Consider the following 115,343-nt stretch of genomic DNA (forward strand, 5'->3'; position numbering starts at 1 on the left):
CCCCGGTCCCGGGGAGGGACGGACTATACGGAACGGCGCGAAATCAAAGTTGCACAACAAACCCAAGCAAAAGAACCAAACGCCGTAGGCAAAACAAAAGCCCTAGCCGCCAATCAAATTAGCAACCTTAATCGTCCGCGTATCCGGCACTTCGGCATAAGAAAGCACCTTCAACTGCGGCAAGCTACGCCGCAAAAAGCGAGCAAGCATAGCCCGCAGCGCATGCTGCACAAGCAACACCGGCGGTAAGCCAGAATTCTGCTGCCGCATCATGGCCTTCTGCGTTTCGGTAAGCAGCGTATGCGCAAGACCAGGCTCGAGCCCAGGATTCGCGCTAGTAGAAAGCGCCTGCGAAAGCACACGCTCAAGCCCGGAATCAAGGCCCATAACCTGCATATCCCCATTCCCCGGATACCACTGCTGCGTAATCGCGCGCCCCAGCGCCAACCGCACCGCCGCGGTGAGATCATGCGCATCGGTAACCTTCACCGCATGCTCCGACAGCGACTCGAGAATCGTCCGCATATCGCGAATCGGCACGCCTTCATCGAGCAGGTTCTGCAGCACCTTCTGCAAGGTCGTGAGCGACAGCGTCTTCGGCACAAGGTCTTCGACAAGCGACGGCGCATCCTTACCCGTGCGCGTAATCAACGCCTGCACCTCCTGTCTGCCGAGCAACTCCGCCGCATGCTGCACGACGAGATGATTCAAGTGCGTCGCAACCACCGTGCTCGAATCGACAACCGTATACCCGTACACCTGCGCCTGCTCGCGCAGATTCGTATCGATCCACACGGCCGGCAGCCCGAATGCCGGATCCTGCGTCGGCGCACCCGGAATCGCCGCCGTGACCTGCCCCGGATTGATCGCGAGCCACTGCCCCGGAAACGCCTCGCCGATGCCCACTTCGACGCCCTTCAACGCAATCCGGTAAGCGTTCGGCCGCAGTTCGAGGTTGTCGCGGATATGAATGACCGGCGGCAAAAAGCCGATCTCCTGCGCGAACTTCTTGCGGATGCTCTTGATCCGCTTGAGCAGTTCGCCGTCGGCGTTCTTGTCGACGAGCGGGATCAGCCGGTAGCCGACTTCAAGGCCAAGGGCATCGATCAGCGTCACGTCGTCCCAGCTCGCCTCGTTGCTTTCCACGGGCGTGGCCGCCGCCGGCGCAACGTCGACGAGCGCCGAGCTCGTCTTCTTCGCCTCTTCGCGCTTCTTCATCACGCGCCCGAGCTGGATCGCGCCGCCGCCGAGCAGCAAGAACGCGAAGTGCGGCATGCTCGGAATCAGCCCCATCAGCACGATGATCGTGCCGGTGATCATCAAGACTTTCGGGTTCGTGAAAAGCTGGCCGGTGAGCTGGGTGCCGATGTCTTCGTCGGTGGCGACGCGCGACACGATTACGCCCGCCGCCGTCGAGATCACGAGCGACGGGATCTGCGCGACGAGGCCGTCGCCGATCGTCAGCAGCGTGTAGTTCTTGCCGGCCGCGGCGAAGCTCATGTCGTGCTGCACGACGCCGACGATCAGCCCGCCGATGATGTTGATCACCATGATGATCAAGCCCGCGATCGCGTCGCCGCGCACGAACTTCGACGCACCGTCCATCGAGCCGTAGAACTCGGCTTCCTGCGAGACCTGCAGGCGGCGCTTGCGCGCCTGGTCTTCGTTGATGAGGCCGGCGTTCAAGTCGGCGTCGATCGCCATCTGCTTGCCGGGCATCGCATCGAGCGTGAAGCGCGCGGACACTTCCGCGATCCGCCCCGCGCCCTTCGTGATCACCATGAAGTTGATGATCATCAGAATCACGAACACGACGATACCGACCGCGAAGTTGCCGCCCACGAGGAAGTGGCCGAACGATTCGATCACCTGGCCCGCCGCGTCGGGGCCGGTGTGGCCTTCGAGCAGCACGATCCGCGTCGAGGCGACGTTCAGCGACAGCCGCAACAGCGTCGAGAACAGCAGCACGCTCGGGAACGCAGCGAAATCGAGCGGCTTCATCGTGTACATGCTGACGAGCAGCACCATCACGGAAAGCGCGATGTTGAACGTGAACAGCAGATCCAGCAGAAACGGCGGCAGCGGCAGGATCATCATGCCGAGGATCATGCAGATCAGGATCGGCCCCGCGAGCGCGCGCAGGTTGTTGCCTGCGAGCATCTCCGGCCGCTTGCCGAACAGGGCGCCTACGCGTGCGTTCATGATGCCTCCCGCCGGGCCGCCCCAAGGGAGGCATCAGCCCCCTCGGGGGGCAGCGAACGGCAGTGAGCGTGGGGGCCGTTCATATTGAGGCTCCTTTATCTGCGCCCTTGGTTTTCTTTGTCGTGCCTGTGTTCAATGCTTCCTCGGCTTCTTCGTCAGCGTCGTCATCGGACACCGGGCCCTGGTCCAGATCGGACGGCACTTCGAGTTCGGTCGGCGTCGCCGGAATGTCGCCGCCTTCCGCCCTGAAGCGGCGCAGCTGATAGACCCATGCGAGCACCTGCGCGACCGCGTTGTAGAGCGTGGCAGGAATCTCGCGATTCAAATCGACGTTGTGATAGAGAGCGCGCGCGAGCGGCGGCGCTTCGAGCAGCGGCACGTTGTGCTCGGCCGCGATCTCGCGGATGCGCGCCGCGACGAGGTTCACGCCCTTCGCGACGACCTTCGGCGCGCGCATCTCGCCGTCGCTGTACTGCAGCGCGACCGCGAAGTGCGTCGGGTTGGTGACGACCACGTCCGCCTTCGGCACCGCCGACATCATCCGGCGCCGCGCCATCGCGCGCTGCTGCTGACGAATGCGATTTTTTACGTGCGGATCGCCTTCGTTTTCGCGGTTCTCGCGCTTCACTTCTTCCTTCGTCATGCGCAGCTTCTTGTGGAACTGCCAGAGCTGATACGGCACGTCGAGCGCGGCGACCAGGAACATCCCCGCCACCGTCATCCCGCAGCACACCGCGATCAGATGGAAGGTGCTGCCGATCGCCTCGTGAAGCGGCAGCGTCGCGAGCGCGACGATGTCGTCCTTGTGATTCATGATGGCCAGCGCGCCAATGACGCCGACGACAATCGTCTTCACCAGCGACAACCCGAGCTGGATCGGCCCGTTGATCGAAAACATCCGGCCGAGGCCCGTGATCGGATTCAGGCGGTCGAACTTCGGCTGGAGCGATTTCGACGAGATCAGCCAGCCGCCGAGCGCAATCGGCGCGAGAAGGGCGGCGAGGCCCGTCAGCGCGAGGATCGGCAGGAGCGCATGGAAGCCTTCCATGCCGGCGCTGCCCGCTCCGATCAGCATCTTGTGGGTATCGATCACGCGCGCGTGATCGAACGTGAACGCGCCGCGCATCATCGCCACCAGGTGGCTGCCGATCGTGCCGGACAAAGCCCAGGTGCCGTAGAAGCCCGCCGACAGCAGCGCAAACGACGTGAGCTCCCGCGACCGCGCGACCTGGCCTTCCTCCCGCGCCTTTTCCAAGCGCCTGGGGGTGGCTGATTCGGTCTTATCGAGGTCGCTATCCTCTGCCATGAGGCTCTCGGGCTTTCCAAACGGGCACGGCGGAATGCCGCTTTCCCACTGGCAGCGATTATTCCGTCAGACGTCAAGCCACGATCGGCGGATAAGGACGGGGAAAGGGGTGTATTTCGAGTGATGGGGCGGGAGGGGGATCCCGCCTCAAATCGCCGCCGCTCGCGCCATCCGCCGCCGGAGCCCGCGCAGGACCCACGCGGCCGGCCAGCGCCTCACCACGCCGGGCACGCACCGATAGAGCTTCGGCGCATAGCGGACGAACCACGCCCAGCGCCGCGCGTCGCGCTCAGTCCAGGGCAGGCCGAAGGCGTGGCGCAACTCGGCGGGCAGGAGCGCACGCGTGGCAAAGCCCTGCAGCGGCATCAGCGCGCGAATCCACCACGGCGCCCCTTCGGCGCGCAAAAGCGCGTGCACGTAGCGGCGTACGTCCTCGTTGACGGTGAAACCGGCGAGCGACTGGGCCCAATAGATGTCGAAGGCGGCGATGTCGCGCGGCCACAGGTCGGCGGGCATTTGCAGCGTCGTGCCGTAGACGGCCGCCTCGCGGCACAGCGCATCAGCATCGGCCGGCGTGAGCGGACGGTCGAAGATTTCGCACAGCGTGAGCGCGCCTTTGAAAAGCGTCGCCGCGACCCAGCGCTGCAACTCCGGATCGAACGCGTTGTACGAAGGCGAGCGCACCGGCCCGTGGGCTTTGTTGACGTAGCGGGCGACGTACTCCCGCTCTTCGGCCGTGCCGAGCGTCACGGCGTAGATGAAGGTCATCGTCGTGCGCAGCCGGTCGACGGGGCGCCGCAACGTATAGCTATGCTCGACGACGCCCTGGCCGACCCCGGGATGCGCAAGCTGCAGGACGACTGCCGCGCCTGCGCCGAGGTAGATGTAGGCTTCCTTCGTCACGTCGGCGAGGCGGATGGGCCCGGCGCGCGGCGTGCTAAGGCTTTCGATGGACATCGGGGGATTGAGTCGGGGCGAGCGCCGGACGAATGAACATCCGGCGCTCGCCTGCTTGAGGCTTAAGACTTAAAACGCGACGTACGGCGACTGACTACCTGAAGGGTAGCCATAAAAGACGCTGCGCCCGAAGAAGAACGGCAGGCCGATATCGAGCACATTTATGCCTATAGATCCGCCCAAATTGTTGTATGCGAAATTGTTGGTGGCAAAGAGGGAGCTGGCATTAGCGATACTCAATGTCAGCGTGGCACTTCCGCCGGTACCGTCGAAGTTTTGCGCAGTGGCGGAACGCGACAACGTGCTCGATGGGCAATAGAAACTTGAGTTCGAGCAAGTAGTCATCGCACTATCTGATCCGGCCTGGAAGTAGTAGGCGTTCGAGCCCGAGTCGAAGAATACCTCTCCCTGCGGTAGAGAAGTCCCGTTGTATGTGCCGCTCACGTCACCCAACGAGTTGGTCGTGAACTTGTTCGACGCGGTGTTCGTATTGTTGGACTGCGTACCGATGCCGAACACCAGCGTGCCGGTCGCCGACGAATTGCCCCCCGACGATACTGCCGGCAGCGTGAGTATCACGCCGTTGTTATCGGTCGCGAACTTCGTCACCGGATTGGTGACCTGCTGCGTGAGCGGAACCGTAGCGCCCGAACAACTCCCGCTGCTTGGGCATGCGTAGTACAGCGGGGTGGTATTGGTCGATGTCGTGCACGAAGGACAATCATAGGGAGCGACGCCGATGCCTAGAATCCCGTTCGAGCCAAGGTCTTGCGCGGTGTTTTGCGCGATCCCGTTGCAACCGGACGGCGCCGAACTCTGGTCGCCGATGATCTGGATCGGCACGCTGCTCGCCGTCTCGCCCGCAATCTGGACGTTGGCCGTACGAACCGAACCCAGCGTGTAGGTGCCGTCGAGGAAGACCGTGCACTCGACGAGGCCCGAGCCGTTGACCTGCTCCTGCGGCAGGCTGCCCCGCACCTGAGAGACCGCGCCGCTGACGACCCGCAGCCCGAACGATTCTGTATCGACCTGGATATTGTTGACGGTCTGGCAGTTCGTCGTGCTGCCCGGAGCACAGATAGTCACGCTGACCGTTGGGATGTTCGGCACGCCGCTGACGCCGGAATTCACCGTCACGGTCGTCGAGTTCGAGACCGACGGCGTCGAGCCGCCGCTGCTGCTACTGCCGCCGCCCCCACCTCCGCCTCCGCATCCCGCGAAGAGTGAAATCGCTGCGGCGAAACCGAGCACGCCGAGCCCCTGGATGAGTCTTGTCGTGAATCGCAAGGTTCTTCTCCCGTTCGTCGGTGGGTTACTGAATGTCGGAGCCGGTGACGCCGCTTGGCATCGCCTGCGGCAGATACGCCTGGCCGATGAACGCTCCCATGTGGCCGCCCGCATGGACGACCAGACCGCTCTGCTCGACCACCCCCGGCCCTCTCACGCCGGCGGCGCGCGCCGCCTGGACGCCCGAGGCGTACTGCGGAAAGTAGTCGCCGAGCAGCTGGGGCAGGTTCGGCATCTGCGGACCGCGCCACGCGATGCCGAACACCGTGCCGGACGTGGTCACGTATTCGCGGACCACCGTCCCCGAGGACAACGTGGTCTGTATCACCGAATAGGACGCGGACGTGGAAGAAGTGGTCTGCGTGGTGGACGAGGTGGACGAGCCTTGCGCGGCAGCGCGCGCAACGGCGGGCGAAACAGTCGAGGAACTGGCGCCCGTGGGCGTCTGCATGGGGTTGCCGCCGAGCACAGCATAGGCGGGAATCACGAAGAACAACGAACTAGGCACAGCGATCGACGCCTGCAAGACAGCGCGTCTAAAGCGACTCGACATCACGAAGCCTCCCTTGCAATCGGTTTCCCACGCTTGGTCGGCGCATGCGCCGCCAGCGCTTGGGGTTCAAGCACTACCGGCGGAATGCGGGATACGGGCGCCGGCGCGCATGCACCGTAGTATGCCTGTTGTTCGCGGCGCCGAGCGCTTTGGGGCGCAATCGTGATGCGCTCACGCGAACATGGAACGCGGCAGCGGCACGCCTGAAAGGGCGGCGTAAAAAAGGGAAAAAGAGGAAGGAGCAAGCGGCGGCTGAATCGCGCGCGACCTGCATAGCGAAAAGCCTCGCCGCCCGCGCCGCTCGATGCGGCGCGGACTGGCGATCCGTCCATCAGAACCCGAGGCTCGCCAACAGATCGTCGACCTGCTCTTGGCCCTGCACGACTTCCGCGTTGCCTTCCGGATTGATCTGCGGACCGTTCAAGAGACTGTCCGGATCGTGAGCGGAGAGCGTCGACGCTGACGCCGCGAACTGCTCGCGCCGCTCCGGCGCGATGTTCTCGACGAGCACCGAGAGCAGCTGCCGCTCGATGACGTGGATGACCTCGATGATCTTCTTGATCACCTGGCCGGTCAGATCCTGAAAGTCCTGCGCCATCATGATCTCGAGCAGCTGCGCGTTGGTCGCCGTCGTCACTTCCGACACGCTCGCGAAAAACGCGCGCGTGTCGGTGAGGAGCGACCCGACCTCCTGACGCTCGAGCGGCGCTTCGTACCACTGCGCCCAGCGCGCGTCGAGCTGGCTGGCCTCGCCGTTAATGCGGTCCTGCATCGGCTTCGACAGGTCGATGGCCGTCAGCACGCGCTCGGCCGCCTGCTCGGACAGCGTCGAGACGTAGCGCAACCGGTCGCGGGCGTCCGGCGCGGCCTTCACCGCCTCTTCGATCTGCTTGTCGAGACCGAGCTCGTGCATCGTGTCGTGCAGCGCGCGCGTGAGCGCTGCGATGCGGGCAAGAATGCGGTCGGCCGTCAGATCGGCGTCTTCAGTGCCCTCTTCGGGCAAATTGATCGACTGGTCCACGTTATCACCCGGCTTTCGCCATCTTCTCGAGGATCTTGTTGAGCTTTTCGTCCAGCGTCGCGGCGGTAAACGGTTTCACCACGTAGCCGCTCGCGCCGGCCTGCGCCGCCGCAATGATGTTTTCCTTCTTCGATTCGGCCGTCACCATCAGCACCGGCAGATGCTGGAGCGACGCGTCGGCGCGAATTTCCTTGAGCATCGCGAGGCCGTCGAGGTTCGGCATGTTCCAGTCGGAGATCACGAATTCGAAGCCGCCGCCGCGCAAGCGAGCCAAGCCCATCGCGCCGTCTTCCGCCTCTTCGACGTTCGAATAGCCGAGTTCCTTCAGCAAGTTGCGGACGATCCGGCGCATCGTCGGAAAGTCGTCCACGACCAGAATCTTCATTCCCTTGTCCATCATCTTGATTCCTTTATCTCAATTTTGCGGCGAGGACCGCTTATCTGTTCACCAGGGTCACACGCGCTGCACGCGGTCACCCATCGCCGCGAGGCGTGTCATCACCCGCCGGCTCATTTCCGATAAAGGCGCAACTTCGTCCGCGCCGCCCATCGCGATTGCCTCGCGCGGCATGCCGAACACGACACAGCTCGCTTCATCTTGCGCGAGAGTGTATGCGCCAGAATTTCTCATGTCTAACAATCCCGCAGCGCCGTCCTTACCCATGCCGGTCAGAATCACGCCGACGGCGTTCTTACCCGCATGTTGGGCAGCCGAGCGGAACAGCACGTCGACCGAAGGACGGTGCCGGTTCACCGGCGGATCGTCCGACAGGTGCGCGATGTAGTTCGCGCCGCTACGCGCCAGCAGCAGGTGAGCGTGGCCCGGTGCGATGTACGCATGGCCCGGCAGCACCCGCTCGCCGTGCTCCGCTTCCTTCACGCCGATCCGGCACAGGCCGTTCAAGCGCTGCGCAAAAGATTTCGTAAACCCGGGCGGCATGTGTTGGGCGATCAATACAGCGGGCGAGTCAGGCGGGAGCGGCACGAGCACTTCGCGGATCGCTTCGGTGCCCCCCGTCGACGCGCCGATGATGATCAGCTTCTCGGTACTGACGAGCGGATTGTTGAGCATCGGCGCATGCGCGGCCGCGGCGGCTGCGGCGCCCGCCGCCGCATGCTGCGCAGGCGCGGCCTGCCGCACGCGGGCGCGCGCCGCGGCGCGCACCTTGTCGGCGAGTTTTTCCGCGTAATCGAGCATGCCGTCGCGAATGCCGACCTTCGGCTTGGTCACGAAATCGACCGCGCCCAGCTCCAGCGCACGCAGCGTGATTTCCGAGCCGCGCTCGGTCAGCGACGACACCATCACGACCGGCATCGGCCGCAAGCGCATCAATTTCTCGAGGAAGTCGAGGCCGTCCATGCGCGGCATTTCGACGTCGAGCGTCAAGACATCCGGGTTGTGTTGCTTGATTAGGTCGCGCGCGACGAGCGGATCGGGCGCGGTCGCGACGACCGTCATGTCCGGCTGGCTGTTGATGATTTCGGTCATCAGGCTGCGGATCAGCGCTGAATCGTCGACACACAAAACTTTGATCTTCTGCACGGCTACTACGCCTCCTCTACAGTCCTGGGGCTGTTTTGACTAATCGGGCGCGTGCTCGAAGCCGCACTGGCGCCGAACAGCTCGATACGCGGTTTGCCCGTCGCGGGCGGCTTATTGGCCGGCTGAGTGGCCGAGTTATTGGCCGAACTCGCCGCCGCGCCTCCTCCCGGGCCACCGCCGAATAACTCGACGCGCGGCTTGCTCGCCGTCGACGCAAAGAGTTCGACGTGCTCGCGAGCGCGCGCGTGGCGCGCCGCGCGCAATTCCGCAGTCTGCTTGGCGAGGGCCTGCTCGCGCTCCGCGACGCTCGGCTCCTGCTGCAAACGCAATTTCTTCACCGCCGCCTGTCCCGTGTAGGGCATGAACGCGACTTTGCGCGGATGCTGGCCCTGCAGGTCCTCGGCGACGATGCGAATCTTTTCGAGGCCGAGATAGCGGCGCACGAACTCGGAGTTTCGATCGCCGATGTTGATGGTCGTCATGCCCGCGAGCACCGCCGCGCCGCCGAACACCTTCGCCTCGAAGCGCTCGCGCCGGCCGCCCATCTTGATCAGCTCGTTGATCAGCACTTCCATCGCGTACGCGCCGTAGCGCATCGAATCGGAGGCGGCCTGCGCGGGCTCGGTGCCGTCGTCGGGCAGCATGAAGTGGTTCATGCCGCCGATGCCCGCCGTGCGGTCGTGAATGCATGCCGCCACGCACGAGCCGAGCACCGTCACGAGCACCATGTCGTCGCCGGTCGTGTAGAACTCGTTCGGCAGCAGCTTCACGCCCTGACGGCGGAAGTGGTTGTCGTAGTAAAGGTTGGTGGCGATCGGAAGGCCGTTCATGCTGCCTCCCTTCGCGGCATCGAAGCGGCGGTTTTAGCTTGATCGTGGCTACGGCCGCGCGAATTGGCGCCCGCGCCCGCGTCGCGCGTCAGCTCGTAAACAGTCTGTCCGCGCAGCTTGAACGCCTGCGTCACATACGTGAAGTTCTCCGAGTGTCCGGCAAACAGCAGCCCGCCCGGCTTCACGAGCGGCTCGAAGCGCGAGAGCACCTGCGACTGCGTCGGCTTGTCGAAGTAGATCATCACGTTGCGGCAGAAGATCGCGTCGAACGTCGCGCCGAGGCGATAGTCCGCATCGGTCAGGTTCAACTGCTCGAAGCGGATCATCGCGCGCACTTCCGGACGCACCTTCACGTAGCCCGCGTGCGAGCCCGTGCCCTTCAGGAAGAAGCGCTTGAGACGCTCGGGGCTCAACTGCTTGACCTGGTCGAGCGAGTACACGCCCGCTTCGCCCTTGGCGAGCACTTGCGTGTCGAGATCGGTGGCGAGCACGGTGGCCTGGCGCGCGGCCGAATCGCCAAGCGCTTCGATCAGCGTCATCGCGATCGAATACGGTTCCTCGCCCGTCGACGCCGCCGAGCACCACACCGACACCGGCGCCTGCCGGCGCTTCACGAAATCCGCGAGGATCGGGAAATGGTGCGACTCGCGGAAGAACGCGGTCAGGTTCGTGGTCAGCGCGTTCGTGAACGCTTCCCACTCGGCCGGATCGTTCTCCGATTCGAGCAGGTCGAGGTAATGGCGAAAGCTGTCGAGCCCACGCGCGCGCAGGCGCCGGGCCAACCGGCTGTACGCCATGTCGCGCTTGTGGTCGGAAAGCGAAATGCCCGCGCGACGATGAATCAAATCGCGAATGCGCGCGAAATCCGCCGACGTGAAGTCGAAATCGCGCTCCATCTCGCTCGTTCTCACGGGCGGCTCGGAGCGGTCGATTCGTTGTGCGCGCGCTGTCGTCATGATGCTTGCTTAGAAGGTTTCCCAATCGTCGTCGGAAGCCTTGCTCGCGACCGTCGGCGCGGGCGCGGCAGGGCGCGGCGCGGGCGCCGGTGCCGAAGCGCGCGGTGCGGCAGGGGCCGCCGAACGTGGCGTGCCGGATGCCTCGGTGCGCGCGGACCTCGCGGGCTTGGCGCTCGTCGGCGCGGCCGGAGCGGAAGCTGCCGGAGACGCCGGTTGCGCCGGCGCCGTCAATTGCGGCTCGCGCGGCGCCGACAGCGCTTGCTGAGCGGACTGCGCCTTTTTAGGTGCAGGCAGCGCGCCTTTCGCCTTCGCCGCCGTGCCGCCAATCGCACGCGGCGCCGGACGAGCGGCTCGCGCCACCGGCTGCACCGCATGAACCGCCTCACCCGTGACGCGCCACGCGCCCACCACCATCTTGAGCTTGCGCGTCTGCTCTTCGAGCGACGCGGCGGCAGCCGCCGCCTCTTCGACGAGCGCCGCGTTCTGTTGCGTCACATCGTCCATCTGCGTCACGGCGCGATTGACCTGCTCGATCCCCGTCGACTGCTCTTCGGACGCCGCGCTGATCTCGCCCATGATGTCGGTCACGCGGCGCACGGCCTGCACGATCTCTTCCATCGTCGTGCCCGCGCGGCCCACGAGTTGCGTGCCGTTTTGCACCTTGTCGGCCGAGTCGCCGATCAACGACTTGATTTCCTTCGCCGCCGACGCGCTCCGCTGCGCAAGGCTGCGCACTTCGCCCGCGACCACCGCGAAGCCGCGCCCCTGCTCGCCCGCACGCGCCGCTTCGACGGCCGCGTTCAGCGCGAGGATGTTGGTCTGGAACGCGATCCCTTCGATCACGCCGATGATGTCGACGACCTTGTTCGAGCTCGTCGCGATGTCCTGCATCGTCTCGACGACCTGGCTCACCACTTCGCCGCCGCGCGTCGCGATATCGGATGCGTTGACGGCCAACTGGCTCGCCTGCCGCGCGTTCTCGGCGTTCTGGCGCACGGTGCCCGTCAGCTGCTCCATGCTCGCCGCGGTTTCCTGCAGCGAAGCCGCCTGCTGCTCGGTGCGCTGCGACAGATCCGTGTTGCCGACCGCGATCTCGCGCGCGCCGACGTCGATCGATTCGGTGCCGCCGTGCACGGCCCTCACCATCTCGGTGACAGCGTCCTGCATGCGCTTGATGCCGCCGAACAGGTGGCCAATCTCGTTCTTGCTGAACACGTGCACCGGATGCGTGAGATCGCCCCCGGCGACGCGGTCGAAGTGCGAGATCGCATCCTGCAGCGGCTGCACGATGAGGCCGCGCATCGCGAAGCGGATCAGCACGACGAGCACGAGCGCGACCGCCGTCACCGCGACGATCAGCATGCTCATCAGCGAGATGTGCGATTGCGAGCGCGCGTGCAGCGCTTCGGCATGCTGCTGGCGCGCCTTGATGACGAGCGCCGCGGCCTGGTCGAAGGCGACGAACATCGGGCTGATCTTGGTGTCGGCGATCGCGTGGTAGCCGGCCATGTCGCCCGCGCGCGCCGCCGCGAATTCCGGCTCGACGCCGTCGTGCAGGACGCTCGCGTGCTTCGCGCTCAGGTCGTCGAGCAGCGCGCCGTCCATGTCGACCTTCGGTGCGTCCTGGTAAGCCTGCCACGCCGTGTTCGACAGTGTCAGCAACTCCTGCGCGCGGTCGAGCACCTTCTTCGCTTCGTCGGCGTTGTTCGCCTCGGACAGCGCGCGGAAGCGGTCGAGCGCCACGCGCGAGCGCAGCAGGTAGGCGCCGGCATCGTCGAGCGAATGGATCGCGGGCAGATCGCCGCGCGCGAGCGTGTCGAGCGAGTGGCTCGCGCCGTTGAGCGCCGACAGACCGAGCGCGCCGACAGCGACGGTCAGCGCAAGAAGCACCACGCCTATCGCGGTCAGCGTCGTGCGGATCGACCAGTTGTGCAGCATCGTGAGTGTCTCCGTGGGCCGGGGATGCGTGGAAAAGGCTGGGTGCCGGAACGTTGCGCTATCAGTGCGCGAGGTTCTCGATCAGCGCCATCTCCTTGCTGCTCATCAGTTTTTCGATGTCCATCAGGATCAGCATGCGGCCGTCGACGGTGCCGAGGCCCGTCAGGTATTCGGCCGTGAGCGTCGCGCCGAATTCGGGCGCCGGCATGATCTGGTCGACGGTGAGCGTCAGCACGTCGGACACGCCGTCCACCACCATCCCGACCACGCGATGCGCGATGTTCAGGATGATCACGACGGTCTGATGGTCGTACTCGACGCGGCCCAAGTGGAACTTGATGCGCATGTCGACGATCGGCACGATGATCCCGCGCAGATTGATCACGCCCTTGATGAAGTCGGGCGCGTTGGCGATGCGCGTCACGCTGTCGTAGCCGCGGATCTCCTGCACTTTGAGGATGTCGATGCCGTACTCTTCCGCGCCGAGCGTGAAGACGAGGAACTCCTGCCCGGCTGCGTCGCCTTGCAGCGCATCGCGGCGGCCGGCGACGCCGGTCGATTGGTTGGATTGGACTTCTGCCACGTTAGCCCCCAAGCGGTTGGGAATTGCGAAAAATTGACGGTTAGAAACTCATGGCGCCGTGCGAAGCACGGGACTCGCGAAACAGTGCCGCCACGTCCACGATCAGCGCGACGCTGCCGTCGCCGAGGATGGTCGCGGCCGAAATGCCGTGCACCTTGCGGTAGTTCGTTTCGAGGTTCTTCACGACGACCTGCTGCTGCCCGACGAGTTCGTCGATCAGCATCGCGAAGCGCCGGCCCTCGGTCTGCATGATCGTGACGATGCCTTGCGTCGGTTCGGTGCGAGCATCTTCGACGGCGAACACTTCGTGCAGCGCCACGAGCGGCAGATACTCGCCGCGCACGCGCACGACACGCTCGCCGTTGGCGACGGTGTAGATGTCTTCGGCGTTGGGCTGCAGCGACTCCATCACGAAGTTCAGCGGCAGGATGAAGATCTCGTTGCCCACCTTCACCGACATGCCGTCGAGAATCGCGAGCGTGAGCGGCAGAACGATGCGCGTGGTGCTGCCCTTGCCCGCTTGCGACTGGATCTCGACGTGGCCACCCATCGACTGGATGTTGCGCTTGACGACGTCCATGCCGACGCCGCGGCCCGACACGTCGGTCACTTGCTCGGCGGTCGAGAAGCCCGGCAGGAAGATCAGGTTCCAGACTTCCTCGTCGGTCATCGACTCGCTGACCTGCATGCCCTGCTTGGCCGCCTTCGCGAGAATCTTTTCGCGGTTCAAGCCCGCGCCGTCGTCGCTGACCTCGATCACGATGTTGCCGCCGTGATGCGCGGCGGAAAGCACGAGCTGGCCGGTCGAATCCTTGCCTGCGGCGCGGCGCTTCTCGACGGTTTCGATGCCGTGGTCGAGGCTGTTGCGCACGAGGTGGGTGAGCGGATCGATGATGCGTTCGATGAGGCTCTTGTCGAGTTCGGTCGCTTGACCGAACGTGACGAGTTCGACTTCCTTGCCGAGCTTCGCGGCGAGATCGCGCACGAGCCGCGGGAAGCGGCTGAACACGTAATCCATCGGCATCATGCGGATCGACATCACCGCTTCCTGCAGATCGCGCGCGTTGCGCTCGAACTGGGCCATGCCGTTGTAAAGGCGGTCGTGCACCGCCGGGTCGAACGCGCTCGTGGTCTCGGCGAGCATCGCCTGCGTGATGACGAGTTCGCCGACGAGGTTGATCAGCTGGTCGACCTTTTCGACGCCGACGCGAATCGAGCTGCCTTCGGCCGTCGCGGCTGCGGCGGCGGGGCGGGGCTTCTTGTCTTCGGCAGCGGCCGGGGCGGCAGCGGGCTTCGGCGCGGCGGGCGGCGGCTCGGGTGCTTTCGGCGCGGCTGCCTGCGCCGGAGCGGGCGCAGCCGGTGCCGGTGCGCTTACCGGTTGCGGCGCCGCAGGCGCGGGCGCGGCGGCTTGAGCCGGCGCAGCCGCCGCACTCGGAGGCGCTGGCGGTTCTGCCGGCGCCTCCTCCCCAGCGGGCGCGGTGCCGCGGCCGATCACGATCTGGCTTTCGTCGATCACGAAGCAGCACACGGCAGTGATGTCGTCGGACGACACATCGGTCTCGAGGTACAGCGTCAAGTCGCCGCCGCTCTTCACCGTCCCGACGATCTGCCCCAGGTTCCCCAACTCTTCGGTCAGAAGTTCCTGGTCCTTCTCCCCCACCCCCCGTAGCGTAATTTTCAGGTGAGGTCCTGCATCGTTTCCGCCGGTGGCCGGCGCCGACGCAGCCGGTGCCGGTGCGGCGCCCGGTGCGTGCCCGAGCTCCTGCTCGGCCTGTGCGACGACGTGCTCAGGCGGATTCGCGCCCGTGCTTGCCGCGACCGGCGGCAGGTCGAACGCGATGTCCATCGCCGCCGCAGGCGCCGGCTCCGGCGCTGCGGGCGCCGCCGCGTCGCCGCTCTCGGCATTGAGGCGTTCGAGCTTCGCGCACACCTCCGCGGCCGCGGCCGCGTCGGGCTCGGCGCTCGCGCGGTAGGCGGCGAGCTGATCGGCGAGCACGTCCTTGGTCTCGAGGAACGTGTCGACCATGTCCTTGCGCAGCGTGATTTCGTTGTTGCGCGCGCGGTCGAGCAGCGATTCGAGGATGTGCGTCGTCTCCGTCAGCGCGGTAAAGCCGAAAGTCGCCGCGCCGCCCTTGATCGAGTGCGCCGCGCGAAAAATCGCGGCGAGGTCCTCGGGGTCCGGCGCGCCGATATCGAGGTTCAGCAGCAACTGCTCCATTTGCGCGAGCAGTTCATCCGCTTCATCGAAAAACGTCTGGTAGAACTGAGTGATGTCGAGAGTCATGCTGGGTCACCGCGAGGGGTCTTGTCCTTGGCTACTGCTGCGCTTCGCAAATCTGCTTGGTCAAATATCGCGCGTCCATCCGCGCGTCTTACGTATCGTTCCTTCTGTCGCGCCGCCGCTACGCACCGAGCGTCGCGACCAACTCGGTCAGCGTCTCCGGGTCGAGCGGCTTTTCGATCCAGCCCGTCGCGCCCGCCGCGCGCGCCGCATCCTTGAATGCCTCGCCGTCCTCGGTCGTGAGCACCAGAATCGGCGTCTCGACATAGGCCGGATTCGCGCGCAGCGCAGCGATCACATCGAGCCCGCTGCGCTTGGGCATGTATTGGTCCGTCAGCACGAGATCGAACGCCTGCGCGAGCGCGTTTTCGAGCCCTTCCTCGCCGTCGGCGGCGACCGTCACGCTGTAGCCCGCCTCGGTCAGCGTCGCGGAAAGGATTTCGCGCATCGCGGCCGAATCGTCGATCGCCAGAATGTTCCTGATCATCTATTCCTCACGGCGCCTGGCGGGCGCGGTGGACCGGCGCAGCCTTGCGCTGCGCGAAGGGCGCGCCGCTCATGGCTTGGCCGGCACGGTCACGGGTTGAGGAGCCACGGCGGGCGCCGGCGCGAGCGTGTTGCTAAGGGCTTTTGCGCCCGCCGCGTCGTCCGACAGCGTCGTCGTGGAGGTGTCGTCGCGCGTCAGCGCGTCTTCCGATTTCTTGTTCAGCACGATGATGCTGATGCGCCGGTTCTCCGGATCGAGCGGATCGGCCTTGTTCAGGTTCTGCGCGGAGGCGAGGCCGATCACGCGCAGCACTTTGTCTTCGTCCATGCCGCCCGCGATCAGCTCGCGGCGCGAGGCGTTCGCGCGATCCGCCGACAGTTCCCAATTGCTGTAGCCCTTCTCGCCGCCGGCATACGGCACGGCATCGGTGTGGCCCTGGACGACGATGCGGTTCGGCACGTCGTTCAGCGTCTGGCCGATCGCGCGCAGGATGTCGCGCATGTACGGCTCGACGTCGTCGCTCGCGGTCGCGAACATCGGCCGCTTTTGCGTATCGACGATTTCGATGCGCAGGCCGGTCAGCGTCGAGTCGACGCGGATCTGCTGCTTGAACTGGCGCAGGATGGGGTTCGCTTCGATCGCGGCCATCAGCTTGATTTGCAGATCGTGCAGACGGACCTGTTCGCGGCGCTCGAGCGAGCCTTGCTGCTGGTTGATTGCTTCGTCGTCGCTCTTCGAGGCGGTCCTCGTGGCCTTCGAGGTGTCGCCGTCGCTGCGGCGCGTGACGCCGTCCTTGTCGGTCGAGATGTCGCGGCCGCCGCCTTTGACGATGCTCGAATCCTCGGCGCTGCGGTCGCCGCCGAAGAGCGCGGCCTTGAGCGGCTGCTGGAAGTATTCGGCGATGCCCTTCAGCTGCACGGGCGTGACCGCGCTCAAGAGCCACATCAACAGGAAGAACGCCATCATCGCGGTCATGAAGTCCGCGTACGCGAGCTTCCACGCGCCGCCGTGGTGCGACTTCTTCGCTGCCGTCACGCGCTTGACGACGATTGCGCGCTCTTTTCCTTTGCTCATGGCCGAGTCCCCGATTCCGTTGGCGCGCTTACTTGGCTTTCACGCGGCGCACGTGCTCTTCGAGCTCGGCGAACGACGGACGCTCGGTCGAAAAGAGCACCTTGCGGCCGAACTCGACCGCGATCGCCGGCGCGTAGCCGTTCAGGCTCGCGAGGATCGTGACCTTGATGCACTGGAACATCTTGGTCGACTCGGCGACGCGCTGCTCGGCGAGGCTCGAGAGCGGCCCGATCAGACCGTAGGAAAGCAGAATGCCGAGGAAGGTGCCGACGAGCGCTTCCGCGATCATCGCGCCCAGCACGGCGGGCGGCTTGTCGGCCGAGGCCATCGTGTGCACCACGCCCATCACGGCCGCGACGATACCGAAGGCCGGCATCGCATCGCCGACGCGGCTCAACGCGTGCGCCGGACCTTCGCCTTCGGCGTGATGCGTCTCGATCTCCTCGTCCATGAGGCTTTCGATTTCGAACGCGTTCATGTTGCCGCCGACCATCAAGCGCAAATAGTCGGTAAGGAATTCGACGATGTGCTTGTCGGCGAGGATCTTCGGATACTGCGTGAAGATCGGGCTCTTCTCCGGATCGTCGATGTCGGCTTCGAGCGTCAGCGTGCCTTCCTTGCGCGCCTTCGCAAGCAGAACGTAAAGGAGCGCCATCAGCTCCATGTAGACGTCCTTGTTGTACTTCGAACCCTTGAACAGCGTCGGCAGCACACGCACCGTCGCCTTGATGTTCTTGATTCCGTTGCCGAGGACGAACGCACCCACGCCGGCTCCGACGATCATCAGAATTTCCGTCGGCTGAATCAGCGCACCCAGATGCCCGCCTGCCAGCGCATAACCGCCGAAGACGGACAACAGCGTAACGAACACTCCAATGAAAATCAGCACTGCCGGGCCCTCACAAAGAGCGACGGGGAGACCGTCGTTAATTGGTTTACGGCACTCGAGGCAAAAACTTTGAGGGGAAAAGCAGGCAGGGCGGGCCGTGTAAACCACGAGCCACCGAATCGGGCGGGGGCGCCGCCTTACGGCGCCTTACTACGCTAGGCGCGAGCGCGCCGTGGATCAGCGATCGAGTCGGCCTTCCGGTGTCCTTCCGGCGGCCTGCTCGCGCTTCTCACAGTCATCAAGCCGCCAGCTCGACCAGATCGGCCTTGGACGCGCCGGCCTTCTTCGTCTTGCCCGCGCGCGACGGCGGCTGACACAAGCCGCAGACGAAACCATGCTGCGGGTCGTGCGCATGCGCGACAAAGTGTCCACCGCAACGCGTGCAGGCGGTCATCTGCAGCATTCCCGAATCGAAGAAGCGCACGAGCGTCCAGGCGCGCGTGAGACTCAGAAGCGGCTCCTCGCTGTGCAGATGCACGTGCTCCAGATAGAGCCGGTAGCTCTTCACGATCGACTGGATCGTCTCGCAGCCGCCGTGCTCCACCATGAACCGGTAGGTGTTGTAAAACAGGGACGAATGGATGTTCGGCTGCCAGGTCATGAACCAGTCCGTCGAGAACGGCAGCATGCCCTTCGGCGGCGAAACGCCTTTCAGTTCCTTGTACAGCTTGATGAGCCGGTCGCGCGACAGGCTCGTTTCTGCTTCGAGCAATTGCAAACGTGCGCCAAGCTCGATCAACTCGATGGCCAAGGTGATTTCCTTGACTTCGAGCACCACGCTTTTTGTGGCCATCCGCGATGTGTCCTGCGTTCTTGACTGCTTGTTTTGCCCCGATACGGCATTACCCGTCAGCGGCATGGCCGCCAGGCGGCATGCTCGCTGTTACGGCAATGACGTCTATGCGCTATCAGCCGATGGCTTCGGCCGGCTGGCTCGCCATCAGGATGGCGGAATGCGCCTGCGCGACGGCGTTGGTTTTGCCCTTGTCGGCAAGCGAGGACAGGACGGCGTGATCATCGAATCGGAAGCGGCACAGCACTTGATTCGATGCGGCGAGTTTGACGGTTTGCGCCAGCGAGAGGTTGGCGAGCACATCCGCCAATTGATCGCTGATTCCCATGCGGAACATGCCCATCGCCTTGTCTTCGCGCAAAAGACGCTGCGCGAGCAATAGATACGACAGGTTTACTTCTTTGATCTCGCTGAGCATTTCGCTTGTGGCGCTCATAATTCCCCCGAGTCTTTCTAGCTGGTCAGGCTTACGGAAACGTTTGCTCGCCCGCGCGTAAAAAAGACGCACGATGAGCCCGCTTATGGTCCTGTCTGCATTGTCTCGGAAGGTGCAAGGGGGGGAAATCGGACGGACACCCCGTCTACTCGACGGAAAAGTCTATAAAACGTGTAGGAATTTTTCTGACAAGAACGACGCACCGGGGATTGACGCTGTCGTATTGAGCGGCCTTGTAATGGCGCGAAAAAAGAGACGTAAAGCGTTTGCCGAAATTATAGAGAGATTTCACGACGCCGCAACAAATGCCCTGACGACAGACCTTCCCTTTCCTTTCTCTCCTCAATTCAGATCGATCGCCTCGCTCGCCAAATCATTCGCCAAACCCATGCGGCCCGATTTCTGCTTAGGGAAGCGGGCGCGGAGATCCGGCTTGCGTTTTTCCCGGTATTGACTGGCGAGTCAGGCCGACCGCAAGGAACGGGCCGGTGTTTCGGCCTGTAACAAGCGGCAAGTGTTTGAAAAATGGCTCGAATCCGTGCGCTCGATCCCGATAATGATCTCCGTGGGACGGCCAAGCCTACCTAAGCCATTGTCGGCCATCCTTTGCCGGAGCGCGTAACCCGCGCGTTTCCGGCCGCCGGGCCGGGCCCTCGCTACGTCAGCGTGGCGGCCACCCGGCCCGAGAAGTTCTTGAATAAGGAGAGTTACGCATGCGAATCGCCCAAATTGCGCCGCTTTACGAAGCTGTACCCCCGAAGCTCTACGGCGGCACTGAGCGCGTCGTGTCCTACCTCACAGAAGCACTCGTCGACCTCGGCCACGACGTCACGCTCTTCGCAAGCGGCGACTCGGTCACCTCGGCGAACCTCGAAGCGGCTTGGCCGCGCGCGCTGCGACTCGATCCGTCGATCCGCGACGCGCTCGCGCCCCATATGCTGCTGCTCGAAAAGGTACGCCGTGTCGCACACGAGTTCGACGTGCTGCACTTTCACCTCGATTACCTGCCGTTCCCGCTCTTTTCCGGGCTCGACACGCCGTTCGTCACGACGCTGCACGGCCGTCTCGACCTGCCCGAGCTGCAACCGATGTTCGACACCTTCACCGATGCACCGGTCGTGTCGATTTCCGATTCGCAGCGGCTGCCTCTGCAGCAGGCCAACTGGCTCAATACGATTTACCACGGCCTGCCGGAAGGGCTTTTGACCCCGCAACCGCAGAAGAAGCCCGAATACCTCGCGTTCCTGGGACGCATCTGTCCGGAAAAACGCGTCGATACAGCCATCAAGATCGCCGCGCTGAGCGGTCTGCCGCTGAAGATCGCCGCCAAGGTGGACAAGGTCGACCAGGATTACTTCAAGACCGAGATCGAGCCGCTGCTGTCGCAGGCGCACGTCGAATTCGTCGGTGAAATCAACGAAGCGCAAAAACCGGAATTCCTTTCCGGCGCGAAAGCGCTGCTGTTCCCGATCGATTGGTCCGAGCCGTTCGGCCTCGTGATGATCGAATCGATGGCGTGCGGCACGCCCGTCATCGCATTCAACCGCGGGTCGGTGCCCGAGGTGATCGACCACGGCGTGACGGGCTATATCGTCGAAGACGTGCAGGGCGCGGTCGCCGCGCTGCAGCGGCTCGACGAACTGTCGCGCATCGAGATCCGCACGCAGTTCGAGAAGCGCTTTAGCTCAAAGACGATGGCGCAGAATTATGTCGACGGGTATACGGCGCTCGTGCAGCGCGCACGCCGCCCCGTCTTGCGTCGCGTGGCTGCCGGCTGAACGATCTCTTCAACTGAAGAATAGAAATGACGGGCGGCGCTTCAGTAATGAAGCGCCGCCCGTCGCATTTCAGGAGTGCCGCGGTAGCCCGACTCGCCGCCCCGATAAAGCCGCAGGAAAGTCCTGCCCGAGCGAGTAGGGAAATCCTCAATAAAATTGCCGAGAAATGCCTTTTTTCTTGTCGGCGCGCATAACCCCGATGCGCCTGCCAATTTAGGTATTTACCGCGACGCCCCGTTTACCTTCAATTCGCTTTCGCTTCAGCCGTTATCGTCATGGTTGAATCAGGAAGCGATCCCGATTCTTTCCGACGATCCATTTAGGCGGCTTGCCCCGGCCACTCCAGGTATTCCCTGACTTAGGATCCTGGTATTTCGGCGGCAGCGGCGCCTTCTTCGGCGGACGACCGCGGCGCGCGGCTTCCGCAAAACCCAGATCGTGCGCCGAAAGACCATATTCGGCGATCTTCTGGCGGATTTCAGCGATCACGTTTCCGACTTCAGTGCGCCGGGCATCATCTGCCTGGGCCTGCAACTTGGCGATTTGCGCCTTCAGATCCGCGTATTGAGACATGTTTGGCCTCCCTCTTTTGTACACGTCGTTTGCCCCGAGATTAGTCGTAAAGAACGCAATAAGCAATGCGCAATTTACCCAGTCTTACCACAAATCATCTGATAATTTATTAAAGATCGTTACACTACCGCAGAAGGCTCCTAATTAGGAAATTATCAGGATCAGCTCATTGTTATTTAACAATTGTTGACTACCGCGCAGACAAATTGCCGATAACGACCTGTCAATGCGCATTAGTGAATGGCGTTAATCGGACTCACATACCCGGCGCACTCATTAGGATACCGTATCGCTGACATTGGCCGATGACGGTTCTGTGGCGGGTTTCACGCGCTGCTAGAATCGTCCGACTTTGAATGGCTTGCCAAGGTGGTTGGAAATGAATCTTTCGCGTGGATACGTCACGGGTTTTCTATGTGCCGGCGTCGCCTTGTGCGCCGGCCTGCTCGCACCGGCCGCGAGCGCCGCAGAGGCCGCCGCCGGCGACATCGAGACGCTCGTCTTCGTGCGGCATGGAGAAAAACCCGCGCAAGGCTATGGGCAGCTCGATTGCCAAGGATTGAACCGCGCACTCGCACTGCCCGCGGTGATCGCCGCGAAATACGGCAAGCCGGACGCGATTTACGCGCCAGACCCAGGCGAGCAGAAGAAAGACGGCGGCCACCTGTATTACTACGTTCGTCCGCTCGCGACCATCGAGCCGACGGCAATTCAATTCGGCATGCCCATTCAGACGCCGTATGGCCTGTCACAGATCGACAAGCTCGAACGCACGCTCGTCGCGCCCGACTATCGCGGCAAGCTCGTCGTGATCGCCTGGGAGCATAAGCTGATCGAAAAACTCGTGCGTGACATGCTGGCGGCGCACGGCGGCAACGCGAACGACGTCCCGCATTGGCAAAGCGCCGATTTCGACAGCATTTACATCGTGAAAGTCGACTGGCACAGCGGCACGCCGCGCGCAAGCTTCAGACATGAGCAGCAAGGGCTCGACGGACGCTCGAAGGACTGTCCCTGCGCGACGTTGCCTGCTGCTGCCGATACGGCATCGAGCCCGGCGGCAACGGCCGCAGCGTCGAATTGAATCGATGCGGGAGCTGGACGCCGCTACGACGCGATCTCGTCCTTCATCGAAAACAGCTTGCGCAACTGATGCGCGACGCCAGCTTCGAAGTTATTGCCGATGCGCGGCACTTGCGGCAAACGCGCGATCAGGTGCGGATTGGCGTTATTCATCATGAACGGGTGCCCGGCGGTTTCGAGCAGATCGATGTCGTTCATGTTGTCGCCGAACGCGACGCATTTCGACGCGTCGGCGCCGAGCCGCTCGAGCACGAATTGCAGCGCGCGCCCCTTTGAAACGTTCGACGTCATCACTTCGAGGCAATCGGGCAGCGAGTAGGTGACGTAGAGCGCGTCGCCGAATTCGCTTTCGAGCTTCGCCGCCACTTGCGCGAGATCGTCCGGTTCGCCGATGTAGAGCACCTTGGCGATATCGGCGCCGTCGTGCGCCAGCGTATCGATGACCTCGTAACGGAACCCCGAATCTTGATGGAACGCGAGCAGTTCGGGCGCGTCGCGGTCGATCAGCCAGGCTTTGTCGGCAAACAGGTTGACGATGATGCGGCCATGCGCGCCGGCGATATCCGGCTGAACGAGCCGGCGCACCGTAGCCGGAGGCAGATCCTGTGAGTGGATCATCGTGTCGTCGGGCGCATGCACGCGGGCGCCGTTCGAAGTAATCAAATGCGGCCGAATGCCCAGGATGTCGCGAATGCCGGCCACGTCGCAATAGTGGCGCCCCGTCGCTATGACGAAATGCACGCCGTCGTCCGCGAGCTTGCGAACCGTCGCCACCGTGAACGGGTCGAGCTGGTGATCGCTATTGAGCAGGGTTCCGTCGAGATCGGTGGCGATGACTTTGTACATGGGTAAGTGAGGGCGGCTTCGGCAAAAGTCCTATTTTATCGCCGCTTGGCGCGACGGCCCGATGACACCCGCCGATTGCGCCACTTTGGTCCCGCATTGGCTCATGGCTTGGCGGCCTGCGCGGCGCGCGCCGCTTCACGCTGCGCCAGACGCAGCGCCCCGTGCGCCGAATCCGAGAGCGGTACGCGCAGCCGCGCGCGATGCGATGGCGGCACGAACGGCGTCAAGGGTTCGGCAAGCCCGCCGCACAGCGCGACGGGCAACTGCGCAGCCGGATCGAGCGCGTCGATGAGGTTTGCGATGTCGGCGCCGGCCTGCGCGAGCAAAGCGGCGGCAAACGGATGCGTCCGATGCTCGAGCACGAGCGGCGCCAGGCTCGCGTAGGCCGTTTGATTCGCCGCGCAGAGCCAAACGACGAGGCTGTCGCGATCCTGCGCGCCGGTGCGCGCGAGCAACGCCTGCGAGAACGCATCCGGCTGCGTGCGGCCATCGAGCGAGCGCTGAGCGTGGACGATCGCGCGCACGCCGAGCCAGGCACCGCTCGCCTCGTCGCCCGACGGAAATCCATAGCCGCCCGCGATGCGGCAAGCGCCCTTTTCATCCAGCGCCGCCGCGATGCTGCCGGTGCCTAGCGCGACGATCACACCGGGCGCCCCGTCATGCGCGCCGACCAGCGTCGTGTACGCATCGCTCTCGATCACGAGCGCGGCGAGCTTGGGCGCTTGCGCGACGAAGGCGGCGAGCCAGTCGCGATTGTTCACGCCGGCAAGCCCACAGGCGAGCGCGCAACGCGACCAATCGAGCGCTGCGCCCGCTCGCTCGAACGCCTGCGTCACCGCAGCTTCGATCGATTGCCAGGCGCGCTCCACCCCGAGGCCCAGCCCTGACGAGCCGCCCGTGCCCTGCGCCATTTCGACGCCGTGCGCGTCCGCCAGCACGACACGCGTGCCTGTACCGCCGCCGTCGACGCCGATCAGAAAATCATGCCTGTCCATCATCTATTCGCTCGTGAAAAAACGTTGAGTGCGAGGTTATCCGCTTCGGCGCCGCGCGCCAATCGGCCGAATGGCCTAGTTGTCGGGCGGCACCGATACGCTATCCTTGGCGCGAGACTCTCGGCGCAAATCAAAGCAGAAATCAAATCGAGGCACGCAAATGACAGAAGAGACGCACCGTTGCCACTGGGTGAAAAGCGAAGCGGATCAGCACTATCACGATACCGAGTGGGGCGTGCCTTCGCGCGACGACCGGCACCTGTTCGAAATGCTCGTGCTCGAAGGCGCGCAAGCCGGGCTGTCATGGTCGACGATTCTCAACAAGCGGGAAGGGTACCGGCGCGCTTTCATGAACTTCGATGCCGATGCCGTCGCGCGCTTCACGCCGAAGAAGGTCGAAGCGCTCATGCAGGACACGAGCATCGTGCGCAACCGGGCGAAGATCGAATCCGCCATCCTCAATGCGCGTGCAGTCCAGCAGATTCGCGTCGAGCACGGCTCGCTCGCGAACTTCGTTTGGTCGTTCGTCGACGGCGTGCCGATTCAGAATCGTCACGCATCATATAAAGACGCGCCCGCTTCGACTGAAATCTCCGACGCGCTCAGCAAAGCGCTCAAGAAATACGGCTGCAAGTTCGTGGGATCGACGATTTGCTACGCGTTCATGCAGGCGGTGGGCATGGTGAACGACCACGAAATCGATTGCATCTGTCACGACCGGTGCGCGGCGCTTGGCAAAAAGGGACGCAAACGCGCGAGCGCCTAAGTCTGGCGGCGCTGGAGCGCCCGCGAAGCTGCTGCCGCGACAAAGTCCTCGCACCGCTTACGGTCCAACAGGCTTGTCCCCACCCGGTTTGCGTTTTCGCAACACCCGCCACGGCGCGCACCGCCGCTAGGGAAAGTCCTGAAACGCAGCCGCCGGACTTGGCGCAAGGCGGTGGCGAACCTTGTCGGGTAAGGTTCAACGCGCTTTCGATGCTCGTCTGCTACACCGCCGCACGCGGTCAAAACTGCGAACTCGTCTAGAAAATGTCTTCGTTTTTACCGATCGAAGCGTTATACCCGCACGTATAAGACAACAAACGGCCGCCGCACTTTCGCGCAAGCCGCCAAAACCATGAAGAACCTGAATTTCCTGACGCATCAGGCGTTGTTCGACCACGCCGTGGACCATCTTTTCGGCCAAGGGCGCGCCGCGCTGCTCCCGCGAGGCGGGGGCGCTTATCGGGGCTATTGCGGCGGCTGCCCGGTCGGCAGCCTCATCCAGCCGCGCGATTACATGACGGCGATGGAAGGCGTGCCGGTCCGCTACATCGGCAAGCGCCCCGACGAAGTGCCGGCCTACATGGATGCTGGCGTCGCCGCACTCAAGAAGGCGCTGCTCAGGTCACGCGTCAATATCTTCGACCCGACGACGGTGGAACTCCTCAGTTGCCTGCAAAACGTCCACGATGTGTTCGGCGTCTGGGAGTGGCACGAGCGGCTGACGTCGATCGCGCGCCAGTTCGGTCTTTCTGCAGAGCTCGTCAAGAAGCACGCCGCCTGAAACCCCGTCTCCAAAGCGCAACGGCGGTGTGTGCTTCTTTCGAAGCACACACCGCCGTCTTGACTGCTTTTCGTGCGGCTCTACGCCGCGCGCCGGGGAAGCTTAGTGGAGCTTCTTCGGCAGCATTTGGCTGCGCAGGCGCTTGTGCAGGCGCTTCACAGCGGCTGCCTTCTTGCGCTTACGAGCCGTCGTCGGCTTTTCGTAAGATTGGCGCTCACGCAGCTCGGCGATCAGGCCATTTTTTTCGATTGCGCGACGGAAGCGGCGGATCGCCACTTCGAACGGCTCGTTTTCCTTCAGAAGAATAGTGGTCATGTAATTCCTAAGTCGCTTGATACGGTCAAAATGCGTGGCACCTGCCCACTCACGGCAGTCCGCCTCGCGCCGGCCCTCCCGACGCTTGCCGCAAGCAGCAAAACGAGAGGCAATCGGCCCCGGGGGCCGGGGGAATTCGTGCGGAGTTCACCCGCGAACCAGCGATCATAACAGGTAAACGTCGCGTCGACCACAACTTTGACATTTGCCTTCAAGCACTTGCGTTGCCGAGCAGCCGGACGCCCTCGCCTCGGGGCTGCCAATGCGCTGTCACCAATTTCGTCTCCCTTCCCTAAAGTTTTCTCCACCCCCCGCCGACAACCAGGAAAGGCGGTCAGCGCCACTCGCGATAAGCGCGTCGCCGAACCTTGAAATAGCCGATCTCTAAGGCGTTTTCCAAACGAGGAAAAAAATGCTGAACATCAATACCAACATCATGTCGCTCGAAGCCCAGACGAATCTGTCGGGCTCGCAGAACGCGCTGTCGCAAGCAATCAACCGCCTGTCGTCGGGCAAGCGGATCAACTCGGCAGCCGACGACGCAGCAGGCCTCGCGATCTCCACGACGATGACGGCGTCGATCAACGCGCTGAACCAAGGCGTGTCGAACGCGAACGACGGCATCTCGATGCTGCAAACGGCTGGCGGCGCGATCACGTCGACGGTCGACAACCTGCAACGTATCCGCCAGCTGGCGGTCGAGTCGGGCGACGGCTCGCTGGGTACGGCAGCACAAGCCAACCTGCAGTCGGAAGTGACGACGCGTCTGGCTGAAATCGACCGCGTTGCCTCGCAAACGACGTTCAACGGCCAAACCGTTCTTGGCGGCGCGCTCGGCACGAGCGGCAGCGTGACCTTCCAGATCGGCGCTTCGGCCAACCAGAACCTGACGGCCAACTTCGGCACGACGAACTGGAACTCGGCCGGCATGAACCTGACGGGTCTCTCCGTTGCCTCGACCTCGGGTGCTCAAAACGCGATCACGGCGATCGATGCCGCGCTCACGCAAGTGAACAACTTCCAAGCCCAGCTCGGTGCTGCGCAGAACACGTTCGCGTCGGCCATCACCAACACGCAAACGGAATCGACCAACACGAGCTCGGCCATGTCGCAAATCACCGACGCGAACTTCGCGTCGGAAACGGCGAACCTGAGCAAGGCGCAAGTGCTGCAGCAAGCCGGTATCTCGGTGCTCGCGCAAGCGAACTCGCTGCCGCAGCAAGTGCTGAAGCTCCTGCAGTAAGCGTGACCGGCGCACAGCGAGTCGCGAGACACGCTGTGCCGCGCGGGGCCACCAACGACGCCGGATAGCGCGACACGCGGCGGCCCCGGTAAAGCAGCGCAACTCGAGCAACACCACAGGGAGGTCTTCCTCCCTGTAGTCATTGGCGGCACTTGCCCATCGGGCCAAACACCTCTACCAGCCTGCACTGGACCGAACCTCGCAACAACGAGCGAAACGAACGGAGCTACCCATGTCGACCACGGCAACGTCCACCTCCGCCAGCGCAGCAAGCAGCGCGCTGGCGCAAGCAGCCCAGTCCATCATCAGTGGATCGACCAAGTCGAGCCTCGACGTCAACTCGCTCGTCACGGCCCTTGTCAATGCGAAAACCGCCGGCCAGCAGGCCACGATCACCAACAAGCAGACGTCCGACAACACCATCCTGTCGGCGATCGGCTCGCTGCAATCGGCAATGTCGTCGCTGCAGACCTCACTGTCGGGACTCACGGACGGCAGCGCGCTCCAGCAGTTGAGCGCCACCGCGAGCGGCAGCGGCATCACGGCGACGGTCGCGACCGGCTCGGGCGCCGTTGCGGGTACCTATTCGGTCAACGTGACGCAGATCGCCCAGTCGAACGTGATTTCCTCTGGTGCGTATTCAAGCAGTGCCACGCTCGGCACCGGCAACCTGACGGTCGGCGTCGGCAGCAGCTCGATGACGATCGCCCTGAACTCATCGAACAACACGCTCGCCGGCGTCGCGGCGGCCATCAACGGCGCGTCGAACAACCCCGGCGTGTCGGCTACCGTCGTCACGGGGTCCGACGGTCAGCACCTCGTGCTCACCTCGACCTCGACCGGCGCGGCGAACACGGTGTCGATCTCCGCCGGCACCGGCGTGGACTCTGGCCTGAACACGGCCAGCTTCACGCAGGTCACGGCCGGCCAGGATGCAAAGCTCTCGATCGCAGGCAGCACGGTCACGAGCGCAAGCAACACCGTGACCGGCGCGCTCACCGGCGTGACGCTCAACCTCACGAGCGCCGCGGTCGGCACCACGCAAACGCTCACCGTCGCCGGGAACACGACCGCGGCGACCACCGCAATCAACAATTTCGTCACTGCGTACAATTCGTGGGTCACGACCGCGAGCGGGCTGTCGACGTACACCGCCGCGAGCGGCTCAACGAGTGCGACGGCCGGACCGCTCCTGGGCGACGCCATGCTCAACACGGCTACGAACGACATGGCCTCGATGGTCAGTAGCGGCATCACCGTGGGCGGCAAGACGTACAGCTTGTCGTCGATTGGCCTGAACCTGCAGCCGGACGGCACGATCAGCGTCGACAGCACGGCGCTGCAAACGGCGCTTACCACGAACTCAAGCGCCGTGTCGGCCATCTTCAACAGCACGAACGGTATCGGCGAGCAGCTCAATGCGTACACTCAGACATACACGGAGTCCGGCGGCCAATTCGCCCAGCGCACCCAGGCGCTCAACTCGGACCTCCAGAGCCTGACGCAGCAACAGAGCACCCTCACTGCCTATGCGGCGTCGCTGACGAGCCAGTACAACGCGCAGTTCACCGCGCTGAACAACCTGATGACGCAGATGCAGAACAACACAACGTACCTGGACCAGCTGTTCGGCGGCAACGGCAGCTCGGGCACGCTGAACAAGTCGGCCTGACGCTTGAGCTTCCCCTGACCAAGGATCGAGAACGATGACGCAAGAATCGCTGTCCCGCGCATACGAACTGACAAAGACGATCGCCACCGCCGTCGAGGCAGGCGACTGGCTGTTCGCGTCCGATCTGGCCGACGAGCGCTCCCCTCTTCTCATGACGCTCGGCCCAACGCAAACGCCCGAAGCGCTCGCCACGATTCGCGCGATCCAGGAGATGGACGCGACGATCACGCGCAAGACGCGAGACGAGCGCGAGGCGATGATGAGCCGGCAAAGCGAAGCGATGAAGCGGATCGCCGCCACGAGCCTCTACAACACGACGGGGAAGCTCTGACGACGGCCTCAAGCCCGGAATACGGATAACGAATAACAACCGCATGCCGTCAATGCGGGATTGGATTCACTCTCGAAGCCGCAGCAATGCGGCTTTTTTTATGCCGTGCTCGTCCAGCATCCTCGCGAACTCCCCTTCGAGCATGCGCGCAAAGCGCGGCGCGTCGCACAGCGAGGACGCCAGCACCCGTTCGCGCAGCCCGTCGCGCAGCGCCGAAAGCCGCTCGCGGTCGCGGGCGAATGCGACGGCTCGCGCGACGTAGTCGTCGTCATCCGATGCAATCCAGTCGGCGAGGCCCGCGCCGCGCAGCACGCTCTCGCACAAGTGCGCGAGGAAGCGGTCGCCGCGGCGACACAGCACCGGCACACCCATCCACAGGCTTTCGGCCGTCGTCGTGCCGCCAGGGTACGGAAACGGACTCAGCGTGATGTCCACGCGGTTGTGCGTGGCGAGATACTCCGCGTGCTGCGAAGGGCCTTCCATCACGAGCCGTTCGGCGCCGATACCGTGCGCCGCAAAGCGGGCGAGCGTCGCGTTGCGCACCTTTGCATCGGCCAGTTGCTTCGCCTTCAAGAAAAGACGCGAACCCGGCACGGCATGGAGGATGCGCGACCACACCGCCGCCACGCGGTCGTTCATCTTCACCAGATCGCTGAAGCAGCCGAACGTGAGCGGCCGGTCGGCCGGCAGCGGCTCGGCCTCGATCGGCACGGGCGGCTCGGGGGGCGTGAAGCACAGGTAGCTTTGCGGCATACGCCACGGCCGCTCGACGAAGTGATGCGCTTCGCCGGCCGGCAGCACGCAATCGTCGCCGAGCACGTAATCGATGGCCGCCAGCCCCGTCGACGCGAAATAGCCGATCCAGCTCACCTGGACCGGCGCCGGCTTCCAGGCGAATACGGGCAGACGGTTGCCGTCGGTGTGCCCAGCCATGTCGAAGAGGATATGGATGCCGTCGTCGCGAATCGCGCGCGCGGCGGCCTCGTCGTTCATGTCGACGATGCTGCGCCAGGCGGCAAAGCGCGGCTTGATGCGGGCGGTGAGCTCGTCTTCCTGAGGTCGGGTGGTGTACGCGAAGAGGCGGATGCGCGCGGGGTCGAACTGCGCGAGGACACTTTCCAGAAAGAACCCGACGGGATGAGCCCTGAGATCGCCCGACACGAAGCCGATCCGCAACGGCGCGCCTGCCGCCGTGTCGATGCGCCAGTCCGTGTAAGGGTGAACCTCGGCGCCGACGCGCCGCCCGAACTCGGCGGCCTCGGCGAGGTAGTCAGCCGGCGTGACGCCGGGCGCGAAGCTCAGGCTGAACAGCAGGTTGCTCCACGCGTGCGCCCACGACGGCCGCAGTGCGATGGCCTGTCTGAAACACGCGATCGCCGCATCGTGACGCCCTTCTTCGCGCCGCACGATGCCGAGATTGAGCGGGATCTGCGGCTCGTGCGGCGACAGGGCCAGCGCGCGCTCGTAGCACTGGGCCGCTTCGGTCAGCCTGCCTTGGTTCTTGAACGCGTTTCCGAGATTGTTGTGCGCCTCGCCCAGCGCGGGGTTGATCTCCAGAGCTCGGCGGCAATGCTCGACAGCGCCGTCGAGATCGCCGAGCTCGCGCAGCGCGTTGCCGAGATTGCAGTGGGCATCGGCGAAATCGGGCTTGAGGACCGTGGCCGTTCGAAAGCTCGTCGCGGCGGCCGCGTGAAGACGCATCTGCTGCAACACGTAGCCAAGGTTGTTGTGCGCGTTGACATTGCCCGCATCGAGCGCGATCGCTTGGCTGTAGCTCTCCGCAGCCGCGGCCAGCTTGCCCCAGCCGCGCATCGCCGAGCCGAGATTGTCGTAGTAGATCGATTGCGGGCTGATCTCGATGGCGCGCGCGATCAGGTCGAGCGCATCGGCATATCGGCCCTGCTGCATGGCGATCACACCGAGCAGATGCAGTGCGTCCGCATTGCGCGGTACGAGCTGCAACGCGTGCTCGTAGAGCACCTGCGCTTGCTCGAATCGGCCTGCCTGATGATGGCCGAGGCCGGCGTCCACGGCCTGCCGCGAGATCGTATCCGGTGCGATTGTGTTCATGGGTTGTCTACCTTGATAGCCGCGAGCCTGCGCTGCCACATTTGCGCGAAGGCGGCTTCGAGATTTCGGGCGAAGCGCGACGCATCGCAAAGCGGCGAGGCAATCACGCGCTCGCGCAAGCCGGCGCGCAGCGCCGCGAGGCCTCGCAGGTCGGCGGCGTACGCTGCAGCGCGCGCGACGTAGTCGTCATCGTCGCCGGCGATCCACTCGGGCAAGCCGGCCGTCTGCAGCACCATCTCGCCGAGGCGGGACAGGAACCGGTTGCCGCGGCGGCTCAAGACCGGCACGCCCATCCAGAGCCCTTCGACGCTCGTCGTGCCGCCCGGATAGGGGAACGGGTCCAGCGCGAGATCGACGCGCTGGTAGGCCGCGAAATACTCGTCGCGCGGCGATGGTCCCTCGAGCACGAGCCGCTCGCTGCCGATGCCGTGCGCGGCGAAGCGCGCCAGCGTATCGCGCCGCATGATCGGCTCGCCAAGCTGGAAGTTCTTCAACATCAGACGCGAATTCGGCACCGCATGCAGCACGCGCGACCAGACCGCGACGACCGCATCGTTGAGCTTCTTGTGATTGTTGAAGCACCCGAAGGTCACATGGCCGGCTTGCAGCGCGGGCAACGGGCCGACCGGCACCTGCCGCGTCGGCAGTGTGAAGCACAGGTAGCTGTCCGGCAGACGCCACGCGCGTTCGACATATTGCCCCTCGTCTTCCGCGGGCAGCACGTGCGGGTCGCCGAGCACGTAGTCGATCGCGTCGAGCCCCGTCGTCGCAAAGTAGCCGAGCCAGCTCACCTGCAGCGGAGCCGGCCGCCAGGCGAACAGCGGCAGCCGGTTGCGCGCGGTATGGCCCGACAGGTCGACGAGGATGTCGATGCGATCCTCGTGGATCATGCGCGCCGCCGCTTCGTCGCTCATGCCGGCGATGTGGCGCCATCCGGCGAAGCGCGGCTTCAGGCGCGCCGTGACATCGTCATGCTGCAAGCCGTTCGAATATGCGATCGCCTCGATCTTCGCGAGGTCGAGATGGGCGAGCGCGCTTTCCAGGAAATAGCCGGTGGGATGCGCGCGAAAGTCGGCCGTCACGAAGCCGACCCTGAGCGCACGCGTCGCGCGCGACGCCTCCGCCAGCGCCGGCCATTGCCTGTAGGGCGACGCCAGCGCGGCCATGCGCTGGCCGAAGTAGCGCGCATCGGCGAGGTGAGCGCCGGCCGACCATCCCGCGGCATAGGCCTGGCCGAACAGCACGGCGGTATGCGATTCCGCGAGATCGGGATCGAGCGCGAGCGCCTTGCGGTAGCGCTGGAGCGCGGCGTCGAACTGGTTCAGGTCGGCGAGGATCATGCCGAGGTTGTTGTGGAACGACGGCACATCATTGCGTAGTTCCACGGCGCGCTGCGCGAAGCCGAGCGCCTGCTCTGCGCGCCCCAGGCGTTTCAGCGCGTTGGCGAGATTGTGATGCGCATCGGCGAGATCGGGCTGCAAGGCAAGCGCGCGCTCGTAGGAGGCGATCGATTCGCCGGCTCGGCCGGCGCCGTTCAGCGCGTTGCCGAGGGCATTGTGCGCCGCGGCCTGTTCAGGCTGCAGCTCGGCCGCGCGCCGGTAGCTCTCGATGGCCGCATCGACGTCGCCGCGATCCATCAGCGCGGCGGCAAGCGCGTCGTGCGCCGCGGCGAGGTTCGGCGCGAGCGCGATGCCGGTCCGATAGGATTCGACCGCTGCATCGGCATGCCCTTGCTCCCTGAATAGATTGCCGAGATTGATGTGAGCAAGCGCGAAGTCGCGTCTTGCGGCAATCGCCTTGTTGTACGCGAGCAAGGCCGCGTCGATTTGGCCGAGATCCTTCAGCGCATTGCCGAGATTGTTGTAGCCCTCGGCGTAGCCGGGAAGCAATTCGACGGCCCGAGCGCAGCTTTGCAGCGACGCGGCCGCGTCGCCGGCCTCGCGCAGCGCATTGCCGAGATTGTTGTGGGCTTCGGCGTAGTCGCTCTTGAGCGCGATCGCGCGGCGATATTCAGCGATGGCTTCGGCCAGCAGGCCGTGGTCGCGCAACGCATTGCCGAGGTTGTTGTAGTAGATCGGGCTCGCATTGACGGCGATCGATTCGCGCATCAGCGCGATGCCCGCATCATGCTGCGCGATCTGGCAGGCGAGCAGCCCGAGAAAATGCAGCGCGTCCGAATGCCGCGGCTGTGCGTGCAGGATCTGTTGATAGAGGGTCCGCGCATCCGCGAGACGGCCCGCCTGATGATGCGCCAGCGCGGCGTTCAACGTCTCTCGAATGTCTTGCATGGATAGTCCGTGGATGAGGAAACGGCAGCGCAGCGAAGCATGCCGAGACGATCGCGCCGCGGCGCTCAGGCCGCGGGATCTCGCGGCGGCGCACCCAGTTGCGCAACGCGCTCGCGCCAGATCCCCTCGAACGCCGCTTCGAGATTGCGCGCATAGCGTGCGGCGTCGCACAGCGGCGAGGCGAGCAGCGTCGCGCGCAAGGAGCCGCGCAGCGCGGCGAGGCGCTCGGGGTCGCGTGCGAACGCGATGGCTTTCGCGACGTAGTCGTCGTTGTCGGCCGCGATCCACTCCTCGAGTCCGGCCGAGTGCAGCAGGCTCGTGCAGATGTTCGCGAGAAACCGGTCGCCGCGGCGGCACAGAACGGGCACGCCCATCCAGAGTCCTTCGACGCTCGTCGTCCCGCCCGGATAAGGGAACGGGCTCAGCGCGATGTCGACGCGGTTGTACGCTTCGAAGTATTCATGGCGCGGCGAGCGGCCCTCGAGAATCAGCCGTTCGGCGCCGATGCCCACGGCGGCGAAGCGCCTGAGCGTCTCGTTGCGCGTGGCGGCGTCGTCGAGCTGCTTGGCCTTCAGGAAAAGACGCGAGCCGGGCACCGCGTGGAGGATGCGCGCCCACACGGCGACCACCGTGTCGTTCATCTTCATCAGGTGGTTGAAGCAGCCGAACGTCACGTGCCCCCGCGCGGCAAGCGGCGGCGTCCCGACCGCCACGTTCTCTTCAGGCGGCGTGAAGCAGAGATAGCTGTCGGGCAGTCGCCAGAGCCGCTCGGAAAACTGGCTCTCGCTGGCGGCCGGCAGCACGTGCGCGTCGCCGATCACGTAGTCCATCGCGGGCAGCCCGGTGCTCGCGAAGTAGCCGAGCCAGCTCGCCTGCACCGGCGCCGGCCGCCATGCGAACAGCGGCAGGCGGTTGTGGTTCATGTGGCCGGACAGGTCGACGAGAATGTCGATCCGGTCGTCGCGAATCCGGCGGGCGGCCGCCTCGTCGGTGAGCGATGCGAGATTCGTCCACGCCGCGAAGCGCGGCTTGATGCGCGCGGTCAGCTCGTCTTCGATCCGCTGCGTCGGATACGCGACGAGCTCGATCCGTATCGTGTCGACATGCGCGAGGATGCTCTCGATAAAAATCCCGGTCGGATGGACCTTGAAATCGCCGGAAACGAGGCCTACGCGCAACGGCCCGTCACGCCGGCTTGCCAGCGGCACATGCCACCCCGACCACGGTCGCGCCTGGGCCGTCGCCACGCGGCCGAAGTCGAGCGCCTGCGCCAGGTAGTCGGACGGCGCGAGACTCTCGCGGTAGCTGAGGATGAACAGCAGATTGCTGCGCGTCGTGAGCAGGTCCGGCCGCAGCGCGATCGCCTTTCGGTAGGCGTCGATCGCGGCGTCGAGGTCGCCGAGATCGACCAGCACATTGGCCAGGTTGTTGTACGCCTCGGCATGATCGGGCTTCAGCGCGATGACGGTCTTGAGGCTCTGCACGGCCGCGTCGTACTGGCCGCACTCGCGCAGCATGTTGCCGAGGTTGTTGTGGGCGTGTATGTAGTCGGGCTTGAGCGCGATGGCGCAACGAAAGCACTCGGCAGCCGCCGCGTGCTTGCTGAGCGCGGCAAACGCATTGCCGAGGTTGCCGTAAAAGATCTCGCTCTCGCGATGGCCGAGCGCGCGCATGATGAGCTCGGTCGACGCCGCGTAGTTGCCTTCGAGATAGGCGACGAGCCCGAGCAGATGCAGCGCGTCGGGATGATTCGGCTGGACGGCGAGAATTTGCTTGTAGACGGCCGCCGCCTCGGCGAGGCGCCCGGCTTGCTGATGCGCGAGGCCGACTTCGATCGGCTGGGGAAGCCGGCCCGCCGCCGGCATCGGATTACTCGCCATATTTGCGCAGATAACGCTCGTAGGCCGCGCGCCACGACGGCGAGCCGAACGCACCGCCGCTTTCGTGGACGACGCTGATCGGCCAAGTGCCCATCGTCAGGCCCTTCAGCTCGGCCTGGCGACAGAAGTCCAGGTCGTAGAAATGGAAGTCGAACTGCTCGTCGAAGCGCAGGCCGCTTTCGATGAGCCGCTCGCTGTCGGCCACGAGCATGAGGCCGTCGAGCAGCTTGCACGCTTGGCCCGATGGGCCGAAGCGCGAAACGACGTCACACGGAAAGCCCTTGCCGTGCCCGACGACGCCGCTCAGGAACTCGCGGCGGTCCCATTGCATCTCGGGCGTGAACGCCCAGGACGGCTGGCGCGGCACGCGGCGCGTGTTGCCGGCGAGGCCCACGACGTCGAAGTGCTTGACGGCTTCGTCGATCCGATCGGCCCAGAAGAAGTCGCAGATCGAGATGTCGTCATGGATGAAGACGAGAATCGCAGGGTTCTCCCGGGCGTGCTCGATCGCGCGGTTGTAGATCGTCGACAGGCCTTTGCTGTTGTTGTCGAACAGCACCAACTGCTGCGGCGGCTGGTGATCGTACAGCTTCAGCGAGCGGCCGAGCGCGGATTGCGCGGCGAAGGTCGCGTCGGAATGCCGGGTGCCACATACGAGTCGGATCGGCTTCATCGGTGGGGATAGGAAATCAATTCGGGCTGATACAGCGCGTTCACGCCGCATCTGACAAGAGACCGCAGCATAGCCTTGCCGTACGTTCTTCAATCTCAGGAACAGCACGTCGTTTCCCGTTCAATTTCAGAACTGCGCCGCGCCACTGGCGCCCTGGCCGGCGAGAGGCCGGCTTTCGCCGACTCGAACATCGGGAATTGAGCCTGAAACCACACCTTGTTCGATCGATACAACCTGGCGCGCCACCGTCAAACTCTCGCTATCCTGCGGTTTCTCACGCGCGGCGCTTGCCGCGCATGAGAGGCACTCAATCACCGGAGCCAATCCCTTGCTTGAACTTTCGAAGCCATCGTCCGGCGGACGGTCGGTCGAAATTCGCCAGATCTACTACTCCGACGAAACGCGCCTTCAACTCGATCCGGGCTTCATCCCGCTCGACAATTGCGGAGAGCGGCCCGACTGGCGCGAATACTGGCCCATCCGCAAGTTCCTGCTCGGGCATGCGCTCGACGAAAACACGCTCTACGGCTTCTTCTCACCGAAGTTCGGCCAAAAGACCACGCTCCGCTCGAGCGCCGTCAACGCATTCATCGCAAGCGTGCAAAGCGATGCCGACGTCATCTCGTTCTCGCCGTTCTTCGACCAGAGCGCCGTATATCTGAACACGTTCGAGCAGGCAGCGACGAATCAGCCCGGCATTTGGCCAGTCTTCGAGCAAAGCGTCGCGCTCATCGCGCCGGGCATCGATCCGCACGCGGCGCCAATGGATTCGCGCCACAGCATCTTTTGCAATTACTTTGTGGCCACACCGGCGTTTTGGCGCCGTTGGCTCGAAATGTGCGAAACGCTCTTTGCGATCGCGGAAACCGGCAACAGCGCGCTCAGCGGCCAACTGAACGCGCCGGCCGTCTATGGAAGCGGCTTCGCTCCGTCGAAAGTGTTCATCATCGAGCGCGTCGTGTCGCTGCTCCTCGCCGCAGAGCGCCATTGGCGCGTGAAGCAATATGACCCGATTCAGCTGCCGATGTCGGGGTCGATGGTCAGTCCGTACCCTGTCGATCTGTCGGTGCTCGACGCATTGAAGACTGCAGCGATCGAAACGGGCCGCGCAAGTTACTTGCAGATATTCCTGCAAATTCGCGAGACGCTCATTCAGACCGCGCGCAGAGCGCGCAACGCGGCGGCGGCGCAAACGCCGCGAACGTGAGGAATAGCGGAGAAACTCCGGTCTTTTTGGCCGATTGAAGCTTCACGGGCGACGCTAAGCTCTCGAACATTGCAAAGTGCCGTGCGGCAAAGGTGCGCCGCAAGCATCCGGACACCGGCACCGAAAATAAGGATTTGCCGCCATGGCTTTGGTCAGCATTCTGATTCCCGCGTATAAGGCGAAGTATCTCCGGCAGGCGATCATCAGCGCCTTGGGCCAGACGTTGCAGGACATCGAAATCCTCATCGGAGACGACACGCCCAATGCCGCTCTCGCGCCGCTCGTCGAGCGGTTCGACGATCCGCGCATCCGCTATTTCCATCACGGCTTCCAGAAGGGCACGCTGAATTTCCAGGCGCTGTGGCGCCGGGCGAGCGGCAAGTACGTCAAGTGGCTGTGCGACGACGACGTCCTGATGCCTGCCTCGGCCGAGGTGCTATCGGCAGCGCTGGCCGCCAACCCCGCTTCGTTGCTTGCGTTTCACGACCGCGTGATCATCGACAGCAACGACAAGGTCGTCGAGACGCCGATGCCGCTTTTGCAGCCGGGTCAAACGGCACTCGTCGATCGCACGTATCTCGTGCAGGCCCTGGTCGCAGACCTGAACAACTTCGTCGGCGAGCCGAGCAACGTGATGCTCGATCGGGAACGCGTCGATGTCGAGCGAATCGTCGATTACCGCGGCCTGCAGCTCGACTTTCTCGGCAGCGACGTAGCCATGTTCCTGAACATTGCCGAGCGCGCCCCGCTCGTGGCGGTGGGCGGCTATCTGAGCGCGTTTCGCAAGCACGACACGCAGGCCTCGGGGCTGATGAGCTCGAACTTCAGTGCGGGCCTCTACGAATGGGAGCTGATCGTGCGCTCCGAGGCCGCCGCTGGCAACCTGCACGGCGCTCGCCTCGAAAACGCGAAGCTGCGCCTGCAAAGGTTTTACGGCGTTTTCGCCAACGCGCTGCCCGAGATAGCGCGCCTCGGCACAAACCTGGAGGAACTGACGACGCGAGCGCCCGCCGAACTGCTGACTTCGGAACGGTTCCAGGCCGACTTTGCCTTCGCACGCGCGAGCGTCGCATCGCGCATCGCGCAGCGCAAGCAGCAAGCCGCACAAGCACAAGCACACGCCGCAACCTCCGCCTGAAACGGATACCTCCCGCATGGAATACCCGAAATCCGACTACAAGGAATATCCGAAGACTCTGCCGCCCGACGACCTCTGGGGGCAAGTGCGCCGGACGGTCTACGGCAAGCCCATCTCCGACGACCAGATCCGTTTGATCGTCGATTCGATGCGCGCGGGCCTCGCCCTCGACGGCAGCGAGCACTTGCTGGAGCTCGGCTGCGGTAACGGCGCGCTCTCGCATTTCCTGTTCGACGGCTGCGCCGAATACCTCGGCGTGGACTTTTCCGAGTACCTGATCTCCGTGGCGCAGCGCGAATTTCAGCGCCCGGGGTTTTCGTTCATCGTCGACAATGTCTGTTCATACTTGCGCAGCGAGCCCGAGCCGGCACGCTTCACCAAGGCTGTTTGCTTTGCAGTGCTGTCGTATCTGAACGACGACGAGGCGGGTGAGGTGCTAAGCGAGCTCGCGACCCGCTTCACGAGTATCACGACGGTCTTTCTCGGCAACCTCCCCGACCGCGACCGCGCGCATCTTTTCTTCCCCGCGGATAAGGACTTTCGCGCCGAACTCGACGATCCGGCCTCCCAGATCGGCAAGTGGCGCTCGCCGGCGCAGCTCGAAGCGCTGGCTGCGAAAAGCGGATGGCTCACGCACGTCTCGTTCATGCCCGAGTCGTTCTATCAAGCCCATTACCGCTACAACGCAGTGCTCAAACGGGCACCCTGACGTATTCAACGAATCGGGAGCGACGTTTCCCATGTTTAGCAAGACACAGCCAACCGACCTCGCCGTGTTCGGCGGGCAGCCGGTATTCGATACGATCCGGTCGATCTCGAACCTCGTGCAGCCCGATGTCGAACGCTTTCTCGACTACTCGAAAGTCTTTCACGAGGCGCGCCAGTACACCGATCACGGCGCCGTGGAACGCGAGCTCGAAGCGCGGCTCGCGAAGTTTCACGACGTCGCGCACTGTGTCTCGTTCGCGGGCGGCTTCTGGGGCCTTGTGCTGTCGATGAAGTGTCTCGCGCTGCCGGGCAAGACCGAAGTCGTGATGCCGTCGCTGACGTACCGGCGCCTTGCCGACATCGTCGCGTGGGCCGGGCTCGTGCCGCACTATTGCGAAGTCGATCCGCTCACGCTTTCGATCACGGCCGAAACGGCCGCGCCATGCATCAACGAGAACACGGCGCTGATCCTCGGCGTGCATCCGATCGTGAACTGCTGCGATGTCGAAGGGCTCGAGGCGCTGTCGGCGCAAACGGGCATTCCGCTCGTGTTCGATGCGGTGGAATCGGTCTATGAGTCATACCGCGGACGCAAGGTCGGCTCGTGCGGCCGCGCCGAATGCTTCTCGATGCAATCGAGCAAGCTCTTCAATGCATTCGAAGGCGGCTATGTCACGACGAACGACGCCGAGCTCGCCGCGCGCCTGCGCGACATGCGCCACTTCGGTCTCAAGGATGACGACACACTCGACGCGATCGGCATCGACGCCAAGCAAAACGAGATTCACGCCGCGATGGCGCTTGCGGCAATCGACGATGTCGACGATCAGGTGCTGCGCAATCGCAACCGCTACTACGCCTACAAGCGGCTGATCCCGACGGTGCCCGACATGCGGCTTGTCACGTTCGACGAAACCGAGCGCTGCGGCTTCAAAAACATCGTCGTCGAACTGCTGGACGGCTGGCCGGTAAAGCGCGAACGCGTGCTCGCGATTCTGCATTCCGAGCACATGCTGTCGCGCCCGTATTACTTCCCTGCGCTGCACCAGAAGCGCACCGAGTACCCGACCGTTGCCGGCGACCTGAGCGCGACCGAGCGTCTCGCAGAACGCTTCCTGATGCTTCCGTGCGGCCATTTCGTCGACGAGGCCGACATCGAATCGATCGTCGCGCTGCTGCGCTTCATTCACTCGCACGCCGATGCGATCAACGAGCGTTTCCCGACATGAACACACACACTCTCGCGTCGCCCGGCCTTGCCCTGTTCGGCGCCGAACCGGCGCTGCCGCGGCCCGTCAGCGTCGGCCAGCACAACTTTCCGAGCTGGGAGCGCTATGAAGCGGCGTTTCGCGACATCTTCGCGCGCCAGTACTACACGAATCACGGCCCGCTCGCGCAGCGGCTCGAAGCGCGGCTCGCCGAGCGGCTCAACGTGCGGCACGCGATGTGCGTGACGAATGCGACGATCGCCCTTGCGCTGGCCGCGCAAGCCCTTGGCGTCAAAGGCAAGGTCGTCGTGCCCGCGTTCAGCTTTGTCAACACGGCGCAATCGCTAGCCTGGGCCGGCGCCGAACCTGCTTTCTGCGATGTATCGATCGAGACCGGACACCTGACACCCGAGACGGTCGAGCCGCATCTGCGCGACGGCGTGAGCGGCATCCTCGGCGTGAATCTCTGGGGCGGCGCGGCCGACGTGCAAGGCTTGCAGCAGCTCGCCGAACGCCGCGGCGTCTCGCTCTACTTCGATTCCGCACACGCGTTTGCATGCGAGATCGGCGGCAAGCCGATCGGCGGGTTCGGCCGTCTCGAAGTCATTTCGTTCCATTCGAGCCAGATCCTGAGCGCAACCGAAGGCGCCGTCATCTGCACCGATGACGACGATCTCGCCGCGCACGTGCGCAACATCCGCAGCAACTACGGCATGGGGCGGCCGGTGCCCGTCGGCAAGACAGGCAACGGCCGGCTCTCCGAGGCGCAGGCGGCGATCGCGCTGATGAACCTCGACGACCTGCCCGCGTTCATCGCACGCAACCGCCGGCTATTCGACGCGTACCGCACGCAGCTTGCCGGCATTCCGGGGCTGCGCGTCATGACGCCTGCGGGCGTGAGCGCGAGCAATCACCAGAATCTGGTCTGCCTGATAGAGGCGCAGACGTTCGGACTCTCCCGCGACGCGCTGATCGGGATTCTCGCTGCCGAGAACATCGAAGCGCTCGGAGCGCGCGGCCTCGGCGCGCAGCGCCGCGCAGCGGCGGCTGGCGGCACTGCGCTACCGAACACTGACCTCTTGTGCGAATCGGTCCTGCAACTCCCGCTTGGCGCGCAAGTCGATACCGTTGTCGTCGAGCAGATCTCGGAGCGCATCCGCTTCGTCCAGCGCCATGCGGCCGAGATTGCCGGGAAGCTCGGAGCGTAATGTGAAGCTGGGCATCATGCAGCCGTATTTTTTCCCGTATCTCGGGCATTTCGCATTGATCGCCCATACCGACGCCTGGGTGGTGTTCGACATCACCCAATACACGCCGAAGACGTGGATGAACCGCAACCGCGTCCTGCACCCGAAGGAGGGGTGGAATTACATCGGCGTGCCTCTCGTGAATTCGACGATCTCGATCAAGACGAGCGAAGCGCGGCTCTCGAACCTGGCCGACGCGCGCCGCAGCGTGCTCGGCAAGCTCACGCACTACCGCAAAGCCCCTTACTACCGAGCCGTCGAAGCGTTGGTGCAGGAGGCGATGAGCGGAGACGACACTTCGCTCGTCAATCTGAACGTGCGCGGCTTGCGCGCGGTTTGCGAGTACCTGGGACTTGCCTTCGACTATCGGATCTGCTCCGAACTCGACCTGCCGCTGCCCGAGAAGCTGCCGCCCGGCGGCTGGGCGCCGGCCATCAGCTCGATGCTTGGCGCAACGGGCTACGTGAACCCGGCAGGCGGACGCGAATTGTTCGATCCCGCCGACTTCGCCTCGCGCGGCGTCGAGTTGCAATTCCTCTCTTTCGAGCACCCCGTCTATGACGTCGGCGCCTACCGGTTCGAAGCGGGCCTGTCGATTCTCGACGTCCTGATGTGGAACGCGCCGCACACGGTCGTCGACATGTTGCGCACGGGCACGACGCTGGTTTCTCCGGAAAGCTGAAGCGCCAGCCGCACGCCTCAGCGCGCGGCGATTGCCTCGCGCAGCGCGGCGACAACCCGCTCGATCGCTTCGTCACCGTAGCGTTGATCGCACGGCAGCGCGAGACATTCCGTCGACAGACGGTACTCGAGATCCTCCGGCGTGCCGCTCGCGCCACGAATGTTCGGCCAATATCTGGCGACGAAAATGCGCTTGGCGGCGAGCGCCGCATGCAGATCCGAGCGGTGATTCCAGAATGGATAGCAAAGCGGCGCCTGCGCAGGTGCGGCCGGCACGGGCAACGCGTTATCGTCGCCGAGCAGGCTGTGATAGCGCGCGTAGTTGCGATTGCGCCGTTCAATCGCCGAGGGATAGTCGATGTGCGCCAGCAGATGGCGCGTCAGCGGCGACATCCGCTTCGGCCGCTGGCCGCGCAGTGTGGCGCGTGCGGCGCGAATGCCCTCATACCCCGCCTCCGGCCCGCGATCGATGCGCACGAGAAGCGGCTCGAAGCGCGCGATCGACTCCGTATCCTGCTCCTCGGGCTCAGGTACGTCGTATTCGGTGATCAGATAGCCGCCGTCTGGAATGCCGAAGAACTTGCGCGGCGAATAGAGCGTCGCGAGGCAATCGCGCGGCGGCGAAAAGAGCGCCTGCGAGTTGTCGACGACAACGCGCCCGCGCCCAAAACGCTCGAACACCCGATCGAGTTTCGCGTCGCAAACGCCGAAGTAATTGACCCAAACTAGCCACTCGTTTTCGCCGAGCGTGAAGTCGTCCGCGATATCGAGTTGCGCATCGATGCGGTAATGCTGAACAGGCACGCCTGCCATCGCAGGCGGCTCGAGCATCGTTTCGCAGTTGTACCAGGGCATCCAGACACGCCGCGGCCGGCCCGCGCCGAGCAGCGCCAGAAAGGCCGCTCGCGCCGATTGAAAGCGCCGCGCGGCGGGATACAGCTCGCCACGGCCAGGCGGCAATTCCAGCTCGAAATAGCCGCCGATCGCCTCTTGCATCATCGATTGGCCTTCGAGCACGACAGCACGACATCGATGATGCGCTGCTGGTCGTGTGCTTCGAGCGCCGGGAAAATCGGCAGGCACAGCACCTGCCGCGAAATTTCCGTCGCGACGGGCAGGTTCGCCGGCACCGCCGACGGCAAGCCGCGATAGGTCGGGAACTCGCTGATGAGCGGGAAGAAATAGCGGCGGGCGGCGATGTCGTTGGCGCGCAGCGCTTGATAGAGCGCGTCCCGGTCGACCGGGAATTCCGGTGTGACGAGCACGGGGAAATAGGCGTAATTGCGGCTGCAATGCGCGGGCACGTCGTGCATGACAAGACCGCGCACGCCGGCGAACGCGTCGCGGTAGCGCGCATCGATGCGCTCGCGCCCGGCGCTCACGCGGTCCATGTGCTCAAGCTGAAGCAGTCCGAACGCCGCTTGCACCTCGTTCATCTTGCCGTTGATGCCGGGCGCCGCCACCGTCGTTTCGTCGACGAAGCCGAAGTTCTTGAGGTTGTCGATGCGGCGCTTGGTTTTCGCGTCGCGGCAGATGATCGCGCCGCCTTCGAAGGTGTTGAAGACCTTCGTCCCGTGAAAGCTCAGCACCGACATGTCGCCGTAATCGAGCACCGAGCGCTCGCGCACGCGCACGCCGAACGCGTGCGCCGCGTCGTAGATCACGCGCAGGCCGTAGGTATCGGCAATCGCATCGATGCGCTCGACGTCGCAAGGATTCGCGTAGACGTGAACGGGCAGGATCGCCGTCGTCTGCGGCGTGATCGCCGCTTCGATCTTGCTCGCGTCGAGATTCATGCTGACAGGATCGATGTCGACGAAGACGGGCTTGATCCCGTTCCAGTGCAGCGCGTGCGTCGTCGCGACGAAGCTGAACGGCGTCGTGATGACCTCGCCCGCGATCTTCAGCGCCTGCAAGGCGGTGATCAGCGCGAGCGTGCCGTTGGAGAACAGAGACAGATGCTCGACGCCGAGATAGTCGCAAAGCGCCGCTTCGAGCCGCTGGTGAAACACGCCGTTGTTGGTCACCCACTTGCGCCGCCAGATTTCCTCCAGATACGGCTGAAATTCGGCCAGCGGCGGCAGGTACGGCTGCGTGACGGGGACGAAACCTTGCTTCGGGTCGAGTATGTGCTCCGAGCGCGTATTGGTCGCGCGCGGGGCAGTGGCGGGCGCATCGTGCGCGGGCGTTGCGGGCCTGTCGTCGCTCGTGGCGGAGATGGGTTGCGGCTCGGCGTTGGTCAGCATGGCGCCCCCGTTAGTTCGCGAACGCCGGTGCGGCGCCCTTCGCGAACAGGAAGAACGGCTCCCGCCCGTTGCAGCCGTAGGTGTCCGGATCGATCTCGCCGAGAACCGTCGTATGCGGATACAAGTCGCCCTTGAACCCCGCGTTGCGGAAGTGGTCGACGAGGTCGGCGCCGAACATGCGGACGTGGTCGTTTTGCCCGAAGTAGTTCGTCGCGAAGGCTTCGTCGACGGGCTTGGTCAATTCGAACGTATTGCGCAGCACAGGCGAGTAGGGCGTCTGCGCGACCAAGTGACCGCCGGGCGCAAGGCACCGGTTGAACTCGGCGAGCGCCGCAGCCGGGTTGTCCACGTGCTCCAGCACGTGGTTGCAGATGATCAGGTCGAAGTAGCCGTCGGGGAAGTCGAGCTTTTCGACGTTGATTTCGCGGTGATGCGCGAGGCGCGGCGAGAGATCGCCAACGACGTATTCGCGCGGCTGGAGCCTGCGGATGCGCGGCTCGAGCCCGGCTTCCGGCGCGACGTGGAGAATGCGCTTCGCGCCCGCGTCTTCGAGAATCCGCGAAAAGGCAAGATAGAGCCACAGATGGCGCTCGCGGTCGTTGCAGCCGCACTTCGGGCACGAGTGGTTCTGGAGCGTCGAACCCACCGTTTCGATTTGCCGCATGAAGGTCCTGCCGGGGTTGCCGTTCTCAGGGTGCGGCAGCCAGCCGGATACGGGCTGCTCGCAGACCACGCAGAACTTTTGCTGCGGCGCCTGCGGCCCTCTACTGCTCACACCGACGCGCGCGGCAACGGCCGCGCGGGCATTCGCGAGATCGGCTTGAAAGCGCTCTGACGTGTAGAGCTCACGTGCAGGCCGGCGATCGAATTCGTCGAGGTTGGCGAGCAGCGGGGCGATTTCCGGCAGCGTCGCGGACCAGTTGCCGTAGAGCCGGCGCAGCGCGCGCTGCGCATTCCGGAGGAGGTCTCCCGTGAGATTGCCGGCCGCGGCTTCGCCGCGCACGATCAGTTCCCACTCGTAGAGCCCCGCACTGAAGTTCGCGCTGCCGGTTTCCGGCGCCTGGGCCGAATGCCGGCGGGACGCGCTCAGATAGCCGCCCACTGCGAGCAGCGGCGCCTTTTCGGCACAGTTCAGATAGACCGCCACGTCGCCGGCGAAGTCGAGCACCGACGAGCGGTAATTCCAGACGGCCGAAATGTCGACCCGGTCGCGCACGAGCATGATGTTGCTCGGTTCGCCGATGAAGTTGTTCAGCCCGGCGACCATGTGCTCGATCAGGAATGGACGATCGATGAGCGCGGTATTGCCCGGCGCGAGCAGCGGGCCCGGCGTGGCGACGACGTTGTCCGTCTCGTCGACGATCACGCGCTCGTGGAACGCCAGGACCACCTCCGGGTTGGCGCGCAGCTCGCCGACGAGCGTCTGAACCGAGGTCGGCATCAGCATGTCGTCGCCGGACAGGAACTTCACGTACTGGCCGCGCGCGAGCTCCCACAATGCTTGCGAATTGCGCGTGCCGTTTTGAAAACCGTGGTGGAAGTAGCGGATGCGGGGATCGTCGAACCTGCTGACGACTTCCTGCAGCGTGGCATCGGGAGTGCCGTCGCCGACGAGGATTTCGATGTCCTCGAAAGTCTGGCGTTGCGCGCTGAGGATCGCCCGGCCGAGGTATTCGGCCTTGCAGGCGGGGATCAGAATGCTGACAGTGGGCATTGAAGCGGTCCTTCCGTGGGAGCAGGCGGCGCTTGGCGGCGTTCGCGCCCAGGGGGCGAGTTGGCCGGCGCAACGCACGCGGTCTTGGCGATGGTGGAAGGTTAGCGGCGGGCGATGCTGTTCGATCGGGCGAACAGACCGGGGTTTCGGCGCCATTTTGATTTATGCGCCGAGCGGAGCGGGGCGACGAGCCTCCCTGGGACCAGATGGAACAGCACTCGGGGTTCGGCAACCTGACAATATTGTCATCTTCGGGTCAGGATTGGGACATGGTCCGCTCTTTACAATCGATCGTAATGGGTGACGCCGCATGAGAGGGCCGAAGGGAGTATCGCCATGGATCATTTGCAATCGGTGCGGATATTCGTCAAGGTGGCGGATATCGGCAGTTTTGTCGGCGCGGCGAACGCGCTCGATGTCTCCAACGCCGTCGTGACGCGCCACGTCGCCGACCTCGAAGGCCGGCTCGGCACCCGGCTCCTTCATCGCACGACACGCAGCCTCTCGCTGACCGAATCCGGTCAGGTCTACCTCGAACGCGCGCGGCAGATTCTCGACGAACTCGAAGACGTCGAGCAGATGGTGACCGCGCGCAATCACGAACCCATCGGCACGCTGCGCATCGTTGCGCCTGTCGTGTTCGGGCTGCATACGCTCGCACCCGTGCTGCAGAGCTACGCAAAGAGTTATCCGAAGGTCGTGCCGGACGTGACGCTCGTCGACCGTACTGTCGATCTTGTGGAAGAGGGGTATGACGTCGGCATTCTGATTGCGCGGCAGATGCGGACCGGAAGCATCGTCACGCGACGCCTGACGACCGATTGCATGATGGTGTGCGCCACGCCCGACTATCTCGCCGAACACGGCACGCCGACACGGCCCGAGCACCTGATGGATCATGCTTGCCTGAGTCCGCCGTCCGAATACTGGGGCGATGAGCACGTATTCAGCGGAGCGTACGACGAAGTGCGCGTGCGGCCAACGAATGTGATCGCGGCGAACAACACGGAAATGCTGCGGCAGTTCACGCTGCTTGGCATGGGGGTGGCGATTCTGCCGAGCTATTTGATCAGCCGGGATGTGGCGCAGGGGCGGTTAGTGCGGCTGCTCGCGGATTACCGGTTGCCGCAGGTGGAGATCAATGTCGCGTATCCGAGCCGGCGGCATTTGCCGGTGAAGGTGCGGACGTTTATTGATCACCTCGTTGAGTATTTTGCGCGGAAGGCGGATGAGGTGGTGGCGTTTCCGGAGGGGCTTGGGAAAGCCGAGATGGTTGGGCGGAAGTCGGCGACGGTGCATGCGATTGATGCTTTCGAGCGGCCGTCGCCTGTGGGGGCAGGGCACTATGCGCGAGTAATGCCGCAGTAGAACTTTCTTACCGGAACTTGATACACGCAAACGAGACCTGGTGCGCTCTAACAACCTTCACTTTGACAGGTTGCGCCGGCTGCCCTTCGCTATCCAACTCCGTCACAGCAACGACGCACTGACGCTCCTCCTGGCGCCCTATCAGCTGAAAAAAGTTGAGATCCTTGTCAGGTGCCTTAGGCCCCTCCAACGCTATCAGCCGGTAGTGCCCATCCTTCTGCGGTGTAAAGGTGCTCGGCATCATGCACACGTTCTCCTCGTAGGAAATCACGAGGGGTTTGTCCGGCACGACTTTGACCGGCATCGCGCCCGGGCCGCCATCGACGTGCGTTTTGCCCGTGTAACAACCTTTTTGGTTGAACGTCAGCAGATAGACGGACCTACCTTGAATCTGCAGTTCCGCGGATGGTTCGCCATCCTGCGGGAAGGGATAGGGGTGACCGACAGTGGTACAACCCGCTGCCAGGGCGAGCGTGAACGTTATTGCGAGAGTGCTGATTGGTCTCATCGTGCTTTTCATAGTTGCGAACTTGTGTGGGTCGCCGCTCACTGGATGTCCCTATACCGGATGGCTCTTGGCGTGACGATCCAGATGCGATTACCGACGACGTCTACGATGTCGTGAAAGCGACCCCGAAGCGGCCAAACTTCTCAGGTGAGTTTCAGCGTGCGATTGTCGAGACGATGCGTGAGCTTCACGCGACCATGGACAGGCACGGTGCTAGCGGTAACCGGAAGGCTCTCAGTTCGGGGAGTGCAGCTGGGCAACGCTGTCCGGTGCCTTACTAAAAAATGAAACGTACTTAAGGCACGCGTTGTCGTCCGTGAAGATGAACATCGAGGAATTCTTTAAGGATTCGCCCGCCGGCGGATAAATTCCGACTAGCTTTTTCAATTTCTCACCACCTCGATAACGCTCAGGAATTGCAGCGCTTATCTCAGACGGTGAAAGGCAAAACGCTCGGTCAGGGTAAAGCGTCAGGTCGGCGCTCTGGAGCCGATTTCCGTGAACCCAGCGCCATGTGTATTGAGATTTCCCCGTAAAGACAGACGACCCGTTTTGATGAACCCTGTACCACTCTGTCCTCTCCTGACTCAACATGCCCCAATACTTATCGCTTAGATAAAATGTCGCGTTAAAAAATTTGCCTGTTGCCGTAGCATCACTCACGTCGCCTTCGAGACCAAATTTTACAAGTGCATCAATCACTGCCTGACGCTGCTCAGGTGATGCCTCGTTAGATGCAACGGTTGGCGGCAACTGACATGCCGCAAGCACGGTGAGAAAACTTGCTCCTACGAGTGCGCGAAGGTAAGGCATCTTAATTAATTTCATATGGAAGCTCGTTTTTAAAATAAACACCAATTTCAAATCACAATGCCATCGCCCCGGTCTCAGGCGGACCATTCGGTGACCAAGCCGCAGCCTTCTACATTCGCCACAAAGGCGCAGGTCTCGCCGCTCTATCCGAGGATGGAGCTCCCCCGATCGATGGCTCGAACTCGCATGCTTCCAGCCTCAGCAGTGCGTCAGGATTAAGGTCGAGCGCGGCAGGCTTGTCACCACGCACTCTTGAACCAACCGCAAGCAAGGAGTCCAGATTTGGTTCGACTCCACCCTCGGACCATCATTGCTTTCTGGGCTTGTAGCTAGAGCACCAACCCGCCATGGGCGGCGCTGTATTCACAAATGCGTCGCGCAACTTTCGCTCCGAGCGCACAAAATCGGCAGCAACGCAGTTGTTTTGTTCTGTCGTTCTTCGATCCACTGGAGAATCAACCCCGTCCCAAATGCAATCGAGCCTGGCCTCGAAGCCGGGGTTGTGCCAGATACCCCCAGCAACAACCAACCCGTGCTCGGCCGCAGCAACGCAAATGGCGATCAACGCATCGGCAGAAACCTTCATCACGACGCTTCCGCCCAAGACAAAGAAGTCGTCCGGAGATTCGTAACGTCTTTGATGATCAATGTTCACTGCAACTCACTTCCAGTTGATTCGACTATCCGGCACCCAACCTGGGTCGCTCTTGCCACTTTTTCACTAAGCCATCAGATCCATCAATCTACACGTGCCTCTTAGTTTGATTTCGTCCTTGGCGATATGTCCTCACGGCCACCACGCCCCATCCGACGGCTTCGATTGAAAGCGCAATGATGAATGCAACCCTGTAAATCGACACGATCGTGCCGTGGCTTGCTACTTGGCGTGCAGACATAGGCGTTAAGCCCCAATGTTTGGAGCCCAAAGCGATAGCATCCGGAAGGTGCACAAGTCCGAGATAGACGAGGACTACCAGAGTTACTCGAGCACAAGCTCCTTTCCAGCTCTTGCTCTGCAAGAGTCTGTCAATTCGTGATTGCTTCATTTCGGTTCTGGTTACTTTTCAAACAACCGAGTTTCAGTGCCGTGTAGGAAATGTAGCAGCGCATCCTTATTTCATGCGCAGTAGCGTTCAACCATTAACTCAACTTCCCTAGATTTTCTTGGATACTCACCGGCAAGCGCATTCAATGTGTCTCGTATGGCTCGGCGCATGTCTTCATCACTATATGTCGCCTCTGATGGCTCTATTCCACTCATTTCAGGATCCGCCCAAACACGAAAGCAGGCTTGGCTGCCGGTAACCATATGATCAATGCTCCAGCCTGGATCGCCACTCATCCCCCCTCCGTCTTTGCAAATGTCCTTCAACCAATGATCGATGGCACTATCGAAGTACGGTTGGAGCAGGAATATCAAAACCCAGTAAAGCAGCTTATCGCCGCTAGCAACATCTTGAATACAACCCCACTTCATTTCGAAACTCCTATTGGAAAGGCAGTCGGCACATACGGGACTCCATTCTGCATTTTAATTGGCACCGAAAATTGCACACCGTCCACAACAACAGTCTGGACCGTACTTCCCGTCATTTGATACTGCACTAATGCTTTTCCGGCAGCCGTACTAGCCATGTCTGCCATGTTGGGGTAGACCGAAGGATCGAAAATAGTTTTCGTTGCCGGCTTGGTCGCATTCGGCAAACCCAGCGCAAGGCTGGGTTTGCACATTAGGCAGACGACTCAATCTCCGTTCAATAATCTGTAACGAGCCTCGTACTTATCAAAATCCTCAAAAATTTCTTGCATATTCGCAACAAGAAAATTCAATTGATTCTGCAGAGAAGGCTTCTTGTCTTCGTCGAACACTTGCATCAGCAAACGGAGGTTGAATACGCGACTTGGTGACGTTGGCCACTCGTGTGCGATTCCAAGACCGAATGCCCCACGCACATACCGCTCTCCCTCCAGTACCACAAAGCAGTCTGGCCGACCGAACACACATAGGGACTCCTCATTTTTCATGAGTTTGAATTCATGAGGCTCCAGGGCTTCAGCAATCGATGAAAGAATTTCCGAGTATTCCGGCACCATTTAATGGCCCACCTTGATCATGGTCGACGTTGCATTGTCATAAGTGTAGCCGTGCTGCATTAAGTAATCGTATTCCCGGCCAAACCCGCTTCTTACTATCGTTCCATCTGATAACGTTCGATTGAGGACCGAATCCGTGGGTCGCGTAGCCGAACGTCTGCGTCGACAGCGAGTTCTTGTCCGCGCTCGCCGTGCTCGCGATCACGCCTCCATCGAGCTGCGTATGGTTGCCGACGTTGATGTTGAATCCGCCGTTGCCCGCATAAATGCCGCTTTGCTGATTGACCGATTGGTAGTTGTCCCTGATCGACTGCTGGCTCACGCTCGCGCTGCCGCTCACCGTCGTGCCGTAGCAGATCGGCGGGATGCAAAGGCTCGCCTGGAACCCCGCGCTCGACTGCTTGCTGTTGTAGGTGTTCGTGTCCTGCGGGCTCTGGATGTTCAAGTCGCGCCCGACGTTCGCATCCACCGTGCCGCCTGACACCTCCGCGCCGCGCAGGTTCGTGTCGCGTCCGCTCGTGATCGACAGCGTGTTGCTCGCCGCGATCGTCGTGTCGCGATTCGTCACGCTGTTTGCGATTACCGACGACGTCTACGATGTTCTGACAACGGCCCCGAAACGGCCAAACCTCTAAGATGAGTTTCAGCGTGTGATTGTCCAGACGCTGCGCGAGCTTCGCCCGACTATGGACAGGTGTAATGCCAACGGTAACCGGAAGCTCTCAGCTCGGGGAGTGCGGTTTGGCAACGCTCTCATGTGCCGCACTATAAAATGAAACGTACTTAAGGCATGCGTTGTCGTCTGTGAAGATAAACATCGAGGAATTCTTTAGGGATTCGCCCGCCGGTGAATAAATTTCGACTAGCTTTATAAATTTCTCACCAACTCAGAAGTGCTCAGGAATTGCAGCGCTTATCTGACGCCCGAGTAGTTCGCCCGGACGCACCAAGCAACTCAGCAGTTTTTTATCTCGGACTCTAATGCGGCCCGGGCTAATACCGGCGGCAGGTCATTCGCCCTTCGACGGCCGACACTCCAAATATCGCAGCTTTTCAGCAATATCAATCCGTAGCGAAAGCGCACGCATCGACGCCTCGCGCTATCGCAGTTGGCGCAACAAGTACCGAAGGTGCGCATTCTCGACAACTACCAGTACCGCTCGCGTGGTCACGTCTTCGGTTCCGCGCGCCACCAACTTGCGAACGGGCTCGTCGATGAAGACCAGCGGCAACCTCCGGCAACACTACTTCGCCGTTCCACCGGAAAGTTTCACTTCAGTTCCAATGGGGACGCCGTTCAGTTTCGAAATAAGCCGCCCAGAGATGGTCCAATAAACATCGATGTCCACCAATTCCAGGTTTTCGAGCGTATCGCCTCCTCCTAGGAACAATGGCCGCTTATAGCCAACACACTGATTGAAAGATGGCCGCGCTCCTCCAGCTTGTAGCCATCTCCGGTAAAAATCGTCCGCCAGTGCTGCGTCCGAGTACTCGCACAGTTCCTCGTCATGAAATGAACTAAGATTGCAAGGTATTTCTAGAGCTTGCCCACTGCCGGGTTCAAACATCACCACGCCAAGACCATCTCCTGCCCGTCGCTGACTGTCTAGAGCAAACACCCGACCGAGCCAATCCAAAGCAAAGCAATGAGCACGGCCTTTGAATGCCGGAAAGGTTGCCTCCATCGCGTGGTTCCAGGACTGCGCACCACTCGCATCCAGCACCCTCTACATGCCTCCATTGAATGATTGCCCTCCGAAACGTTGGACTACCTCGACGACGTACGGATCATCGGAAGTAACACGATGTTCATTGTTAGCCAGCGAATCCGGCAAGAACAATGATTCAAATTGCTCAAACATGGCTAGAGTAGCTATCGACCCCGCAGTCGCATCATGTATGAAATGATCAAGGCTTCGACCAGCTCTCCGGCCACTCGTTGAAATGAATGATTTCGACGTCGTCAATCAATAGCGTATAAAGAAACTCATCCGGAAAATCGTTCACCCTTATTCGCCCCTTGGACTGTTCGACGCTTGCCTCATACACGATACCAAGCTCATTAAAGCAACTGGCCCGCCAGGCGATCGACATAGCTTTATACTGGCTAGCATCTTTGCTGTTGTCTTGTTTCTCAAAGTTCATGGCTTCCTCCCTGGAAGAACGACTCCGAGCGACTGGTTGACTGAATCATTCGAACACTGCGACGCCCAAATTATTTGCTGCCACATCTCATCGCTAGAGTATTGATCGGAATATTTCTGAACAGTCTTGGTACTTGTTGAGCAGCCTTTGAATTACCGCGCTCAAGGCGGGGCCCTTCGATTATCCTCCCCGGCGAGTACGTTGCGATCTACTACCTGTCGGATCGAGTCCTGGCTAATACAGATAACCTCAACATCCGCGCGCAAATGACTTACTTCACCTCCAACGGAACAAGGACGTCCCACCCGCGCGGAATGGCCTCGCCCAAATACCACTGCCAGTACGCTCGCCTGTTTTCCTCCCCGCCCTTGAGCTCCCATATTGCACTGCCGGATGCAGCCAGTGACCCGTAGTAGCTCACATCCCAATCGTCTGGCGGCACATTTTTCTCATTCTCGCCAACCAGATCAAAATTCGTATCGTACAGAATGGTATTGATCGCGGCAAAAACAGCCATTCCGGCATAGGCCGAAACGAAAGCCGTCTCTCCGTGCTCGAACAAACCAATCACTGTGGTATGGAAATCTCCACACTCCTTCTGCAATCGACTCAAGTCGTATTTCCCGGAGATTGCCATCACGTCTTTTTCAAGCATCGTCCGAGCATCCGCCAAAACATTGGAATATGGCTTGATGCGCTCAAACACCTCATGCGCGCAAACGATCGCGAGCCGGGCACGGCGTAAGTACCCAGCGCTGGCATGCTCAGTAGAAGACAACGCTTCGATCAGCCGAAGAATGTTCATTCGACTGATTGCACGAAGCTCACCGTCCTGACCAATCGAACTCGATGCAGCGGCCAGTTCGACAGCCAGCTGTTGAGGAATAGCCATATATGCAAGTTAATTCAATTTAATAGCCTCACTGTCGCTTATTCTTAAGAAGCTCCGCCACTCGAGCCTTCAGCGTTTCAGACAACTCCGCTTTCACAAACTTGGGTTGAGCTGCAACTGGCTCTTCCTTCAATTCGCGAAGCAAATCTATGAACTCCGAAAAACTCACGGCGATAGCATAGAGACCGTGACGAGCATCCTCTAAATACTCACGATCCCATAGATAAATCGCGCCAAACAATTCTTCGCTCAGGTTAATGCAGACAAAATTCGCCCCGGTGACCTGGCCAATTGCGAGCATATTCACCGGCAACTGCTCCAGGAGTTGCGCACGGACCGCCATTAGATCGCTGCTTGCAATTGAGCATTGGCCATACAAGCATTCGAGCACTTCGACGCCATCAGAAGCCCAGGGCGATTTCTCCTTACCCGCGAACCCTATTTTCTTATCGAACACACCAGTAAGCGGGTATCTCTTGAAAAAGTCCTTGTAATCCGCAGGAAGATTGCATCCGACCTTTCCCAACGCATCGAGGTAATCGGCATCAATCTCGTTGCCATCATTTACTAAGGGTCGATACTCAAGACCCTGAAGTTTCTCATCAACATTCATCATTTCAATTACCATTTCTCGGTTTAGACGCATCGCCAATATGTGGAACATTCCCGTTCAAGTCTGACGAAGCCAACTGGATCGTTGCCTCATCTTCGAAATGTTGAGAAGTTGCTCACTTGCCCCGCGTAGGCTATGGATGGCCGTGAAGACTGGCGTAATCCTCTTCATATGCGTCAGGGTCCGCAAACACCCTATCCCGGCACGCAATCAAGAACGTAGCCGGGTTACATCCATTATTAATCGACGCCAAAACCCTTCAAGAATTCTCGCTCCAATTCTCGGTAACGGCCTTCTACGCGCAAAGGAAAGTCAACAAACTCGTCAGCGTTACTCTTAATAAATGAAACGAGATCATCTAGACAGATCCTCGCGTACTCACTCATCACCACCTCACTACGCTTCTCGCTCTCATTCAAGGACATGAGCCGCTGCAGCTCTTGTTGCTTCCTTGCCAGACGAGCAGGCTCGATCACCTTCTCGAGAAGCGAAACATCAAATACTCGACCACTTCTATCCAATAAAGCGATCAGAATCGTTGGTTCCAGTTGACTTTCGATGGCGAACCGAATCCCAACGATGCCATTGCTTGCCTCGAGAACAAAGTCGTCATTGCGCACAATCGCAAGTGTCGGCTCAGGAAATGCATCGATCGCGCGAAGAACGTGGGTAAAAAACGGTTCCAGCATAATGTCACCTTCTCGTCATCTTTCCGGTTGATCCGTCGTAGCTATAGCCTTGCTGCTGCAAGTACTGCATTTCTCGACCAAATCCAGTGAGGCTACCATCCGGTCTCGTTAGCACGTCAGGGGTAGGTTTGGTCACAATGTAAATATCGTCCCCGCGACTGACCGCTTGGTCCAAAAACGGGCGGTTCACTTCATTCCAGAACTGATCGGGTGTCTTGTACATATTATCCGGCACGTTCAACACGTTGAAGCCACCGGATTTGTCACCAAAATTTGTCGTCTTGGGGTAGCCCAATTGGTCGTTGATGACATTGTTCATGTCTAAAGCAAAGCTACCCAGCACGGTTGTTGTTTTGGTTGGGTCGGCCTTAACGATAACTCCACTTGGCGAGCCGATAGGATCAAGGTACGGACTACCGTCTCTATAAAAATTGTTTGATGTGTATGCCTCAGCCGAACTTGTATTTTTCCCGGCGCTCGCGGATTGACTCGCCCCCTGCCCAGATAGTGCGACCGTTCCGACCGCTGAACCAAGATTGATTGCCCCATACGTCAGCCCGGCCGCATATGGACTCATCCCCAGACTTTGCAGCACCTGCTGGCCATACGTCGACGTCGAGTTACCGCTCAGCATCTGCGTGAAACCCGCCTTCGAATAGTCAACGCTCGTGCCCGCTGCCGTCAGTGCCACCCCGCATGCGACCACCGTCTCGCAACCTGCGGTAGCCACGCCCGCCGCTACTGCGACGCCCGTTACGCCCTGCACCGCCCCCACTGTACGGTTAAGCACTTGGTTGCGGTCGTACCAATCGTTGAATTTGTCAGCCGCCCCGTAGCCATCGAACGCACCGGCGCTCTTTAGCAGCCCTTGCTCGTATGTGTACGCCTGACCTTCGTTCTGCAACTGCACGAGCCCAGCCTTGGCTGGGTCAGTGTCCGGGACACCCGCTGCACACTGCACCAGCGCACATTCGGCTGCGGCCAGCTTATGCTGCTCTTCGGGGCTTTGGTCTTTCTGCAACTGCTTGAGCTTTTCCTCTTCGCTCTTATGCAACTGCCGATTGTAAAGATCCGCACTCAACGCCCCATTCGCGCCACTCAGCGCACCGGCCGAACCACCAAGCGCACCACCTGCCACCGCACCCGCCGCGCCCGAAACGATGTTCGACAGCAGCGTCCCGCCAAGCGTGTTGCCGAATGCGCTATTGGCGTAACTGCCCGCGACATCGCCCGCAACAGTGCCGCCCACCGCGCCCGCGACATTGCCCCCGCCCATCGCCGCGCCCAGCCCCGCCACCACCGCGTGCAAGCCGATACGCCCAGCACCGTCGTTGCTCCAGAAATCCTTGTCCGACGTGTGGTTCTCGAGATAGGTCCCCACATCCCCCGCCACCTGCATCCCGACCTGGCCCGTCTGCTGCTGAATCGCCATGCCGTCCTGCACGTTCTGCGCATTGAACGTGTTCTGCACAGAGCCATTCGCATCAGCTGTATCACGGCTCAACCCCGCGGTACTGTCATGCCCCGTGCCCGCATCGCCGCGCACCGTGATCGTGCCCGCGCTCACCGCCGCGTACGTCGTCCCCGACGCGCTGTTGCTCACCCCCGCCGCACCAAACCCGCTCGGCCCCAGCCCCTGCGAGTTCGTCGGTCCCGGCCCATTCGGCGTTGTCTGCTTGGCCGGCGTCCAGCTCACCGCGCCATCCTGTGAGGTCTGTCCAGCCGCCCCGCTCATGCTGAAGCCGACCGTCGAGCCCGAGTAGCTCGCCGTGTTCTGCAAGTTCGTATAGCCGAACGTCTGCGTCGAAAGCGAGTTCTTGTCCGCGCTCGCCGTGCTCGCGATCACGCCTCCATCGAGCTGCGTATGGTTGCCGACGTTGATGTTGAATCCGCCGTTGCCCGCATAAATGCCGCTTTGCTGATTGACCGATTGGTAGTTGTCCCTGATCGACTGCTGGCTCACGCTCGCGCTGCCGCTCACCGTCGTGCCGTAGCAGATCGGCGGGATGCAAAGGCTCGCCTGGAACCCCGCGCTCGACTGCTTGCTGTTGTAGGTGTTCGTGTCCTGCGGGCTCTGGATGTTCAAGTCGCGCCCGACGTTCGCATCCACCGTGCCGCCTGACACCTCCGCGCCGCGCAGGTTCGTGTCGCGTCCGCTCGTGATCGACAGCGTGTTGCTCGCCGCGATCGTCGTGTCGCGATTCGTCACGCTGTTGCCATTCGCGTTGCCCTTCGCGCCGCTTGCCGCCAACTCGATCGTGAAGCCGTTCTGCTGGCCGCCTAATGCCGCGCCCACGCCGATGCTCGCGTTGCTGCTGCTGTTGCTGCTCGTCTGCTGCGTCGTGTCATGCGCGCTCTGCAGATTGATGTCGCGCGCGGCGTTCAGCACGACATTGGTTCCGCTGATCTGCGTACCCACTGCGTTGATGTCGCCGTCGGTCGCCACGCCGTTCGCGTCTGTGGCGCCGCTGCCGGTCGCCACCAGCGACACCGTGCCGCCCGCCTTCAGCGTGCTGCCGTCGTTCGCCATCGAGCTGCTTTGCGATTCGCTATGGCTCGAGCCGCCGCCGATGCTGACCGTCGCCTTGATCAACGTCGGATTCGACGCGCCGCTAGCCGAGTCCATGACGGCCTGAACCGCACCGTAGACGGCAAGCGCCGCCTGCGCCTTGTCCAGCGCCGAGAGCCGCGAATTGTTCGTCTGGCTCGCCTGATTCATGCTCTGATTGACGGTCGCCACCGCGTTGCCAATAGCGCCCCCCAGCGCCAGCGACACCCCAAACTGGCTCGCGCTCTGGCTCATGCTGTTCTGCAGAGCGTCGCTGCCCGGGTCGAGGTTCAGGTTCTGGCCGATCAGCGTGAGGTCCTTGCCCGCCGCCACGTCCGAGCCCTTCACGGTGATGTCCTTGTTCGCGTCGAGCGTCACGTTGCCGTTGCCGCTCGCGATCTGGCTGCGAATCGTGCTTTGGGTCTGCGCGGCCGAATCCTGCACGGTATGACTGCTCGACACGCCGACGCTAAAGCCCGTACCGGTGCCGTTGCTGCCGAGATCGCCGATCTTGTGACTGCTCGATTCCTGATGGCTCGTGCTCGTATCGAGCCCGGCGAGCACGTTGATCGCGCCTTGGCTTGCGATCAAGTCGACACCTTGTGTGCCGCTGATGCCCGAACCGATCACATCGATGTCGCCGGTCTTGCTCTTGACCACGACGCTGTTGCCGGTCACCACCGTCGCGGTCTGCTGGCTCGATGTCGAATTGCCGTCCGCGCTGCTGCGGCTCGCGTTATACGGCGACGAGCTCACGCCGCCGCTGTTCGGCCCGCCGGTCACCCAGCGTGTCACGTCGCCGAGGCTCGGGCCCGCCAACTGAAAGCTTGTACTCGAGCTGCTCGACTGCGTGCTTTGCTGCAGCAGATCGGTCGAGGCCTGGAAGATCACGTTGCGATTCGCGGCGAAGGTCGCCGTGCCGCCCGCCGTGATCGTCGAGCCCGTCACCGTGATGTCGCCGTCGAGCGGGTTGCCGTTCGCGTCCTTCAGCGCGCCGCCCGTGGCGTTCAGCGTGACGTTGCCGCCGCCGCGGATCGTACTGCCCGCGTTGGTCGTACTCGACATGTCGGTCGTGCTCGAGCTGCTGCTGCGCCCGTACGAGATCGAGACAGACGGCGTGTCGGCCCCGTTCGCCGCGAGCTCGTTGTTGATGCTCTCTGAACGGTTGAACGCCGTGCCCGAGGAGCCTGCGGCCTTGAGGTTGCGCGCGGTATCGAGCGGCGTGCCGGTAATGCCCACGGAGATGCCGCTCGAATGCGACTCCTGCTGGTCGTGCGAGTTCGCCGTGTCCTGGCTCGGGTCGATCGTGATGTTCTGCGCCTGAATCGCGATGTTGCCGGTGGCGCCGGTCGTGTCGTTGGCGGCCTTGCCCGCGACGATGTCGCTGCCGCCGATGTGCACGTCCTGGCCCGCCGCAATCGACACGTTGCCCTGCACGCTGCCGATCGTGCTGCGCGACTGGCTTTCGGTGACGGAGTTGGCGTTGTATTGATCCTTCTGCTCGCTCGAGCCGTAGCTGATGCCGATGCCTCCCGTGCCGCCGAAACCCGAGTGCTTCTCGTCGTGATATTCGGAATCCTGGTAAGTGTCGGTTCCAGCGAGGATGTTCACGTTGCCTTTCGCAGCGAGCGCGACGGCGTTCGTGCCGACGATATTGCTGCCGGTCACGTTGATGTCCTTGCTGCTGACGATCGTGACGCCATCCGCCGAAATCGTGCTGCCGTCAGCCGTCGTCGTGGTCTGGTCGACATGGTTGACCGCGCTCGTGCTGCTCGCTACCCCGCTATGGCTATGCTGCTCGTCGAAGTCCGATACATGCGTCTCGGTCGCCGCGCCGATGTTCACGTTGCCCGCCGCCATCAGCGTCGCATTGCCCTGAGTCAGGTTCAGCGTGCTGCCGGTGACGTTGATGTCCTTGCCCGCCACGACGTTCAGGCTCTGCCCGCTTTGCAGCGTCGTGCCCGTCACGGCGTCGTCCGACGTGTAGATGTTTTCGGAGTAGCTGTGGCCGGCATAGTCGCCGGAGCTCGTGCTGTGCACGGTCGACGTCGCGGTGGCCGCGAGCAGCGACACGCTGCCGCCCGCCGCGATCGTGCCCCCGCCGCCCAGATTGATCTGCGCGCCCTGCGCGGTCAGGTCGCCGACGACTGCGATCGCCGATGTGCCGCCCACTTTGACGGTGCTGCCGACGGCGCTCACGATATCCGTATCCGACACGCCGCCGTCGCGATTCACCACCTTGTGCTCGCCGGTCAGCTGCGTGCCGAGCGTCCAATTACCACCGATCTGCATTCCAAGATTCCCGCCGACCGACAAGCTGCCCGCGTTCTGCTCGAAATTGCCGCCCGTCACGATCGCGGCATCGCCCTCGACGCTAATGCTCGCGACAGGGCCAAGCGTGGTGTTGATGCGTGTCGCTCCGTTGCCGTTGACCTGGTTCGTCGTGTTCGCAGCCGTGTCGAGAATCAGGTTCCCGCCGGTCTGCAACGCCAGGCTGCCTGCCTTGACCGTGGCCGACGTCAGGTTGATGTCGCCGGTCGTCGCGAGCGTCATCTGGCCGCCGCTTTGCAGCGTGCCGTTCGTGTTGTCGATGCTGTTGCCAGTGATCGTCAGGCTGTTCGTCGCCTTGATCGTGCCGCTGTTCGTGACCGACTGGGTGTTCTCGAGATCGATGTTGGTCGCGGCGATCACGGGCCCATTGCCCATGTTCTGCTGGCTCGCCTTCGCGAGATAGACGACCGGCACGAGCACCGACTGCCCGTCGACGACCGCCGTCTGCATGATGACGACGTTGCTCGTCAACTGCGAAACCTGCTGCGCGGAAAGGCCCATGCCCGGCGCCAGGCCGAGCGACTTCGCGAGCGACGCGCCTGAAGCCATCAGCGCCTGGAACTCGTCTTGCGTGTTCGCGTAGTTGGTCAGCACGGACTGGCCGGTGAGCGACATGATCTGGCTTTGCACCAGATGCTGCTCATAGAACCCGTCGCCGAGGCGTTCCTGAATCTGCCCCGGGTTCATGCCGAGCTGCTGGAAGTAGTAGTCGCTCGAGAGCCACGTATGCAGGCTCGTGAAAGCGGGATTCGTCTCGACCAGGTACGGTGCGCTCGGCGCCGTGTCAGGCTTGAAGAGGCCCCCTTGCGGCACGGTGAGGTTGCTCAGCACGCCCACGGCCGTGGCGCTTGCGATCACCGGATTGGTGAGGCCGGCGATGCCGCCGCCCATGACGTGCCCGCCGAGCGCCGACAGCGCCCCCGTGGATCGCTGCCCGCCGCTGCCGATACTGCCGTTCACCGCCCCCGTGTTGAGGCCGGGCAACGTCTGCCCGGGCACGAGCCCGAGCGGCGTGACGGACGCATTGCCCGCACCGTTGTTGATGCTCACGCCCGTGCCGCTAATGGTGCCGTGGGCGGTGAAGGTCGAATCGTAGCTTGGCAGCGAGTAGGTTTTGATGTCGGCGGGGCCGTCACATCCGCTCGGGCAGAATGAATGCGTCCAGTCCGGGACGCTGCCGTCATAGTTGCGGTAGTGGTAGTTGCCGGAGTACGTCACCTGCACCTCGGGTGCCGTCTGCCCTTTCCAGCTGTCCTGATCGACAACGTGAGGCGCCGCGAGGTTGCCCACGGCGGTCACTTGGCTCCAGTGGTCCTGAAACGTGTTCACCGTCGACGCCGACAAGTTGCCGCCCGCGATGATCTGCGCCTCAGGGCTGATCGACGTCACCGTGCTCGCCATCGCGGTGCCGGTATAGGTCGTGTACTGGTACGTGCTGTTGTACTGGCCGCCGTGGGGCGGCTCGATGTACACACCGCCGATGCTGTCTTTATTCTTGACGCCAACCTGGCCAGTACGGCCGTTCAGGCTGATGCCCTGGCTCGCGAGCAAGTTCGAATCGAACGACGACGTCAAACCCGACGTCGTCACGACGCGCCGCGTGTTGGTCACCAGGTCAGCAGCGACCACCATGTCGCCCTCCGATTGGATCAGCGCGGACTGGTTCTTGATCAGGCTGGCGTTCGTATAGTTGCCATTGCTGTCCTTGCCGCCCGCGAGCACGACGCGGCCGAGGCCGTAGATCGCGGTCTGCGCTTGCGTATCGGTGGCCGTGGTGTCGTCGCGATTCTCGATGTCGGGGGCGAGCAGCTCGAGCGTGCCGTTGCTGTCGGTCGCGCCAATCACCGCCGACGTGCCGAGGTTCGACAGCGTCTGCGAGGCCTTTAGCGAGACGCTCGCGCCGACCAGCGTGCCCGTGTTGGTGAGCGTGCTCGAGCTCGTGCTCAGCAATCCGCCCGCGGCGATCGAGCCTGAGTTGGCGATGTTGCCGGCGTTGACGCTCAGGTTGTTCACGGCCAGCATGCCGCCGCCGTTGTAGAACGTGCCCGGGAGATTGAACGTCAGATTGTGCCCGGCGTTGAACTGGTAGCCGGGATCATTGCTGAAGTCGCCTTGCAGGTTCAGCGTGACGTCGCCGGCTGCGTTGTAGCTGCCGCCGCCCGCCAGCGTGCTCGCGGTCACCGAGAGATTGCGCGACGCGCTGATTTGTCCGTTCGTGTTGTCCAACGCGGCGCCGCTCGAAATGCCGACGTCGCCGCTCACGTTCGCAACGTTGCCGATCTGTCCGCCGTTGTTGTTCACGCGGCCCGCATTGATCTGGAGGCTCGCGCCGCTCAACTGACCGCCTTGTGTGTTGTAGAGCACTGCGGTCGTTAGCGTGACGGCGCCGTTGCCGCTGATGCTGCCCATGCCCGATGCGCCGCCGGCGTTCGAGTTCGCGATCTGGCTCGCGCCGTTGATCGTGGTCGCTCCGCCGTAGGCGTTGCTGATCGAGCCGCCCGTGTTGTCGATCGATGCCGCGTTGACACTCAAGGTGCCGACGTTGTTGGCCGCGCCGCCGCCGACGGCGATCTTGCCGCCTGCATTCGTCAACGCACCGCCGCTCGACGCGGCGAGCGACGTGTTCGAGCGCAGCACACCGTTCGTGTTGTTCAGCGCACCGCCAATCGATGCCGACAGCGCGCCTTGTCCTGCCAGCGTGCCGCCCGTGTTGTCGAAGCTGCCCGCCGTGACGGTGACTTGGCCGTTGCTCGCGATCTTGCCGCCGGCGTTGGTGAGCGACCCTGCGCCGTTGCCCGGCGTGATCGTCAACGTGCCCGTGCCCGCGTGCGTGATCGTGCCGCTGTTGTTGTTCAGGCTCGCTGGCGTCAGCGCGAGGTCTTGGCTGTTGGTCTGGAGTACGCCGCCATTGGAGTTGTCGATCGCGTTGCTCACGCCGAGGGCCATGGCGCCCGTGCCGAGCTGCGTCAGCGTGCCGTGCTCGTTGGTCAGATTCGTTGCGTTAACCGTGAGCTGATTCGTCGTGATCTGGCCGCTGCTGTTGTCCAGCTGCGGGACTGTCAAGTTCACGGCATTGCCGCTGATCGCGCCGCTCACGTTCTTCAGCGACGCGGCGCTGGCCGTGAGCGTCGTTGCGTTCAGCGTGCCGCCGCCGTTGTCGAGCGTGCCGGCAATCGTCGCGTTGAGGTTTTGCGTAGCGCTGATGCTGCCGCCATTCGTCAACGAAGCGGCTTGAATCGCGGCACTTCCTCCTGCGCCGATCGCGCCGCCGGTGTTGGTCAACGTCCCGGTGGTCGACGCGCTCAAGTTCGCGTTGGAAATCAGCTTGCCGTTCGTATTGTTGAGCGGGCCGCCGATCGTCGCCGTGAGCCCGGTTTGTCCGCCGACCGCGCCGCCCGTGTTGTCGAGACTGCCGGCTGTGACGGCGACTTGGCCGTTGCTCGCGATCTTGCCGCCGGCGTTGGTCAGCGATCCCGCGCCGTTGCCGGGCGTGATCGTCAACGTGCCCGTGCCCGCGTGCGTGATTGTGCCGCCGTTGTTGTTCAGGCTCGCCGGCGTGAGCGCCAGGTCCTGGCTGTTGGTCTGGAGCACGCCGCCGTTGGCGTTGTCGATCGCATTGCTCACGCCGAGGGCCATAGCGCCCGTGCCGAGCTGCGTCAGCGTGCCGTGCTCGTTGGTCAGATTCGTTGCGTTGACCGTGAGCTGATTCGTCGTGATCTGGCCGCCGCTGTTATCCAGCTGCGGGACCGTCAAGTTCACGGCATTGCCGCTGATCGCGCCGTTCACGTTTTTCAGCGACGCGGCGCTGGCCGTCAGCGTCGTCGCGTTCAGCGTGCCGCCGCTGTTGTCGAGCGTGCCGGTAATCGTCGCGTTCAGGTTTTGCGAAGCGGTGATGCTGCCACTGTTCGACAGCGACGCCGCTTGAATCGCGGCACTGCCATTGCCTCCGATCAAGCCGCCTGCCGCGCCTTGCGCGGTCGTTCCCGCAGCGTTCGTGATTTGCCCGCTCGCCGAAAGCGCGAGGCCGTCGCCATTGAGCGAGACGATGCGCCCCGCGCTATTCGTCACGTTCGCGGCGGTCACGCCGAGGGCGCCGCCCGCCTCGACATTGCCTGCCGTGTTGTCGACGTTCCCGCCGGTCTTGACGGTCAACGCCTGCGCCGCGGTGATCGAGCCCGAGCCGTTGGCAACGCTGGCTGCCGTGATCGTGGCTTGCCCGTTCGTGCCGATGGTGCCGCCGTGGCTGTTGTCCAACGCGCCGGTCTGGAGGCTCAGCGCGCCCGTCCCGGCGTGGCTGATCTGGCCGCCTTCGTTGCTCAGGCTGCCGGATTGGACCGTGAGGTTTTGGGCATTGGTTTCGATGACGCCGCTGGTGTTGTCGATGCCGCCCGTCACCGCGAGATTCGTGTTGCCGGAGCCGGTTTGCGTCAGCGTGCCGCCGCGGTTGGAGACTGACGCCGCGGCCACACCGACGAGCGAGCCGCTCATCTTTCCTTGATCGTTCACGACGGCGCCTGCCGCCTGCAACGCGAGATTGCCGCCCGCGCCCAGCGTGGCGCCGGTGTGAACGATGTTGCCGGTATCGCCGCCCGCGCCCGTTGCCGTCAACGATGCTGAACCGTTGACGAGCGTTTGCGCACCAGCCAGATTCAAGCTGCTTCCCGACACGGCGAGATTGCCGCCCGCCAGGTTTTGTCCGACGGCGCTCACTGCGCCCGTTGCGGTGACCGTGAGGCTGCCGGTCCCGGTCACGTGGCCGCTCGCGTCGATGCCCGCGCCGAGCGCGCCGCTCGAGTTGACGGACGCGCCGCTCACCGTCGTATTGCCGAGCGCGGCAAGCGTACCGGTGTTGCCCACTTGTCCCTGGGCGTTCAAGGTCGCGTTCTGTGCGGCATAGAGCGAGCCGCTGTTCGACGCGTCTGCCGACGTGGTAATCGCCACGCTGCCGCTCGCGCTCGTCGTGCCCGACAGCGTCACCTTGCCTTGGCTGCTCAGCGACACATCGCCCGACTGCGCGGCGATGGTCCCCGAACTGTTGACCCCGACGCCCGCCTCGGTACCGACAAGCATGATCTTGCCCGCGTACATCCCGCCGAGCTGCGCGACGTCGATCGCCACGCCCGGCTTGTTGCCGTCGGGGGAGAGCGCCTGCGCGCTCAGGTTGTCATAGCGCACATCGTTGGAGCCGGTCACCACGTTGAGCGCACGGCCCGCCCAAAGCTTGCCGTTGATCTGCACGCTGCGCGCAATCAAGTCGACCTGGTCGACATTGCTCGCGTTCATGCCCGCGCCGTCGATTTGAATCTGTCCGCCCGTCACGTGGAAAGCGTCGAGACTGCCGCTGCCGCCGAACACGGGCGTGCCCGTCGTGAGCACGCCGCGGCTCGTGTTGATGAATCCACAGCCGTTGCAATAGATGCCTGCCGGATTCGCGATGACCACCTGCGCCTGCTGGCCCGCCACTTCGGTATAGCCGAGCAGCTGGCTGGCCCCGCCGCCCACCACCTGGTTCACGATGATTCGAGCGCTGCCCGACGAGAGATACGGGTTGCCCTGCACATAGCCCGCTTGCTGGGTGAGGACGTTGCTCGGCGAGTTGTTGAGAATCAAGCCCGGCTTGCCGACGTTGAAGCTCGAATACGTGTTGTTCGACACGCCTGCTGCGTTGGGTGTCGTGATTTGCACGATCGGCAAGCCGTTGGCCGTCACGCCGACCGCAGGTTTATTGGCGGGTGACGCGCCCGGCGAAGCGACCACTTGCGCATGCAGCAGCAGCGGTTGCATACCGAAGACGCACAACGCGGCGAACGCGAGCTCGCGCATCTGCAGCATGTCGATAAAGCCCAACGCGGCGCGTGCGGAGGCGGACGCGCCTGACCTTCCGGCCGTCCGTCCCTTGCCCAAGCCGCTCGCGGTTTCCTGGACAGCCATAAGGAGTCCACGGGCCGCGTTGAAGATGACGCGATAGAGGTGTCGGTTCATAGCTGGAAGCTCACGCTGAAACCCGCAACCGGCCAGCGGTTGGGAAATTGGGCGGGCTGGTACAGCGGGCCGCCGAGGAACACGTCGTAATAGACGTTCTTGAAGGGACTGCCGCGCAAACCCACCACGGCGCCGGCGAGCCGCCGGCCCAACAGGTTTTGCGCCTGCGGGCCGAACACTTCACCGCCGTCGATGCCGAGGTACAGCGTCTGGCCGGTCTGCAGGATGGGGACTTCCAGATCGTTGCGCATGAACACGCCTTTCTCCGCGGCAAGCATCGTGTTGCCGTCGAAGCCCCGCACCGTGTAGCGGCTGCCGATCGAGAAATACTCCGTGGGAAAGAGAATGTCCGGCGAATTCTGCGCACGAACCGTCGCCGTGTAGCGCAGCGGCAGATGGCCGATTTGGAACGGCACGCTCAGCGTCGAATCGAGCGTTTCGATGTGGTAGTAGTAGGTCGGGGCGACCGAACTAACGCTCGGCAAATCGCTTTGGGCTCCGAACCAGGGCACGCCCCAACGATAGGCCACGGTGCTGTCGAGTTGCGCCGCGCCGAAGTAGTGCTTGTGCACCCAGCCGATTTCCGCGTAGCTGTTGTCGCGGTGCTGAACGTCGATCTCCGAACCGTCGACGAACGCTTCACTGAAATACTTGCCGGTGCGGAATTCGAGCGAATTCTTCTGTACCTGATTGCGATAGAACAGGTATTCCGCCTTGACGTCGAACGTCTTCGAAAGGCCGCTCGAGACGAACGTGGCGAACGCGCCGGCGATCTGCTGGTGGTAGTGGTACTGGCTGGCCGTCGCCGTGAACAACCAGTTGCCCCACGGAATCGAATAGAAGGCACTGTCGCCGCGCGTGCCGTACTGCCCCGGATGGCCGTTCGCGTCGTGGTTGTAGGCAATGTTGAAGATGTCAGAGAGGCCGAGCGGATTGTTGAGCGTGAAGTTCGCGCTCGCCTGCAACTGCCCCGTCGATTTGAGGCCGCTGTCGTCGAGACTCAGCCCAAGCGTCCACGGCTTCGTGCGCTTGACGGTGATCACGACATCGCTTTCGCCCGGCGACTGGCCGGGCACGATCTGCATGTCGACGTCCTGATTCGGCACGCGCTTCATCTGCTCGAGCCCTTGCTCGAGATCGCGCAGATTCAGCAGGTTGCCGGCGTGCGTTGGAAACGCATTGCGCCAGGTGCCGTAGGTCGACGGATCGGCGAAGCGGATCTTGCCGATCACACCGGGAATCAGCTCGAGCGTGAGCCTGCCCGTCGACAGATCCTGAGCCCCGATTACCACGCGCGTTGTCGTGTAGCCCTTCGCGAGAATCAGCGCGGACAGTCGATGCACGATCAAATTGAGGCCCTCGCGCCCGATGCACTGACCGCGATAGCGCTGCAGGTAGTCGACGGCAAACGTCAGCGCCCCGGGAAACAGCGGGTTCGGCGACAACGCGCGAGCGCCAGCCGCTTCCACGGCATCGCTCAAGCCCTTGGGAACCTCGATCGCCAACTGATCGACTTTGAAGCAGGGGGACTCGGGGGGCACCTTGCCATCGTCGATCGCCTCGGGCTTTTGCGCCGGCTGGAGGTCGACATTCGGCGCCTGCAATTGGCGCTGGCGCTCGATCTCTTGTTGCTGCGCGCGACGGCGCTGCTCCTGCTCGTCGAGAGAACCCGATAGCTGCGCATGCGAAACGCATGAATGCGCGAGGACGAACAGCGCACCGCAAATCTGCGCGAGCGTTCTTAGATCGTGTCGCGCCGCCGCGCGCGTTGACTTCAACCAACCCCTGAGCCGCATGAACGCCGGCTCGCGACATCGTTTATTCATTTCTTTTTAATCGACTTTTCTTGTTGCTGTTTTTGCGCCGCTGTTTTGTAAATAGCGGCGGCATAGCGGCAGACGCTTGCCGCGATTCGTGGCAATGCGAGCTGCCGCAAAAGCTCGACTCAATCGAGTTCCGGACGGATTCGAACGTCGCGCAAACACATGGCGAAAGCATTCCCCGAGCTTTTCAAGGGCGGCTTTGCGACGCCTTTAAAGATCCGATTCGATGTGATTTGCGCGTACGCGCAGCGATCATTTCGATCGCGAATATCCGACGTGTTTTTTCCGCGGAATTGCGTTGTCGGTGCTATTGCATCCGCTGCGTCGCAACGGACGCAGGTAGAGGGTGCGGCACTGACCCTCGGGCCTTGCCGCTGAAGTGTCCGGCGGTGTCGATATCAGTCGGAATCGATAGCCGGATAATGGCTGCTGCATTTAACATTCTTGGCCCCGCGGTTTGAGAGTTATTTTTTTGTCATTGCGCGGGTCATGCCGCCGTATTTACAACACAAGCACCGGCTACCCTCGTCGCAGTCCGCATCCGGCGTTTTGGTCGCTTGTTCTCAGGGCAAGTACTGCCTCGTTCGCGCAATTCTTAAGACGAATGTCGGCAATCAAACGGGAATATTTAGTAACTTTTCGTAATAACTTTATTGTCTGACCATTAGATTTTACAATTTCGGATCGTTGGAAAATCTGCGGGGCGACAAGAAATCATACGAAATCCTTTCGGCATTCTTCGAAGGATTATCTATATCGCCTTCAAATAGAAATTGCGGCGAAAGGCGGGAGATGTCTAACTTGGGAAATGGTGGCGCAGGAGCGCGAAATACCGCCGCCGTCGGGCCACACAGCGCCACTGGTGTCGCTTCAGTTTTCGTGGGGATTCCGTGCGCGCGCAAAAACGCTTTCAGTGCGTCGCTCTGAAGCTACGGATTTGCAGATGTTTTTTTGGCGCGCCCGGCTGGGATCGAACCAGCAACCCCTGCCTTCGGAGGGCAGTACTCTATCCATTGAGCTACGGGCGCTTTAGCGACGGCGCCACCCGATTTAAAGGGACATAAACGGGCGACACGCATGCGAGGAGACCGAGAGAATACCCGGTTTCGCCCAAACCGTCCACCGCGCGGCCCGTTGGGCGCCTTTTGCCGGCATTTCCGCCATCTTTCTGCACCGTTCGCCTCCTCCCGCTGCGGGTAAACGCCTGCTGAAGAGCCCCGTGCTGCGCTCGCCCGCGCCAAAACGTTGCCTATATAATCGTCCGTGCTTGATCAAGAACAAGTTGTTGCCGTTGCCGTCGCGCTTTACCGCTCACCTGACAAAAACCTTGGGAGACGAGACAAGCATGAGCGAAGCACCACACGGAGCACCGATCAAAACACCTGGGCAGCTCATCGCCGCGATCATCGCGAGCTTTGCCATCCCGGTGGTCATCATCATTCTTCTCGCCAATTACGTTAACGAGTCGAGCCGCACCGGCGCCGGCACGGACGGTTTGTCCGACGCCGCCGTCGCCCAGCGCGTCGCGCCTATCGCGCAGCTCAATCTCCGCGACGCGAACGCCCCGCATGTCTACAAGACCGGCGAGCAGGTCTATCAAGCCGTCTGCTCGGCCTGTCACGCGACCGGCAACGCGGGCGCGCCGAAATTCGGCAACGCCGGCGACTGGGCGCCGCGCATCTCGCAAGGCTTCGACACGCTCTGGCACACCGCGCTGACCGGCAAGAACGCCATGCCGCCGCGCGGGGGCACGAGTCCCGACGATTACAGCGACTACGAAATCGGCCGCGCCGTCGCCTATATGGCCGACCACGGTGGCGCGCAGTTCGCCGATCCGCCCGCTCCTGCGGCCAGCGCTCCTACGGCGCAAGGGGGGTCGGGGGCAGGCGCGGCGTCCGAATCAGATGCGGTCAGCGCCGCCAGCGCACAAGCCGCCGCGGCAATCGCCGCGCTCTCCAGTAGCGCACCGCAAGCGAACGCCGGCGCCGCGCCCAGCGCGGATGCGGCGCAAGCGGGCAAGGCGCTCTATCAGGCGGTCTGCCAGGCATGTCACGCGGCGGGCGTGCTCAACGCGCCGAAGTTCGGCGACAAGGACGCCTGGGCGCCGCGCCTCAAAGACCCGATGGATGTGATCTACAACTACGCGCTGCACGGCAAGGGCAACATGCCGCCGAAGGGCGGCTCGAACGCGTCGGATGCGGATGTGAAGGCCGCCGTCGACTATATGATCAGCGCGGCGAAGTAACGAACGGAACGGCGAATCGGCGTCCAGCGACGCCGGTTTTTATCCCTGCGTGCGCTTCGCGCCGCAGGGATTTTTTACGTCTGCCGCTGCCGACAAGAAACAAGAAGTGACTCGACGCCTCTCGATTAAGGCTTCTGCAACAACGCCTTCAAGCTCGCCAACCGATCCTTCGGCGACATCGGCGCTTCTTCCGGCGTGGGCGGCGGCGCTTCGTCGAGGCCCATCTCCGGAATAAAGCGCGACGGTTCGCACACCACGGTCTCGCGCGCCCGCTTGCGCTTCTTGCACCAGTTCAAATGCAGGCTGCGCTGCGCACGCGTGATCGCCACGTACATCAGGCGCCGCTCTTCTTCGATGCGGGCGTCGTCGATCGGCTCGTCGTCCGCGCCGCCGCGGTGCGGCATGATCCCTTCCTCGACTCCCACCAGAAACACGTGCGGATACTCGAGCCCCTTCGACGCATGCACCGTCGACAGACGCACCGCATCCGGATCGTCTTCCTTGCCTTCGAGCATCGACATCAGCGCGACCGTCTGAATCAGGCCGAGCAGGTTCTTGCCGGTGTCGGCGAGGCCGTCGGCGTTGTCGTAGCCGGTCGCTTCTTCGCCTTCACCGTCGTCCGAGACTTGGCGCTCGGGCTTCGTCCCCTTGCGCTTGAGCCATTCGAGAAATTCGAGCACGTTCTGCCACTTCGACTGCGCCTGGCGCTCGTCGAAAGCGTCGTACAGGTACGCCTCGTAGTGGATCGCTTCCATGAGATCGTCGAGCAGCGTCGTGGCCGGGTCTTTGTCGGCGCGATCGGTGATGCGCTGCATGAAGTCGCAGAACGCGCGCAGCGGCTCGATCTGCCGCGGCGACAAGCGCGCTTCGATCCCGCCCATATACACGGCCTCGAACAGCGACACCTTCGCCTGCCCCGCAAACGCGCCGAGCGCTTCGAGCGTCGTGTTGCCGACACCGCGCCGCGGCGTCGTGATCGCGCGGATGAACGCGGGATCGTCGTCGGCGTTCGCCACTAGCCGCAGATAGGCGCAGATATCCTTGATCTCGGCCTTGTCGAAGAACGACTGGCCGCCCGACAGCACGTACGGAATCCGCTCGCGCCGCAGCACCTGCTCGAAGATGCGCGCCTGGAAGTTGCCGCGATAGAGGATCGCGTAGTCGCGGAACTGAGTCCGCCGCTCGAACTTGTGCGCCGACAGGCGAAACACGACCGATTCCGCCTCGTGCTCTTCGTCGTTGCAGGGCGTGACGGTGATCGTGTCGCCCATCCCGTGCTCGGACCACAGCTTCTTCTCGAAGAGCTTCGGGTTGTTCGCGATCACGTTGTTCGCGGCGGTGAGAATGCGCACCGTCGAGCGGTAGTTCTGCTCGAGCTTGATCAGGTGCAGCTTCGGAAAATCCTTGCCGAGCTGCGCGAGGTTTTCGAGGGTCGCGCCGCGCCAGCCGTAGATCGCCTGATCGTCGTCGCCAACTGCCGTGAACGCCGCGCGCGGCCCCGCGAGCAGCTTGACGAGCTCGTACTGGCACGCGTTGGTGTCCTGGTACTCGTCGATCAGCAGGTAGCGCAGCTTGTTCTGCCAGCGGTCGCGCACCTGCTCGTTCTTCTTGAACAGCTCCGCAGGCAGGCGGATCAAGTCGTCGAAATCGACCGCTTGATACGCGTGCAGCGTCGCCACGTAGTTCCGGTAGACGATCGCGGCCTGATGCTCGTCCTCGTTCGACGCGATCGCCATCGCCTCGTCCGGCATGATGAGGCCGTTCTTCCAGAGCGAGATGATCGTCTGGATCTTGCGGATGAAGCCTTTATCCGTCGTGCCGACCTGCTCCTGGATCATCCCGAAGCAGTCGTCCGAATCCATGATCGAGAACTGCGGCTTCAAGCCGACGTGCTCGGCCTCCTGCCGCAAGATCTGCACGCCGAGCGAGTGGAACGTGCAGACCGTGAGCTGATTGACCGGCACCTTGCGCCCTTCCTTGCCGGGCGTCGTGAGCGTCTGGCCTTCGAGCAGCTTGCCCACGCGCTCGCGCATTTCCGCCGCGGCCTTGTTCGTGAACGTGACGGCGGCGATATGGCGCGGCTCGAAGCCTTTGTTGACGATCAGGTGCGCGATTTTCTGGGTGATCACGCGCGTCTTGCCGCTGCCGGCGCCGGCGAGCACGAGACACGGACCGTCGAGATAGCGCACCGCTTCGCTTTGGGCGGGATTTAGACCTGCGGACATCGTCTGTGGAGGGGTCAAGGTTGGCGGCTCGCGGACCCGGAACGATTCCGGTGCGCCACCAATGAAGTTGCTACGAGGAAGTGCGCGATGTTAACACGGATGGGTTGCAGCGGACTGCGCGCCACGGACACGCCGAATCCGCCATGCCAAAATAGCCACTGTTACGCGCGGCACCTCGCCGCGCGCGCCATTCGATGGACGCTCGCATGACCTCACCCTTGAAAATCGGTTTGATGGGCTACGGCTACGCCGGCAAGACCTTCCACGCGCCCGTCATCGCGCATTGCGGCCACGCCGAGGTGGCGGCGATCGCGACGAGCCAGCCCGACCAGGCACGCGCCGATTACCCGGCGGCTGAAATCGTCGCGGATCTGGACAAGCTCGTCGCGCTCGACTCGGTCGAATGCGTCGTGATCGCGACGCCGAACGACACGCACTTCGAACTCGCCGCGCGCGCGATCGAAGCGGGCAAGCACGTCGTCGTCGACAAGCCGGTCACGCTGACCGCCGAGGACGCCCGCACGCTCGCGCTGCTCGCCAAGAAGTACGACGTTGTGTTCGCGCCGTTCCACAACCGCCGCTGGGACGGCGACTTCATGACGGTGCGCGCGCTGCTCGAAAGCGGCCAGCTCGGGCGCGTCACGCACTTCGAATCGCATTTCGACCGCTTCCGTCCGCTCGTGAAGGCGCGCTGGCGCGAGGAAGCGTCGCGCGGCGGCGGCCTCTTGTTCGATCTCGGGCCGCATCTGATCGACCAGGCGCTTGCGCTGTTCGGCGCGCCCGACACCGTCAACGCGACCGTGAAAATCCACCGCGACCAGGGCACGGCGCCGGATTACGTGCATATCCAACTCGGCTACCCGGAACAGGAAGTCGTGCTACACGCCACGGCGCTCGCCGCGCTCGAGCCGCCGCGCTTCGCGATCCACGGCACGCTCGGCAGCTACGTGAAGCGCGGACTCGACACGCAGGAAGACCAGCTCAAGGCCGGTCTGCGCCCGGGCGACGTCGATTTCGGCGCGGGCAACCCGCCGGCCCTGGTGCGCCTGCTGCAAGGCGAGGCGGAAGTCGAACATTCGCAGCCGACGCAAGACGGCAACTACGCCGGTTTCTACGGCTCGCTGGCGGCGTCGATCCGCGACGGCGTGCCGTTCCCGGTCACGCCGCAAGACGCGATCGACGTCATGACGATCATCGAGCTCGCCAACCAAAGCGCGGAAGAAGGGCGGAGGCTGCCGTTCGCACGCGTCGGCATCGACGAGTGACGATGCGAGGGCTTTCCTCGCGCGTCCGGGCCGTCAGCCAATCTGACATTCCGAAAGGAACGAACCGTTACAAAATATTCGCCTCGCGGCGTCATCGTATTGCGTTCGCGAGCCGTTTTTCCGGCGGCGGTTTCGCCCGTCGCAAAAAGACAAAGGAGAATGGAATGCAACGCTTGATTCGCGCGGTCGCTGGCTGCGCACTGGTGGCATCGCTGGCAGCGTGCGTCGTGCAGCAACCGCAGGTGTCCGCGCCGCCGCCCGGGCCGACCCCGCACGAAATGGCGATGCGGCGCCTCGGGGAAGTAAACGGCCGGATCGACAACCTGGGCCGTCTCATCGACACTCGCGTCAACCAGGGCTACTACCCGCCGCCACAAGGTGGCGCGCTGCATCACCGCCTCGACGTGATCCGCCAGGAAGCACACGACATGTCGGCTTCGCGCGGCGGCGGCTTGTCGGGCGACGAGCAGCACGTGCTGAACGAGGAACTCGACGGCGCAGCGCGCGCGATCGGCCAGTAAGCCGGACGTTCTAGTTCAGGCAGTGCGCAAAAGGCGGCGGACGCGATGTCCGCCGCTTTTTTTATATGCAGACAACCAGCCCGCCGAGCCCCGCCCAATCCGCCTACAAGCCTCATTTGACAAGCCTTTTACGCTCGCGTACATTCGCCGCACGCGTCGGGAGAGCGCGCTGGCCACCGGTACCCATTGGGGTTCCGATCAGGCCGCGCCGCCGAAGGGGCACACCCGCAAACTCTCAGGCAAAAGGACCGACGGCGTCGAAAAACCCGCTTGAACACGTCATGATCCGCGAAGTTGGCGCCAGTTTTGGGATGCCTCTCTGCGGTTCCACCGCCGATTTGCGGCAGCACGTGAAGCATCGGTTTTTCGCACTCTGGAGAGCGGCAGCGGCTTAACGGCTTCTCGAAGCCCAAGCAGGCTGCCCACCGAAGGGGCGCGCGTTCGATGGGAGCTATCCCGGGCGACGCAATCTCTCAGGTACCGAGGACAGAGGGGTCATGCAGGGCCACATCGCTTGCAGCCGGAAGGCCGCGAGGGTGAGTCCACACGCATGGCCTTTTTTGTTTTCGCGAGACACCTGACGAGGCCCCGATGACCGAACTGAAACACACCCCGCTCCACGCCACCCACTGCGCGCTCAAGGCGCGGATGGTCGACTTCGGCGGCTGGGATATGCCCGTCAACTACGGCTCGCAGATCGACGAGCATCACGCCGTCCGCACGGACGCGGGCATGTTCGACGTGTCGCATATGTGCGTCGTCGATTTCCGCGGCGAGCGCGTGCGCGCGTTCTTCGAGCACGCGATCGCAAACAACGTCGGCAAATTGCAGACTCCGGGCAAGGCGCTCTACTCGTGCCTGCTGAACCCGAACGGCGGCGTGATCGACGACCTGATCGTCTACTACTTCGCCGAAGACTTCTTCCGTCTCGTCGTCAATGCGGGCACCGCCGAGAAAGACATCGCCTGGTTCAGCCAGCTCAATACCGAAGGCAGCTACGGCCTGACGATCACGCCGCGCCGCGATCTGGCGATCGTCGCCGTGCAAGGTCCGAACGCGCGTCACAAAGTGTGGCAAGTCGCGCCGTCCGCACGCACCGCCACCGAACTCCTGAAGCCGTTCAACGCGGCGATCGTCGAAGCCACGCCGTTCGGCGAATTGATGATCGCGCGCACCGGCTACACCGGCGAAGACGGTTTCGAAATTGTGCTGCCCGCCAACTTCGTCTGCGAATTCTGGGACTCGCTGCAGCGCCAAGGCGTGCGTCCGTGCGGCCTCGGCGCGCGCGACACCCTGCGCCTCGAAGCCGGCATGAACCTGTACGGCCAGGACATGGACGACAACGTCTCCCCGCTCGACGCCGGCCTCGCCTGGACCGTCGACCTCACCGCCCCGCGCGACTTCGTCGGCCGCCCCTCGCTCGAAGCGGCGGGCTCGCAAGCGTCGTTCGTCGGCTTGATCCTGCAGAAGGAAAACGGCAAGGCAGGCGGCGTGCTGCGCGCGCATCAGAAAGTCGTCACGCCGCAGGGCGAGGGCGAAATCACGAGCGGCACGTTCTCGCCGTCCATGCAGGAATCGATCGCCTTCGCGCGCGTGCCGAAGGGCGTGCAGCCGGGCGACATCGTCCACGTGCAAATCCGCGATAAAGCCCTTCCCGCAAGCGTGGTAAAACTGCCGTTCGTGCGCAACGGCAAGGTGCTCGTCGGCCAGTAATCGTCTGCGTAGCCGCGCTTGCGGCGCACGTCCCCCCTTTTTAGCCATTGATGAATAACAGGAGCAACCGATGAGCATCCCGGCCGATCTGAAATACACCGAATCGCACGAATGGGTTCGCACCGAAGCCGACGGCACGCTGACGATCGGCATCACCGATCACGCGCAGGAAGCGCTCGGCGACATCGTCTTCTTCGAAGTCCAGGAGCTGGGCAAGACCGTCTCGGCCGGCGACACCGTCGCCGTGATCGAATCGGTGAAGGCCGCCTCCGATATCTACGCGCCGGTCGCGGGCGAGATCATCGAAGCAAACTCGGCCGTCGCCGACGCGCCGGACTCCGTCAACGGCGCCCCCTACGACAACTGGCTCTTCAAGATCAAGCCGGCTGCGGGCGCCTCGCTCGACAAGCTGCTCGACGCCGACGCCTACACGAAGTCGATCGGCGCGTAATTTTTTGTCCCGAACCGCGCGGCGCGATTGTTGCGCCGCGCCTGCCAAGCCTAAACATGAAGCTCGAACACCCGGATCGTCTGATGAACCGCACCCCTCTCTCGCTTGCCGCGCTCGAAGTGCATGACGCCTTCGCCGAGCGGCACATCGGCCCGGACGCCGCCGATCAGCACAAGATGCTCGAAGCACTCGGCTTCGCATCGCGCGCCGCACTGATCGACGCCGTGATCCCGCAGACGATCCGCCGCACCGAAACGCTGCCGCTCGGCGCGTTCTCGCAGCCGAAGAGCGAGGCGGAAGCGCTCGCCGCGCTGCGCGAGCTCGCGGACAAGAACCAGGTGTTCCGCTCCTACATCGGCCAGGGTTACTACAACGCGCACACGCCGGCGGTGATCCTGCGCAACGTGCTCGAGAACCCCGCCTGGTACACGGCGTACACGCCGTATCAGCCGGAAATCTCGCAAGGGCGTCTCGAAGCGCTCCTGAACTTCCAGCAGATGGTGATCGATCTGACGGGCCTGGCGATGGCGAACGCGTCGCTGCTCGACGAGGCGACCGCCGCGGCTGAGGCGATGACGCTGCTGCAACGCGTCGGCAAGCCGAAGTCGAACGTGTTCTACGTGGCCGACGACGTGCTGCCGCAAACCATCGAAGTCGTTCAAACGCGCGCGAAGCCGGTCGGCATCGAAGTGAAGGTCGGCCCTGCCGCTGAAGCCGCGACGTCGAACGCGTTCGGCGTGCTGCTGCAATACCCGGGCGTGAACGGCGATGTGCGCGACTACCGCGAACTCACCGAAGCGATCCACGCTGCAGGCGGCCATGTGGTCGTCGCCGCCGATCTGCTGGCTCTGACGATGCTCACGCCCCCGGGCGAATGGGGCGCGGACGTGGCCGTCGGCAACTCGCAGCGCTTCGGCGTGCCGGTCGGCTTCGGCGGCCCGCACGCGGCGTACCTCGCCGTGCGCGACGAATTCAAGCGCCAGATGCCGGGCCGTCTCGTCGGCGTGACCGTCGACGCGCAAGGCAACCCCGCGCTGCGTCTTGCGCTGCAAACGCGCGAACAGCACATCCGCCGCGAGAAGGCGACGTCGAACGTGTGTACCGCGCAGGCGCTGCTCGCGATCATGGCGAGCATGTACGCGGTCTATCACGGCCCGCACGGACTGAAAACGATTGCACTGCGCGTGAACCGCATCGCCGAGCTGCTCGCCGCCGGCGTCAAGCAGCTCGGCTACACGCTCGCGAACGAAACGTTCTTCGACACGCTCACGATCGAGACCGGCGCGCAGACATCCGCCGTCCATGACGCCGCGAAGGCGAAGGGCATCAACCTGCGCCGCGTGAGCGCGACGCGCGTGGGCGTATCGGTCGACGAAACGACCAAGCGCTCGGATCTCGCCGACCTGCTCGCCGTATTCGCGCAAGCAGCCGGTGCGATCGACGTACCGCACGTCGATGCACTCGATACCGCGCTCACCAACGCAAGCGCTCAAGGCGCGACGTCGGTGCCGGCGTCGCTCGTCCGCACGAGCGCCTACCTCACGCACCACGTCTTCAACCGCCACCACTCCGAAACCGAGCTGCTGCGCTACCTGCGCGGCCTCGCCGACAAGGACCTCGCGCTCGACCGCTCGATGATCCCGCTCGGCTCGTGCACGATGAAGCTCAACGCGACGTCGGAAATGCTGCCGGTGACGTGGCCCGAATTTGGCCAGATCCACCCGTTCGCGCCCGCCGAGCAGACCGTCGGCTACCGCGAGATGATCGACCAGCTCGAACAGATGCTCGTCGCCGCGACCGGCTATGCGGCCGTGTCGCTGCAGCCGAACGCCGGTTCGCAGGGCGAGTACGCCGGTCTCTTGATCATCCACGCGTACCACGCGTCGCGCGGTGAAGGCCATCGCGACGTCTGCCTGATCCCGGCGTCCGCGCACGGCACGAACCCGGCCTCCGCCCATATGGCGGGGATGAAGGTCGTCGTCGTCGCGTGCGATGCGCAGGGCAACGTCGATATCGAAGACCTGAAAGCGAAGGCCGAGCAGCATTCGAAGCAACTCGCCGCGATCATGATCACCTACCCGTCGACGCACGGCGTGTTCGAGCAGAACGTCCGCGAAATCTGCGAGATCGTGCATGCGCACGGCGGCCAGGTGTATGTCGACGGCGCGAACATGAACGCGATGGTCGGTTTGACCGCGCCCGGCCAGTTCGGCGGCGACGTCTCGCACCTGAACCTGCACAAGACGTTCTGCATTCCGCACGGCGGCGGCGGACCGGGTGTCGGTCCGGTCGCAGTCGGCGCGCATCTCGCGCAGTTCCTGCCGAACCAGTGCTCCACCGGCTACAAGCGCGAAGCGAACGGCATCGGCGCAGTGTCGGCGGCGCCGTACGGCTCGGCGTCGATCCTGCCGATCTCGTGGATGTACATCGCGATGATGGGCGCGAAGAACCTCACCGCCGCGACCGAAACCGCGATCCTCAACGCGAACTACGTTGCGAAGAAGCTCGCGCCGCACTACCCGGTGCTCTACTCGGGCCCCGGCGGGCTCGTCGCGCACGAGTGCATTCTCGACCTGCGTCCGATCAAGGATTCGAGCGGCATCCAGGTCGACGACGTCGCCAAGCGCCTCGCCGACTACGGCTTCCACGCGCCGACCATGAGCTTCCCGGTGCCGGGCACGCTGATGGTCGAGCCGACCGAGTCGGAATCGAAGGAAGAGCTCGACCGCTTCATCGAAGCGATGATCGCGATCCGCGAGGAAATCCGCGCCGTCGAGGAAGGCCGCGCCGACCGCGAGGACAACCCGCTCAAGCACGCGCCGCACACGGCCGCTGTCGTCGTCGCGAACGAGTGGGCGCATGGATATTCGCGTGAAACGGCGGCGTATCCGCTGCCGTCTCTCGTGACGCGCAAGTACTGGCCGCCGGTCGGCCGCGCGGACAACGCGTATGGCGACCGCAACCTGTTCTGCTCGTGCGTGCCGATCGCCGATTACGAGTAATGGGGCAGGCATCCGCCGGGCCGGGCTTGGCAGCGTGACCAAAAGACGCAAGCCGCTTCGTGCGGCTTGCGTCGTCTTTGCCGTGTGCAGTGAAGACCAGATAACATCTGACACCGAAATCGAACCAACGAAGGAGTTCCGCATGGTGCGAAAGGTGCAAACGATGACAAGGCACGGAACGCGATTGCTGTTGAACCAACGAGCCGGCGCGCCGCTTGCGACGCTGCTCCTCGCCTGCGCGGCGCTGGCAGCGCCGCTGCAAGCCGCCCGCGCGGCAATGAATTTCTGCGCGGCGCCCGCGCTGCAAACGAGCGAGCGCACGAACGCCGACCCGGGCGTGCAAGCGCTCGTGAAAAACGTACAGGCGCGTCTGAACGACCAGCCGAAGCCGCTCGAACGGCTGCATACCGAAGGCACGCTGCCGCACGAAGGCATCTACGATCAGAGTGTCGACGCGGAAAAGGATCTGGACCTGATGCGCAACGCCGCGCTCGCGTGGCGCGCGACGAGCGACGACCGCTATCTGAAGCTCGTCGACCGTTTCCTGTACGCGTGGGCGACCACCTACAAGCCGAGCTTCAATCCGATCGACGAGACGCATTTCGAAGGATTGATCCTCGCGTACGACCTGACCGCGAGCGCGCTGCCCGTAAAAACGCGCAACGCGACAGGCGCGTTTATTGCGAAACTGGCAAACGGCTACATTGCGCAAATCGATGCCCAGCCGCGCCCGCTGACGGGTACTTTTCGCAACAATTGGCAGAGTCATCGCGTCAAACTCATAGCCATGAGTGCGTTTACGCTCGACGACCGCAAAATGATCAACGCTGCGCAGCGTCTTTTCATCGAGCACATCGGCGACAACATCGCGCCGGACGGCTCGACCTTCGATTTCACGGAGCGCGACGCACTGCACTACGTGACCTACGACTTGCAGCCGCTCGTGACGGCCGCGCTCGCTGCGCGCCGCCACAACCGCAACTGGCTGCCGGAGCGCGCGCCCAACGGCGCCACGCTCGCCGACGCGCTCAACTGGCTGACGCCCTACGCGCTCGGCACGAAGACGCACGAGGAATTCGTGCATTCGAACGTCGCCTTCGACGCCAAGCGCCGCGAGGCGGGCCTGCCCGGCTATTCGGGCGAATGGGACCCGAAGAACGCCACCGAACTCTTTTACCTCGCAGCGCGACTGAACGGCCGCTATACGCCGGTCGCGCTGCGGTTGTCGCCCACGCCGCCGGCATGGCTCGCAGTCTGCCTGCCGTTGCCGGCGCGCTGAGCAATTTACATACATCAGTAACACCAGGAGCAGTCATGGCAGTCAGCGTTTTCGATCTCTTCAAAATTGGGATAGGGCCGTCGAGCTCGCATACGGTCGGTCCGATGCGCGCGGCGCTGATGTTCGTCCAAGGGCTCGAGCGGGACGGGCTGCTCGCTGCCACGGCGTCGGTCAAGGTCGACTTGTACGGCTCGCTCGGCGCGACCGGCAAGGGCCACGGCACCGACCGCGGCGTGATGCTGGGCCTGATGGGCGATGCGCCCGACACCGTCGATCCCGAGACGATCGCCACGCGTCTCGAAGCGGTGCGCACTTCGCGCACGCTCGCGCTCGGGGGCACGCACAGCGTGTCGTTCGTGCCGAAGGAGCACATCTCGTTCTACCGGCAGGCGTTGCCGGAGCATCCGAACGGAATGAAGCTCTACGCGTTCGATGCGGCGGGCGCGCCGCTGCGCGAATCGACGTATCTGTCGGTGGGCGGCGGCTTCGTCGTGACGGCGGGCGCGCCGAATACGAAGGTACTGCAGGCAGCCGGCCAGTTGCCGAACGCGTTCAGCACCGGCAACGAACTGCTCGCGCTCTGCGAATCGACGGGCAAGTCCATCGCGCAGCTGATGTGGGAAAACGAGCGCGCGTGGCACACCGAAGAAGAAACGCGCGCCGGGTTGCTCAAGATATGGGGCGTGATGCAATCGTGCGTCGCGCGCGGCTGCGGGATCGGCAACCCCGACGCCGACGGCACGCTGCCCGGCCCGTTCCAGGTCAAGCGCCGCGCGCCGCAGCTTTATCGGACGCTGTCGGGCAATCCGGAACAGGCGCTGCGCGATCCGCTGTCGATGGTCGACTGGATCAACCTCTATGCGATCGCCGTCAATGAGGAGAACGCCGCGGGCGGGCGAGTCGTCACGGCGCCGACCAACGGCGCAGCGGGGATCATTCCCGCCGTGCTGCATTACTACACGCGCTTCATGCCGGGGGCGAACGAGCAGGGCGTGATCGACTTCCTGCTGACGGCGGCGGCGATTGGAATTCTGTACAAACTGAACGCGTCGATCTCGGGCGCGGAAGTGGGATGCCAGGGTGAAGTGGGCGTCGCGTGCTCGATGGCGGCGGGCGCGCTCGCGGCCGTGATGGGCGGCACGCCGAGGCAGGTCGAGAACGCCGCCGAAATCGGCATGGAGCACAACCTCGGGCTGACCTGCGACCCGGTCGGCGGGATGGTGCAGATTCCGTGCATCGAACGCAATGCAATGGCCTCAGTGAAGGCCGTCAACGCGGCGCGCATGGCGCTGCGTGGCGACGGCAGCCACTACGTGTCGCTCGATTCGGTCATCAAGACGATGCGCGAGACCGGCGCGGATATGAAGACGAAGTACAAGGAGACGTCGCGGGGCGGGTTGGCGGTGAATATTGTCGAGTGCTGACGGCGCAACAATAGATTGAAGGACGGCCTTTGTCGGTTGCCCTCCGCAATGACGAACGCGCAGCTATGAACGAACAAAGCCCGCGAGCTTTCACTCAGCGGGCTTTGTTCCCTCGCACTAGGGGTACCGAATAAGACGGTTTATCGTGCGCGCTCTGCGAAAGCGTTAAGCGGCAACTGCATGTTGCCGAATCGCCGCGATCTTCTCCGCGCCGATCTTCTCCTTCGCCATTTCGGTGTCGTAGTGCGTCTGGAGGTTCATCCAGCTCTGCGGATCGACACCAAAGAAAGCGCCCAGCCGCACGGCCGTATCGGCCGTGATCGAGCGGCCATGCTTGATGATTTCATTGATGCGACGTGGCGGTACATCGATTGCCTTGGCCAAGGCATATTGCGTAATGCCCATCGGCTCTAGCCATTCGAGCGCCAGAATTTCGCCGGGCGTCGCCAGCGGAACTTCGCGTGCCATAGGTTTCTCCTGGTAATGGGTTAGTGATAATCGACGATCTCAACGTCCGTCGCATTGCCGCTTGAGAACTTGAAGCACACGCGCCACTGACTGTTGACGCGGATGCTGTACTGTCCCAACCGATCCCGCTTCAGCGCTTCGAGTTGATTTCCTGGCGGAATCTTCAAAAAGTCCAAATCAGCCGCAGCGTGCAGCTGCTGCAGCTTGCGCATGGCAACTCCTTCGATGTTGGCAAAGCGAGCAACCCGCCTGCCGTTGAAGAGCGCTTCCGTGTCACGACATTTGAACGATGTGATCATGACCAAAATAGTAACGAATTGCGTTATTAACGTCAAACGTTACTATTCTCATCGTGACGCGCACGTCTTTGAACAAGCCCCCTCAGTAGTCGAGCCCTACCACTCGGCGTAAGCTGTCCCAACCTGTGCTCGACAAACCAACCCACCATTCCCGACCAGCCAGGAGGACCCCGCGCAATGCCGAATGTCGCCGATTCCGCCACCGTGACAGGTGCGCGCCTCATAGTTGATGCGTTGCTCACGCACAGCGTCGACCGAGTGTTCTGCGTGCCGGGCGAGAGCTTTCTCGCCGTGCTCGATTCGCTTCACGATGAAACCGAACGCATCCAGACGATCGTCTGCCGCCACGAGGCCGCCGCGGCCAACATGGCCGAGGCGACGGGCAAGCTGACCGGGCGCCCCGGCGTCGCGCTCGTCACGCGCGGGCCGGGCGCGACGCACGCGTCGATCGGCGTGCACACCGCGTTCCAGGATTCGACGCCGATGATCCTCCTCATCGGCCAATGCGCGCGCGAGCATCTCGACCGCGAAGCGTTCCAGGAGATCGACTACCGCCGCATGTTCGGCCAGATGGCGAAATGGGTCGCGCAGATCGACGACGCGCGCCGCATCCCCGAATACCTGAGTCACGCGTTTCATACGGCGTGCGCCGGACGGCCGGGGCCGGTCGTGCTCGCGCTGCCCGAGGACATGCTGTCCGATCCGTGCCCGGCGATGCCTGCCGCGCCTGCGTTCCAGCGTGTCGCCGCGTCCCCCGCTTCTCAACAGATCGACAAGCTGCGCGACTTGCTCGAACACGCGAAGCGGCCGATGGTCATCGCCGGCGGCAGCGGCTGGACGTCATCCGCGTGCGCGGACCTGCGCCGCTTTGTCGAAAAGTGGCAGCTGCCGATCGGCTGCGCGTTCCGCTATCAGGACACGATCGACAACGAGCATCCGAACTACGCGGGCGACGTCGGGCTAGGCGTGAATCCGGCGCTCGGCGCTCGCATCCGCGAGGCCGACCTGTTGCTCGTGATCGGCCCGCGTCTCGGCGAAGCGACCACCGGCGGCTACACGCTGCTCGACATCCCGAAGACGAAGCAAACACTCGTCCACGTGCATCAGGGCGCGGAAGAACTGGGGCGCGTGTATGCGGCCGATCTGCCGGTCGTCTCCGGCATGCCGGAGATCGCCGCCGCGCTCGCGGCGCTCGAACCGCGCACCACGCCCGCATGGGCCGGCAGCGCCGAAGACGCCCACGCGGCCTATCTGGAATGGCGCAAGCCGCGCCCGATGCTCGGCGACGTGCAGCTCGGCGAGATCATGGCGCAGCTACGCGCGCGGCTGCCGAACGACGCGATCGTCACCAACGGCGCGGGCAACTACGCGATCTGGCTCCATCGCCATTTCGCTTACCGGCACTACCGCTCGCAGCTCGCACCGACGAGCGGAGCAATGGGCTACGGCGTGCCCGCGGCCATCGCGGCGAAGGCGATGTACCCCGAACGCGCGGTGGTCGCGCTCGCCGGCGACGGCTGCTTCATGATGGCCGGCCAGGAACTCGCGACCGCGATGCAGTACGGGCTGAACGTGATTTTCATCGTGGTCAACAACGGGCACTATGGAACGATCCGTATGCATCAGGAACGGCACTACCCTGAGCGAACTCACGGCACCGGTCTCACGAACCCCGATTTCGCCGCCTTTGCGCGCTCGTTCGGCGCGCACGGGGAAACGGTCGAGCGCACCGCGGATTTCCTGCCGGCACTCGAGCGCTCGATGGCAAGCGGCTTACCGGCGCTGATCGAGCTGCGCGTGCCGAAGGACGTCAGCACGCCGGCCGCGACGCTCGAGCAGATTCGCGAGCAAGGCCGCAAGGCCCGCGCTTCGACACAGTAGGCAATCGCTCGCGAAGCAGGACGCCACATCGCGCGGGACTGATTCATGCTGCGGCCGTAAGGGCCTGCACGCGCAAGCGGCAGGCCCGAAAAGCAGGTCCACATCGACGACGGGGAGAGGAGCCATGGCTGATTCGCAATCCTTTCTGCAGGCGCGCGAATTCCTGCTGCGCCATCGCGAGGACTACGACACCGCATATCGCGACTTCAAATGGCCCGCGCTGATCGAGTTCAATTGGGCGCTCGATTGGTTCGACCTCTACGCGCACAATAATCATGAGCCAGCGCTGTGGGTCGTCGAAGACGATGGCAGCGAACAGAAGCTCACGTTCGCGGAGTTGTCCGCGCGCTCGAATCAGGTCGCCAACTATTTGCGCAGCGTGGGCGTCGCACGCGGCGACCGTGTGCTCCTGATGCTGCCAAACGAGCCGGCGCTGTGGGAAGTGATGCTCGCGGCGATCAAGCTCGGCGCCGTGACGACTCCCGCCACGCTTCTGCTCACCCCAGCCGATATCGCCGACCGGATGACGCGCGGCGAGGTCAAGCATGTGATCGCGACGGCCGGCGCGGCGGAAAAATTTGCAGACGTCGATGCATCGGTCACGCGCATCGCGGTCACGCATGGCGACGGCACGGCGCACGACCCAGCCCCGGCCGGTTGGCATCGCTACGCGGACGCCTTCGATCAGAGCCCGTGCTACACGCACGACGAGCGCACGCTCGCGACCGACCCGATGCTGCTCTATTTCACGTCGGGCACGACGAGCCGTCCGAAGCTCGTGATGCATAGTCACCAGAGCTACCCGGTCGGCCATTTGTCGACGATGTTCTGGATCGGCCTGAAGCCCGGCGACGTCCACTGGAACATCAGCTCGCCAGGCTGGGCGAAACATGCGTGGAGCAGCGTGTTCGCGCCATGGAATGCGGGCGCGACCGTGTTCGTCAGCAACGCCGCGCGCTTCAACGCGAAGGCGACGCTGGAGACGCTCGTCGCCCACGGCATCACGACGCTGTGCGCGCCGCCGACGGTCTGGCGCATGCTGATTCAGGAAGACCTCGCGTCGTATCCGGTGAAACTGCGCGAAGTAGTCGGTGCCGGCGAGCCGCTGAATCCCGAGATCATCGAGCGAGTGAAAAAGGCGTGGAAGCTGACGCTGCGCGACGGCTTTGGCCAGACCGAGACCACCGCGCAAATCGGCAACTCGCCGGGCCAGCCGCTCAAAGCGGGCTCGATGGGCCGGCCGCTGCCGGGCTACCGCATCGCACTGCTCGATCATGACGACCAGCCGGCCGACGAAGGCGAGCTGTCGCTCGTGCTCGATCCGCGGCCGCTCGGCTTGATGGACGGCTACGTCGACGATCCCGCGAAGACCGAGCACGTCATGCATGGCGGCCTCTACCGCACGGGCGACATCGCGCAGCGCGACGCCGACGGCTACTACACCTACGTCGGACGCGCCGACGACGTGTTCAAAGCCTCCGATTACCGCATCAGCCCGTTCGAGCTGGAGAGCGTGCTGATCGAGCATCCGGCGATCGCCGAGGCGGCGGTCGTGCCGAGCCCGGACCCGCTGCGGGCCGCCACGCCGAAAGCGTTCATCGCCTTGCGTACGGGCTACACGCCGACGCGCGAACTAGCGAGCGATATCCTGCGCTTCGCCGCGCAGAAGCTCGCCGCGTACAAGCGGGTTCGGCGCATCGAGTTCTACGATCTACCGAAGACGATCTCGGGAAAGATCCGGCGCGTGGAGTTGCGCAAGCTCGAAGCGGCGCGCACAGGTGACGCGCGCCGCGAAAACGAATACTGGGAAGACGATTTCGACGATGCGCTGACGAAGGACGCGCAGCGCGCGTCCGACTGAATCAGCGGGAACCGCCTGCCTCGGGCGGTAGCGGCGGCGGCAATCCGGGCGGCAGTCCAGGCGGCGGACCCGTGTCGTCGATGCTGAACGTGCTGAATTTACCGAATGCCGGTATCGGAGGAGGACCCGGGCACCGGAAGTTCGTCAGCAAGTCGCTCGCCAGCAAGCTGGAGACGCTGGTACCACCCGTGCTCGTGATATCGAGCACCGCCGGCCGTCCTTCAAAATCGAATACCACGCGCGCGCGCCCCGGCGCAGCCGCGGGAATGACGCGCCCTTTGTGCACCAGCCGCATCAGCGCCCAAGGACCGTTCGCCTCGATAGTCGAGCTGTTTGGCCCAATCCCAGGGTCGGCGGCGACCAGCGCATGCACGCCGCCGCGGGGCCCCGGCCAGCTCAACGTCAGAGGCTCGACCGGACCATGCTCATAGCGCATCGTTTGCCCGTCGATATCGATCATCAGGCTCGTCGCGTTCGGATCGAGCTCGGGCACGCGAATCTCCCCTGTCCACGTCTGAAGCTTCTGGCCCGCTGCGTCGAAGAACGCGTCGCGGATCGCCTTGGCGTGCTGGAACGGTTCGAGATCCGGCCCCGGCACGGGTTCGTCCGCGCCTGGCAGCGTTTTGTAGCGCCAGGGCTGCGTTGACGTATCGACGAGCGATGCGAGCTTCTTTGTGAAGAAGCCGTCGAAGATGCCGCCCTGCGCAAAGAGGCGCGTGAAGTCGGCGCTGGAGATATCGTTCGCGCTGTCCGGCGCAAACGGGTAGTTACCGTCGACCATCCGCCGGCAACTGTCGCCGACTGCCGCCGACACTTGCTGCGAGAGCAGACGGCCGATCCCCCGGTTGATCTCCTGCGAGCCCTGCGCCGCCAGATCGAGCAGGACCGCGCTGAACGGCGCGGGCATCGCAGCGGCTGTCATCTTCAGGCGCGCCGCCGTGCCGTCGGGCGGCGGCAGGGTGCTGCTCTCGAGCGCGCTTTGGGCGACGGTCAGCGAGAGGGCGTAGTCGTTCAACAGCTTCGTGAGACCGTCGAGCCCGGTTTTGACCGGCGGTGCGGCCGCGCCTCGCTTGGCGCTCGGCGCATCGGCGCTGCCGGTCACGAAGTCGCGCAGTGCGGCAAAGCGGCTGTCGACGAGATCGCGCTCCATCCGCGCCTTGGGGCTCGTGTCGAGCGGCGAGCTTGAGCCGGATGCAGCTTTCGCGCCGCCCTGACCGAGCGCTGACGCCGGCTGTGTGAGCGTGGTTTCATGCACAGCGGCGCGAGCCAGGCGGACCAGCGGCGAATCCGGCGCCGCGAGACCGCGCAGCGCGGGCAGCCCGAATGCGGGGTTCGAGCCGCTCGCCGGGCGAATGTCGGCGAGAAACGCTTGCCACGCCTGCGCGTACTCGTCGAGGTATTGCATGCGGATCGCGTTAGTCAGCGGATCGTCGGCATGCCCCTTGGCGCTCGGCTTGCCGGCCGGCGACGCGTGGCCCACGACCCAGGTGTCGTCGTCGCGGGCCAGCTGGACGAATTCCGGCAGGCGCTTGTCGAACAGCGTGTGATAGCCGTCGTAGGTGAAAAGACCGGGCACGCCGCTCGAAAGCGGCGCACCGCTCGCGCGCGTGAAGACTTCTCCCGCGTGCGGCCCCACCGCGCCGAGCAAAGTGAAATCGCCGGGGGCCGCTTTCAGCATCGCCGCTTTCGCGCGCGCGTAAAGGCGCTGCGTAGCGTTGGAGCCATCTAGGAAGGCGCGTGCCTGCCGGATCAGCGCGTCGTTGCGGGGCAGCGGCGATTGGACGAGGCGCGCGCCGGAGAGCAGCGCCTCGATATGCGCCGCCATCGCGGCGCGCGCGCCGGGCTCGGCAGACCCGGCGGACTCGGCCGTGTCGCCGTGCGCGGACTCGTCGCCGAGCACCCACGCCTTGACGTCGCCGGCGTTGAACTTCGACTTGTCGTGGAGCATCAGGTAGACGCGCAGCGCGTCGTAAGCCGTCTTGGCGTCGTGCTCGGCGATGGCCTGCGCAATCACGGCCTCCTGGCGGCGGACGATCCGCGGCAGCAACAGCTTGTCTTCCAGCGCGGCGTAGACGCGCCGGCTGTCCGGCACCAGCGCGCCGGGCGTGTAGAGACCGAAGCGGTAGCCGATCGCCGGACCTGCGAGATCGAGCCCGGGATAAGCCGTCAGCGCCCGGGCGTCGGCCAGGATCGCGGGGATGGCATCGGCGTCAGGCGCCTTGTAAGTCTGCTCGACACGCGCCGCCAGATGCCGGGCCTTGCTTTCGGTCGCATCGAGATAGGCGCGGTTATGGTCGAAGCTGGTCCAGAGGCCGGCGCCGAGCCCTGCGAACAGCAGCGCAACCGAGATGTGCGCGCCGACGCTCCGCACGCGCCGGCGGCGTTCCGCGCGATCGTCGGGCAGCACGAGACCGGCGTCCGGAAAGATGACTTGCTGGAACAGATCGCGAAGAAAATAGGGCCTCCTGGCGGCGCGCGGCAACTCGGGCGCGGCGGCGTCCAGCCCATGCCGCTCAGCGAAGCTCCGTACGAGCGTCTGCCGCTCCGCGGCCACCTCGCGGCCCGTCTGCGCCGCGCTGCTGAAATACACGCCACGCAGCGCGGTATCGGCGTGCTCGCCGTCTCCCGAATCGGCGAACACGTCTGCGATCAACTGCTCGAGACGCGGCGTCAATGCCGCGAACTCCGTCGCCAGCGCGATGAGCTTGCGCCGCGTGAGCGCATCGCCTTCCTCATGGAGACGGGCATCCACATCGTCCGCCAGACGCTCGGCGAGCAAGCCGAGCTGCGCCGCGCAGCGCGTCGGGGGGCTTTCTTTGGTGCTTGCCTGCTGAGCGGCATGAGCCAGCGCGAAGCCCCACGTCCGGGCGCGAAGCTCCGGCGGCAAGCCGCCGAAATACGCTTCGAACCCCGGCAACTGATCGATCTTCGTGACCAGCAGGTACACCGGAAAATCCACGCGCAACGCGTTGCGGAGCTCGTCGAGACGCACGCGCAATGCCGCCGCCTCGGTCTTGCGCGCCTCCTCGTCGTCGTCGAGCAGAACGGCCATGTCGACGGTCAGCAATGCGCCATTGACCGGCGCAAGCGATCGAGTCTTGCGCAAGACATCGAGGAGGCCGCGCCATTCTGCCGTCGCGCGCGCGCCGCTTTCCGAGCCGTCGCGGGTCACGTAGTCACCCGGCGTGTCGATCAGCACGGCATCGTCGGCGAGCCAGCATTCCAGCGAATTCGCGCCTTCACCGTGCGCCGCGAGCAGTTGCAGTTTTTGCTCGGCAAGCGGAATCGACAGGCCCGCGTTCAGCACGGCGCTCGTTTTCCCCGAAGCGCGCGAGCCGAGCACGATGTACCAAGGGGCGTCGTACAAGCGGCGGCGGCGTTGAAACAGCCCCCGAATCCCGCTCGCTCGCCGGCCCATCCGCTTGAGCAGATCCGCAATGACCGCCTCGGCCTTTGCCCTCTCGTGCTGCTCATGCCGATGCGCGGCGCGCGGCGTTGCCTGCTGTTCGGCAACGTCAGCCGCGGCGTCCTGTGACGGCCCGTGTTTCTTCATGACGCAGCAGACCCGGCGGACTGGGGTATCGCCCGCTCAATGACGGAGAACTGATCGCGAATGCGGGCCGTTTGCTCGCTCAGCTCGTGCCGGAAATAGCCGAACGTGCCGAGCAGGATCGCCGACAGCATCGCCGCCGTGATCCACAGCGGAAGCTCGAGCGACGACTCGCGCGCGCCGTTCGCCGCTGCAGGCTCGCTCGTGAAGAGATCGAGCGGCTCAGCGCAACCGCGCTGCGCCGCGATTTCCTCGTAGAGCCGTTTGCGCAGCGTCTCGTGCTTCTCGCGCTCGGCCTCGTCGAGCCGGTATCGGCCCTCGAAGCCGCAGCTGAGCAGCCGGTAGATGACTTCGAGCAGGGGCAGGTGTGTCGGCGTATCAGTGATCAGATAACCGATCAGCACGTAGATCTTTTGGCCGCCCTCGTCGTCATCGCCGAAGGCGGCGGTCAGGCTCCGCGCGCTCCATGCGGCGGCGCCCTCGGCTCGCTTGCCCCAGTCCGTTTGCAGCGCCGCTTCGTCGAGCGCGGTGCAAAGGCAGTAGCGGGCGCCGATCATGTGATCGCGGCGGATGCCGGCCGCCACGCACAGCGATTCGAAGGTCCGCAGCTCTTCCACGAGCACGGCCGCGAACGCGGCGATTTCCGCCTCGGAGCGCAGCCCTTCTGGCATATCCGCGTGCGCCCGCAGCAGGACGCGCGACGCCTCCCTAAGCGGATTGCGGGCTGCCTGCACTTTCGCGAGACGCTCCTGGAAGGGTTCCGACGACCTCGATTTCGCGGATACCTCGCGTCCCGAAACCACGATGGCTTCCGTCTTCGGACCGCCGCCCGAACGGTGGCGGACGCGGCTGTCCACAGCGGTGCTGGGCGTACCGGATCCTTGGCTATCGTTGAATTGAGACACGTCGTGATGTTCCTGATCGAAATAGGCGAAAAATCGAACTCGTCATAGGCCCTGAATTGCGCGACGGGCAAATATACAGCTTTCCGGAGATTTCCGATTAAGCCATGTCGTTTAGTCAATAACTCAAAATCTTTTTGAAACGCAACGCTTGCCACACGTCAAAAAAGTCAATGAGATCAATCCTAAAGCGCGCGTTTATCTCATAATGGAGAGGCCGCACTCGCAATAATCCATAGCGACCGTCTCTAAATAAAATCAAATTCCCGCCACCAAACGGCAATACGAAGACAACGCCGCGTCACGGCGCGCCGATTAATCGTTCTCAATACAAAGTTTGAAAAGGTCGAGCGAGAGAGCGAGGGCAAGAGGCATCACGCGCGCAGAGAGATCGGCGCGGTCATCCGGCGAGGCGGCACAAAGCGTGGCAGACAGAAAAATGGGACGCGGAAGCCCCGTCCCTACGCGGCCTTCCGCTCGCGCAGCGAATCCGACGGCCGCTTGCCAAAGAGCCTCTTGTAGTCGGTCGCGAACTGGCTCAGATGCCAGAAGCCCCAGGCGGCGGCGACATCCTGCACCGTAAGCGCGCCGCCCGATGCGTTGCTGCTCAAATCGCGGCGTGCGCCGTTCAAGCGAATCGTGCGCAGGAACGTCGCGGGCGCCATGCCGAGCACGTCCTGGAAGCAGTACTGCAGCGTGCGGCGGCTAACGTGCAGTTGCTCGCACAGTTCCGGTACGCCGACCGGACGCGCACGGTTCGCGAGCACATAGTCGCGCGCCTGCGAGACGATCCACTGCCGGCGAGGCTTCGCCGGAAGCGCCGCCTCGCTTCGCGGCTGCAAGGAGAGATCGAACAGCGACGCCAGCACCAACGCCTGCAAACTATCGCGCGCGACATTGGACGACGGCGCGTGGCTGGTGCGCGCGCCGTCGAGCATTTGCCCAAGCGCAGCGCGAAGCCGTTCGATACGCGCCGCGCCCATCGCGATGACCGCGCGCTGCGGCAGCGCTTGAAGGGACTCGTCGAAATCGATCCGCTCGACCTCGCTTGCATGGCGCCGCAGCACGTCCCCTTTGACGACCACGCCGTAGATCGCGAACTGCTCGGGTGTCACTAGCTCGAACTCGATGCCGCCGGGGCGGAATGCGAGCGCGTCAGGTGTGATCGGGTTCGCGTCTATGCGCGCGGTGTTATCGCGCGCGGCTGATCCCCCGCCCCCCGGAATGCCGAACCAGTAAGCATCCGCCGGCACTTCGCACGTTTGCCGCAGCGTATGGCTCGTCGTTTCGCAAAACACCTGCATGCGATCGAGCGGCAACTCGGTCAGCGTGCCGGTGAATGGGCCGGGCATCAGTTGATCGTAGGTCTGGTGCCAGTCGACGAGATTACGCGCCTGCTCGTCCGCATCGTGCGCGGTACGCACGCGCACGGCTCGCACGCCATCGCTCGACGACGCACACGGGCCTTCGACACGGAGGGAAAAAGTATCGGTCGTCATACCGCTGCAACGAACGCAAATCCTATGCCGATGATCGCTGCCCGCGAGATTGCCTCGCGCTTCCCACGTCATTGCTCCATATCTGAACAGCGCACACTTCGCTGCGCCGAATCGTGACACCTCGCCGCCACAGACTGAACAGCGCGCGAACTACTCCATCGATGCGATCGCGCGGCTCAAGCACGGCGAATGGGCATCCTCCCGCCCTTGGCACGCTTTTGGCGTAAGCGACGTGCCGCTAAACAGGGCAGCCGCGATTGCGACGGCACTAGCAGCATCCATTCGATATGCGAGGAGCACACAAATGAATCATGCGGAGATGCAGTTTCTGAACACCGAATACCCGTACAAAAAGCAGTACGGCAATTTCATCGGCGGCGAATGGGTGAAGCCGGTCGGCAACGAGTACTTCGACAACATCTCGCCGGTGACGGGCGAGCCGTTCACGTCGATCCCGCGCTCGCGCGAGGCCGACATCGAACTCGCGCTCGACGCCGCGCATCGCGCCAAAACCGGCTGGGCAAAAACCTCGACCACCGATCGCGCGAACATCCTCAACAAGATCGCCGAGCGCATGGAGGCGAATCTGACGCGCCTCGCCGTAGCCGAATCGATCGACAACGGCAAGCCGCTGCGCGAAACGATGGCCGCCGACATCCCGCTCGCGATCGACCACTTCCGCTACTTCGCAGGCTGCATCCGCGCGCAGGAAGGCTCGATCGGCGAGGTCGACGACGATACGGTCGCCTATCACTTCCACGAGCCGCTTGGCGTGGTCGGCCAGATCATCCCTTGGAACTTCCCCATTCTGATGGCGTCGTGGAAGGTGGCTCCCGCGCTCGCCGCAGGCAACTGCGTCGTGCTGAAGCCCGCGGAGCAGACGCCCGCTTCGATCCTGGTCTTGATGGAATTGATTCAGGACTTGCTGCCGCCGGGCGTGCTGAACGTGGTCAACGGATTCGGCCTTGAAGCGGGCAAGCCGCTCGCGACGAACAAGCGCATCGCGAAGATCGCGTTCACCGGCGAGACGACGACCGGCCGCCTCATCATGCAGTACGCGAGCCAGAACCTCATTCCGGTCACGCTCGAACTCGGCGGCAAGAGCCCGAACATCTTCTTCGCCGACGTCATGGATCGCGACGACAGCTACTTCGACAAAGCGCTCGAAGGCTTCACGATGTTCGCGCTGAATCAGGGCGAGGTGTGCACGTGTCCGTCGCGTGCGATCGTCGAGGAGAAGATCTACGACCGCTTCATCGAGCGCGCTTTGAAGCGCGTCGCTGCGATCCAGCAAGGCCATCCGCTCGATCCGAAGACGATGATCGGCGCGCAGGCATCGAGCGAGCAGTTGGAGAAGATCCTCTCGTACATCAAGCTCGGCAAGGAAGAAGGCGCGCAGTGTCTCGCCGGCGGCGAGCGCAACCAGCAGGGCGGCGAGCTCGCCAACGGCTACTACGTGAAGCCGACCGTGTTCCGCGGCCACAACAAGATGCGCATCTTCCAGGAAGAGATCTTCGGGCCGGTACTGTCGGTGACGACGTTCAAGACCGAGGAAGAAGCGCTCGAAATCGCGAACGACACGCTCTACGGCTTGGGCGCGGGCGTGTGGACGCGCGACGGCAATCGCGCATATCGCTTCGGGCGCAACATCCAAGCGGGCCGCGTGTGGACCAATTGCTATCACGCCTACCCGGCGCACGCGGCGTTCGGCGGCTACAAGCAATCGGGCATCGGCCGCGAGACGCACAAGATGATGCTCGACCACTATCAGCAGACGAAGAACCTGCTCGTCAGCTATAGCGACAAGCCGCTTGGATTTTTCTAATCGCGGTTGGTCTTAATCGGCGCGAACGAATCGGAGATTTCGATTCGTTCGCGCTTGCCGTTTCAAGGAGGACTCGGGATGACAGACGAACAGGCAGTGCAGCGCGTGATCGCCACAGAAGCGGCTGTCGCGCTGATTGCAAAGCTCGTCGCAGAGCATGGTCCGGTGATCTTTCATCAATCGGGCGGCTGCTGCGACGGCAGCGCGCCGATGTGCTTTCCGGCGAACGAGTTCCTGGTGGGTGGCTCGGATGTGAAGCTAGGCGAGATCGGCGGCGTGCCGTTTTATATGAGCGAGTCGCAGTTCGAGTACTGGCAGCACACGCAATTGATCATCGATGTGGTGCCGGGCAACGGCGGCATGTTCTCGCTGGAGCGGCCGACGGGTCTCAGGTTTCTCACACGCTCGCGGCTTTATGACGACGCTGAGAATGCGTGGCTTGAAGCGCATCCGGTTGAGCATGCAGGCGGGTGATGCAACTGTCGACGATAGTCATTCGACATCCTGACGACGACGCGGCGCGCCTTTGATACCGGGTTGGCTACCGCCAAGATCCGCAAGCCGCCCCGCGGCGTCGCGAGCCGAATGTTCATCGCCGTCTTCGATCGCACGCGGTTGCACCTGCGCAGCCGCGTCGAGCAGCGCATCACTGTCGTCCTTCAGGCCGACGCCTGTCAGCCCCAGCCTTCGCGCATGCGTAAGCAAATAGTGCAGCTTGTGCGCAGCCGCTTCGTAGCTCAAGCCTTCCGGCCGCACATTCGAAATGCAGTTGCGCAGCGAGTCCGCCGTGCCGACTTTCGGCCCATACGTCAAATAGATGCCGAGACTATCGGGCGAGCTGAGCCCCGGCCGTTCGCCGATCAGCATCACCACGAGCTTCGCGCGCAAGATCTCGCCGATCTCGTCGCCAAGCGCAACACGCGCCTGTCGCGCGACGACGACCGGGCCGATGCGCCAATCGCTCATCCGCTTCGTGACCGCCTGTAGCAATGGCAACGACTGACGCGAGGCGGCAAACGCCGACAAGCCATCGCCAATCACGAATACGACTTCAGCCGGATCGAGCGACAACTGCTGTAGCGCTTCGCGGCTCTCATCCGACAAACGCCGCCCCAGGTCAGGCCGCCGCAAATAGTGCGCGCGATCGGGTGCGGCGCTGTGCACGTCGAGCGTGCTGAACCCCGCGTCCTGCAGTTGCTTGTGCAGCACGTCCGCATCGAGCTGATGGTGAACGGCATCGCGCGCCTGCGCATGAGACAGGTTGAACGCGAGCAACGGCGCGGTCGGCAGGCTGTTGCCGGCGCGGCCCAACGCGATGCGCGCCTGCGTGAACTGCCGCAGCGCATTCCACGGATTCTTTTCGAGGAAATCGTTCATTCCACGCCCATCCATTCGCTAACACCGGCGAGCAACGGCTGCCTAGGCGACGCCGGCAGCAGCACGCCGCGCGCATCCGCAATCTGCATCGCTTCGAGCCAATCCTCGAACTCGGGCGCACGCCGCAGGCCCAGCACGTCGCGTACGTAGAGCGCGTCATGAAACGAGGTGCTCTGGTAGTTGAGCATCACGTCGTCGGCGCCCGGCACACCCATGATGAAGTTGATGCCCGCGACGCCAAGCAGCGTCAGCAGGTTGTCCATGTCGTCCTGATCGGCTTCGGCATGGTTCGTGTAGCAGATATCGCAGCCCATCGGCACGCCGAGCAGCTTGCCGCAGAAGTGGTCTTCGAGGCCCGCGCGGATGATCTGCTTGCCGTCGTACAGATATTCCGGTCCGATGAAGCCGACCACCGTGTTCGTGAGAAACGGGTTGTAGTGCCGCGCGACCGCATAGGCGCGCACTTCGCACGTCTGCTGATCGACGCCATGATGCGCATTCGCCGACAGCGCGCTGCCCTGGCCCGTTTCGAAATACATCACGTTGTCGCCCACGGTGCCGCGCTTCAACGACAGCGCCGCGTCATACGCCTCTTGCAGCAAAGCGAGCGTGATGCCGAAGCCTGCGTTCGCCTTCTCGGTGCCCGCAACCGACTGGAACACGAGGTCCACCGGCGCGCCCTTTTCGATCGCGGCAATCGTGTTCGTGACGTGCGTGAGCACGCACGATTGCGTCGGCACGTTGTAGCGCTGCCGGAAGTCGTCGACCATCGCGAGCAGCGTCGTGATCGCGGCAAGGCTGTCGGTGGCGGGGTTGATGCCGACCATGGCGTCGCCGCAGCCGTACATCAGGCCGTCGAGCATCGACGCGGCGATGCCTTTCACGTCGTCGGTCGGATGGTTCGGCTGCAGGCGCACCGACATATGTCCCGGCAAGCCAACCGTGTTGCGAAAGCGCGTGATCACCGGACGCTTCTTCGCGGCGATCACGAGATCCTGATTGCGCATCAGCTTCGACACCGCCGCGACCATTTCCGGCGTGAGCCCCGCGGTGACGCGCGTGAGCGCCGCCGTATCGGTCGTATCGGCGAGCAGCCAGTTGCGGAAATCGCCGACCGTCAGATGCGAAATCTCCGCGAACGCCTCGCGCGAATGCGTATCGATGATGAGCCGCGTGACCTCGTCGCTCTCGTAGGGGATCAGCGCTTCGTTCAGGAACGTCGCGAGCGGCACCTGCGCGAGCGCCATCTTCGCCGCGACACGCTCCTCCTCGCTCGCCGCCGCGACGCCGGCGAGTTCGTCGCCGGAACGCAGCGGGCTCGCCTTCGCAAGCAGGGTCTTCAAGTCGGCGAACCGGTAGGTCCGCGCGCCGATGGTCTCCGAATAGCTCATGATGCCTCCCGCCCCCCAAGGGGACTTCCTTCGGGCGCCGGTTCCGCCCCAAGGAAGGCATCGGCCCCCTCGGGGGGAGCGTTGCATGGGACCGGAGTAAGCGCTAAAGCGCCAACTCCGGTCGACAGCGAACGATAGTGAGCGTGGGGGTAGTTCATCTCTGACTCCATGTGCCGCTGCACTGCTGGCGCTAAGCCGCGCTCACTCCTCGAGCAGCGCGTCGGCGGGTGCTGCCATCTCGCGCTGTCGGCGCGTGAGCAGGAAATACACGTAGCCGAGCGCCAGGAAGATCGCGAACACGATCGCCACGAGAAAGTTGTAGTACACCATCGTCGCGAGCGAAATCGCCGCGGCAACGAGCGCGAACGCCGGGAAGTACGGGAACAACGGCGCCTTGAACGGACGCTCCATGTTCGGCTCGGTGCGGCGCAGCTTGAACAGCGCGAGCATGCTGACGATGTACATCACGATAGCGCCAAACACCGACATCGTCACGATATTGGCCGTGAGCGTCTGGCCGCCGAACTGGATCAGCTCGTCGCTGTAGATCGCGGCGATGCCCACCACGCCGCCCGCGAGGATCGCGCGATGCGGCGTCTTGAAGCGCGGGTGCACTTTAGCGAGCCACTCGGGCAGGTAGCCGGCGCGAGCGAGCGCAAAAATCTGCCGTGAATAGCCGAGGATGATGCCGTGAAACGACGCGACGAGCCCGAACAGGCCGAGCCACACGAGCATGTGCATCCACCCGCTGTTCGCGCCGACGATGTATTTCATCGCTTGCGGCAGCGGGTCGTTGATGTTGGCGAGCTTGGTCCAATCGCCGGCGGCGCCCGCGAACACCATCACGCCGATCGCGAGCACGACGAGCGTGAGAATGCCGGTGACGTAGGCGATCGGAATCGAGCGCTTCGGATTCTTCGCTTCCTCGGCCGCCATCGCGACGCCTTCGATCGCGAGGAAGAACCAGATCGCGAACGGGATCGCCGCGAACATGCCGTGGAATGCGCCAAGGCTGAAATGATCGCTGCCGGCCCAGCCGCCCTTCGTGAAGTTCGACCACGCGAAGCCCGGCGCCACGACGCCCATGAACACCAGCAGCTCGAAGATCGCGAGCAGCGTGACGAACAGCTCGAACGCGGCCGCGATCTGCACACCGACGATATTGAGCGCCATGAAGACGAGGTACGCCCCCATCGCCGCGTGCTTCGGTTCGAGGCCGGGGAACTGCACGTGCAAATACGCGCCGATCGCGAGTGCGATCGCGGGCGGCGCGAAGACGAATTCGACGAGCGTCGCCGCGCCCGCGAGATAGCCGCCGACCGGACCGAACGCCTGCCGCGCATAAGCGAACGGCCCGCCTGCATGGGGTATCGACGTGGTGAGCTCGGTGAAGCTGAAGATGAACGTCGTGTACATCGCCGCGATGAAGATCGCGGTGATCACGAATCCGAGCGTGCCGGCGCTCGCCCAGCCGTAGCTCCAGCCGAAGTACTCGCCGGAAATCACGAGACCGACCGCGATCCCCCAAAGCTGCCAGGTGCCGAGCGTTTGCTTGAGCTCGTGATGCGTGATCTTGCCGGCATGCGGGCTACCGACTTGCTGTTGGTTCGACTTTGTTGTCATCGACGACTCCCTATTGGCCGCTCCCGCCCGATGTGCCCGTGCACTTCTATGGCAAACGGACACGCTTCCAATCGATGCTAGAGAGTCATAAATCGAGGTGTTATCGAAATTCGGCAAATTTAACGAGACCCGCGAAAGCTCGATGAAAGAACTGCCGCAGGCGGCCCCCCGCAGCCGGTCGCCCGCAGCCGGTCGCCCGCAATCTCCGCAAGATTTGTCAAACGGCCCCGTGCTATGTTGCCTGCACGCACCCCGACACGAATGGCTTCCCGTGAGACAACCCGCCAGCCGCGCCGATTATTCAGCCCGCCTTCAACGCGTGCTCGACTACATCTACGACCATCTCGACGACGAGCTCGACCTGAACCGGCTCGCGGATATTGCCTGCCTGTCGCCCTATCACTGGCACCGGGTCTATCAGGCGATGTACGGCGAGACGATCGCGGCCACCGTACGGCGCTTGCGGCTGCATCGCGCGGCGGGCTACCTCGCGAAAGGGTCGATGCCCATCGACAAGATCGCCCAAAGCGCCGGCTACGGCAGCCTGCAGGCGTTCACGCGCACGTTCAGCGCGGTGTTCGGCATGCCGCCGGCGCAGTACCGCAAGAACGGCACGCACCGGCGTTTTCAACCACAGGAATCAGGAGGCGATCCCATGGTCATGCGTGAAGTGGAAATTCGGGAAGTGCCTGCCATGCAGGCTGTGACCGTCGATCACACCGGCTCGTACATGCAGATCGGCAAGGCGTTCGACACGCTGTTCGGCTGGCTCGCTTCCAACAATCTGCTCGGGTCGATCCAGCATGCGGTGGGGATCTTTTACGACGACCCCAGTGCGGTGGCGGAGGCGGCACTGCGTTCGAAGGCGGGCGCGGTGCTCGCGGCGCCCAGTGAGATCGCCGCGCCGCTTTCGCTGACGGCAATCCCCGGCGGACAGTACGCCGTGCTGCGCCACCAGGGCCCGTATGCGGACATGGCTGCCGCCTACCAATGGCTCTATGGCGAGTGGCTTCCGCAGTCCGGCCGGGAAGCCGCAGATGCGCCGGCGTTCGAGGAGTATTTGAACAATCCACGCAACACGCCGCCCGCCGAGTTGCTGACCGATATCTGCCTGCCGTTGAAGTAGACGGGTTTTCCGGCTGCTCGGGTTTGCCGTCAATGACCGCGGTATAAGCGGTTGATGTCTTCGGTCAGCGCCGCAAAGCGCTGAGGGGGGACGGCTGCGGGCGCGGCCTTGGGCGAGGGCGACTCGCCTGCGGGACCTACCGCCGATTCGCGCACTGCGGATGCAGCGGACTCCGGCCCCACGACTTTACGCGCGGCATCGAAAAGCGTCGGCGCGGCGGAGGGAGCCGATGCCGCCGCTGGCGGTGCTGCATGAAGCGCCGGTGCGGCGGTGGGTGCGGCCGCGCGAAGCGTCGGTGCCGAAGCGGGCGCGGCCGCGTGAAGCGCAGCCGCCGAAGCAGGCGCTGCCGCGCGAACCGTCCCACGCGTCACGCGTTCGCGCACCGGCGCTTTCGGTTCGGCGCTGCTCGCATTGAGCACCGCGGTTTGTTCAGCTTTTTCAATGCGGTCGAGGTTCTCGGGCTTCGTCAACTGGCGATGGATACAGCCCGTCCCATCTTCCTTGTCGCAGGCTTGCGCCGCGCGTTGGATCGCGTCGACACTCGGTTCGGTTGCGACGGACGGGCGCGGCTGCGGCTGAGGTGCTTCAGCCTTGGCAATCGGCGGTCCCGCCGGCGGTGCAGCTGGTTTCGCCGCAGCAACCACCGGAGGTGCGACCGGCGGCGCGGCCGGTTTCGCCGTAGTGACCACCAGCGGTTTGTCCGGCGGTTTGGGAATCGTCTTTTCCACCGGCTTAGAGACCACCGCTTCGGCAACGCGCGGATCGTTCGCGTGCTCGCGGCTTGGCGGCGCGACGCTCGCGACGACAGGCGCTTTCGGCTTCACCGAATGGGGCGGCGACGCGACCGGCGCCGGCACTGCGGCTGCGGCTACGCGTGGCTTCTGCACCGCCGCGACCGCCGGTTTCTGCGATGCAGCTGCGCTTTCTTTGGTCAGATCATTTTGGGCGAGCTGCGCATCCCTCGCGTCTTCAGCCCGCGTGTTCTCGATCTCGCGTTCGACCAGCGCGACAAGCGGCACCGACGTCGGCGGCCCCGGCAAATTGTTGCCGATGCCAGGCGGCAAAGCAGGTGCCTCGTTGTGATAGAGCACCTTGCGCCACTTCACGAGCGCTACATCCCGCTGCGTAATCGACACGTACGTCCCAAACGCAATCGCGAAACCGAACAACAGGATCGCTGCGCCACGGCTCATGCCCCAACGCCTGGCGCCGTTCAAATCGTTCTGCGCAATGCGCGGCGGCGCCGTGAGTATGGTTCCTGCTTGATCGATCGTCGTCGGGACCGGGCGCAGGATGCGCGCGGGCACTAGCGTGGGAGGCGGCACCAGCTCGGCTGCGGGAAGTACTTCGAGCAGCACGTTCGCCCCGCATTGCGGGCAAACGGCGACATGCTCGGGCAACGCTGCGCCACAATGACTGCATGGCATGGGAACCGCAGTGCTCGACGTCGCTTCGGTCTGCATCGCCGGATGCCTCACTCGTGGCACGCTGCGAGAAGGCGTGCAAGTGGCCTCATTGATCTCGATCCGGAGCAGTGCTTACGTTCGTCATTGGTATTGCACATCGAACGCACAGTCGGGCGAGCGTATTTGTACGAATCAATATGTGTCACTTCTGACGATAGGTCAATGAAACGCCCCGCGGCTAAGTTCGTTACTGAACATACGATTGACGCGCGCGTTTTAAATCGACTGACGAAAGCGGTACGCTGTGGAGTGTCCCAACGACTTTCTTTGCGCGCGGACTTGGCAAGCCGGGCATTGTGAAGCAAGCCCGGTTTGAAACGAACCTGCGAGCGTGGCGAAATGATGACGCGCGTGACTTTGTCGGTATTGGCAGTCGTCGTCGCAATCGCATGGGCTTGCGATGATTGCCGCGCCGCTGCGGCAGTGAGCACGTGCACGCCCGCGCTTTCCGAGGCGAACTTCGCGCGTGGCTTCGAGGTGCATACCGACTGCGGGGTGCCTGCCGCGACGCTCAAGCGCCTGACTTCCGCGTTGAATCGGATCGCGTCCAGCGGAGCGCTGTCGAGCGCTCAGCGGGTATCGCTTGCGAAGGCCGTCAACGAGATGCTGCTCGGCGCACAGACGCAAGCGAACCGCAAAGCAGGCTCGACGGAAGCGATCTTCGCCAACGTCGAACCCCTGATCGAAATCCTCGCTGCCAAGAGCAAGCTGCATTCGGAAACGGATCTCGTCGCCGAGGCGCGGCTTTGGAACGAGCGCTATCGCGAACTGCTGCGCAGGACGACGATCACCCGCAGCCCGGACCCTCGCGAATTGCAGGTCGACGAGGCCATCGAGCAGATCGACCTCACGCGCGCCTCGAGCGTGCTCGAAGCGCTGCTCACCGGCGGGCAAGGGTCCGGCGAGATCCAAGCCGGCCGTCTATACGAAGCGGCCGTCATCGAGCTGTTGCGCTTTGCCCCGCAGAACGCGCTCAAGTATCTGCAGGTCGCGTACGTCCTGCAGCCCGACGACACGGAGATCATGGCCGCGTACGGCGACACGCTTCGCGCGTTGCAGCAGTTCGAACTCGCGGAGACGGTGTTTCGCGCGCTGCTGTTGCGCGAGCAAACGCTCGCCGAAGACAACTCCGCGCAATGGCAACCGCAGATCGCACGCACGCTCGACAAGCTCGGCCATCTCTATGTCGACTTGAAGGAGCCGGAGCAAGCGGAAGGCGCCTACCTGCACACGCTCGAAGCCTATTGGACGCTCGCGCACGCCCATCCGGAAACGTACGGGCCGGCCGTCGCCGAAACCTTCGACAATCTCGGCATCCTCTATCGCGATTCGCAGCACATGAAGGATGCGACGGACGCGTACGGCGAAGCATTGAAGCTGGACCGCGCACTCGCGGCGCGCGATCCTGGCGCGTACCAGCCCGATGTCGCGAACACACTGAACGATTTGGGCATCCTCTACGATGCGACTCAGCGGGCGAGCGAGGCGGAGCAAGCGTATCGCGAGGCGCTCGACATCCAGCGCCAACTGGTGCGCGAGAATCCGGCCGCTTATCGTCCGGCGCTGGCGCGCACGCTCAACAACCTCGGCAATCTGTATAGCGGCATGCAGCGATTGCCCGAGGCCGAGCATGCTTATCTGGAAGCGGTTGCGATTCGCCAGCAGCTCGCGCACGAAACGCCTGCGCAATACCGCCCCGATCTGGCGCGCACGCTCAGCAATCTCGGCGTGCTCTATCGAATCCAAGATCGGCCGAAAGAAGCGCAGCAGGCTTACTTGAATGCCTTGCAGATCTATCAGTCGCTCGCTCGTGGCAACCCGGTCACCTATCAGCCGGATGAAGCTCGCACCTTTAACAACCTTGGCGTGCTGTTTAGCCGGACCAAGCGGCCGCACGAAGCGGAAGGCGCGTACCGGCACGCGCTTTGGCTCTATAAAGGGTTGTCGCGCGCCGATCCTGTCGCTTACCGGCAAGATGAGGCGCGCACGCTCGACAATTTGAGCCGGCTCTATAGCGAGACGCAAAGGCCGCGTGAAGCGGCACGCGCAAAGCGCGCGGCCGCTCGGCTCATGGAGGCGAGCGGTGCGCAAGGTGAGTAGTGCGTGCGATTACGTACCTTGATTATCTGTGCCGCCTTGGCGGGATCAGACGCCATGTCAGCAGCACCAGCAAGGCGAAGAGGACGTAGGCGAGCGTGAAGACCCACATCGGTAAGTCGTAGTAGAGCAGGCGGCTCACCCAGTGCTGGATGAAGCCTTCGCTTCCGATCGTGCCGTGGCGCAGCCAGTCTTCAAGCACGGTTAGAGGGCAGGCGATGCCGACTACGGAGAGCAGTGAAACCACGCAGATCAAGAGAAGATGCGTGAGTCGGAAGCGGCGATCACGGACCCATTGCCAGTTAGCAGCCGCGCCAATCCAGATCGCGGGAAGGGCGAGCACGATGAAGAGCGCGAGGAGCGCGTGGAGGACGAGGATGATGTTGGCTAGCCATGTGGTCATGCTTGAACCACTGGTTTGTTGGGTCCTGGTCAAGATACAGCTCGGGCGGGTTTGCCCAGTGCGACGCGGGCGCGGGCGCGTCGTGCAGCGGATCGATCTGGCTCGCGCCCAGCGAGCTCGGCGTTCGCAATCCGGTGTCTTGCGCGCCGCTCCAACTGCTGCGTGTGGGATTCAAGGTTTTACGACGTGCCACAGATCCTTGAAGCCATCGCCGTTCTTTTCGCCGGGCTGCTTGTCTTTGGAGTAGCGGTAGAGCGGATGCCCCTTGTAAGCCCATTGGTTCTTGCCGTCGGCCGTGGGAACGAAACTCCAGTCGCCGCTCGCCTGATCGGACGAATCGGCCATGGCCGCGGGCCACAGCGTTGCGCAACCGCCCGTGCAGGCGCTCTTTCCGGGCACGGTGTCCTTATCGAACATGTAGAGCGTCATACCGCTGCTGTCGACCATCATGCCGTTCGCCATTTTGGGCGCCTCGGCAAATGAGGTGACGGGGATTACGCAGGCGGCGATGCAAAGCAAGGTCTTGATCATGATTGGCGTCCTTTTGGAAATGCGGCGACGGGGTGGGGGCGCGCTGGGCAGGCGGAACTCGGGGAGCCGGGAAGGGGCGCTTGGAGCAACGCAATGCCCGCGTCGACGGTGGATCAGATACGCGCCGCCGCGACGAGTAAACGGGTACGGAAGCGTGTTATTCCAGTGTAGAAGTTATTCGCCGCACGTGCGGTTGGCGGTAGTCGCCACGGCAAAGAAAAAGGGCGCCGGAATCTATCCGGCGCCCTCGGGAAAGCAACGTCAACTCAGCTGCGTCAGCACCTGTAGACAGATTTCAATGAATTCCGCGAGCGAGTGAAATCAGTTCGACGCGACCAGCAGAAGCCTTCCGGACGGTCGAAGACTACAGTTGCTTACAAATCTCACAGTTGTCGGGTGCACTGGTTCGATGGTGCCAGCGTTCTTGCAGGCAACCACCACGGAGCCAGCCATGAACTCGAACCTCCCCTCCGATTTGCCCCAACGTAACCGCATTCATCCCCTGGTTGCGGGAGCCGCCGTTGCCGTCATGCTCGCCAGTGCCACCGGCATTGCCGCAATGACCGGCCTCCTTCCGTCGTCTCACGCGGTAACCGCGCCGCTGGCTCAAACCGCGGCGGTCGTCGGACAGCCTGCTAGTGCGCCACTCAGTTCTGCGCATCTGTCTTCCGAGCAGCAAGACCTACCCGCTACCGCGACGAGCGAATCACATGTTCACCACCACTATCGCAATGCGTCTGCGTCGGCGCCCAGGTATGCGAACGACGACACATACCGGGAAGCCGCCCAACCTGCCGCGCCTCGCCCCGTTGCGGTCGACCCCAATTCAGGCGAGGTGGTCTCCATCAACGCAGTGCAGTCGCCAGAGCCGACCACGGGGCTTGGCGCAGTCGGCGGGGCGGTCGCAGGCGGGTTGCTGGGCAACCAGGTTGGCCAAGGACGCGGTCGCGTTCTGGCAACCATAGCGGGAGCCGTGGGAGGCGGGCTTGCCGGTAACGGCATCGAACACGCCGTACGCAAGGCAACCACGTATCAAGTGCAGGTCAGAATGCAGGACGGCAGCTATCGAAACTTCAACTACGACACGCAGCCGCCGGTTCAGGTTGGCGAGCATGTGCACGCATATGGCGAATCGCTGAGCGCTTCATAGATGCCCTCATGCGCGAGTGCATTTCCCGGACAACATCGGATAGCGTCTGAGCGCCACTGGCGAATTGGGCAACGCTTCGCGCGGCTGGCGATGTGCCGGGTATGCGATAAAACGGCTCGAGCAGACGCGATGCGGATTGGCGGGCGCCCCCCGGTTTCGTTTACAAACGGTTACGGGAGAGACGCGCCGGTTTCACCTGTCCGGCTGTCGCCCTTCTACGATGGAAATTCGGTGGATGTACCGGACCGCCTTGGCAAACTGCCGGATTTGTACAGAGAGCATCATGAAACGCGCATTCATTTTGTCCGTGTTGGGAATATCTGCCGCGTGTGCGTCCAGTGCTGCTCTGGCCCACGTGGACGTTGGCGTTTATCTCGGTGCTCCGGCACCTGTCTATGTGGCGCCGCCTCCCGTTGTCTACGAAGCACCACCGCCTCCGGTTGTCTACGAAGCGCGTCCGCCCGTAGTCTACGCGCCAGCACCGGTCGTTTACGGCTATCCGGGCGGATACTGGGAAGAGCGTCGATGGCACGACAACGGCCGGCATAGAGGCTGGTACAAGCATCGCGACGATGATGACGACGAGCAGTGAACTATTGGTTCGTGTTCGATCACTAGGGCGCACGTTGCTGTAATGGCATTCGCCGTCGTGGGCCAGGCACGGATCCTCGACAAACCCAAGCTACCAATAGAAAAGACCCATAAGTCTCTCAACTTATGGGTCCGTTTTTCTCAGCTTTTGAGGCTATCTACATCACACCTCAAACATCAATATTCCCCGCCCGCAACGCATTCGACTCGATAAACGCCCGCCGAGGCTCCACCTCATCGCCCATCAGCGTCGTAAAGATCCCATCGGCCGCAATCGCATCCTCGATCTGCACGCGCAGCAAACGCCGAACAGTCGGATCCATCGTCGTCTCCCAAAGCTGCCCGGGGTTCATCTCCCCAAGCCCCTTATAGCGCTGCTTGGAAACATTCCGCTCAGCATCCGCGATCAACCACTTCATCGCGCTCTTGAAGTCGCCGACAGCCATGCTCCGCTCACCGCGCTTGATCAACGCCCCAGCGCCAATCAGCCCCTTGAACGTATTAGCCGTATTCAAAAGCTGCTGATAATCCGCCGTCAGCAAGAACTCCTCATCGATGACGGAAACCTTCACGTTGCCGTGATGCCGCCGCTCGACTCGCAGCGAACGCAGCTCACGCACCGCGTCATACATCGGATACACGCTGACCTCGGGCTTAAGCGGGTCATTGCGCAGCGCCGCTTGCAAAGCCTTGGCCGAAGCCTCCGTCGACGCCTCGCTCGACAGATCGATCGCCACGCCATCCATCACCGCTTCGAGCGAGTTCTCGTCATAGAGCCGGCTCAAGCGCTCCACCACCGCCTGCGCGAGCAAATACGACCGTGCCAGCTCACCGAGCGCGTCTCCGGCAATCGGCGCCGCCCCTTCGCTCGCGACGAGCTCCGAGCCCTGCAGCGCCAAGCGCAGCATGTGCGCGTTCAACTCCGCCGAGTCCTTCAAATACCGCTCGTCCTTGCCAGCCTTCACCTTATAAAGCGGCGGCTGCGCGATATAGATGTATCCGCGCTCGATCATCTCCGGCATCTGCCGGTAGAAGAACGTCAAAAGCAGCGTCCGGATGTGCGCGCCGTCGACGTCCGCGTCGGTCATGATGATGATGCGGTGATAGCGCAGCTTGTCGAGGTTGTAGTCCTCCTTGCCGATCCCGCAGCCCAGCGCGGTAATCAGCGTCACGATCTGCTCGGACGACAGCAGCTTGTCGTAGCGCGCCTTCTCGACGTTCAGCACCTTGCCGCGCAGCGGCAGAATCGCCTGGAACTTGCGGTCGCGCCCTTGCTTGGCCGAGCCGCCCGCCGAGTCGCCCTCGACGATATAGATCTCCGACTTCGCCGGGTCCTTCTCCTGGCAATCCGCGAGCTTGCCCGGCAAGCCGACGCCATCGAGCACGCCCTTGCGCCGCGTCATCTCGCGCGCCTTGCGCGCCGCATCGCGCGCACGCGCCGCGTCGACGATCTTCCCGCAGATGATCTTCGCGTCGTTCGGCGTCTCGAGCAGAAACTCCTCCAGCGCCTTGGCAAGCACTTCCTCGACCGGCGCGCGCACTTCCGACGACACCAGCTTGTCCTTCGTCTGCGAGCTGAACTTAGGCTCGGGCACCTTCACGGACAGCACGCACGAAAGGCCTTCGCGCATGTCGTCGCCGGAGGTCTCGACCTTTGCCTTCTTCGCGATCTCATGATCGATGATGTACTTGTTGATGACGCGCGTCATCGCCGCGCGCAGGCCGGTCAAGTGCGTCCCGCCATCACGCTGCGGGATATTGTTCGTGAAGCACAGGACGTTCTCGTTGTAGCTGTCGTTCCACTGCATCGCCACTTCGACGCCCACGCCGTCCTTCTCGCCGACTATATGAAAAATCGTCGGATGCAGCACGGTCTTCGTCTTGTTGATGTACTCGACAAAGCCCTTCACGCCGCCGACAAACGCGAAATCGTCTTCCTTGCCCGAACGCTGGTCGGTCAGGCGAATCCGCACGCCGTTATTGAGGAACGACAGCTCGCGAATCCGCTTGGCGAGAATGTCGTAGTGATATTCGACGGTGCCGAAAATCGTCACGTCGGCCATGAAATGCACTTCGGTGCCGCGGTTTTCGGTGTCGCCGGTCACCAGCATCGGCGAAGTCTGTTCACCGTTCCTTTCCTCGAGCACGCGGTTCTGCACGACGCCGCGGTTGAATTCCATGAAGTGCTTCTTGCCGTTGCGGCGCACCGTGAGGCGCAGCCAGCTGGACAGCGCGTTCACGCACGACACGCCTACGCCGTGCAGGCCGCCCGACACCTTGTAGCTGTTCTGGTCGAACTTGCCGCCAGCGTGCAGCTCGGTCATCACGATTTCGGCGGCGCTGCGCTTCGGGTCGTGCTTGTCGTCCATCTTGACGTCGGTCGGGATGCCGCGACCGTTGTCGGCGACGGAGATGGAGTTGTCCGCGTGGATGATCACGTGGATGTCGTTGCAGTGCCCAGCGAGCGCTTCGTCGATGGAGTTGTCGAGCACTTCGAATACAAGGTGATGCAGGCCGGTGCCGTCCGACGTGTCGCCGATGTACATCCCCGGCCGCTTGCGCACCGCCTCCAGACCTTCGAGGATCTGGATGGACGAGGCGCCGTAGCTGTTGTCGGGTTGCGTATTTTGCTGTTCACTCATGGGATTTTTCCGGTTCTGCATTCACTGCTGTGTTACTGCTCGGGACATCTCGGGCGCTGTCAAAAGGGCGTGTTGCCGCACTCTCGATTCGCCATAAAAACGCCAAAGGGGCGCTGCGCCCCTTGGTGTCTTTTTATTGTTGGCCGCGTCAGATGCGCATTGGCATCACCACATACTTGAACTCGTCGTTCTCGGGAATGGTGATGAGGGCACTGGAGCTCGCGTCGCCGACGCTCACTTGCAGCATGTCGACCTTCAGGTTCGCGAGCACGTCGAGCAGATACGTGACGTTGAACCCCATGTCGATGACATCGCCCTGATAGGCGATTTCCAGTTCTTCCTGCGCCTCTTCCTGATCCGCGTTGGTCGACATGATCTTGAGCTGGCCGGGCTCGATGATGCAGCGCACGCCCTTGAACTTATCGGACGTGAGAATCGCCGCGCGCTGCAGCGAACGCTGCAGTTCGTCACGGCCGATCAGGAACGTGTTCTTGTGCGACTTCGGGATCACGCGCTGGAAGTCGGGGAACTTGCCTTCGACGAGCTTCGACACCAGCTCGACCTGGCCGAACGTGAACTTGACCTGCGTGGGCGCGATGTCGATCTTCAGCGTGTCATCGATGTCTTCGAGCAGGCGCTGCAGTTCGAGAATCGTCTTGCGCGGAATGATCACTTCCTGCCGCGGGAAATCGCCGTCAATCTTCATCGACGAGAACGCGAGCCGGTGGCCATCGGTGGCGACCGCCATCAGCGTGCCGCCGTCCACGACGAGCAGCATCCCGTTCAGGTAGTAGCGGATGTCCTGCTGGGCCATAGCGAAGTGCACCATGCCGAGCAGCTGGCGGAAGGTCTTCTGCGGAACCGACAGGTTCGCGCCGAAGTCCTTGGCCTGGGCCACGGTCGGGAACTCGTCTGCGGCAAGCGTCTGAAGGGCAAAGCGGCTCTTGCCGGATTGCACGGTCAGGCGTTTATCGGAGAGGGTCAGGCTCACTTGGCCGTCGGGCATCGCGCGCAGGATGTCGAGCAGCTTGCGCGCCGCCACCGTGGTGGCGACCGATTCGCCGCCGACGCCGAAATCGGCGCGGGTGGTGATCTGGAGTTCGAGGTCCGTGGACAAGAACGACACGTCGGGGCCGTTCTTGGTGATCAGCAGATTGGCGAGGATCGGCAACGTGTGGCGGCGTTCGACTATGCCGCTTACGGTTTGCAGCGGCCTAAGGAGGTTATCTCGTTCGGTCTTGACCAGTTGCATAGGGTTCCTTCGTTGATGTGACGGCCTGCGCGCCTCGCTCGGCAGCTTTGGTGACTTCCTGCTTGGTCCTGCTGGGTCCTGCTGGGTCCTTTCATCGCGCGGCGCCGGCGCCCCCGCCCACGCACCGCCGCGTCTCGCCGCTTTCTGTTTCGTACCCGTCCAGCGCCTCATTCGACCAATCGGTCGAATTTGTCTGGAGAATCTCAAAACCCGCCCGCGGCCGCTGGACGGTTAAACCTATATTGTGCCTGAAAACGGAACCGCTCCCTTAAGATTGGGTCGTTTCGCGAAACAAACAGATGTCCCAATACCCGATTTCAGGGAACGGGCGGTTTATCCCTTCAACGTTTGCTCGAGCACGTGCAACTCGTGATTCAACTGCGCGTCCTTGCTGCGTTCGTCGGCGATCTTGCGCACCGCGTGCAGCACCGTGGTGTGATCGCGCCCGCCGAACAGCTCGCCGATCTCCGGCAAGCTCTTCTGCGTCAATTCCTTTGCGAGATACATCGCGATCTGCCGCGGCCGCGCGATGTTCGCCGGACGCTTCTTCGAATACATGTCGGCGACTTTGATGTTGTAAAAATCGGCGACCGTCTTCTGAATGTTTTCGACCGAAATCTGCCGGTTCTGAACGGTCAGCAGATCTTTTAGCGCTTCTTTCGTCAGCTCGATCGAGATCTCGCGGCCGTGGAACTTCGAGTACGCGAGGATCTTGCGCAACGCGCCTTCGAGTTCGCGCACGTTCGAGCGCAGATGCTTCGCGACGAAGAACGCGACGTCTTCCGACAAGCTCACGCCCTCGGACGCCGCCTTGCGCATCAGAATCGCGACGCGCATCTCCAGTTCGGGCGGCTCGATTGCCACCGTCAAGCCGGAGTCGAAGCGCGAGATCAAGCGATCGTCGATACCCGAAATTTCCTTCGGATACGTATCGCTCGTGATGATCACCTGCGCCTTGTTCGCGACGAGCGCCTCGAACGCGTAGAAGAATTCCTCTTGCGTGCGCGACTTGCCCGAGAAGAACTGAATATCGTCGATGAGCAGCAGGTCGAGCGAGTGGTAGTAGCGCTTGAAGTCGTCGAACGCTTTGCGCTGGTACGCCTTCACGACGTCGGACACGTACTGTTCCGCATGGATGTAGCGAATCCGCGCGCCCGCCTTGTCCATCAGCAATTGGTTGCCGATCGCGTGGATCAGGTGAGTCTTGCCGAGGCCCACGCCGCCGTAAAGGAAGAGTGGGTTGTAGGAGATGCCGGGGTTGTCCGCGACCTGGATCGCCGCTGCACGCGCGAGCTGGTTCGCCTTGCCGGTGACGAAGTTGTCGAACGTCAGCACCGGGTTGAGCTTCGAGCGCTCGTACATCGAGTCCGATTCGGGGTTGCCCTGCGCGCCGCCGGAGCCCGGACGCCAAGTGCGGCGCGCGGCGGCGGCTTCGTGTGCGTCGAGGCTTGGAAGGTCGAGGTCGGCGGCATCGTCGGTTGCGGCACTCGCGCCGGCGGTCTTTTGCGCCTGGGCGGCCTGCACGGCGCTGACGGCGGCATCGACCGCCGCCGCACCCGTGCGGTTCACCACCGCGGACGCCGGCGAGCGCGGCGCAGGCGCACCCGATGCGCCTATCGGCGCGCGCATGCCCGCCTTGGGATCGAGAACAAACTGGACTTCGACCGGCGCCTGCCAGAAATCGCGGGCCATATCGGAAATGCGGCCGGAAAACTGGCTCTTGACCCAGTCGAGCTTGAAGCGGTTCGGCGCGGCGATAGACAACGTGTTCGCGTCAGCGTCGAAGGCGACCGGGGCCAACGGTTTGATCCACGTCACGTACTGCTGGGGCGTAAGCTCACGCTCCAGCAGTGCGGAACAGTGTTGCCAGAATTCGTTCATCAAGGTGCTATCGTTTTTTAGTGCACGAGACTCCCCGCCGCCGTTTCTGTCGCGCGTGCGCAACAGGACCCTGAACGGCAATGCGGACACGCTTCGGAGGCTTGTGCGACAAAGGTTTGCGGCGAACAAGCGGGCCGAAGCGGCGTGCTGGATTCTTTGGATAAGGCGAGATTCTACCGCCAAAAACGTGTGCCAAGTAAGTTATCCACAGGGCCTGATCAACGACGCGAGCATCGCTCGACACCCTTTCGTAAGCCTCGCGAGCCTGTGGACCGATGCTCTAAAGTATTGACGGCCAAGAGAAAACCGGTTTAAATAGCGGGTTCCGCGAAAGCGAAAACCAATTTTGAACCCCGGGCCATTGCACTCGGCAGTGCGCGTGGTGACCATCTCAATCCAGTGAGAGCAACATGAAACGTACTTACCAACCTTCCGTGACGCGCCGCAAGCGCACCCATGGCTTCCGCGTTCGCATGAAGACCGCCGGCGGCCGCAAAGTGATCAACGCTCGCCGCGCGAAGGGCCGCAAGCGTCTCGCCATCTAAGGCAAGCTGCGCGCTGTGTCCGCTGCCTGCGGCAACGCGGGGGCCGGCGATGCGCCGCAGGGCTCGGTTCCGTTGCGAGCGCAAGCCACCTTCCCCAAAGCCGCGAGGCTTCTGAAAACGGATGAATTTTCATCCGTTTTTCGTTTGCGCCCTTGGCGCAGGTCGGCGCACTTCGTCGTCTATGCCCGGCCTACAGGTAACGAGGCGCGGCTCGGGCTCGTGATCGGCAAGAAGTACGCGCCGCGTGCGGCCACGCGCAATCTGGTCCGACGCATCGCGCGCGAAGCGTTTCGCGTGCGCCGCGCGGACTTCGGCGGCTGGGACGTGCTGCTGCGGCTGCATACGCGCTTCGACAAGAAGGCGTTGCCGAGCGCGGCGTCGGTGCCGCTGAAGGCGTTGTGCCGCAACGAAATCGACGAGCTGCTCGGCAAGGCGGCACGCGAAATCGCGAAGCGCCAGGCTGCGCCGCCCGCTGGCGCCGCAACCGGGGCGGGCGCGACGGAATGACGATCCCGGTGAAGCGTCGCATTCGCTTCAAGCGTCCAATGCGACCTGCGCCGGGACACTGCTGGCTCGAGACTTTCGAAAGCCAGCTCGATTGCTTGTAGTCGAGGGGCGGCGCACTACGCCGCCATTGCCATGCGAACGGTACTGCTAGCGTTACTGCGCTTCTACAAGATTGCCGTGAGTCCCATGCTCGGCAACCGGTGCCGCTTTTACCCTTCTTGTTCTGATTACGCGCGCGAAGCAATCCAGTATCATGGCGCCGCGCGCGGGACTTACCTCGCCGCCCGGCGCCTTTGCCGCTGTCACCCGTTTTCCGCGGGCGGGATCGATCTCGTGCCGCCCCCTACCTCTGAAAAGCGCTGAAGCGCCGTTCCCTCGACACTGAGACAACGCATGGATATCAAACGCACCGTCCTATGGGTGATCTTCTTCATGTCAGCGGTCATGTTGTTCGACAACTGGCAACGCGACCATGGACGCCCGTCGATGTTCTTCCCGAACACCACGCATACGCAGACTGCTGCGTCCGGCGGTGCATCGGGAACGACGCCCTCCACGCAAGCCTCCGATGTGCCGGCGGCAAGCGGCGCGACTACCGCAGCCGCGCCTGGCACGGCGCCGCAGCAGGCGGCCCAGGCGGCGCAGCTGATCCACTTCAGCACCGACGTCTATGACGGCGAGATCGACACGCGCGGCGGCACGCTCTCGAAGCTCACGCTGACCAAGCGCGGCGGCACGAACCAGCCGGATCTGAACATCACGCTGTTCGACCACACGGCGGACCACACGTATCTCGCGCGTACCGGCCTGATCGGCGGCGACTTCCCGAATCACGACGACATCTTCACGCCGGTCGCGGGCCCCCGCGCGCTCACCGACGACCAGAAGACGCTCACGCTCAGCTTCGAATCGCCGGTGAAGGGCGGTGTGAAGGTCGTGAAGACTTACACGTTCACGCGCGGCAGCTACGTGATCGGCGTGAACACGAAGATCGAGAACGTCGGCACGACGCCCGTCACGCCGACCGCCTACATGGAACTCGTGCGCGACAGCCAGCCGGTCGAAACGCCGCGCTTCTCGCACACGTTCATCGGACCGGCTGTCTACACGAACGAGCATCACTTCCAGAAGATGACGTTCAGCGACGTCGACAAGAACAAGCAGGACTACGCGACCTCGGCCAACAACGGCTGGATCGCGATGGTGCAGCACTACTTCGCGTCGGCGTGGATTCCGCAGGAAGGCGCGCAGCGCAGCATCTACGTGCAGAAGATCGATCCGAACCTGTACCGCGTCGGCGTCCAGCAGCCGCTGAAGACGATCGCGCCGGGCCAGTCGGACGACGTCAATGCACGCCTGTTCGCGGGTCCGGAAGAAGAGCGCATGCTCGAAGGCATCGCGCCGGGTCTCGAGCTCGTGAAGGACTACGGCTGGGTCACGATCATCGCGAAGCCGCTCTTCTGGCTGCTCGAGAAGATCCATACGTACGTCGGCAACTGGGGCTGGTCGATCGTCCTGCTGACGCTGTTGATCAAGGCCGTGTTCTTCCCGCTGTCGGCGGCGAGCTACAAGTCGATGGCGCGCATGAAGGAAATCACGCCGCGCATGCAGGCGCTGCGCGAACGCTTCAAGAGCGATCCGCAGAAGATGAACGCCGCGCTGATGGAGCTGTACAAGACCGAGAAGGTCAATCCGTTCGGCGGCTGTCTGCCGGTGGTCGTGCAGATTCCGGTGTTCATCTCGCTGTACTGGGTGCTGCTGTCGTCGGTGGAAATGCGTGGCGCGCCGTGGATTCTCTGGATTCACGACCTCTCGCAGCAAGACCCGTTCTTCATCCTGCCGGTGCTGATGGCCGTGTCGATGTTCCTGCAGACGCGCCTGAACCCGACGCCGCCGGACCCCGTGCAAGCCAAGATGATGATGTTCATGCCGATCGCGTTCTCGGTCATGTTCTTCTTCTTCCCGGC

Annotated in this window: 91 protein-coding genes, 1 tRNA gene and 2 riboswitches (1 of these 94 running past the window's edge); of the genes, 34 read left to right on the forward strand and 58 right to left on the reverse strand. The window is 63.3% G+C overall.

Annotated elements, in window-relative coordinates:
* Positions 1-102: 102 nt before the first annotated feature.
* The 18 genes from flhA to flhD form a co-directional block, all read right to left on the reverse strand.
* Positions 103-2,202 carry a flagellar biosynthesis protein FlhA gene (gene flhA, locus AAHK20_RS06295; RefSeq protein ID WP_449180600.1) on the reverse strand — a complete coding sequence of 700 codons (2,100 nt, stop codon included), beginning with the start codon at positions 2,200-2,202 and terminating at the stop codon, positions 103-105.
* A gap of 79 nt (positions 2,203-2,281) precedes the next feature.
* Positions 2,282-3,508, reverse strand: a complete 1,227-nt coding sequence (flhB, locus tag AAHK20_RS06300; protein WP_449180601.1) for a flagellar biosynthesis protein FlhB — start codon at positions 3,506-3,508, stop codon at positions 2,282-2,284.
* Positions 3,509-3,655: 147 nt separating this feature from the next.
* Positions 3,656-4,465 (reverse strand): oxygenase MpaB family protein, encoded by an 810-nt coding sequence (locus AAHK20_RS06305; RefSeq protein WP_449180602.1) that lies wholly within the window; start codon positions 4,463-4,465, stop codon positions 3,656-3,658.
* Positions 4,466-4,534: 69 nt separating this feature from the next.
* A complete protein-coding gene (locus tag AAHK20_RS06310; protein ID WP_449180603.1) occupies positions 4,535-5,752 on the reverse strand; it encodes a DUF3443 family protein in 1,218 nt (405 codons plus the stop codon).
* Positions 5,753-5,777: 25 nt separating this feature from the next.
* A complete protein-coding gene (locus tag AAHK20_RS06315; protein WP_449180604.1) occupies positions 5,778-6,305 on the reverse strand; it encodes a DUF2844 domain-containing protein in 528 nt (175 codons plus the stop codon).
* Between the two features lie 331 nt (positions 6,306-6,636).
* Positions 6,637-7,326, reverse strand: a complete 690-nt coding sequence (gene cheZ / locus AAHK20_RS06320) for a protein phosphatase CheZ (protein ID WP_449180605.1) — start codon at positions 7,324-7,326, stop codon at positions 6,637-6,639.
* Positions 7,327-7,330: 4 nt separating this feature from the next.
* The gene (gene cheY, locus AAHK20_RS06325) at positions 7,331-7,723 is read right to left on the reverse strand and encodes a chemotaxis response regulator CheY (RefSeq protein WP_137334369.1); all 393 of its coding nucleotides are present in this window, start codon (positions 7,721-7,723) and stop codon (positions 7,331-7,333) included.
* A gap of 57 nt (positions 7,724-7,780) precedes the next feature.
* Positions 7,781-8,869, reverse strand: a complete 1,089-nt coding sequence (locus AAHK20_RS06330) for a protein-glutamate methylesterase/protein-glutamine glutaminase (RefSeq protein WP_449180606.1) — start codon at positions 8,867-8,869, stop codon at positions 7,781-7,783.
* Positions 8,870-8,874: 5 nt separating this feature from the next.
* Positions 8,875-9,699, reverse strand: a complete 825-nt coding sequence (gene cheD / locus AAHK20_RS06335) for a chemoreceptor glutamine deamidase CheD (RefSeq protein WP_449180607.1) — start codon at positions 9,697-9,699, stop codon at positions 8,875-8,877.
* On the reverse strand, positions 9,696-10,655 hold the full coding sequence (locus tag AAHK20_RS06340) for a CheR family methyltransferase (RefSeq protein ID WP_449180608.1): 960 nt from the start codon (positions 10,653-10,655) through the stop codon (positions 9,696-9,698). The genes cheD and AAHK20_RS06340 overlap by 4 nt, the downstream gene beginning before the upstream one ends.
* Positions 10,656-10,664: 9 nt before the next feature.
* Complete coding sequence (locus tag AAHK20_RS06345; protein ID WP_449180609.1) at positions 10,665-12,593, reverse strand: methyl-accepting chemotaxis protein; 1,929 nt, start codon at positions 12,591-12,593, stop codon at positions 10,665-10,667.
* A gap of 61 nt (positions 12,594-12,654) precedes the next feature.
* Positions 12,655-13,176 carry a chemotaxis protein CheW gene (cheW, locus tag AAHK20_RS06350; RefSeq protein ID WP_449180610.1) on the reverse strand — a complete coding sequence of 174 codons (522 nt, stop codon included), beginning with the start codon at positions 13,174-13,176 and terminating at the stop codon, positions 12,655-12,657.
* A gap of 40 nt (positions 13,177-13,216) precedes the next feature.
* A complete protein-coding gene (cheA, locus tag AAHK20_RS06355) occupies positions 13,217-15,460 on the reverse strand; it encodes a chemotaxis protein CheA (protein WP_449180611.1) in 2,244 nt (747 codons plus the stop codon).
* 118 nt (positions 15,461-15,578) lie between these two features.
* Positions 15,579-15,944, reverse strand: coding sequence for a response regulator (locus AAHK20_RS06360; RefSeq protein WP_449180612.1), 366 nt, complete (start codon positions 15,942-15,944; stop codon positions 15,579-15,581).
* 69 nt (positions 15,945-16,013) lie between these two features.
* A complete protein-coding gene (gene motB / locus AAHK20_RS06365; protein ID WP_449180613.1) occupies positions 16,014-17,018 on the reverse strand; it encodes a flagellar motor protein MotB in 1,005 nt (334 codons plus the stop codon).
* 28 nt (positions 17,019-17,046) lie between these two features.
* Positions 17,047-17,907 carry a flagellar motor stator protein MotA gene (motA, locus tag AAHK20_RS06370; protein WP_449180614.1) on the reverse strand — a complete coding sequence of 287 codons (861 nt, stop codon included), beginning with the start codon at positions 17,905-17,907 and terminating at the stop codon, positions 17,047-17,049.
* A gap of 238 nt (positions 17,908-18,145) precedes the next feature.
* Entirely contained in the window at positions 18,146-18,700 is a 555-nt protein-coding gene (flhC, locus tag AAHK20_RS06375; RefSeq protein ID WP_449180615.1) for a flagellar transcriptional regulator FlhC, read from the reverse strand.
* 115 nt (positions 18,701-18,815) lie between these two features.
* Positions 18,816-19,136 (reverse strand): flagellar transcriptional regulator FlhD, encoded by a 321-nt coding sequence (gene flhD / locus AAHK20_RS06380; protein ID WP_449180969.1) that lies wholly within the window; start codon positions 19,134-19,136, stop codon positions 18,816-18,818.
* Between the two features lie 713 nt (positions 19,137-19,849).
* Here flhD and AAHK20_RS06385 point away from each other — a divergent pair.
* Positions 19,850-20,914 (forward strand): glycosyltransferase family 4 protein, encoded by a 1,065-nt coding sequence (locus AAHK20_RS06385; protein WP_449180616.1) that lies wholly within the window; start codon positions 19,850-19,852, stop codon positions 20,912-20,914.
* A 273-nt stretch (positions 20,915-21,187) separates the two neighbouring features.
* Here AAHK20_RS06385 and AAHK20_RS06390 read toward each other — a convergent pair whose 3' ends face one another.
* Entirely contained in the window at positions 21,188-21,487 is a 300-nt protein-coding gene (locus tag AAHK20_RS06390) for an H-NS histone family protein (protein ID WP_449180617.1), read from the reverse strand.
* A gap of 379 nt (positions 21,488-21,866) precedes the next feature.
* Here AAHK20_RS06390 and AAHK20_RS06395 point away from each other — a divergent pair, with 379 nt between their 5' ends.
* The gene (locus tag AAHK20_RS06395) at positions 21,867-22,571 is read left to right on the forward strand and encodes a histidine phosphatase family protein (protein WP_449180618.1); all 705 of its coding nucleotides are present in this window, start codon (positions 21,867-21,869) and stop codon (positions 22,569-22,571) included.
* Between the two features lie 23 nt (positions 22,572-22,594).
* On the opposite strand, the gene AAHK20_RS06400 is transcribed toward AAHK20_RS06395, so the two are convergent.
* Positions 22,595-23,416 carry a Cof-type HAD-IIB family hydrolase gene (locus tag AAHK20_RS06400; protein ID WP_449180619.1) on the reverse strand — a complete coding sequence of 274 codons (822 nt, stop codon included), beginning with the start codon at positions 23,414-23,416 and terminating at the stop codon, positions 22,595-22,597.
* Positions 23,417-23,517: 101 nt separating this feature from the next.
* On the reverse strand, positions 23,518-24,411 hold the full coding sequence (locus AAHK20_RS06405; protein WP_449180970.1) for a glucosamine kinase nucleotide-binding domain-containing protein: 894 nt from the start codon (positions 24,409-24,411) through the stop codon (positions 23,518-23,520).
* Between the two features lie 160 nt (positions 24,412-24,571).
* Here AAHK20_RS06405 and AAHK20_RS06410 point away from each other — a divergent pair, with 160 nt between their 5' ends.
* Together AAHK20_RS06410 and AAHK20_RS06415 are read left to right on the forward strand one after the other, a co-directional pair.
* On the forward strand, positions 24,572-25,177 hold the full coding sequence (locus tag AAHK20_RS06410) for a DNA-3-methyladenine glycosylase I (RefSeq protein ID WP_449180620.1): 606 nt from the start codon (positions 24,572-24,574) through the stop codon (positions 25,175-25,177).
* 351 nt (positions 25,178-25,528) lie between these two features.
* A complete protein-coding gene (locus AAHK20_RS06415) occupies positions 25,529-25,957 on the forward strand; it encodes a hypothetical protein (RefSeq protein ID WP_449180621.1) in 429 nt (142 codons plus the stop codon).
* Positions 25,958-26,059: 102 nt separating this feature from the next.
* Here AAHK20_RS06415 and rpsU read toward each other — a convergent pair whose 3' ends face one another.
* Positions 26,060-26,272: a 30S ribosomal protein S21 gene (gene rpsU / locus AAHK20_RS06420; RefSeq protein ID WP_006050883.1), complete on the reverse strand. Its 213-nt coding sequence runs from the start codon at positions 26,270-26,272 to the stop codon at positions 26,060-26,062.
* 412 nt (positions 26,273-26,684) lie between these two features.
* Between rpsU and AAHK20_RS06425 the strand changes: the two genes are divergently transcribed.
* The 3 genes from AAHK20_RS06425 (at position 26,685) to fliT (ending at position 29,518) form a co-directional block, all read left to right on the forward strand.
* A complete protein-coding gene (locus tag AAHK20_RS06425; protein ID WP_449180622.1) occupies positions 26,685-27,515 on the forward strand; it encodes a flagellin domain-containing protein in 831 nt (276 codons plus the stop codon).
* A gap of 232 nt (positions 27,516-27,747) precedes the next feature.
* Entirely contained in the window at positions 27,748-29,187 is a 1,440-nt protein-coding gene (fliD, locus tag AAHK20_RS06430; protein ID WP_449180623.1) for a flagellar filament capping protein FliD, read from the forward strand.
* Between the two features lie 34 nt (positions 29,188-29,221).
* Positions 29,222-29,518, forward strand: a complete 297-nt coding sequence (gene fliT / locus AAHK20_RS06435) for a flagellar protein FliT (protein ID WP_449180624.1) — start codon at positions 29,222-29,224, stop codon at positions 29,516-29,518.
* 66 nt (positions 29,519-29,584) lie between these two features.
* Here the strand turns inward: fliT and AAHK20_RS06440 are convergent, their stop codons facing one another.
* From AAHK20_RS06440 to AAHK20_RS06455, 4 genes are all read right to left on the reverse strand, one after another.
* Positions 29,585-31,588, reverse strand: coding sequence for a tetratricopeptide repeat protein (locus tag AAHK20_RS06440; protein WP_449180625.1), 2,004 nt, complete (start codon positions 31,586-31,588; stop codon positions 29,585-29,587).
* A complete protein-coding gene (locus AAHK20_RS06445) occupies positions 31,585-33,876 on the reverse strand; it encodes a tetratricopeptide repeat protein (protein ID WP_449180626.1) in 2,292 nt (763 codons plus the stop codon). Before AAHK20_RS06445 ends, AAHK20_RS06440 begins: the two co-directional genes overlap by 4 nt.
* A gap of 65 nt (positions 33,877-33,941) precedes the next feature.
* Positions 33,942-35,756: an O-linked N-acetylglucosamine transferase, SPINDLY family protein gene (locus AAHK20_RS06450; RefSeq protein WP_449180627.1), complete on the reverse strand. Its 1,815-nt coding sequence runs from the start codon at positions 35,754-35,756 to the stop codon at positions 33,942-33,944.
* Complete coding sequence (locus AAHK20_RS06455; protein WP_449180628.1) at positions 35,746-36,429, reverse strand: hypothetical protein; 684 nt, start codon at positions 36,427-36,429, stop codon at positions 35,746-35,748. Before AAHK20_RS06455 ends, AAHK20_RS06450 begins: the two co-directional genes overlap by 11 nt.
* Positions 36,430-36,757: 328 nt before the next feature.
* Here AAHK20_RS06455 and AAHK20_RS06460 point away from each other — a divergent pair, with 328 nt between their 5' ends.
* The 6 genes from AAHK20_RS06460 to AAHK20_RS06485 all read left to right on the forward strand — a co-directional run bounded on the left by AAHK20_RS06460 (position 36,758) and on the right by AAHK20_RS06485 (position 42,619).
* On the forward strand, positions 36,758-37,636 hold the full coding sequence (locus AAHK20_RS06460; protein ID WP_449180629.1) for a hypothetical protein: 879 nt from the start codon (positions 36,758-36,760) through the stop codon (positions 37,634-37,636).
* A gap of 142 nt (positions 37,637-37,778) precedes the next feature.
* Complete coding sequence (locus tag AAHK20_RS06465; RefSeq protein WP_449180630.1) at positions 37,779-38,774, forward strand: glycosyltransferase family 2 protein; 996 nt, start codon at positions 37,779-37,781, stop codon at positions 38,772-38,774.
* Between the two features lie 16 nt (positions 38,775-38,790).
* Positions 38,791-39,483 (forward strand): class I SAM-dependent methyltransferase, encoded by a 693-nt coding sequence (locus AAHK20_RS06470; RefSeq protein WP_449180631.1) that lies wholly within the window; start codon positions 38,791-38,793, stop codon positions 39,481-39,483.
* A gap of 31 nt (positions 39,484-39,514) precedes the next feature.
* Positions 39,515-40,711 carry an aminotransferase class I/II-fold pyridoxal phosphate-dependent enzyme gene (locus AAHK20_RS06475; protein WP_449180632.1) on the forward strand — a complete coding sequence of 399 codons (1,197 nt, stop codon included), beginning with the start codon at positions 39,515-39,517 and terminating at the stop codon, positions 40,709-40,711.
* Entirely contained in the window at positions 40,708-41,898 is a 1,191-nt protein-coding gene (locus tag AAHK20_RS06480; protein WP_449180633.1) for an aminotransferase class I/II-fold pyridoxal phosphate-dependent enzyme, read from the forward strand. Before AAHK20_RS06475 ends, AAHK20_RS06480 begins: the two co-directional genes overlap by 4 nt.
* 1 nt (position 41,899) lies before the next feature.
* Positions 41,900-42,619, forward strand: a complete 720-nt coding sequence (locus AAHK20_RS06485; RefSeq protein WP_449180634.1) for a WbqC family protein — start codon at positions 41,900-41,902, stop codon at positions 42,617-42,619.
* 17 nt (positions 42,620-42,636) lie between these two features.
* Here the strand turns inward: AAHK20_RS06485 and AAHK20_RS06490 are convergent, their stop codons facing one another.
* From AAHK20_RS06490 to AAHK20_RS06500, 3 genes are read right to left on the reverse strand one after another with little or no spacing between them, the layout of a single operon-like run.
* On the reverse strand, positions 42,637-43,635 hold the full coding sequence (locus AAHK20_RS06490; protein ID WP_449180635.1) for an aspartate aminotransferase family protein: 999 nt from the start codon (positions 43,633-43,635) through the stop codon (positions 42,637-42,639).
* A complete protein-coding gene (locus AAHK20_RS06495; RefSeq protein WP_449180636.1) occupies positions 43,614-44,864 on the reverse strand; it encodes a DegT/DnrJ/EryC1/StrS family aminotransferase in 1,251 nt (416 codons plus the stop codon). Before AAHK20_RS06495 ends, AAHK20_RS06490 begins: the two co-directional genes overlap by 22 nt.
* 10 nt (positions 44,865-44,874) lie before the next feature.
* On the reverse strand, positions 44,875-46,578 hold the full coding sequence (locus AAHK20_RS06500; RefSeq protein ID WP_449180637.1) for a methyltransferase domain-containing protein: 1,704 nt from the start codon (positions 46,576-46,578) through the stop codon (positions 44,875-44,877).
* A gap of 336 nt (positions 46,579-46,914) precedes the next feature.
* On the opposite strand from AAHK20_RS06500, the gene AAHK20_RS06505 reads away from it, so the two are divergent.
* Positions 46,915-47,946 carry a LysR family transcriptional regulator gene (locus AAHK20_RS06505; protein ID WP_449180638.1) on the forward strand — a complete coding sequence of 344 codons (1,032 nt, stop codon included), beginning with the start codon at positions 46,915-46,917 and terminating at the stop codon, positions 47,944-47,946.
* Positions 47,947-47,953: 7 nt separating this feature from the next.
* Here the strand turns inward: AAHK20_RS06505 and AAHK20_RS06510 are convergent, their stop codons facing one another.
* The 14 genes from AAHK20_RS06510 to AAHK20_RS06575 form a co-directional block, all read right to left on the reverse strand.
* Positions 47,954-48,454 (reverse strand): hypothetical protein, encoded by a 501-nt coding sequence (locus tag AAHK20_RS06510; RefSeq protein ID WP_449180639.1) that lies wholly within the window; start codon positions 48,452-48,454, stop codon positions 47,954-47,956.
* A 234-nt stretch (positions 48,455-48,688) separates the two neighbouring features.
* Entirely contained in the window at positions 48,689-49,282 is a 594-nt protein-coding gene (locus AAHK20_RS06515) for a hypothetical protein (protein WP_449180640.1), read from the reverse strand.
* A 292-nt stretch (positions 49,283-49,574) separates the two neighbouring features.
* A complete protein-coding gene (locus AAHK20_RS06520) occupies positions 49,575-49,922 on the reverse strand; it encodes a colicin immunity protein (RefSeq protein WP_449180641.1) in 348 nt (115 codons plus the stop codon).
* Between the two features lie 462 nt (positions 49,923-50,384).
* Complete coding sequence (locus tag AAHK20_RS06525; protein ID WP_449180642.1) at positions 50,385-50,744, reverse strand: hypothetical protein; 360 nt, start codon at positions 50,742-50,744, stop codon at positions 50,385-50,387.
* A gap of 266 nt (positions 50,745-51,010) precedes the next feature.
* The gene (locus AAHK20_RS06530) at positions 51,011-51,361 is read right to left on the reverse strand and encodes a hypothetical protein (RefSeq protein ID WP_449180643.1); all 351 of its coding nucleotides are present in this window, start codon (positions 51,359-51,361) and stop codon (positions 51,011-51,013) included.
* A 37-nt stretch (positions 51,362-51,398) separates the two neighbouring features.
* Entirely contained in the window at positions 51,399-51,929 is a 531-nt protein-coding gene (locus tag AAHK20_RS06535; RefSeq protein WP_449180644.1) for a hemagglutinin repeat-containing protein, read from the reverse strand.
* A 676-nt stretch (positions 51,930-52,605) separates the two neighbouring features.
* Positions 52,606-53,046 carry a T6SS immunity protein Tdi1 domain-containing protein gene (locus AAHK20_RS06540; RefSeq protein WP_449180645.1) on the reverse strand — a complete coding sequence of 147 codons (441 nt, stop codon included), beginning with the start codon at positions 53,044-53,046 and terminating at the stop codon, positions 52,606-52,608.
* A 223-nt stretch (positions 53,047-53,269) separates the two neighbouring features.
* Entirely contained in the window at positions 53,270-53,506 is a 237-nt protein-coding gene (locus tag AAHK20_RS06545; RefSeq protein WP_449180646.1) for a hypothetical protein, read from the reverse strand.
* Positions 53,507-53,777: 271 nt separating this feature from the next.
* Positions 53,778-54,398 carry an Imm5 family immunity protein gene (locus AAHK20_RS06550; protein WP_449180647.1) on the reverse strand — a complete coding sequence of 207 codons (621 nt, stop codon included), beginning with the start codon at positions 54,396-54,398 and terminating at the stop codon, positions 53,778-53,780.
* 28 nt (positions 54,399-54,426) lie between these two features.
* Positions 54,427-55,062 carry an SMI1/KNR4 family protein gene (locus AAHK20_RS06555; RefSeq protein WP_449180648.1) on the reverse strand — a complete coding sequence of 212 codons (636 nt, stop codon included), beginning with the start codon at positions 55,060-55,062 and terminating at the stop codon, positions 54,427-54,429.
* Positions 55,063-55,250: 188 nt separating this feature from the next.
* On the reverse strand, positions 55,251-55,700 hold the full coding sequence (locus tag AAHK20_RS06560) for a hypothetical protein (RefSeq protein ID WP_449180649.1): 450 nt from the start codon (positions 55,698-55,700) through the stop codon (positions 55,251-55,253).
* A 4-nt stretch (positions 55,701-55,704) separates the two neighbouring features.
* The gene (locus tag AAHK20_RS06565) at positions 55,705-66,561 is read right to left on the reverse strand and encodes a hemagglutinin repeat-containing protein (RefSeq protein WP_449180650.1); all 10,857 of its coding nucleotides are present in this window, start codon (positions 66,559-66,561) and stop codon (positions 55,705-55,707) included.
* Positions 66,558-68,387 carry a ShlB/FhaC/HecB family hemolysin secretion/activation protein gene (locus AAHK20_RS06570; protein ID WP_449180651.1) on the reverse strand — a complete coding sequence of 610 codons (1,830 nt, stop codon included), beginning with the start codon at positions 68,385-68,387 and terminating at the stop codon, positions 66,558-66,560. The genes AAHK20_RS06565 and AAHK20_RS06570 overlap by 4 nt, the downstream gene beginning before the upstream one ends.
* Positions 68,388-69,336: 949 nt before the next feature.
* Positions 69,337-69,412 (reverse strand) — tRNA-Arg (locus tag AAHK20_RS06575).
* Between the two features lie 317 nt (positions 69,413-69,729).
* Here AAHK20_RS06575 and AAHK20_RS06580 point away from each other — a divergent pair.
* Positions 69,730-70,629 carry a c-type cytochrome gene (locus AAHK20_RS06580; RefSeq protein ID WP_449180652.1) on the forward strand — a complete coding sequence of 300 codons (900 nt, stop codon included), beginning with the start codon at positions 69,730-69,732 and terminating at the stop codon, positions 70,627-70,629.
* 125 nt (positions 70,630-70,754) lie between these two features.
* On the opposite strand, the gene AAHK20_RS06585 is transcribed toward AAHK20_RS06580, so the two are convergent.
* Positions 70,755-72,854: a UvrD-helicase domain-containing protein gene (locus AAHK20_RS06585; RefSeq protein WP_449180653.1), complete on the reverse strand. Its 2,100-nt coding sequence runs from the start codon at positions 72,852-72,854 to the stop codon at positions 70,755-70,757.
* A 206-nt stretch (positions 72,855-73,060) separates the two neighbouring features.
* Between AAHK20_RS06585 and AAHK20_RS06590 the strand changes: the two genes are divergently transcribed.
* From AAHK20_RS06590 to AAHK20_RS06620, 7 genes are all read left to right on the forward strand, one after another.
* The gene (locus AAHK20_RS06590) at positions 73,061-74,119 is read left to right on the forward strand and encodes an oxidoreductase (protein WP_449180654.1); all 1,059 of its coding nucleotides are present in this window, start codon (positions 73,061-73,063) and stop codon (positions 74,117-74,119) included.
* 164 nt (positions 74,120-74,283) lie between these two features.
* Positions 74,284-74,640: a hypothetical protein gene (locus AAHK20_RS06595; protein ID WP_449180655.1), complete on the forward strand. Its 357-nt coding sequence runs from the start codon at positions 74,284-74,286 to the stop codon at positions 74,638-74,640.
* Between the two features lie 147 nt (positions 74,641-74,787).
* Positions 74,788-74,901, forward strand: a riboswitch (glycine riboswitch).
* Between the two features lie 102 nt (positions 74,902-75,003).
* Positions 75,004-75,140: riboswitch (glycine riboswitch) on the forward strand.
* 91 nt (positions 75,141-75,231) lie between these two features.
* Complete coding sequence (gene gcvT / locus AAHK20_RS06600; RefSeq protein WP_449180656.1) at positions 75,232-76,353, forward strand: glycine cleavage system aminomethyltransferase GcvT; 1,122 nt, start codon at positions 75,232-75,234, stop codon at positions 76,351-76,353.
* Between the two features lie 70 nt (positions 76,354-76,423).
* Positions 76,424-76,804: a glycine cleavage system protein GcvH gene (gene gcvH, locus AAHK20_RS06605; protein ID WP_449180657.1), complete on the forward strand. Its 381-nt coding sequence runs from the start codon at positions 76,424-76,426 to the stop codon at positions 76,802-76,804.
* A gap of 56 nt (positions 76,805-76,860) precedes the next feature.
* A complete protein-coding gene (gene gcvP, locus AAHK20_RS06610) occupies positions 76,861-79,806 on the forward strand; it encodes an aminomethyl-transferring glycine dehydrogenase (RefSeq protein WP_449180658.1) in 2,946 nt (981 codons plus the stop codon).
* A gap of 142 nt (positions 79,807-79,948) precedes the next feature.
* Complete coding sequence (locus AAHK20_RS06615) at positions 79,949-81,085, forward strand: alginate lyase family protein (RefSeq protein ID WP_449180659.1); 1,137 nt, start codon at positions 79,949-79,951, stop codon at positions 81,083-81,085.
* Positions 81,086-81,120: 35 nt separating this feature from the next.
* Positions 81,121-82,509 (forward strand): L-serine ammonia-lyase, encoded by a 1,389-nt coding sequence (locus AAHK20_RS06620; protein ID WP_449180660.1) that lies wholly within the window; start codon positions 81,121-81,123, stop codon positions 82,507-82,509.
* Between the two features lie 165 nt (positions 82,510-82,674).
* On the opposite strand, the gene AAHK20_RS06625 is transcribed toward AAHK20_RS06620, so the two are convergent.
* On the reverse strand, positions 82,675-82,977 hold the full coding sequence (locus AAHK20_RS06625; protein ID WP_449180661.1) for a HigA family addiction module antitoxin: 303 nt from the start codon (positions 82,975-82,977) through the stop codon (positions 82,675-82,677).
* 20 nt (positions 82,978-82,997) lie between these two features.
* Positions 82,998-83,276, reverse strand: coding sequence for a type II toxin-antitoxin system RelE/ParE family toxin (locus tag AAHK20_RS06630; protein ID WP_449180662.1), 279 nt, complete (start codon positions 83,274-83,276; stop codon positions 82,998-83,000).
* Positions 83,277-83,453: 177 nt separating this feature from the next.
* On the opposite strand from AAHK20_RS06630, the gene AAHK20_RS06635 reads away from it, so the two are divergent.
* Positions 83,454-85,157, forward strand: a complete 1,704-nt coding sequence (locus AAHK20_RS06635) for a thiamine pyrophosphate-binding protein (protein WP_449180663.1) — start codon at positions 83,454-83,456, stop codon at positions 85,155-85,157.
* Between the two features lie 124 nt (positions 85,158-85,281).
* Positions 85,282-87,018, forward strand: coding sequence for an AMP-binding protein (locus AAHK20_RS06640; protein ID WP_449180664.1), 1,737 nt, complete (start codon positions 85,282-85,284; stop codon positions 87,016-87,018).
* 1 nt (position 87,019) lies between these two features.
* Here AAHK20_RS06640 and tssM read toward each other — a convergent pair whose 3' ends face one another.
* The 3 genes from tssM to AAHK20_RS06655 form a co-directional block, all read right to left on the reverse strand.
* A complete protein-coding gene (gene tssM / locus AAHK20_RS06645) occupies positions 87,020-90,571 on the reverse strand; it encodes a type VI secretion system membrane subunit TssM (protein WP_449180665.1) in 3,552 nt (1,183 codons plus the stop codon).
* Positions 90,568-91,473 (reverse strand): type IVB secretion system protein IcmH/DotU, encoded by a 906-nt coding sequence (gene icmH, locus AAHK20_RS06650; RefSeq protein WP_449180666.1) that lies wholly within the window; start codon positions 91,471-91,473, stop codon positions 90,568-90,570. The genes tssM and icmH overlap by 4 nt, the downstream gene beginning before the upstream one ends.
* Positions 91,474-91,931: 458 nt before the next feature.
* Positions 91,932-92,969 carry a helix-turn-helix domain-containing protein gene (locus AAHK20_RS06655; RefSeq protein ID WP_449180667.1) on the reverse strand — a complete coding sequence of 346 codons (1,038 nt, stop codon included), beginning with the start codon at positions 92,967-92,969 and terminating at the stop codon, positions 91,932-91,934.
* Between the two features lie 304 nt (positions 92,970-93,273).
* On the opposite strand from AAHK20_RS06655, the gene adh reads away from it, so the two are divergent.
* Together adh and AAHK20_RS06665 are read left to right on the forward strand one after the other, a co-directional pair.
* Positions 93,274-94,794 carry an aldehyde dehydrogenase gene (adh, locus tag AAHK20_RS06660; protein WP_449180668.1) on the forward strand — a complete coding sequence of 507 codons (1,521 nt, stop codon included), beginning with the start codon at positions 93,274-93,276 and terminating at the stop codon, positions 94,792-94,794.
* Positions 94,795-94,872: 78 nt separating this feature from the next.
* Positions 94,873-95,268, forward strand: a complete 396-nt coding sequence (locus tag AAHK20_RS06665) for a DUF779 domain-containing protein (RefSeq protein WP_449180669.1) — start codon at positions 94,873-94,875, stop codon at positions 95,266-95,268.
* 18 nt (positions 95,269-95,286) lie between these two features.
* Here the strand turns inward: AAHK20_RS06665 and eutC are convergent, their stop codons facing one another.
* From eutC to eat, 3 genes are all read right to left on the reverse strand, one after another.
* Positions 95,287-96,171, reverse strand: a complete 885-nt coding sequence (eutC, locus tag AAHK20_RS06670) for an ethanolamine ammonia-lyase subunit EutC (RefSeq protein WP_449180670.1) — start codon at positions 96,169-96,171, stop codon at positions 95,287-95,289.
* Positions 96,168-97,562, reverse strand: a complete 1,395-nt coding sequence (locus tag AAHK20_RS06675) for an ethanolamine ammonia-lyase subunit EutB (protein WP_449180671.1) — start codon at positions 97,560-97,562, stop codon at positions 96,168-96,170. Before AAHK20_RS06675 ends, eutC begins: the two co-directional genes overlap by 4 nt.
* Before the next feature lie 201 nt (positions 97,563-97,763).
* On the reverse strand, positions 97,764-99,185 hold the full coding sequence (gene eat / locus AAHK20_RS06680) for an ethanolamine permease (protein ID WP_449180672.1): 1,422 nt from the start codon (positions 99,183-99,185) through the stop codon (positions 97,764-97,766).
* Between the two features lie 271 nt (positions 99,186-99,456).
* Here eat and AAHK20_RS06685 point away from each other — a divergent pair, with 271 nt between their 5' ends.
* Positions 99,457-100,311, forward strand: coding sequence for an AraC family transcriptional regulator (locus AAHK20_RS06685; protein ID WP_449180673.1), 855 nt, complete (start codon positions 99,457-99,459; stop codon positions 100,309-100,311).
* A gap of 29 nt (positions 100,312-100,340) precedes the next feature.
* Here AAHK20_RS06685 and AAHK20_RS06690 read toward each other — a convergent pair whose 3' ends face one another.
* A complete protein-coding gene (locus AAHK20_RS06690) occupies positions 100,341-101,669 on the reverse strand; it encodes a hypothetical protein (RefSeq protein WP_449180674.1) in 1,329 nt (442 codons plus the stop codon).
* Between the two features lie 450 nt (positions 101,670-102,119).
* On the opposite strand from AAHK20_RS06690, the gene AAHK20_RS06695 reads away from it, so the two are divergent.
* Complete coding sequence (locus AAHK20_RS06695) at positions 102,120-103,877, forward strand: tetratricopeptide repeat protein (protein WP_449180675.1); 1,758 nt, start codon at positions 102,120-102,122, stop codon at positions 103,875-103,877.
* A 22-nt stretch (positions 103,878-103,899) separates the two neighbouring features.
* Here the strand turns inward: AAHK20_RS06695 and AAHK20_RS06700 are convergent, their stop codons facing one another.
* Both AAHK20_RS06700 and AAHK20_RS06705 read right to left on the reverse strand, forming a co-directional pair.
* Positions 103,900-104,277: a DUF2784 domain-containing protein gene (locus AAHK20_RS06700; RefSeq protein ID WP_449180676.1), complete on the reverse strand. Its 378-nt coding sequence runs from the start codon at positions 104,275-104,277 to the stop codon at positions 103,900-103,902.
* Positions 104,278-104,448: 171 nt separating this feature from the next.
* Complete coding sequence (locus AAHK20_RS06705) at positions 104,449-104,808, reverse strand: COG4315 family predicted lipoprotein (RefSeq protein WP_449180677.1); 360 nt, start codon at positions 104,806-104,808, stop codon at positions 104,449-104,451.
* A gap of 451 nt (positions 104,809-105,259) precedes the next feature.
* Between AAHK20_RS06705 and AAHK20_RS06710 the strand changes: the two genes are divergently transcribed.
* Both AAHK20_RS06710 and AAHK20_RS06715 read left to right on the forward strand, forming a co-directional pair.
* Positions 105,260-105,958 (forward strand): glycine zipper 2TM domain-containing protein, encoded by a 699-nt coding sequence (locus tag AAHK20_RS06710; protein WP_449180678.1) that lies wholly within the window; start codon positions 105,260-105,262, stop codon positions 105,956-105,958.
* Between the two features lie 283 nt (positions 105,959-106,241).
* Complete coding sequence (locus tag AAHK20_RS06715; protein ID WP_449180679.1) at positions 106,242-106,550, forward strand: hypothetical protein; 309 nt, start codon at positions 106,242-106,244, stop codon at positions 106,548-106,550.
* A gap of 169 nt (positions 106,551-106,719) precedes the next feature.
* Here AAHK20_RS06715 and gyrB read toward each other — a convergent pair whose 3' ends face one another.
* The 3 genes from gyrB to dnaA form a co-directional block, all read right to left on the reverse strand.
* Entirely contained in the window at positions 106,720-109,191 is a 2,472-nt protein-coding gene (gyrB, locus tag AAHK20_RS06720) for a DNA topoisomerase (ATP-hydrolyzing) subunit B (protein WP_449180680.1), read from the reverse strand.
* Between the two features lie 148 nt (positions 109,192-109,339).
* Positions 109,340-110,443: a DNA polymerase III subunit beta gene (gene dnaN, locus AAHK20_RS06725; protein WP_449180681.1), complete on the reverse strand. Its 1,104-nt coding sequence runs from the start codon at positions 110,441-110,443 to the stop codon at positions 109,340-109,342.
* Positions 110,444-110,776: 333 nt separating this feature from the next.
* Positions 110,777-112,324 carry a chromosomal replication initiator protein DnaA gene (gene dnaA / locus AAHK20_RS06730; protein ID WP_449180682.1) on the reverse strand — a complete coding sequence of 516 codons (1,548 nt, stop codon included), beginning with the start codon at positions 112,322-112,324 and terminating at the stop codon, positions 110,777-110,779.
* A gap of 410 nt (positions 112,325-112,734) precedes the next feature.
* Between dnaA and rpmH the strand changes: the two genes are divergently transcribed.
* The 4 genes from rpmH to yidC all read left to right on the forward strand — a co-directional run.
* Entirely contained in the window at positions 112,735-112,869 is a 135-nt protein-coding gene (rpmH, locus tag AAHK20_RS06735) for a 50S ribosomal protein L34 (protein ID WP_004198824.1), read from the forward strand.
* 15 nt (positions 112,870-112,884) lie between these two features.
* Complete coding sequence (locus AAHK20_RS06740; protein ID WP_449180683.1) at positions 112,885-113,376, forward strand: ribonuclease P protein component; 492 nt, start codon at positions 112,885-112,887, stop codon at positions 113,374-113,376.
* A 132-nt stretch (positions 113,377-113,508) separates the two neighbouring features.
* Complete coding sequence (gene yidD, locus AAHK20_RS06745) at positions 113,509-113,739, forward strand: membrane protein insertion efficiency factor YidD (RefSeq protein WP_449180684.1); 231 nt, start codon at positions 113,509-113,511, stop codon at positions 113,737-113,739.
* 30 nt (positions 113,740-113,769) lie between these two features.
* A protein-coding gene (gene yidC, locus AAHK20_RS06750; protein WP_449180685.1) for a membrane protein insertase YidC crosses the window boundary here: on the forward strand, positions 113,770-115,343 show its 5' portion. It continues 100 nt past the right edge of the window; the window shows 1,574 of its 1,674 coding nt (coding positions 1-1,574); its start codon is at positions 113,770-113,772; its stop codon lies off the right edge, out of view.

The sequence above is a fragment of the Trinickia camelliae genome, from assembly GCF_053525655.1.

What these genes read in the sequence shown, in the direction of transcription:
- flhA (WP_449180600.1), bottom strand. Translation starts at nt 2,202, where the DNA reads ATGAACGCACGCGTAGGCGCCCTGTTCGGCAAGCGGCCGGAGATGCTC.
- flhB (WP_449180601.1), bottom strand. Translation starts at nt 3,508, where the DNA reads ATGGCAGAGGATAGCGACCTCGATAAGACCGAATCAGCCACCCCCAGG.
- AAHK20_RS06305 (WP_449180602.1), bottom strand. Translation starts at nt 4,465, where the DNA reads ATGTCCATCGAAAGCCTTAGCACGCCGCGCGCCGGGCCCATCCGCCTC.
- AAHK20_RS06315 (WP_449180604.1), bottom strand. Translation starts at nt 6,305, where the DNA reads ATGTCGAGTCGCTTTAGACGCGCTGTCTTGCAGGCGTCGATCGCTGTG.
- cheY (WP_137334369.1), bottom strand. Translation starts at nt 7,723, where the DNA reads ATGGACAAGGGAATGAAGATTCTGGTCGTGGACGACTTTCCGACGATG.
- cheD (WP_449180607.1), bottom strand. Translation starts at nt 9,699, where the DNA reads ATGAACGGCCTTCCGATCGCCACCAACCTTTACTACGACAACCACTTC.
- AAHK20_RS06340 (WP_449180608.1), bottom strand. Translation starts at nt 10,655, where the DNA reads ATGACGACAGCGCGCGCACAACGAATCGACCGCTCCGAGCCGCCCGTG.
- AAHK20_RS06345 (WP_449180609.1), bottom strand. Translation starts at nt 12,593, where the DNA reads ATGCTGCACAACTGGTCGATCCGCACGACGCTGACCGCGATAGGCGTG.
- cheA (WP_449180611.1), bottom strand. Translation starts at nt 15,460, where the DNA reads ATGACTCTCGACATCACTCAGTTCTACCAGACGTTTTTCGATGAAGCG.
- AAHK20_RS06360 (WP_449180612.1), bottom strand. Translation starts at nt 15,944, where the DNA reads ATGATCAGGAACATTCTGGCGATCGACGATTCGGCCGCGATGCGCGAA.
- motB (WP_449180613.1), bottom strand. Translation starts at nt 17,018, where the DNA reads ATGAGCAAAGGAAAAGAGCGCGCAATCGTCGTCAAGCGCGTGACGGCA.
- flhC (WP_449180615.1), bottom strand. Translation starts at nt 18,700, where the DNA reads ATGGCCACAAAAAGCGTGGTGCTCGAAGTCAAGGAAATCACCTTGGCC.
- flhD (WP_449180969.1), bottom strand. Translation starts at nt 19,136, where the DNA reads ATGAGCGCCACAAGCGAAATGCTCAGCGAGATCAAAGAAGTAAACCTG.
- AAHK20_RS06385 (WP_449180616.1), top strand. Translation starts at nt 19,850, where the DNA reads ATGCGAATCGCCCAAATTGCGCCGCTTTACGAAGCTGTACCCCCGAAG.
- AAHK20_RS06390 (WP_449180617.1), bottom strand. Translation starts at nt 21,487, where the DNA reads ATGTCTCAATACGCGGATCTGAAGGCGCAAATCGCCAAGTTGCAGGCC.
- AAHK20_RS06395 (WP_449180618.1), top strand. Translation starts at nt 21,867, where the DNA reads ATGAATCTTTCGCGTGGATACGTCACGGGTTTTCTATGTGCCGGCGTC.
- AAHK20_RS06400 (WP_449180619.1), bottom strand. Translation starts at nt 23,416, where the DNA reads ATGTACAAAGTCATCGCCACCGATCTCGACGGAACCCTGCTCAATAGC.
- AAHK20_RS06405 (WP_449180970.1), bottom strand. Translation starts at nt 24,411, where the DNA reads ATGGACAGGCATGATTTTCTGATCGGCGTCGACGGCGGCGGTACAGGC.
- AAHK20_RS06410 (WP_449180620.1), top strand. Translation starts at nt 24,572, where the DNA reads ATGACAGAAGAGACGCACCGTTGCCACTGGGTGAAAAGCGAAGCGGAT.
- AAHK20_RS06415 (WP_449180621.1), top strand. Translation starts at nt 25,529, where the DNA reads ATGAAGAACCTGAATTTCCTGACGCATCAGGCGTTGTTCGACCACGCC.
- rpsU (WP_006050883.1), bottom strand. Translation starts at nt 26,272, where the DNA reads ATGACCACTATTCTTCTGAAGGAAAACGAGCCGTTCGAAGTGGCGATC.
- AAHK20_RS06425 (WP_449180622.1), top strand. Translation starts at nt 26,685, where the DNA reads ATGCTGAACATCAATACCAACATCATGTCGCTCGAAGCCCAGACGAAT.
- fliD (WP_449180623.1), top strand. Translation starts at nt 27,748, where the DNA reads ATGTCGACCACGGCAACGTCCACCTCCGCCAGCGCAGCAAGCAGCGCG.
- fliT (WP_449180624.1), top strand. Translation starts at nt 29,222, where the DNA reads ATGACGCAAGAATCGCTGTCCCGCGCATACGAACTGACAAAGACGATC.
- AAHK20_RS06440 (WP_449180625.1), bottom strand. Translation starts at nt 31,588, where the DNA reads ATGAACACAATCGCACCGGATACGATCTCGCGGCAGGCCGTGGACGCC.
- AAHK20_RS06445 (WP_449180626.1), bottom strand. Translation starts at nt 33,876, where the DNA reads ATGCAAGACATTCGAGAGACGTTGAACGCCGCGCTGGCGCATCATCAG.
- AAHK20_RS06450 (WP_449180627.1), bottom strand. Translation starts at nt 35,756, where the DNA reads ATGGCGAGTAATCCGATGCCGGCGGCGGGCCGGCTTCCCCAGCCGATC.
- AAHK20_RS06455 (WP_449180628.1), bottom strand. Translation starts at nt 36,429, where the DNA reads ATGAAGCCGATCCGACTCGTATGTGGCACCCGGCATTCCGACGCGACC.
- AAHK20_RS06465 (WP_449180630.1), top strand. Translation starts at nt 37,779, where the DNA reads ATGGCTTTGGTCAGCATTCTGATTCCCGCGTATAAGGCGAAGTATCTC.
- AAHK20_RS06470 (WP_449180631.1), top strand. Translation starts at nt 38,791, where the DNA reads ATGGAATACCCGAAATCCGACTACAAGGAATATCCGAAGACTCTGCCG.
- AAHK20_RS06475 (WP_449180632.1), top strand. Translation starts at nt 39,515, where the DNA reads ATGTTTAGCAAGACACAGCCAACCGACCTCGCCGTGTTCGGCGGGCAG.
- AAHK20_RS06480 (WP_449180633.1), top strand. Translation starts at nt 40,708, where the DNA reads ATGAACACACACACTCTCGCGTCGCCCGGCCTTGCCCTGTTCGGCGCC.
- AAHK20_RS06495 (WP_449180636.1), bottom strand. Translation starts at nt 44,864, where the DNA reads ATGCTGACCAACGCCGAGCCGCAACCCATCTCCGCCACGAGCGACGAC.
- AAHK20_RS06500 (WP_449180637.1), bottom strand. Translation starts at nt 46,578, where the DNA reads ATGCCCACTGTCAGCATTCTGATCCCCGCCTGCAAGGCCGAATACCTC.
- AAHK20_RS06505 (WP_449180638.1), top strand. Translation starts at nt 46,915, where the DNA reads ATGGATCATTTGCAATCGGTGCGGATATTCGTCAAGGTGGCGGATATC.
- AAHK20_RS06510 (WP_449180639.1), bottom strand. Translation starts at nt 48,454, where the DNA reads ATGAGACCAATCAGCACTCTCGCAATAACGTTCACGCTCGCCCTGGCA.
- AAHK20_RS06515 (WP_449180640.1), bottom strand. Translation starts at nt 49,282, where the DNA reads ATGAAATTAATTAAGATGCCTTACCTTCGCGCACTCGTAGGAGCAAGT.
- AAHK20_RS06525 (WP_449180642.1), bottom strand. Translation starts at nt 50,744, where the DNA reads ATGAAGTGGGGTTGTATTCAAGATGTTGCTAGCGGCGATAAGCTGCTT.
- AAHK20_RS06530 (WP_449180643.1), bottom strand. Translation starts at nt 51,361, where the DNA reads ATGGTGCCGGAATACTCGGAAATTCTTTCATCGATTGCTGAAGCCCTG.
- AAHK20_RS06540 (WP_449180645.1), bottom strand. Translation starts at nt 53,046, where the DNA reads ATGGAGGCAACCTTTCCGGCATTCAAAGGCCGTGCTCATTGCTTTGCT.
- AAHK20_RS06545 (WP_449180646.1), bottom strand. Translation starts at nt 53,506, where the DNA reads ATGAACTTTGAGAAACAAGACAACAGCAAAGATGCTAGCCAGTATAAA.
- AAHK20_RS06550 (WP_449180647.1), bottom strand. Translation starts at nt 54,398, where the DNA reads ATGGCTATTCCTCAACAGCTGGCTGTCGAACTGGCCGCTGCATCGAGT.
- AAHK20_RS06555 (WP_449180648.1), bottom strand. Translation starts at nt 55,062, where the DNA reads ATGTTCCACATATTGGCGATGCGTCTAAACCGAGAAATGGTAATTGAA.
- AAHK20_RS06560 (WP_449180649.1), bottom strand. Translation starts at nt 55,700, where the DNA reads ATGCTGGAACCGTTTTTTACCCACGTTCTTCGCGCGATCGATGCATTT.
- AAHK20_RS06565 (WP_449180650.1), bottom strand. Translation starts at nt 66,561, where the DNA reads ATGAACCGACACCTCTATCGCGTCATCTTCAACGCGGCCCGTGGACTC.
- AAHK20_RS06570 (WP_449180651.1), bottom strand. Translation starts at nt 68,387, where the DNA reads ATGAATAAACGATGTCGCGAGCCGGCGTTCATGCGGCTCAGGGGTTGG.
- AAHK20_RS06580 (WP_449180652.1), top strand. Translation starts at nt 69,730, where the DNA reads ATGAGCGAAGCACCACACGGAGCACCGATCAAAACACCTGGGCAGCTC.
- AAHK20_RS06585 (WP_449180653.1), bottom strand. Translation starts at nt 72,854, where the DNA reads ATGTCCGCAGGTCTAAATCCCGCCCAAAGCGAAGCGGTGCGCTATCTC.
- AAHK20_RS06590 (WP_449180654.1), top strand. Translation starts at nt 73,061, where the DNA reads ATGACCTCACCCTTGAAAATCGGTTTGATGGGCTACGGCTACGCCGGC.
- AAHK20_RS06595 (WP_449180655.1), top strand. Translation starts at nt 74,284, where the DNA reads ATGCAACGCTTGATTCGCGCGGTCGCTGGCTGCGCACTGGTGGCATCG.
- gcvT (WP_449180656.1), top strand. Translation starts at nt 75,232, where the DNA reads ATGACCGAACTGAAACACACCCCGCTCCACGCCACCCACTGCGCGCTC.
- gcvH (WP_449180657.1), top strand. Translation starts at nt 76,424, where the DNA reads ATGAGCATCCCGGCCGATCTGAAATACACCGAATCGCACGAATGGGTT.
- gcvP (WP_449180658.1), top strand. Translation starts at nt 76,861, where the DNA reads ATGAAGCTCGAACACCCGGATCGTCTGATGAACCGCACCCCTCTCTCG.
- AAHK20_RS06615 (WP_449180659.1), top strand. Translation starts at nt 79,949, where the DNA reads ATGGTGCGAAAGGTGCAAACGATGACAAGGCACGGAACGCGATTGCTG.
- AAHK20_RS06620 (WP_449180660.1), top strand. Translation starts at nt 81,121, where the DNA reads ATGGCAGTCAGCGTTTTCGATCTCTTCAAAATTGGGATAGGGCCGTCG.
- AAHK20_RS06625 (WP_449180661.1), bottom strand. Translation starts at nt 82,977, where the DNA reads ATGGCACGCGAAGTTCCGCTGGCGACGCCCGGCGAAATTCTGGCGCTC.
- AAHK20_RS06630 (WP_449180662.1), bottom strand. Translation starts at nt 83,276, where the DNA reads ATGATCACATCGTTCAAATGTCGTGACACGGAAGCGCTCTTCAACGGC.
- AAHK20_RS06635 (WP_449180663.1), top strand. Translation starts at nt 83,454, where the DNA reads ATGCCGAATGTCGCCGATTCCGCCACCGTGACAGGTGCGCGCCTCATA.
- AAHK20_RS06640 (WP_449180664.1), top strand. Translation starts at nt 85,282, where the DNA reads ATGGCTGATTCGCAATCCTTTCTGCAGGCGCGCGAATTCCTGCTGCGC.
- tssM (WP_449180665.1), bottom strand. Translation starts at nt 90,571, where the DNA reads ATGAAGAAACACGGGCCGTCACAGGACGCCGCGGCTGACGTTGCCGAA.
- AAHK20_RS06655 (WP_449180667.1), bottom strand. Translation starts at nt 92,969, where the DNA reads ATGACGACCGATACTTTTTCCCTCCGTGTCGAAGGCCCGTGTGCGTCG.
- adh (WP_449180668.1), top strand. Translation starts at nt 93,274, where the DNA reads ATGAATCATGCGGAGATGCAGTTTCTGAACACCGAATACCCGTACAAA.
- AAHK20_RS06665 (WP_449180669.1), top strand. Translation starts at nt 94,873, where the DNA reads ATGACAGACGAACAGGCAGTGCAGCGCGTGATCGCCACAGAAGCGGCT.
- eutC (WP_449180670.1), bottom strand. Translation starts at nt 96,171, where the DNA reads ATGAACGATTTCCTCGAAAAGAATCCGTGGAATGCGCTGCGGCAGTTC.
- AAHK20_RS06675 (WP_449180671.1), bottom strand. Translation starts at nt 97,562, where the DNA reads ATGAGCTATTCGGAGACCATCGGCGCGCGGACCTACCGGTTCGCCGAC.
- eat (WP_449180672.1), bottom strand. Translation starts at nt 99,185, where the DNA reads ATGACAACAAAGTCGAACCAACAGCAAGTCGGTAGCCCGCATGCCGGC.
- AAHK20_RS06695 (WP_449180675.1), top strand. Translation starts at nt 102,120, where the DNA reads ATGACGCGCGTGACTTTGTCGGTATTGGCAGTCGTCGTCGCAATCGCA.
- AAHK20_RS06700 (WP_449180676.1), bottom strand. Translation starts at nt 104,277, where the DNA reads ATGACCACATGGCTAGCCAACATCATCCTCGTCCTCCACGCGCTCCTC.
- AAHK20_RS06705 (WP_449180677.1), bottom strand. Translation starts at nt 104,808, where the DNA reads ATGATCAAGACCTTGCTTTGCATCGCCGCCTGCGTAATCCCCGTCACC.
- AAHK20_RS06710 (WP_449180678.1), top strand. Translation starts at nt 105,260, where the DNA reads ATGAACTCGAACCTCCCCTCCGATTTGCCCCAACGTAACCGCATTCAT.
- AAHK20_RS06715 (WP_449180679.1), top strand. Translation starts at nt 106,242, where the DNA reads ATGAAACGCGCATTCATTTTGTCCGTGTTGGGAATATCTGCCGCGTGT.
- gyrB (WP_449180680.1), bottom strand. Translation starts at nt 109,191, where the DNA reads ATGAGTGAACAGCAAAATACGCAACCCGACAACAGCTACGGCGCCTCG.
- dnaN (WP_449180681.1), bottom strand. Translation starts at nt 110,443, where the DNA reads ATGCAACTGGTCAAGACCGAACGAGATAACCTCCTTAGGCCGCTGCAA.
- dnaA (WP_449180682.1), bottom strand. Translation starts at nt 112,324, where the DNA reads ATGAACGAATTCTGGCAACACTGTTCCGCACTGCTGGAGCGTGAGCTT.
- rpmH (WP_004198824.1), top strand. Translation starts at nt 112,735, where the DNA reads ATGAAACGTACTTACCAACCTTCCGTGACGCGCCGCAAGCGCACCCAT.
- yidD (WP_449180684.1), top strand. Translation starts at nt 113,509, where the DNA reads ATGCGAACGGTACTGCTAGCGTTACTGCGCTTCTACAAGATTGCCGTG.